93 protein-coding genes and 3 tRNA genes (2 of these 96 cut by a window edge) are annotated in these 115,343 nt (G+C 58.4%); 50 read left to right on the top strand and 46 right to left on the bottom strand.

All coding sequences use genetic code 11. The annotated features are described in order from the left end of the window. Both ABGM91_RS03540 and ruvB read right to left on the bottom strand, forming a co-directional pair. Positions 1 to 750, bottom strand: the 5' portion of a protein-coding gene (locus ABGM91_RS03540) for a beta-ketoacyl-ACP synthase III (RefSeq protein ID WP_354833727.1). The gene continues 270 nt to the left of window position 1, outside the view; the window shows 750 of its 1,020 coding nt (coding positions 1-750); the start codon lies at positions 748 to 750; its stop codon lies off the left edge, out of view. 121 nt (positions 751 to 871) lie between these two features. Next, entirely contained in the window at positions 872 to 1,891 is a 1,020-nt protein-coding gene (gene ruvB / locus ABGM91_RS03535; protein ID WP_354833725.1) for a Holliday junction branch migration DNA helicase RuvB, read from the bottom strand. A 140-nt stretch (positions 1,892 to 2,031) separates the two neighbouring features. Here ruvB and ABGM91_RS03530 point away from each other — a divergent pair, with 140 nt between their 5' ends. The 4 genes from ABGM91_RS03530 to ABGM91_RS03515 all read left to right on the top strand — a co-directional run bounded on the left by ABGM91_RS03530 (position 2,032) and on the right by ABGM91_RS03515 (position 6,826). Further along, complete coding sequence (locus ABGM91_RS03530; RefSeq protein WP_354833723.1) at positions 2,032 to 3,513, top strand: beta-N-acetylhexosaminidase; 1,482 nt, start codon at positions 2,032 to 2,034, stop codon at positions 3,511 to 3,513. Positions 3,514 to 3,872: 359 nt separating this feature from the next. Further along, a tRNA-Ser gene (locus ABGM91_RS03525) sits at positions 3,873 to 3,962 on the top strand. Between the two features lie 142 nt (positions 3,963 to 4,104). Next, complete coding sequence (locus tag ABGM91_RS03520) at positions 4,105 to 4,962, top strand: DNA adenine methylase (protein WP_354833721.1); 858 nt, start codon at positions 4,105 to 4,107, stop codon at positions 4,960 to 4,962. A gap of 28 nt (positions 4,963 to 4,990) precedes the next feature. Then, the gene (locus tag ABGM91_RS03515; protein WP_354833719.1) at positions 4,991 to 6,826 is read left to right on the top strand and encodes an AAA family ATPase; all 1,836 of its coding nucleotides are present in this window, start codon (positions 4,991 to 4,993) and stop codon (positions 6,824 to 6,826) included. Between the two features lie 925 nt (positions 6,827 to 7,751). Here the strand turns inward: ABGM91_RS03515 and ABGM91_RS03510 are convergent. Beyond that, positions 7,752 to 9,272: a M60 family metallopeptidase gene (locus ABGM91_RS03510; protein ID WP_354833717.1), complete on the bottom strand. Its 1,521-nt coding sequence runs from the start codon at positions 9,270 to 9,272 to the stop codon at positions 7,752 to 7,754. Between the two features lie 525 nt (positions 9,273 to 9,797). Here ABGM91_RS03510 and ABGM91_RS03505 point away from each other — a divergent pair. Then, a complete protein-coding gene (locus ABGM91_RS03505) occupies positions 9,798 to 11,039 on the top strand; it encodes a DUF2254 domain-containing protein (RefSeq protein ID WP_354833715.1) in 1,242 nt (413 codons plus the stop codon). 329 nt (positions 11,040 to 11,368) lie between these two features. Beyond that, entirely contained in the window at positions 11,369 to 12,685 is a 1,317-nt protein-coding gene (locus tag ABGM91_RS03500) for a sialate O-acetylesterase (RefSeq protein WP_354833713.1), read from the top strand. A gap of 296 nt (positions 12,686 to 12,981) precedes the next feature. Here the strand turns inward: ABGM91_RS03500 and ABGM91_RS03495 are convergent, their stop codons facing one another. Next, positions 12,982 to 13,737 carry a hypothetical protein gene (locus ABGM91_RS03495; RefSeq protein WP_354833711.1) on the bottom strand — a complete coding sequence of 252 codons (756 nt, stop codon included), beginning with the start codon at positions 13,735 to 13,737 and terminating at the stop codon, positions 12,982 to 12,984. 1,139 nt (positions 13,738 to 14,876) lie between these two features. Here ABGM91_RS03495 and ABGM91_RS03490 point away from each other — a divergent pair. Further along, complete coding sequence (locus tag ABGM91_RS03490) at positions 14,877 to 16,061, top strand: sialidase family protein (RefSeq protein WP_354833709.1); 1,185 nt, start codon at positions 14,877 to 14,879, stop codon at positions 16,059 to 16,061. 3 nt (positions 16,062 to 16,064) lie between these two features. On the opposite strand, the gene ABGM91_RS03485 is transcribed toward ABGM91_RS03490, so the two are convergent. After that, positions 16,065 to 17,162 carry a substrate-binding domain-containing protein gene (locus ABGM91_RS03485; protein ID WP_354834794.1) on the bottom strand — a complete coding sequence of 366 codons (1,098 nt, stop codon included), beginning with the start codon at positions 17,160 to 17,162 and terminating at the stop codon, positions 16,065 to 16,067. A 107-nt stretch (positions 17,163 to 17,269) separates the two neighbouring features. Further along, positions 17,270 to 18,487 carry a sialidase family protein gene (locus tag ABGM91_RS03480; protein WP_354833707.1) on the bottom strand — a complete coding sequence of 406 codons (1,218 nt, stop codon included), beginning with the start codon at positions 18,485 to 18,487 and terminating at the stop codon, positions 17,270 to 17,272. On the opposite strand from ABGM91_RS03480, the gene ABGM91_RS03475 reads away from it, so the two are divergent. Together ABGM91_RS03475 and ABGM91_RS03470 are read left to right on the top strand one after the other, a co-directional pair. Further along, entirely contained in the window at positions 18,471 to 18,800 is a 330-nt protein-coding gene (locus tag ABGM91_RS03475; protein ID WP_354833705.1) for a hypothetical protein, read from the top strand. The two genes, ABGM91_RS03480 and ABGM91_RS03475, sit on opposite strands and share 17 nt — an antisense overlap. A gap of 299 nt (positions 18,801 to 19,099) precedes the next feature. Continuing rightward, entirely contained in the window at positions 19,100 to 19,435 is a 336-nt protein-coding gene (locus ABGM91_RS03470; RefSeq protein WP_102712491.1) for a multidrug efflux SMR transporter, read from the top strand. Positions 19,436 to 19,512: 77 nt separating this feature from the next. On the opposite strand, the gene ABGM91_RS03465 is transcribed toward ABGM91_RS03470, so the two are convergent. Further along, a complete protein-coding gene (locus ABGM91_RS03465; protein ID WP_354833702.1) occupies positions 19,513 to 21,447 on the bottom strand; it encodes an NAD(+) synthase in 1,935 nt (644 codons plus the stop codon). 312 nt (positions 21,448 to 21,759) lie between these two features. Between ABGM91_RS03465 and ABGM91_RS03460 the strand changes: the two genes are divergently transcribed. The 5 genes from ABGM91_RS03460 to ABGM91_RS03440 all read left to right on the top strand — a co-directional run bounded on the left by ABGM91_RS03460 (position 21,760) and on the right by ABGM91_RS03440 (position 28,398). Beyond that, complete coding sequence (locus ABGM91_RS03460; RefSeq protein WP_354834791.1) at positions 21,760 to 22,503, top strand: class I SAM-dependent methyltransferase; 744 nt, start codon at positions 21,760 to 21,762, stop codon at positions 22,501 to 22,503. Positions 22,504 to 22,638: 135 nt separating this feature from the next. Then, positions 22,639 to 23,421 carry a protein phosphatase 2C domain-containing protein gene (locus ABGM91_RS03455; RefSeq protein ID WP_354833700.1) on the top strand — a complete coding sequence of 261 codons (783 nt, stop codon included), beginning with the start codon at positions 22,639 to 22,641 and terminating at the stop codon, positions 23,419 to 23,421. Between the two features lie 436 nt (positions 23,422 to 23,857). After that, positions 23,858 to 24,649: a LamG-like jellyroll fold domain-containing protein gene (locus ABGM91_RS03450; RefSeq protein WP_354833698.1), complete on the top strand. Its 792-nt coding sequence runs from the start codon at positions 23,858 to 23,860 to the stop codon at positions 24,647 to 24,649. Positions 24,650 to 24,716: 67 nt separating this feature from the next. Further along, positions 24,717 to 26,123, top strand: a complete 1,407-nt coding sequence (locus tag ABGM91_RS03445) for a LamG-like jellyroll fold domain-containing protein (protein ID WP_354833696.1) — start codon at positions 24,717 to 24,719, stop codon at positions 26,121 to 26,123. 4 nt (positions 26,124 to 26,127) lie between these two features. Next, a complete protein-coding gene (locus ABGM91_RS03440; protein WP_354833694.1) occupies positions 26,128 to 28,398 on the top strand; it encodes a BACON domain-containing protein in 2,271 nt (756 codons plus the stop codon). Between the two features lie 78 nt (positions 28,399 to 28,476). Here the strand turns inward: ABGM91_RS03440 and carB are convergent, their stop codons facing one another. Then, complete coding sequence (gene carB, locus ABGM91_RS03435; protein WP_354833692.1) at positions 28,477 to 31,671, bottom strand: carbamoyl-phosphate synthase large subunit; 3,195 nt, start codon at positions 31,669 to 31,671, stop codon at positions 28,477 to 28,479. Positions 31,672 to 31,927: 256 nt separating this feature from the next. Between carB and ABGM91_RS03430 the strand changes: the two genes are divergently transcribed. Together ABGM91_RS03430 and ABGM91_RS03425 are read left to right on the top strand one after the other, a co-directional pair. Next, a complete protein-coding gene (locus ABGM91_RS03430; protein WP_354833690.1) occupies positions 31,928 to 32,737 on the top strand; it encodes a hypothetical protein in 810 nt (269 codons plus the stop codon). A gap of 12 nt (positions 32,738 to 32,749) precedes the next feature. Continuing rightward, the gene (locus tag ABGM91_RS03425; protein WP_354833688.1) at positions 32,750 to 33,268 is read left to right on the top strand and encodes a DNA-deoxyinosine glycosylase; all 519 of its coding nucleotides are present in this window, start codon (positions 32,750 to 32,752) and stop codon (positions 33,266 to 33,268) included. Between the two features lie 11 nt (positions 33,269 to 33,279). Here ABGM91_RS03425 and ABGM91_RS03420 read toward each other — a convergent pair whose 3' ends face one another. Together ABGM91_RS03420 and ABGM91_RS03415 are read right to left on the bottom strand one after the other, a co-directional pair. Then, on the bottom strand, positions 33,280 to 34,371 hold the full coding sequence (locus ABGM91_RS03420) for an ankyrin repeat domain-containing protein (RefSeq protein WP_354833686.1): 1,092 nt from the start codon (positions 34,369 to 34,371) through the stop codon (positions 33,280 to 33,282). Between the two features lie 29 nt (positions 34,372 to 34,400). Then, positions 34,401 to 35,369: a hypothetical protein gene (locus ABGM91_RS03415; protein ID WP_215426987.1), complete on the bottom strand. Its 969-nt coding sequence runs from the start codon at positions 35,367 to 35,369 to the stop codon at positions 34,401 to 34,403. An 87-nt stretch (positions 35,370 to 35,456) separates the two neighbouring features. On the opposite strand from ABGM91_RS03415, the gene hisI reads away from it, so the two are divergent. The 4 genes from hisI to rsmI all read left to right on the top strand — a co-directional run bounded on the left by hisI (position 35,457) and on the right by rsmI (position 38,228). Beyond that, a complete protein-coding gene (gene hisI / locus ABGM91_RS03410; RefSeq protein ID WP_354833684.1) occupies positions 35,457 to 35,948 on the top strand; it encodes a phosphoribosyl-AMP cyclohydrolase in 492 nt (163 codons plus the stop codon). A gap of 64 nt (positions 35,949 to 36,012) precedes the next feature. After that, entirely contained in the window at positions 36,013 to 36,963 is a 951-nt protein-coding gene (locus ABGM91_RS03405) for a tetratricopeptide repeat protein (protein ID WP_290565372.1), read from the top strand. An 18-nt stretch (positions 36,964 to 36,981) separates the two neighbouring features. Next, the gene (locus ABGM91_RS03400) at positions 36,982 to 37,497 is read left to right on the top strand and encodes an LptE family protein (RefSeq protein WP_354833681.1); all 516 of its coding nucleotides are present in this window, start codon (positions 36,982 to 36,984) and stop codon (positions 37,495 to 37,497) included. A gap of 29 nt (positions 37,498 to 37,526) precedes the next feature. Next, positions 37,527 to 38,228 (top strand): 16S rRNA (cytidine(1402)-2'-O)-methyltransferase, encoded by a 702-nt coding sequence (rsmI, locus tag ABGM91_RS03395; protein WP_354833679.1) that lies wholly within the window; start codon positions 37,527 to 37,529, stop codon positions 38,226 to 38,228. 13 nt (positions 38,229 to 38,241) lie between these two features. On the opposite strand, the gene ABGM91_RS03390 is transcribed toward rsmI, so the two are convergent. Beyond that, positions 38,242 to 38,994, bottom strand: a complete 753-nt coding sequence (locus ABGM91_RS03390) for an endonuclease/exonuclease/phosphatase family protein (RefSeq protein WP_354833677.1) — start codon at positions 38,992 to 38,994, stop codon at positions 38,242 to 38,244. A gap of 321 nt (positions 38,995 to 39,315) precedes the next feature. Between ABGM91_RS03390 and ABGM91_RS03385 the strand changes: the two genes are divergently transcribed. Further along, entirely contained in the window at positions 39,316 to 39,570 is a 255-nt protein-coding gene (locus tag ABGM91_RS03385; protein WP_354833675.1) for a hypothetical protein, read from the top strand. A gap of 96 nt (positions 39,571 to 39,666) precedes the next feature. On the opposite strand, the gene ABGM91_RS03380 is transcribed toward ABGM91_RS03385, so the two are convergent. Next, complete coding sequence (locus ABGM91_RS03380) at positions 39,667 to 41,007, bottom strand: porin (RefSeq protein ID WP_354833673.1); 1,341 nt, start codon at positions 41,005 to 41,007, stop codon at positions 39,667 to 39,669. Positions 41,008 to 41,150: 143 nt separating this feature from the next. Next, positions 41,151 to 41,846 carry a ribonuclease III gene (gene rnc, locus ABGM91_RS03375; RefSeq protein ID WP_354833671.1) on the bottom strand — a complete coding sequence of 232 codons (696 nt, stop codon included), beginning with the start codon at positions 41,844 to 41,846 and terminating at the stop codon, positions 41,151 to 41,153. A 162-nt stretch (positions 41,847 to 42,008) separates the two neighbouring features. On the opposite strand from rnc, the gene ABGM91_RS03370 reads away from it, so the two are divergent. Continuing rightward, positions 42,009 to 42,512 (top strand): flavin reductase family protein, encoded by a 504-nt coding sequence (locus tag ABGM91_RS03370; protein WP_354833669.1) that lies wholly within the window; start codon positions 42,009 to 42,011, stop codon positions 42,510 to 42,512. 36 nt (positions 42,513 to 42,548) lie between these two features. Here ABGM91_RS03370 and recF read toward each other — a convergent pair whose 3' ends face one another. From recF to cmk, 3 genes are read right to left on the bottom strand one after another with little or no spacing between them, the layout of a single operon-like run. Then, on the bottom strand, positions 42,549 to 43,604 hold the full coding sequence (gene recF / locus ABGM91_RS03365) for a DNA replication and repair protein RecF (protein ID WP_354833667.1): 1,056 nt from the start codon (positions 43,602 to 43,604) through the stop codon (positions 42,549 to 42,551). Between the two features lie 17 nt (positions 43,605 to 43,621). Then, positions 43,622 to 44,233, bottom strand: coding sequence for a lysophospholipid acyltransferase family protein (locus ABGM91_RS03360; RefSeq protein WP_354833665.1), 612 nt, complete (start codon positions 44,231 to 44,233; stop codon positions 43,622 to 43,624). Then, positions 44,230 to 44,871: a (d)CMP kinase gene (gene cmk / locus ABGM91_RS03355; protein WP_354833663.1), complete on the bottom strand. Its 642-nt coding sequence runs from the start codon at positions 44,869 to 44,871 to the stop codon at positions 44,230 to 44,232. The genes ABGM91_RS03360 and cmk overlap by 4 nt, the downstream gene beginning before the upstream one ends. Before the next feature lie 138 nt (positions 44,872 to 45,009). On the opposite strand from cmk, the gene ABGM91_RS03350 reads away from it, so the two are divergent. Beyond that, positions 45,010 to 46,851: a lysophospholipid acyltransferase family protein gene (locus ABGM91_RS03350; protein WP_354833661.1), complete on the top strand. Its 1,842-nt coding sequence runs from the start codon at positions 45,010 to 45,012 to the stop codon at positions 46,849 to 46,851. Positions 46,852 to 46,900: 49 nt separating this feature from the next. On the opposite strand, the gene thiL is transcribed toward ABGM91_RS03350, so the two are convergent. After that, positions 46,901 to 47,797, bottom strand: a complete 897-nt coding sequence (gene thiL, locus ABGM91_RS03345) for a thiamine-phosphate kinase (RefSeq protein WP_354833659.1) — start codon at positions 47,795 to 47,797, stop codon at positions 46,901 to 46,903. Further along, on the bottom strand, positions 47,787 to 48,650 hold the full coding sequence (locus ABGM91_RS03340; protein WP_215427005.1) for a type II CAAX endopeptidase family protein: 864 nt from the start codon (positions 48,648 to 48,650) through the stop codon (positions 47,787 to 47,789). Before ABGM91_RS03340 ends, thiL begins: the two co-directional genes overlap by 11 nt. 201 nt (positions 48,651 to 48,851) lie before the next feature. Here ABGM91_RS03340 and ABGM91_RS03335 point away from each other — a divergent pair, with 201 nt between their 5' ends. From ABGM91_RS03335 to hflX, 5 genes are all read left to right on the top strand, one after another. Next, positions 48,852 to 50,234 carry an ROK family protein gene (locus ABGM91_RS03335; RefSeq protein WP_215427006.1) on the top strand — a complete coding sequence of 461 codons (1,383 nt, stop codon included), beginning with the start codon at positions 48,852 to 48,854 and terminating at the stop codon, positions 50,232 to 50,234. A 135-nt stretch (positions 50,235 to 50,369) separates the two neighbouring features. Then, a complete protein-coding gene (locus tag ABGM91_RS03330; RefSeq protein WP_354833656.1) occupies positions 50,370 to 52,946 on the top strand; it encodes a serine/threonine-protein kinase in 2,577 nt (858 codons plus the stop codon). A 71-nt stretch (positions 52,947 to 53,017) separates the two neighbouring features. Further along, entirely contained in the window at positions 53,018 to 53,659 is a 642-nt protein-coding gene (locus ABGM91_RS03325) for a hypothetical protein (RefSeq protein ID WP_354833654.1), read from the top strand. Between the two features lie 42 nt (positions 53,660 to 53,701). After that, the gene (locus ABGM91_RS03320; RefSeq protein WP_286010576.1) at positions 53,702 to 53,833 is read left to right on the top strand and encodes a hypothetical protein; all 132 of its coding nucleotides are present in this window, start codon (positions 53,702 to 53,704) and stop codon (positions 53,831 to 53,833) included. Between the two features lie 9 nt (positions 53,834 to 53,842). Next, complete coding sequence (gene hflX / locus ABGM91_RS03315; protein ID WP_354833652.1) at positions 53,843 to 55,156, top strand: GTPase HflX; 1,314 nt, start codon at positions 53,843 to 53,845, stop codon at positions 55,154 to 55,156. A 68-nt stretch (positions 55,157 to 55,224) separates the two neighbouring features. Here hflX and ABGM91_RS03310 read toward each other — a convergent pair whose 3' ends face one another. The 3 genes from ABGM91_RS03310 to ABGM91_RS03300 form a co-directional block, all read right to left on the bottom strand. After that, positions 55,225 to 55,788, bottom strand: a complete 564-nt coding sequence (locus ABGM91_RS03310; RefSeq protein WP_354833650.1) for a Maf family protein — start codon at positions 55,786 to 55,788, stop codon at positions 55,225 to 55,227. Positions 55,789 to 55,847: 59 nt separating this feature from the next. Next, positions 55,848 to 57,389 carry a pyridoxal-phosphate dependent enzyme gene (locus tag ABGM91_RS03305; protein WP_290566442.1) on the bottom strand — a complete coding sequence of 514 codons (1,542 nt, stop codon included), beginning with the start codon at positions 57,387 to 57,389 and terminating at the stop codon, positions 55,848 to 55,850. A 143-nt stretch (positions 57,390 to 57,532) separates the two neighbouring features. After that, positions 57,533 to 57,610 (bottom strand) — tRNA-Asp (locus tag ABGM91_RS03300). Between the two features lie 381 nt (positions 57,611 to 57,991). Between ABGM91_RS03300 and ABGM91_RS03295 the strand changes: the two genes are divergently transcribed. Then, positions 57,992 to 64,891: an autotransporter-associated beta strand repeat-containing protein gene (locus ABGM91_RS03295; protein ID WP_354833647.1), complete on the top strand. Its 6,900-nt coding sequence runs from the start codon at positions 57,992 to 57,994 to the stop codon at positions 64,889 to 64,891. A gap of 96 nt (positions 64,892 to 64,987) precedes the next feature. On the opposite strand, the gene ABGM91_RS03290 is transcribed toward ABGM91_RS03295, so the two are convergent. Continuing rightward, entirely contained in the window at positions 64,988 to 65,557 is a 570-nt protein-coding gene (locus tag ABGM91_RS03290) for a YdeI/OmpD-associated family protein (protein WP_354833645.1), read from the bottom strand. 188 nt (positions 65,558 to 65,745) lie between these two features. Here ABGM91_RS03290 and ABGM91_RS03285 point away from each other — a divergent pair, with 188 nt between their 5' ends. Beyond that, positions 65,746 to 66,480, top strand: coding sequence for a L,D-transpeptidase family protein (locus ABGM91_RS03285; RefSeq protein WP_354833644.1), 735 nt, complete (start codon positions 65,746 to 65,748; stop codon positions 66,478 to 66,480). A 96-nt stretch (positions 66,481 to 66,576) separates the two neighbouring features. On the opposite strand, the gene ABGM91_RS03280 is transcribed toward ABGM91_RS03285, so the two are convergent. Then, on the bottom strand, positions 66,577 to 67,458 hold the full coding sequence (locus ABGM91_RS03280) for a diaminopimelate dehydrogenase (protein WP_354833642.1): 882 nt from the start codon (positions 67,456 to 67,458) through the stop codon (positions 66,577 to 66,579). Between the two features lie 205 nt (positions 67,459 to 67,663). Here ABGM91_RS03280 and ABGM91_RS03275 point away from each other — a divergent pair, with 205 nt between their 5' ends. Then, complete coding sequence (locus ABGM91_RS03275; RefSeq protein WP_102712425.1) at positions 67,664 to 67,807, top strand: entericidin; 144 nt, start codon at positions 67,664 to 67,666, stop codon at positions 67,805 to 67,807. A 235-nt stretch (positions 67,808 to 68,042) separates the two neighbouring features. Here ABGM91_RS03275 and ABGM91_RS03270 read toward each other — a convergent pair whose 3' ends face one another. The 10 genes from ABGM91_RS03270 to ABGM91_RS03225 all read right to left on the bottom strand — a co-directional run bounded on the left by ABGM91_RS03270 (position 68,043) and on the right by ABGM91_RS03225 (position 82,149). Continuing rightward, positions 68,043 to 68,861: a PEP-CTERM sorting domain-containing protein gene (locus tag ABGM91_RS03270; protein ID WP_215427016.1), complete on the bottom strand. Its 819-nt coding sequence runs from the start codon at positions 68,859 to 68,861 to the stop codon at positions 68,043 to 68,045. A 374-nt stretch (positions 68,862 to 69,235) separates the two neighbouring features. Then, complete coding sequence (locus tag ABGM91_RS03265) at positions 69,236 to 69,379, bottom strand: entericidin (protein ID WP_290566449.1); 144 nt, start codon at positions 69,377 to 69,379, stop codon at positions 69,236 to 69,238. A 497-nt stretch (positions 69,380 to 69,876) separates the two neighbouring features. Beyond that, a complete protein-coding gene (locus ABGM91_RS03260) occupies positions 69,877 to 70,479 on the bottom strand; it encodes a DUF4126 domain-containing protein (protein ID WP_354833639.1) in 603 nt (200 codons plus the stop codon). Between the two features lie 7 nt (positions 70,480 to 70,486). Next, complete coding sequence (locus ABGM91_RS03255) at positions 70,487 to 71,995, bottom strand: SPFH domain-containing protein (RefSeq protein ID WP_354833637.1); 1,509 nt, start codon at positions 71,993 to 71,995, stop codon at positions 70,487 to 70,489. Between the two features lie 34 nt (positions 71,996 to 72,029). After that, positions 72,030 to 72,563, bottom strand: coding sequence for a hypothetical protein (locus ABGM91_RS03250; protein ID WP_290566452.1), 534 nt, complete (start codon positions 72,561 to 72,563; stop codon positions 72,030 to 72,032). 126 nt (positions 72,564 to 72,689) lie between these two features. After that, the gene (locus ABGM91_RS03245; protein ID WP_354833634.1) at positions 72,690 to 77,120 is read right to left on the bottom strand and encodes an insulinase family protein; all 4,431 of its coding nucleotides are present in this window, start codon (positions 77,118 to 77,120) and stop codon (positions 72,690 to 72,692) included. 108 nt (positions 77,121 to 77,228) lie between these two features. Then, positions 77,229 to 78,434, bottom strand: a complete 1,206-nt coding sequence (gene lpxK, locus ABGM91_RS03240; protein WP_354833632.1) for a tetraacyldisaccharide 4'-kinase — start codon at positions 78,432 to 78,434, stop codon at positions 77,229 to 77,231. Positions 78,435 to 78,465: 31 nt separating this feature from the next. After that, a complete protein-coding gene (locus tag ABGM91_RS03235; protein ID WP_290566455.1) occupies positions 78,466 to 79,167 on the bottom strand; it encodes a C4-type zinc ribbon domain-containing protein in 702 nt (233 codons plus the stop codon). A 431-nt stretch (positions 79,168 to 79,598) separates the two neighbouring features. After that, a complete protein-coding gene (locus tag ABGM91_RS03230) occupies positions 79,599 to 80,906 on the bottom strand; it encodes a carbohydrate porin (RefSeq protein ID WP_354833630.1) in 1,308 nt (435 codons plus the stop codon). Between the two features lie 184 nt (positions 80,907 to 81,090). Next, entirely contained in the window at positions 81,091 to 82,149 is a 1,059-nt protein-coding gene (locus tag ABGM91_RS03225) for an HRDC domain-containing protein (protein WP_354833628.1), read from the bottom strand. A 125-nt stretch (positions 82,150 to 82,274) separates the two neighbouring features. On the opposite strand from ABGM91_RS03225, the gene ABGM91_RS03220 reads away from it, so the two are divergent. The 3 genes from ABGM91_RS03220 to ABGM91_RS03210 all read left to right on the top strand — a co-directional run bounded on the left by ABGM91_RS03220 (position 82,275) and on the right by ABGM91_RS03210 (position 89,580). Continuing rightward, positions 82,275 to 82,604, top strand: a complete 330-nt coding sequence (locus ABGM91_RS03220) for a hypothetical protein (RefSeq protein ID WP_102712401.1) — start codon at positions 82,275 to 82,277, stop codon at positions 82,602 to 82,604. A 275-nt stretch (positions 82,605 to 82,879) separates the two neighbouring features. Continuing rightward, on the top strand, positions 82,880 to 83,488 hold the full coding sequence (locus ABGM91_RS03215; protein ID WP_354833626.1) for a hypothetical protein: 609 nt from the start codon (positions 82,880 to 82,882) through the stop codon (positions 83,486 to 83,488). Between the two features lie 83 nt (positions 83,489 to 83,571). Further along, on the top strand, positions 83,572 to 89,580 hold the full coding sequence (locus ABGM91_RS03210; protein WP_354833624.1) for an autotransporter-associated beta strand repeat-containing protein: 6,009 nt from the start codon (positions 83,572 to 83,574) through the stop codon (positions 89,578 to 89,580). A gap of 96 nt (positions 89,581 to 89,676) precedes the next feature. On the opposite strand, the gene mazG is transcribed toward ABGM91_RS03210, so the two are convergent. Continuing rightward, entirely contained in the window at positions 89,677 to 90,486 is an 810-nt protein-coding gene (gene mazG / locus ABGM91_RS03205; RefSeq protein ID WP_354833622.1) for a nucleoside triphosphate pyrophosphohydrolase, read from the bottom strand. Between the two features lie 85 nt (positions 90,487 to 90,571). Between mazG and ABGM91_RS03200 the strand changes: the two genes are divergently transcribed. The 5 genes from ABGM91_RS03200 (at position 90,572) to ABGM91_RS03180 (ending at position 93,395) form a co-directional block, all read left to right on the top strand. Further along, entirely contained in the window at positions 90,572 to 90,874 is a 303-nt protein-coding gene (locus ABGM91_RS03200) for a hypothetical protein (protein ID WP_354833620.1), read from the top strand. 29 nt (positions 90,875 to 90,903) lie between these two features. Continuing rightward, positions 90,904 to 91,653 (top strand): ComF family protein, encoded by a 750-nt coding sequence (locus ABGM91_RS03195; RefSeq protein ID WP_354833618.1) that lies wholly within the window; start codon positions 90,904 to 90,906, stop codon positions 91,651 to 91,653. Between the two features lie 48 nt (positions 91,654 to 91,701). After that, positions 91,702 to 92,124, top strand: a complete 423-nt coding sequence (locus ABGM91_RS03190; RefSeq protein ID WP_354833616.1) for a thioesterase family protein — start codon at positions 91,702 to 91,704, stop codon at positions 92,122 to 92,124. Between the two features lie 85 nt (positions 92,125 to 92,209). After that, a tRNA-Lys gene (locus ABGM91_RS03185) sits at positions 92,210 to 92,285 on the top strand. A 228-nt stretch (positions 92,286 to 92,513) separates the two neighbouring features. After that, positions 92,514 to 93,395: a hypothetical protein gene (locus tag ABGM91_RS03180; RefSeq protein WP_354833614.1), complete on the top strand. Its 882-nt coding sequence runs from the start codon at positions 92,514 to 92,516 to the stop codon at positions 93,393 to 93,395. A 34-nt stretch (positions 93,396 to 93,429) separates the two neighbouring features. On the opposite strand, the gene ABGM91_RS03175 is transcribed toward ABGM91_RS03180, so the two are convergent. The 8 genes from ABGM91_RS03175 to ABGM91_RS03140 all read right to left on the bottom strand — a co-directional run bounded on the left by ABGM91_RS03175 (position 93,430) and on the right by ABGM91_RS03140 (position 103,233). Further along, on the bottom strand, positions 93,430 to 94,320 hold the full coding sequence (locus ABGM91_RS03175) for a hypothetical protein (protein ID WP_354833612.1): 891 nt from the start codon (positions 94,318 to 94,320) through the stop codon (positions 93,430 to 93,432). A 515-nt stretch (positions 94,321 to 94,835) separates the two neighbouring features. Continuing rightward, positions 94,836 to 96,407, bottom strand: a complete 1,572-nt coding sequence (locus ABGM91_RS03170) for an arylsulfatase (protein ID WP_354833610.1) — start codon at positions 96,405 to 96,407, stop codon at positions 94,836 to 94,838. 155 nt (positions 96,408 to 96,562) lie between these two features. After that, a complete protein-coding gene (locus ABGM91_RS03165) occupies positions 96,563 to 97,135 on the bottom strand; it encodes a hypothetical protein (protein WP_290566486.1) in 573 nt (190 codons plus the stop codon). 165 nt (positions 97,136 to 97,300) lie between these two features. Continuing rightward, complete coding sequence (locus tag ABGM91_RS03160) at positions 97,301 to 97,984, bottom strand: prepilin-type N-terminal cleavage/methylation domain-containing protein (RefSeq protein ID WP_354833608.1); 684 nt, start codon at positions 97,982 to 97,984, stop codon at positions 97,301 to 97,303. Between the two features lie 147 nt (positions 97,985 to 98,131). Continuing rightward, on the bottom strand, positions 98,132 to 98,896 hold the full coding sequence (tpiA, locus tag ABGM91_RS03155; protein WP_354833606.1) for a triose-phosphate isomerase: 765 nt from the start codon (positions 98,894 to 98,896) through the stop codon (positions 98,132 to 98,134). A 52-nt stretch (positions 98,897 to 98,948) separates the two neighbouring features. Continuing rightward, complete coding sequence (locus ABGM91_RS03150; protein WP_354833604.1) at positions 98,949 to 100,187, bottom strand: transcription antitermination factor NusB; 1,239 nt, start codon at positions 100,185 to 100,187, stop codon at positions 98,949 to 98,951. Between the two features lie 95 nt (positions 100,188 to 100,282). Beyond that, positions 100,283 to 101,845, bottom strand: coding sequence for a sulfatase-like hydrolase/transferase (locus tag ABGM91_RS03145; RefSeq protein ID WP_354833602.1), 1,563 nt, complete (start codon positions 101,843 to 101,845; stop codon positions 100,283 to 100,285). A gap of 95 nt (positions 101,846 to 101,940) precedes the next feature. Next, positions 101,941 to 103,233 carry an argininosuccinate synthase gene (locus ABGM91_RS03140; protein ID WP_354833600.1) on the bottom strand — a complete coding sequence of 431 codons (1,293 nt, stop codon included), beginning with the start codon at positions 103,231 to 103,233 and terminating at the stop codon, positions 101,941 to 101,943. 383 nt (positions 103,234 to 103,616) lie between these two features. Here ABGM91_RS03140 and ABGM91_RS03135 point away from each other — a divergent pair, with 383 nt between their 5' ends. The 6 genes from ABGM91_RS03135 (at position 103,617) to ABGM91_RS03110 (ending at position 106,878) form a co-directional block, all read left to right on the top strand. After that, positions 103,617 to 103,751: a hypothetical protein gene (locus ABGM91_RS03135; RefSeq protein ID WP_354833598.1), complete on the top strand. Its 135-nt coding sequence runs from the start codon at positions 103,617 to 103,619 to the stop codon at positions 103,749 to 103,751. Between the two features lie 38 nt (positions 103,752 to 103,789). Beyond that, a complete protein-coding gene (rpsN, locus tag ABGM91_RS03130; protein WP_102712261.1) occupies positions 103,790 to 104,059 on the top strand; it encodes a 30S ribosomal protein S14 in 270 nt (89 codons plus the stop codon). 70 nt (positions 104,060 to 104,129) lie between these two features. Continuing rightward, entirely contained in the window at positions 104,130 to 104,390 is a 261-nt protein-coding gene (locus ABGM91_RS03125; RefSeq protein ID WP_102725458.1) for a zinc ribbon domain-containing protein, read from the top strand. A 50-nt stretch (positions 104,391 to 104,440) separates the two neighbouring features. Then, the gene (locus tag ABGM91_RS03120; protein WP_354833595.1) at positions 104,441 to 105,850 is read left to right on the top strand and encodes a hemolysin family protein; all 1,410 of its coding nucleotides are present in this window, start codon (positions 104,441 to 104,443) and stop codon (positions 105,848 to 105,850) included. A 4-nt stretch (positions 105,851 to 105,854) separates the two neighbouring features. Then, positions 105,855 to 106,493 (top strand): ribonuclease HII, encoded by a 639-nt coding sequence (locus tag ABGM91_RS03115; protein WP_290566478.1) that lies wholly within the window; start codon positions 105,855 to 105,857, stop codon positions 106,491 to 106,493. Further along, positions 106,453 to 106,878, top strand: a complete 426-nt coding sequence (locus ABGM91_RS03110; RefSeq protein ID WP_354833592.1) for a YraN family protein — start codon at positions 106,453 to 106,455, stop codon at positions 106,876 to 106,878. The genes ABGM91_RS03115 and ABGM91_RS03110 overlap by 41 nt, the downstream gene beginning before the upstream one ends. Here the strand turns inward: ABGM91_RS03110 and ABGM91_RS03105 are convergent. The 4 genes from ABGM91_RS03105 to ABGM91_RS03090 all read right to left on the bottom strand — a co-directional run bounded on the left by ABGM91_RS03105 (position 106,873) and on the right by ABGM91_RS03090 (position 111,834). After that, positions 106,873 to 109,251, bottom strand: coding sequence for a heavy metal translocating P-type ATPase (locus tag ABGM91_RS03105; protein ID WP_354833590.1), 2,379 nt, complete (start codon positions 109,249 to 109,251; stop codon positions 106,873 to 106,875). The genes ABGM91_RS03110 and ABGM91_RS03105 overlap by 6 nt on opposite strands. A 146-nt stretch (positions 109,252 to 109,397) precedes the next feature. Beyond that, positions 109,398 to 110,183 carry a hypothetical protein gene (locus ABGM91_RS03100; RefSeq protein WP_354833588.1) on the bottom strand — a complete coding sequence of 262 codons (786 nt, stop codon included), beginning with the start codon at positions 110,181 to 110,183 and terminating at the stop codon, positions 109,398 to 109,400. A 3-nt stretch (positions 110,184 to 110,186) separates the two neighbouring features. Then, the gene (locus ABGM91_RS03095) at positions 110,187 to 111,161 is read right to left on the bottom strand and encodes a uracil-DNA glycosylase (protein ID WP_354833587.1); all 975 of its coding nucleotides are present in this window, start codon (positions 111,159 to 111,161) and stop codon (positions 110,187 to 110,189) included. A gap of 400 nt (positions 111,162 to 111,561) precedes the next feature. Continuing rightward, positions 111,562 to 111,834, bottom strand: coding sequence for a hypothetical protein (locus ABGM91_RS03090; RefSeq protein ID WP_354833585.1), 273 nt, complete (start codon positions 111,832 to 111,834; stop codon positions 111,562 to 111,564). A 400-nt stretch (positions 111,835 to 112,234) separates the two neighbouring features. Between ABGM91_RS03090 and ABGM91_RS03085 the strand changes: the two genes are divergently transcribed. The 5 genes from ABGM91_RS03085 to ABGM91_RS03065 all read left to right on the top strand — a co-directional run. Next, on the top strand, positions 112,235 to 112,819 hold the full coding sequence (locus ABGM91_RS03085; protein WP_354833583.1) for a 3D domain-containing protein: 585 nt from the start codon (positions 112,235 to 112,237) through the stop codon (positions 112,817 to 112,819). A gap of 97 nt (positions 112,820 to 112,916) precedes the next feature. Beyond that, positions 112,917 to 113,555, top strand: coding sequence for an endonuclease III (nth, locus tag ABGM91_RS03080; RefSeq protein WP_354833581.1), 639 nt, complete (start codon positions 112,917 to 112,919; stop codon positions 113,553 to 113,555). Between the two features lie 147 nt (positions 113,556 to 113,702). Next, positions 113,703 to 114,440 (top strand): MotA/TolQ/ExbB proton channel family protein, encoded by a 738-nt coding sequence (locus tag ABGM91_RS03075; protein WP_354833579.1) that lies wholly within the window; start codon positions 113,703 to 113,705, stop codon positions 114,438 to 114,440. 78 nt (positions 114,441 to 114,518) lie between these two features. Continuing rightward, positions 114,519 to 115,022, top strand: a complete 504-nt coding sequence (locus ABGM91_RS03070) for a biopolymer transporter ExbD (RefSeq protein WP_354833577.1) — start codon at positions 114,519 to 114,521, stop codon at positions 115,020 to 115,022. Between the two features lie 12 nt (positions 115,023 to 115,034). Continuing rightward, positions 115,035 to 115,343 carry the 5' portion of a biopolymer transporter ExbD gene (locus ABGM91_RS03065; protein ID WP_354833575.1) on the top strand. The gene runs 150 nt beyond the window's last position, so the window shows 309 of its 459 coding nt (coding positions 1-309); the start codon lies at positions 115,035 to 115,037; the stop codon falls past the right edge of the window.

The raw sequence follows: 115,343 nt of genomic DNA, 5'->3' as shown, positions 1-115,343 counted from the left end.
AATCACGCTGGCGGCGGAATCCTTCATGCGGGGAACCGCCTGGCGGAAGGTCTCCTTGCCGCGCATGGCGAGGGTAGCCAGGCGTTCATGGGCGTTTTCCGCCGTGGTGGGGCAGCGGGAACCGCCGCCGGGAATCTGAAGCAGGTCATGCAGGGAACCGTCCGTGCCGATGTCCGTGGCCAGAATGGAGCCTTCCCCATCTTCCCCCGTGGAGGCCTGGAGCACGGCTGCGCCGGCGCCGTCCCCGAACAGGACGCAGGTGGTGCGGTCCTCCCAGTTGACGACGGTGGAAAGCTTTTCCGCGGCAATGATGAGCGCCGTTTTCATCTGGCCCGTGCCGAGGAACTGGACGGCCGTCTTCATGGCGAACAGGAAGCCGGAACACGCGGCGGAAATGTCAAAGGCGGCGGCATTCCTGGCGCCCAGGGCATCCTGGATGTAGCAGGAAGTGGAAGGGGTGAACGTATCCGGCGTAATGGTGGAAACGATGATCAGGTCAATATCCTCCGGCTGGAGGCCGCAGGATTCCAGAGCGCGCTGGGCGGCTTTGGTCCCCATGTGAGAGGTATACTCGTCAGGGGCGGCGATGCGGCGCTCCACAATGCCCGTGCGTTCAATGATCCATTCATGGGAAGTGTCCACCATCTTCTCCAGGTCCGCATTGGTCAGACGGCGTTCCGGAACATAGGAGCCCGTACCGATGATCTTGACGGGCAGTCTTTTAAAGGCGATATCAGAATTTGCGGCCATAGCTTTGGGCGTATGATGAACAGAAAACGTCCTGACGTTTTATGTGGGAACAGTCTAAAAGAAAGGAGGCCCCATGACCAGCACAAAACGCAGGACTCCTGCCATGCCGTAAACGAATGGCTTACAACAGCCACCCCTGGCTGTTGGCCGGCGGAGTGGCCCCCATCTTGAGATAGGCGGAGGGCATCGCCACGCGCCCCCTGGGAGTGCGGCTGATGTACCCCTGCATGATCAGGAAAGGTTCATGCACGTCCTCCAGTGTGGAGGCGTCTTCCCCCACGGCCACGGACAGTGAGGAGAGGCCCACGGGACCGCCGTTAAACTTGTAAATCATGGCCTCCAGCAGGCGCTTGTCCATCTCGTCCAGGCCGTCGTCGTCAATCTCGATCATGGTCAGGGCGTCGTGCGCCAATTGTTCCGTAATCACGCCGTTGCCGCGTACCTGGGCGTAATCCCGCACCCAGCGCAGCAGGGAATTGGCCACGCGGGGTGTGCCGCGGGAGCGCAGGGCAATCTGAAATGCTCCTGACGGCTCCACGGGAACGTTCAGCAGCCCGGCGGAACGTTCGATAATGGAGCACAAATCCTCCTGCGTATAATAATCCAGCCGGTTCACCAGGCCGAAGCGGGAGCGCAGGGGGCTGGTCAGCATGCCGGCGCGGGTGGTGGCCCCCACCAGGGTGAACTTGGGCAGATTCAGCTGGATGGAGCGGGCGTTCGGGCCCTGGTCAATGATAATATCCAGCCGGAAATCCTCCATGGCCGGATACAGGTACTCCTCAATGGCCGGGTGCAGGCGGTGGATTTCGTCAATAAAAAGAATGTCTCCCTTTTCCAGATTGGTCAGCACGCCGGCCAGGTCTCCCGCCTTCTCAATCTGGGGTCCGGACGTCGTATGAATGCGGCAGCCGACGGCATTCGCGATGATATTGGCAAGCGTCGTCTTTCCCAGGCCGGGAGGGCCGCTCAGCAGGATGTGGTCCAGCACGTCGTCGCGCTGTTTGGCGGCCTCCACCATCAGCATCAGGCGGTCCTTGATCTTCTCCTGCCCGCGGAACTCGCTGAAGGCGGGTGGTCTGAGGGACAAATCAAAAGCGGAGGGGGGTGTCTCCGTGGTGCGTGTGTAAAAGGACTCTCCCATGCGCAGGACTAGCAAACCCGTCTTTAAGGCATCCGTCAAGATGGAAGTGCAGGCGGGGAACGCCTTTTCCGGGACATGCCGGAACCCTATGGTCTTTTTTTGATTGCGGAGGGAAAGCGGTTCCGTCAGAATCGCGCGCAATGAAATGGCTTATCCTTTCTCTTCTGCTGGCGATGGGCGGCAGCGTTCTTGCTGCCGGCGACGTGGAATCCCGTCCCTATCAAATCATCCCGGAACCGGCCGAAGTCAGCACCTCCTCCGGCGTTTGTAAATCCCCTAAAATCCTCAAGCAGGCCGCCAACAAGGCTCTGGGGCCGGAGGGGTATAAACTTACTGTCAAGCCGCAGGGTGTGGAAATCCAGGCTGGCGACCGCGCGGGCCTCTTTTACGCCAAAAACACGCTGGAACAGCTCCAGGCCCAGTACAAGGACGGCGGCATTCCCTGCGGCGTCATTGAAGACAAGCCCCGGTTTGGATGGCGCAGCATGATGATGGATACTGCGCGCCACTTCGTTCCGGTGGAGGACGTCAAAAAATTCATTGATGTGATGTCCTTCTACAAATTCAACAAGCTCCATTTCCACCTCACGGATGACCAGGGCTGGCGCCTTCCCGTCCCCGGATACCCCAAGCTGGAAAGCGTGGCCTCCAAGCGTAAGGAAACCTTTGGCAACAAAACCCCCCATGGTGGCATGTACACCAAGGAACAGCTTAAGGACCTGGTAAAATACGCCGCCGCCCGGAACATTGAAATCATCCCGGAAATAGATGTGCCCGGCCACAACCAGGCCCTTTGCACCGCCTATCCGGAATTCCTCTGCTTCCCAAACCCCAAGCTGGAAGTGCGAACGAATGCCGGCATCTCCTACACGCTGGTATGCCCCGGCAACCCGGACGTGTGGAAATTCTATAACGCCGTCTTCAATGAACTCAAGGACATCTTCCCGTCCCAATACGTCCATCTGGGCGGAGACGAAGCGCCGGAAGACAACTGGATGAAATGTCCCAAATGCGCAGACTTCCGTGAGAAAGCCGGTATCCGTGAGGAAAACAAAAAGGCCGCCGCTCAAAAGGAAATGGTGGAATTCTTCACCCGGTGCGCCAAAATGCTGAAAAGCCGCGGGAAAACGGCCGTCTTCTGGTATGAGCCCATAGGCAAATATCCGGACGGAGTGATCGTCACCACGTGGAGAGGCGGGCACACGCCTAAGACGGTAGCCAACACCACGGGCGACAAGGTGGACGTCATCTGTGCTCCCAACGGCAAATGCTACTTTGACTATCCCCAGCTTCCCGGCGACTGGCCCTCCGGCCAGCCGGACACGGGCTGGATGCCCGTCAACACCCTGGAAAACGTATACTCCCTGGAACCGGGCCACGGCCTCTCCGCCAAGGAAATGGAACGCGTACGCGGCGTAGACTGCTGCCTGTGGGCGGAACGCCTGCCGAACATTGAACGCGTCTTCTACCAGGCTTACCCGCGCGCCCTGGCTCTGGTGGAAACCGCATGGTCCCCCAAGGAGGTGAAAAACCTGAACCGCTTCAAGGACAAACTGGAATTCCACAAAAAATTCATGCAGAAAAAATGGGGCATCGATCTTGAGCGTCCGGAAAAGAAATAATGACCTAATAGTAAGAGTCCCTTCCTGAAAGACGCAAACGCTGAAAAAAGAGGAAGAACGTCTTTTGCCTTTCTAAAAGAAGAGAGGCATCGGGCACGAAGGACTCAACCTTGTTCAATGACAGGCTTCTGTAGATAACAGAAGCCTGTTTTTATATGGTATTATGAGGTTCTCTTACCATCCCATTTCCAGGATTCCTTGGATACCTATGCGCTTTCCATCCTTTTCAGGCAACAGATGGAAACGCGGGAAGAGCTTGAGGAAAACAGGAAAATGCCTCCCAGGTGAAAAAAAGATTGCCAACCCCCTCTTCTACCGTTACATTATCCCCGCTTTCCTATTTAACACAATCTATCAACGGGCAGGTGTCAGAGTGGTCGAATGAGCACGCCTGGAAAGTGTGTGTACTGGCAACAGTACCGAGGGTTCGAATCCCTCCCTGTCCGCCATCAATTTTCTACCGCAATATGTTTGTAATGAATGTATTGCGGTTTTTATTTGTAGAGGTATGGGGAAAATATTGGGAAAAATCAATTGCATACAGGCCTTTGGGATTTACATTTATATCAGAAAGCCTATCATTTCCTTAATATGCCTTGTATTGATTCCCCCCTTCGCTATCCAGGAGGAAAAACTGCCTATTCTTCTCTGTTAAGAGAGATAATAGTGTTGAACCGGTTAAAAGGGCACAAATTGGCAGAATGCTTTGCCGGTGGAGCAGGCGCTTCAGTATCCTTATTATTAAATGGTACCGTACCTCATATCATCCTTAATGATTATGATAAAGCAATATATTCTGTATGGCATACTATTTTAAGGCATCCTAAAAAATTAATTAAATGGATTGAAAATACTCCTATTACTATAGAAACTTGGAAAGAACAAAAACACATCTATTGTACAGAGAAAAAAGCAGGATTTGAATTAGGTGTTGCAACTTTTTTTCTTAATCGCTGTAATAGATCCGGAATAATTTTAGCTAATCCCATTGGAGGAATAAAACAAGAAGGGAAATATAGAATAGATGCTAGGTTTAATAAAAATAAATTAATTGAAAAAATAAAAAAAATCTCTTCTTTCAAAAAAAATATATCAATATACAATCTTGATGCTTTAAACTTTATAGAGTTAATGAATTTTTCTGAAGACAAGGTTTTCATGTATTTTGATCCACCCTATTATCAAAAAGGAGAAACTCTTTACTTGAATCATTACGATCATAATGGTCATATGTTACTGGCTCAGTCAATACAAAATACAAGATGCCCTTGGGTCCTTTCTTATGATGCTTGCGATTCTATTTCTCAAATTTATAGAAATTATCCAATATATGAAAAACGGCTACTCTACTCAATAATGCCCCCAACGAAAGGTCTGGAGTATATAATTACCCCGTTAATTGTTCCAAATGAAGTAAAAAAAGCTCGTGTGTTATATTCAAATGTGTAGAAATTCTTTTCAAGAAAATCGCTTTTTAGTGAATCGATTATACATTGAACGATTCCGAAGGTTTTATCAGCAATCAGCTAATTTAGGTGAGAGGATTACCCTAATAGCAGGTCAAAATGGAACATCAAAATCCACTCTCTTGGGAATGATTGCCCAAGCCTTTTCTTTTTCTAAAAAGAAAAAAGGAATATCTGAATCTCATGCAAAAGTATCTGTATATACAGATAATTACGATGCTCAAGATTTTCAATATAAAACTATTGGAGGCAAAATTTTTCAGTCTAAATTTAGTGAAATTTTTAGACTATCAAAACAGTACGACAATAAAGGAGAACATAACTATAGATTATTCATTCAAGGGGACGACCTAACTGAAAAATGGTTAACAACAGAAGGCCTCCCTATAAAATCAAGAATTCGTAGCGGAGGATCTACTCCTGTAAGATTTGTTGCCGGTAAAACACACACTGGAGGAGAAGGAAATTTTCCTCATCCAGTAATATATTTAGGACTAACAAGATTATCTCCTCTTGCTAATTCTTCTAAATTTAGACTAACAAAAAAAAGTGATTTAAATGAAGAGGAAAAGAATTTTTTAAAAGAATGGCATAGAAAAATATTATGTTTAACAGAAGAAGCTAAAGATACAGAAATAGTCCATTCCGGCATACCATCTAAAGGCGATTTTATTGGTACTAATTTTGAAGATTACGATTCAGAGGGTTGTTCCGCCGGTCAAGACAATTTGGGACAAATTCTTACTTCTATTCTTTCATTTAAACGTCTAAAGAAAATCCTTGGACAAAAGTATAAGGGAGGCATTTTATTAATAGACGAATTGGATGCTTCATTTCACGCTGTTGCACAAAAGAACTTACTAGAATTTCTTTCTAAACAAGCAAAAGAATTAGATATTCAAATAATAGCAACAACTCATTCTTTAATAATCTTAGAGCATGCTTATACATCTTCCTTGAAAGAATATACTTCTATTTTATATCTAAGAAGACACAATAAAGAAGTTTTCATAAAAGAATATGATACTTATGAACTTATTGAGGCAAATTTAACAAACACTTTAGTAAGGGATGTTGTTCCTGAGAGAAGAAGAAATATTTTATTTGAGGATAAATTAGCGTATTGTTTTTTTAATTGTTTAACTCACAATAAATTTAAATCCGGTTTTTTTAAATTTACTAATGAGATAGCAGAGGAAGGTGAACAAAACGAAAGAAAATCTAATTCATCGGCAAATTATTTGAAATGGTTATCTAAATTCGCTCCTTTAAAAGATACAATTAAAGCAATATATATACTTGATTCCGACCAAAAAGAAGAAAATTTTCTGAAGAATACTAAAAATGTTCTATTTTTACCTAGTGCATTTGATCAGAAAATTGCTTTTGAAAAAGAGCTTTTTCTATTCTGTGAAAGCCTAGATGATTCTTCCAAATTTTGGAACGAAGAAAAAAATTTCATTAAATCTGTTTTAATTCAAGGATATGAACATTTAAGTTCAGAGACGCAATCTTCCGATGACTTTAAAAATTGGTTCAAGGGAATAATTTCAGATAAAGAAATGATTAAATTTATAGGGAAATTTGGAGAAAAGTTAATAAAACTATGGGTTAGTCATCATATGGAAATATCAAAAGAATTTTGCCTTAATTTTATCAAATCTGTATCTCATGTATTTGGAAAAAATTCATTACCAAATGATATAGTTGATTCTCTTTTATCAAAATATGATACTAAAAAAGATGACAATATCTCACCTGTCGTGTCTATTGATATCAAATCTACACCGTTAAAAGCTAAGAAAAAAATAGACTCTAATCCTTCTCAAGGAATATTAAATTTATAATATAGCTTTTGCTATTATTCCTCGATCAATTTCTCCCTATTCATTTTTCCATTACCATTCTATCTCTCATAAATACTTTTCTCCATCATCCATTGGTATTCCCCTCAAATTATATTCATACATGGAGTGAGATCATTTTTCTTGTAACTTATTTGTTTCCATGTGCTTGTGGATTTTGTGAATTTTTGCAGAAGTAGATTATAGGTATACAGAAGTATACATTTGAAAACTCTCTCTTTTATCTTTAATATACATTGTATGAGACCATATTTTTCATAACTTGCTCATTGCAATATATTTGTAAATTTTAAACCCGTTTTCATAAGCCTTTTTTCCTCTCCATTATTCCATTTTACAGGATCACTTGGAGAATCCATGTTTTGGAAAATGCTGATGGTAGTATACGGAGAATCATCTATACGCAGATTATTTTATTCTGAATATCCCCAGAATTGATTGTACGGATTTTTTAACATCTTCCCTTACCAATTACCTTTCTTCCTGAATAATTTCCGTAAGAATCAATTTAGAATTAATTATCCTGTATTCCTTGGATTCTAAGAAGTGGAGCTGGATTGAATGACCACGAGGAAATGTTTAATTAAAAACGGCTTCGTACAAAATCTTCATGGAGGGATGATTTTGTGTTTCCTGTCAGTTGTACGCTGTATTCCTTGTCGGTGGATGGTGGTTTATTCTAAATGCCTCCAGGATCATTTGTAAGGATTTCAGAGGAATGATGGGTATTAACATCCGCAAATCTGAAAAATTACCGTAAAAAATAATTTTGCCTTACAAGGGCCTAAATGGATTTTCCTATTTTCCCAATTGATACATTTTCTAATGGAGAAAAGGTTTCCATTTTTTACTGAGAGATAGGCATATTATGGCTTTTATGAGGAATAATTAGGATTTCTTAATAATACTATTCACTTATTCCGACGATATCAGTTTCAGGTTTCGGGTAGCTTTTATCAGTAATCCATTTTTTTGTTTCAGCCACCATTTCAGGAGTGACGGTGAAATCGTAATTAGCGTAGTCACCGATTTTGAATTGCCCGGTTTTGAAGAATCCCCATTTCTCGAAGAAGTCGGTCAGGTCGGTTTTTGTGACGTCGCAGCAGGCTTTGATGAATTCGAACTGGTATTTGATCGTTTCATTTCCGCCGTAGTTTCCCGCGTTGTTGCGCAGGTATTCCATGACGTCAGGGTAGAAGTCGGGATGCCCGTTTTTGGTAAAGTAAAGATGGAGTTGCCACAGGGGGACCAGCTTGTTGAAGACGTCCTTTGATTCCAGGTAGGCGATTTTTCCGTCGATGATTTCCTTGCGCGCTTTGTCGTAGCTGCCCTGGCGCTTCAAGCGGCTTTCGTTGCCCGTTTTGGCGGCGGCTTGAAGAGAGAAAATATTGTTGCTGACCTCCGTCATGCCGCCCCAGGTCATCGGGCGCATTTGCATGACGTGTCCGACTTCATGGGAGAACCCCCAGCAGGCGTCGCCCTTGAGGACGTTTTTCGGATCAGTCACCATCCGCATGGTGCCGTTGTCTCCCAGATAGGCGACTCCGTCGCCGTCGCGGAACATGTAGTAGTTGAAGTTCACGCGGGCAAAGACGCGGTTTTTCGGGATTTTGCCGTATTTATCGAGGCCCATCAATTGGTATTGAATGCCAATCAGCTTGTCATAGGCGTCGATCAGTTCGGTACCGCGGTCCCTGGTGAATTTTTTCAGGAATTCGATGGGATAGGCCACCTGGATGTATTTTCCCCGGGCGTCCATAATCGGAGAGACGGCTTGGTCAAGCAGGCGTACCCAGTCTTCGTTGGTGTCGCCCCGGGTGGTGTCGAAATACCCGTTGACCTTGCCCGTCACGAAATGGACGGGGATTTTCGGAGCCGTATCGGCATCATTAGTAAAATAACTGATGTAGGCGTTGGCGGGCGTTTCCACATCAATGATGTTGATTCCTTCCTTGAGGGGAATTTGCTTTTTGTGCAGTCCCCAGCCGTTGGGGTCTTTCGTCGGCTGTACTCCTTCGGCCGGCTTGCGCATCAGGTTCGGGAGCAGGAGGCTGATTTCACGTCCATCCGTCTTGCCTACCAGCACGACGTGCTGCCCTTTTTCCAGGTAGACACCCGTCATGTTGTCGTATTTGCTGAATCCATCTCCGATTCTGAGATTTTTGCCCGTCTGGCGGGGTGAGGGGAGGGCCTGATATTCGGCATACAGGTAGTCCGGCTTGTAGTTGCCTGCCAAGATTTTGCCCGCGAGTTCCTTCATCGCGTCAGACTGGAAGGTGGAAGTGTCCTTAACATCCTGTTTCAGGGCCGTGCAGGAGGCATCCTTGAATAGCTGGAGATCATTGCCGATACTTTCCGGCGTGTTGGCGGCAAATACTGTTGCGAGCGACAGCAGGGGAAGGGAGAGGAATGAAATGATCCGGTTCATAACAACGTGGGGAGTGAATGATTTTACGATGTTAGAAGTTACACTCTCCGTTTTCCTCTTCTTTCACTATTTCTCTTTTTACCGGCAAACGGAAACCCACCCGGCTTCAACGCAAGGCCCGGGCTGTTTGATGAAGGGGAGCGCTTCAGTATTGTGCTGTTAATCTTTTCTGCGTGTGATTTTGAAGGCTTCCATTGTTTTAATCACTGGCCTCCCCCTGCTGCGGTTTCCGTGACAGGGGCATCCGCTGCTGTCATGCTTGAGATATTTGCCTCGGGTGAAGCATTTTTTCCAGGTTCAGAACCTGTTAGCGGGGCTTCCCGGTTCATGGCGTTCCATGGCGCTGATATTTTACCTTGGGGACATTAAAGTTGTAACATGGTACGCCTTTCCTTCTTCTTTGAGAGTCTTATTCTTGAACGGAGAGGCCAGGATATTGTTTAACAGGAGAGTAGCTTTCCGCTGTTCTTCCAATTCCAGCTTCTAATGAAAGGGTCCTTCATTTTTCAAATCAAGTTATTGTTTTTGCGGGCTAACAAGCTGCTTTGGGTCAAGGCTACCTATTTTGCCCTGCTGGCTATTATTACGGCCATTGCATCTATTTATCTGGGTGAGTTTGTGCCGTTTGATATTTTCCAGAAGATCGGGGCGGATACGGTTGATACGATTTTAAACATTCTGGCTTCAAGTATGCTGGCGGTTACTACTTTTTCCTTAACCACCGTCGTTTCCGCCTATGCAGCGGCTACGTCAAGCGTGACGCCCCGGGCCACCAAGCTGCTGATGGAAGATTCCACGGCCCAGAATGCACTTTCCACGTTCATCGGGTCCTTCATTTTCAGCCTGATTGCGATTATTTTCCTGAATTCCGGCATGTACGACCAGAAGGGAAGAGTCGTGTTGTTCGTTGTCACGCTAGGGGTCATCGCCATTATTCTGGTCACGCTTATCCGGTGGATTGAGCATTTGTCCCGTCTTGGCCGGGTGGGCGAGACTTCAGAGCTTGTGGAGGGAGTAACGCGGAAAGCATTGCTGGAACGCGCCAGAGAGCCGTATCTGGGGGCCAATCCCCTGGCTGACCGGGAACTTGATATTCCGGAAAATGCCGTTCCCGTCAGGAGTGAACAGACAGGCAATATCCAATATATTGACATGGGGAAGCTGGACCACCTTTCCAGGGACAGGGACCTTGATATTTACGTTATCTCACTGCCGGGGGATTTCGTTTCCGTTTCCTCAATCCTGGTTTACGTTGACAAGCCTGTGTCGTCTGAAACCCGGCGTGAGCTACTTGGAGCTTTTGTGGTCGGCCATGAGCGCAATTTTGAACAGGACCCCAGATTCGGATTGTGCGTGCTTGCTGAAATTGCCGCACGGGCCTTATCCGCGGCCGTCAATGATTACGGCACAGGGATTGATATTATCAACCGGGGCGTGCGGCTCCTGACGAATTACGCCCAGGCGGAACGCCATGCCGAGGTGAAGTATGAGAGAGTCTGGGTGCCTCCTTTAACTGTCTCCAATCTGTTTTCAGATATTTTTGCCCCTATCCTTCGGGATGAAGGAGGCATTACGGTTATTGACATCAAGCTGTTGAAGGCTTTTGCCGAGCTGTATAACCTGGATAACGGGCAATTCAAGGAAGAAGCCCGGAAATATTCCCGCCAGTGCTATGAACATGCGCTCAGAACCGTAGTGCTCGACGAAGACAGGGAGACCTTGAAAAAGCTGGTCATTGATGAGGCGGTTGCCGTGAGAAAGGAGTAGCCTTTCTATTCCGTATTCCGGCCAAACCGGGCGGACTGATTTTTGAGGACACCATGAAGTTTCCCGGATACCTGTACAGGCAAAGAAAAAATGTATTTTCCTGTAGCCTTCGTTGATAAATCGGCAGGAAGAGGGGAGCATTCCGACATTTTCATGACCAGGGGCAGGCACGGGCTGCGCCATGTTATTGGCGCTGATGATTAATATTTTAGAATAAGATTATTCGGGGATGATGCAGTTTCATCTGTTCCTTGATAGTTTTCTTCAGCAAATGGAAATTTTAATGAGCGTCCAGCCGTACATGCTCATGATTCCGTGATATGATGAAGATGAATACATGTGTCCGTTCCGGCGTTCTTTTCTGCCTGTTGATGGCGGCGATCCCGTGCAGTTTTGCGCAGAAGCCCGTGTTGACGGCATGGAATTACGTCCCGTCTTATGGGCAGTCGCTTTCCGTAGGTTGGACGGCCAAGCCGGTCGTAACCACGGAGCAGAAGGACGGCAATTTGATGTTCAAGGGCGGTGTGCGGCCTTTTGAGGGCGGCAATGACCGGAGCGCCGTAGTTCCTCTGGTGGAGAGAGTTTCTCCGGACGGCGCCAGGGGGGAGACGCCCGTTTCCGGAGCGGCCGGTAATTTCATGCGCCTGCTGAAGAAGCGCGATGCCGGAAAGTCCGCCAGGGTCCGGTTCCTGTGCTCTGCCGACGGTGTGGGCGGTGTCAGCATAGGCGTCCTCTCCAAAGGGAAGGCTCCTTATCAACGCATTCTGGATGATTTAAAAGCGGGCCGCGAGCTAGCGGCCAAGGCCGGAAAGACCTTTTCCATGCCCTGTTTCCTGTGGACGCAGGGGGAAACCGACCAGCAGGACAGGAAAACCGGGGAGTGGTATAAGGAGAGGATGCGCGCCCTGATCCATGATATTGACGCGGACGCCAAGGCCGTTACCGGGCAGAAGAATGACGTGCTGTGCTTCGGGTACCAGGTTTCTTCCCACCTCAATTATTTTGCCCAGAATCCCACGGACTACCCCGTGATTGCCGTGGCCCAGCTGGATCTGGCCCTGGAGAAAGACAGCCGGTACATCATGACCACGCCCATGTATCATTTCACCTATAGCGACGGGGTGCATTTGACGGCTCCCATGTCCCGGCTTTACGGGGAGTATGCCGGATACGTCATGTATAAGGTGATGGTGGAAGGCGTGAAGTGGAAGCCCATCCATCCCGTCGCCCATGCAATCGGCAGGAAGGGGCAGGACTGGACGGTAGACGTGAAGTTTTTTGCGCCTGTGCCTCCTCTGGTGCTGGATACCAGGACGATTCTTGATCCGGGCAATTACGGTTTTTCCCTCGTGAACGGCCGGGAGGAGCCTCTGGAGATCAAGTCCGTCAGCTTGAACGGTAAAAATGTCGTCCGCATCGTAACATCGTCGGACCCTTCCGGCTGCCGCCTCCGGTATGGGATGACCTTGAAGGAGAAGCTTCCCTCCGGTCCACGTACCGGCGCGCGCGGATGCCTTCGGGATTCCCAGGGGGAGAAGGTTAAGACCCGGATTCAGGACGTCGTGTACCGCATGGATAACTGGTGCCCGTTTTTCGATTATCCCCTGGATTCCCGGGGCAGGATGAACAAGACGGATCCCAGGTAGGTTTTCATGAGGCAGCCGGAGCCGCTTTTGTTCCTTCCTCCTGCATGGTTTATCCATTCCTTCTGAAAGACATGGAGTTCCTGTTCTCGTCTTAGTGACCTATACCCTAAATTGGAGCCAGTTCAAATGAAAGAGATCTAAGGCCCGATTATCGTTTGTAGATTGTTTGTCCAGCGTATATTTTAGAAAATAAGAAGGGTGGAGAATTTTTCCTATTGCTGTTGCAATTTGCCTCATTTATTTTTTTCACCCGTTTTATTTATCTTCCGATGAGCCGGAATAATTTTCTGCACAATCTAGGCTGGCCGGACTTTTCTACGGACGAGACAGGAAATGAATGCAAGCAAGCCAAGCATGGAGGTCGAAGGCTCCGGAATAGCATCATGCGCCATGCCGTTGAGCCGTATGTTGCTAATCGCCAAACTTTCTTCAACATCTTCGGTCGTGTTGGCAAAAGCAATTCTGAATGTGACTTCGTTTATGTTGCTATAGGTTTGACTCCAGGAAGTTAAGTCGAAAGATACACTTTGATCAAAAGTTTTGAATCCTGCATCTGTTCCAACACTAATGACGCCTCGCTGGCTTGTCAGACCAAGAGGTATCCAATCCTCTCCGCCTATGTTGGCGAAAATTTCAAATCCGAACCGTGAAGTTACTGTTGTGGGTTCCAGCACAGCCGCTCCCCAATCAAATGTAATGTTATATAAATCAAGGGATTTTCCTTCTTCTGCCTTGGTTGAAAATTGAATATATGATTTGTCGTAGTGGGGTGTATCGCTCGGCGTTGTATGATCATTGAACAGGGCCCAATAGTTGCCATCGCCACCCGATACGGTTGGGAAGTTGATCATATCCAGATTTCTGCTGTAGGTGAATGAAGTGATGGCCCCCTCATAAGTAGTCATCTGGCTGCCTCCCGAAGAGTCAATGCCGGGTACTGTGGCAGCGTGGTTATAAGGGCTTGGCTGTCCGTCAAGGAAATGGGACAGCAACTCGGCTTGAACCGAGCTACAAGCTACAAATGCCACCAGAATGAGGAAAAAGTTTTTCATTGAAAATATTTTTTACTGTTTATATTAAAGTAAGTTATTGTGAAAATGTTCGATATCATCTGTATGTAATTTAGATTAAGGGGGGTATTTTAGCCTGCACAACACTTTTTCCATGTTGGTACAAAGCGACGAACATATTAAGTTTCTGTATTTCAATAGAAAACCCAGTTTTTGGAATAGACGTTAACGCGTTTTTTTCGCTTGTTCAGGATTGTCATACGTTCTTCCGAAATTGCTGTGTAGCCCTCCGTCAATATCCGATTTCGTAACTTGGCTGATATTTCATGGTTGATCATATTTTCCGCTGAAGCCGAATTCGTTAGGCGTTTGCAAGGGGCCCCATGAGTCTGGTGCTGAGCACCATGGAGCGGTCGGCGTCCTTGACTGGTTCAAGCGTCTTCAGAACGGCTCCGTAAAAACCGCTCCCGGTGTCGCAGTCATCATTGATATAAAAATCAGAATGTCTTTCAGTTTATGCCTGGATCATTCATCCAAAGATGGCCGTGTTTCCTTAGTGTCCATCGTTATGTTTCTCGTTACATTTCATGGGCATCCCGTTGCCGGCCCCTCTGTTTCCCGGCTGCAAATGTATTACCGCCGAGGTTTCCCATCCGGCTGGGAGAAGCCGCGCTCTTCCGTACGCGACATCGTTTTTCATTTTCCCTGAAAGAGTTCCCGCCAGGAATAGCAACATTCCATGGATGCGTGTTCCTATCAGTTTTGAGATCCTGACATATTTTCATATTGAGAGTATGACCTCTGGGAGAATGGCTTCATCAGGGAACGATTGCTTCCCGCAGGTTTCTTTTTAACGGGTATTTCGTCACGTGCGGCACAGCCACGGCTGTTATTGGTCCGATTTTTCCCCATCTGAGAGTCCTGACGTGAAATCTCTGCCAAGAGGCGGAAAAAGGAGGCGCATGATTACCGAGTCATGAATTGCCCGGAAGGCGTGTTTTTGACTCCCTTCTTCCGGAAGGCGTAACGGCATCCGGTAGACCTGCGGAAGACCGAATTGGTTGCCTTCATTCCTCAAGAGTTTCCTCTGGTCTTCACTCGAATGCATGACATGGCTGTTGTGCGGAAAGAGAAAGTGGAATAGGATGAAGAGGATGATGAATTCCGTATTCAAGTGTTTGATGAGTGCCGTATGCGCCGTGGCATTGCCGGCATTGGGGCAAGAAGAAAAGGCCGGCTTTCCCACGGATAACGCCGTGACCGTGTTCAGCGCAGGGGAGGGGAATCCTTATGCGTCCATCCGCATTCCCGCATTGCTCAGCCTCGGCAAGGGGCAGCTTCTGGCGTTTGCCGAAGGCCGGTACAAGAATACGGACCAGGGGGAAAATGACCTGATCATGAGCGTCAGCAAGAATGGCGGGAAGACCTGGTCACGTCCCCGGGCGATCGCCAAGTCGCATGGGGCCACCTTTAATAATCCCTGCCCGGTTTATGATGCCAAAACCAAGACGGTGACTGTCGTGTTCCAGCGTTATCCCGCCGGGGTCAAGGAACGGCAGCCCAATATCCCCCAGGGATGGGATGATGAGAAGTGCATCCGCAATTTCATGATCCAGAGCAGGAACGGAGGCGCCACCTGGACGAAGCCGGAGGATATCACGAAGACGACCAAGCGCCCCACGGGCGTGGATATCATGGCTTCCGGCCCGAATTCCGGAGCGCAGTTGAGGAGCGGCCCCCACAAGGGGCGTCTGGTAATTCCGATGAATGAAGGACCGTTCGGCAAGTGGGTGATTTCCTGCATTTACAGTGATGACGGCGGCAAAAGCTGGAAGCAGAGCCAGCCAACCGCCAATATGAAGGGCCTGGTGAATGAAACGTCCATCGCGGAAACGGATAACGGAGGCGTGGTCATGGTCGCGCGCCACTGGGGCGGAGGCAATTGCCGCCGCATCGTGTGGTCGCAGGACGGCGGAGAGACATGGGGTGAAGTGGAAGATGCTCCGGAATTGTTTTGCGACAGCACGCAGAATTCCCTGATGACTTATTCTCTGACGGACCAGCCTGCCTTTGGCGGCAAGAGCCGCATTCTGTTTTCCGGACCCAGCGCCGGACGGCGCATCAAGGGGCAGGTGGCAATGAGCTATGACAACGGCAAGACCTGGCCGGTGAAAAAACTGCTGGGAGAAGGCGGTTTTGCCTATTCCAGCCTTGCCATGGTGGAGCCCGGCGTAGTAGGCGTGCTTTATGAGGAGAACCAGCCGCATATCAAGAAGCTGAAGTTTGTTCCCATCACGATTGACTGGCTGACGGACGGGAAGGACACGGGACTCTCTGCCGGCAAGAAGGCTCCCGTGATTAAGTAGAGCTTACTGTGGTGCGGATGGCTCAATTCTCCTTCCGCACATCACCTGGACGGAGCCTCCCGGACACAGTTCCGGGATGATGAGGCTGTTGGATACGCGCCGTTGTTCAACCAGCGCTTCAATCATCCGTATCAGTCTGCGGGCCGTCTTGCCCGTGGGCTGGCGGTAGGATGTTATGGGAGGCGTGACATGCCTGATGTAGGGTTCATCCACCAGGCTCAGCAGGCTTATGTCTCCCGGGATATTCCTGGCCTGGGAGGAAGCCCATGAGATGATGGAAACAAGCATCCTGCCACGCGTGGAGATAAGCGCCGTGATGCCGGGATCACGCAGAAATGCCCGGTCCAGCGCCCGGGCAGCCTGTGCCGCGTCCTCAGGCATGCGGATAAGGTGAGGAACCCATTTTTCCCCTTGAAAGGAAAGAAGCCCTTTTTCCATTAAACTGTTGCCCCTCAATTTCGAGGCCGGAATGCAGAGCGCCACGCGGCGGTGCCCTTTCTGATGCAGATACCCCGCCGCGTGGCGCACCAGAACTTCCCAGTGTGTGTCCAGGTATGGCAGCCTGGAAGACGGGTAGGAGATTCCCCTGACGAGGCACGGAATGCCCTTTTTCTTAAACCACAGCTGCACTTCCTCCGTAGTTCGATAGAGTATCCAGCAATAGCAGCATGCGGAGGCTTCTATCTTGCGCAGGCGGTGTTCCGAATGGTCTTTTCCGGTCCATGGAGCTTCCATTAATTGAAGTTCCATCCCTTCGGCGCGCAGAGCAGTCCCCAGTTCATGAAGTTCCACCCAGATGCTTTGCGGAAGATCGCGGAGGGGAAGGGAGGACAGGAAGCAGACATGTTTTTTCGGCAGGTTCGCAGGGGTCTCCGGGAGCGTTCTTGTCACCTGCCTGACCCTGTTTTTTTCCGGTGCGGCTATCAGCCCTTCTTCCTGTAACTGCGCCAGGGCTTTTCTGATGGTATCCCTGCCGGCTGCCAGCTCGCGGCTCAGCTCCCGCTCACTGGGCATCACCCCGTTGAACCGGCCTGACTGAAGACGCATTTTCAGTTTAGCGACGGTTATTTCTTCGGCTGATGCCTTGCCATGGCGCTTCATGAAGGTAAATGATACTTCCTTTTCACGCCGTGTTGCAAGCATGGGCTTGCCGCATGCCCCGGAATGGTTTGAGATGACTCCGGGGAAGAGACGGAAGAGGCGGTTGTTCAGGAACGTTTCAACAACTTGTTGATGGCCGCCGGATCATTGGGATCAAAAATGGTTTCTCCTTTTCCCTTATCGTTTCTGATAGGCTTCCGGCATCCGTTTGCATACGCTTTCGCCATACCGTCCGTATCTTTTATATGAAAGCGTATGGAAAGAATGTAGGGAGGTTCCCCCTTGTCAAAGTGCCCGTAGGTGGTGCACACCAGAGTGCCGTCCGGGAGCTGTTCCGCAGCGGGGTATGCGCAATCCCATCCGTTGCGGTTGTCCTTGAAGCGGATTCTATACATTCCCTCCCCGCCGTTCGCCAGATCTTCCCATTTGCCTACCCAGCCTACCCAGTCCCCTTCGGTAGGGGTGCCGGTATGTCCTTTTTTCTTGGAAGGCGGCGCGTCCCGGAATTGAATCAGCAGCCGTTCGTCCGGCAGGGGCTGAATCTGGTGGCGGTCCCCGCACAGCGCTGCCGCCAGATCTTTTGGCGCAGTCCAGGTTTTCCCCTCATCCTGTGAAAACATGACTTGGGAGTTGTTATTCCTGCTGTTTTCTCTCAATAGCAGAGCAATTGTCTTTCCGTCAGGGCTGCGGACAAATCCTCCCTCGCACAGGTGCATGTTCCTTGTCCCGGGAAAAATAACCTGGGGAGCGGACCATGTTAACCCTCCGTCCCTGGTGAATGTCACGTACTGTTCGAGGGTACGGAATTTTCCTTCTCCATCCTCTCCTGCGGCATTGGCATGATAGGACGCCATATAATGGCCTTTACCGGTTTTCAAGGCAATCAGGTCACTCATGACCACGATTCCCCCCGGTTGGTTGGGAATGGGAAATAATTCGGACCAGGTGCGTCCTTCATCTTCGCTGACGGCCATCCGGTTTCTGGCTTTTGTGTTCCTGTTTCCCCCCTGAACGCCGCTGAAGAGCAGAATGTGCCGCTTCCCGGCTGCATCTTCCGTCTCATAAAGCGTAGGGACTTCCCGGCTGCTCTTCCAGGACTCGGGGACGGGCAGCCTGTCTCCCCATGTCCGGCCGCCGTCAAAGGATTTTTTCAGAATAATTTCTCCGCTGCCGTGGCCTTTGGGATAAACGCATAAAATGGTCTTTCCGTCCTTGAGGAGCAGGGTGGTGGGATGTCCCAGGTATTGGCCTTTTTCCTTGTCGACGGTGATCTGGGCTTCCTTCCAGTCATCCAGATCAATAATGGGAATGGTGGACTGGTTCAAGTGCCGGGAGGGCATATCTGCTGAAGAGGACAGGTGGAACATGGCGCAGACCACCAGAAATGTTCCGGTGAAGAATGTAAGAGGAAAGTTCATGGATGTTGTTGGGGGTGTTTATTGGAGCGTCATACGGCTGTGCCTGAAGGCCAGACCCGCCGTGCCTGTTGAAACCAGGTTTCCGGCAATAACTGTAAAAGCAGAGAAGTGTGGGAGCCTCATTAAGCGTATTAGTTTTAATACCAGGATTGCCCACGATGCAGCAAGCATATTAGGGGCGCTTGTAAAAAAGGCCATATTTTTAAAATTAATGAATTGATAATGTATTGAAAATAATATCATATCATATTTTTTTGGAAGAAATTTTCTCATGAAAGAAGACCATTGTTTCAAAGGTGGGTATGGTGGAACTTTTAATAAACCGGACTCCGGAAAAGACCAAGACGGTTTGGAAGGCATAAGGGCGAACTCCCGTATTTTCCCGGCATGACAAAGTGCGCCTGCATTGCCGGCTTGATTCCGGGGCGTCCGCAGGTACCCTGCAAGGCATCCGTTGCCCTTGGAGCTTTTCCCCTTCGGGAAGGCCGGCGAACGGAAGAGGATACCCTATTTCAATATATGTCCTGGATTTATCTGGTGTTGGCCGGTCTCTGCGAGATCGGATGGCCTTTGGGTTTTAAACTTTCCCAGGCCCCCGGTACGGGGAGCGGCAGGTTTGCCGCCTGCATTGCGTTTTCCGTGTTCAGCATGGCTCTGAGCGGCTTCCTGCTGTGGCTGGCGCAGCGGAACATCCCCATAGGCACGGCTTATGCCGTGTGGACGGGCATCGGCGCTCTGGGCACGTTCATGGTGGGCATCCTGTGGTTTGGGGATTCCTCCAATGTCTGGCGCATGCTGGCGGCCACGTTTCTGCTGATAGGCATCATCGGCCTGAAGCTGGCTCCGGGCCATTAAAGAAATCCCGTGCCGTTGAACGGCACAGCCGGGAAACCGCCGCCGCTCCCGTAACATCACTCCCCGCCACAGGCGTTTCAGCTATGGGAAAGTCCGTCTGACCAGACGGTTCCCCATGCGTCGGAGGGCATGCGCCAGTCTCCGCGCGGGGAGAGGGAGATGGTGCCCACCTTGGGGCCGTCCGGGATGCAGCTTCGCTTGAATTGCTGGCGGAAGAAGCGGCGGATGAAGATTCCTAGGCACCGGCGGATGAAGTCCGGCTGGAATTCATTCCGGAAGGCGTTTTCCGCCAGATACAGGATTTTGTCCGGCTGTGCGCCGTATTTGATGAAATGGAAGAGGAAGAAGTCATGCAGGTCGTAGGGCCCCAGGACGTCTTCCGTCCGCTGTTCAATGGTGCCGTCATCCGACGGCGGCAGCAGTTCCGGGCTGACGGGAGTATTGTTGATGTCCAGGAGGGTGGCTGCCAGTTCCGGGGAGGATTGGGCGGCAATGTGTTCAATCAGACAGCGGATCAGCGTTTTCGGGATGGAGCAGTTGACCGCATACATGGACATGTGGTCCCCGTTGTAGGTGCTCCACCCCAGGGCTATTTCAGACAGGTCTCCCGTGCCCACCACCAGGCCCCCCATCTTGTTGGCCAGGTCCATCAGGATTTGCGTGCGTTCGCGGGCCTGCACGTTTTCGTAAGTGGTGGTGCGCTCCGCCGGATCGTGCCCAATGTCGCGGAAGTGCTGGAGAGAGGCTTCAGAAATGGGTATTTCCCGGAGTTCCGCCCCCAGCAGGCGGCACATATTCACCGCGTTCGTGTGTGTCCGGTCCGTGGTGCCGAAGCCCGGCATGGTAACGGCCAGAATGGCGGAAGCGGGCTTGTCCAGCGCCTGGCATGCCCGCGCGCAGATGAGCAGGGCCAGCGTGGAGTCCAGGCCGCCGGAGATGCCTATCACCAGCCTTTGGGCATGCGTGTGTTCCATCCTCTTGGCAAGCCCCGCCGTCTGGATGGCGATGATTTCTTCACAGCGTTCCTGGCGGTGCCGGGGCGGGGGCAGGAAGGGCCGCGCAGGATTGCAGGCGTGTTCCAGGCCGGGGGAGGGGGGGACTTCCTCCGCCAGCGTGAGATGCAGGGTGTTTACGGAGGGGAATAACGCCTTGCTGTCGTTAAAGGAGCTTTCCGAGAGACGCGCCGCCGCCAGCCGTTCAAAGTCCACGTCTGCCAGAATAAGGGAGCTTTCCCTGCGGAACCGTTCGCCTTCCGCCGCCAGCCTGCCGTTGTCCGCAATGAGGGAATGCCCGCCAAACACCACGTCCGTGGTGGATTCATGCACCCCGGCGGAGGCCAGGACATAGGCGCAGAGGCATCTGCCGCTTTGCTGTTTGACCAGTCCGCGACGGTAGGCGGCTTTGCCGGTGAGTTCCGTTCCGGCGGACGGGTTGAAGATGGCCCTGGCGCCTTGAAGAGCCAGCATGGAGCTGGGGGGGATGACGCTCCAAAGGTCTTCACAGATTTCTATGCCAAAGCTGAAGGAGGAGGCTGAATCATGAAAGATGATGTCCGTGCCGAACGGAACCAGCGACCCATTGACCGTGGCCTCCCGGACGCCCGCGCCCAGCTCCCTGCCGGAAGTGAATTGCCGTTTTTCATAGAATTCCCGGTAGTTGGGGAGCATCGTTTTGGGAACCAGCGCCAGAACCCGGCCGCCCTGCACTACGGCGGCGGCATTATACAGGGCGTCTCCGTACAGGAACGGCAGCCCCGCCACGGCAATGGTCCTGGTCCCTTTCGTGGCTTCTGCAAAGCGGCGCAGCCCATTCAGGGCCGCCTCCCTCAGGCGCGGCTGAAAGAAGAGGTCTCCGCAGGAATAGCCCGTGATGCACAGTTCCGGGAAGACGACTGTAGCCGCCTGCTGCGCTGCGGCCTGCCGGAATCCTGCAATGAGCTGGTCAGTGTTGTAGTCCACGTCAGCTACGCGGAGCTGGGGGACGGCGGAGGCAAGTCTGTAATATCCGAACATGGGCGGTACGGTCTGAAGATAAAGCCCGCCAACGCTTTGTTTCCCCGGAGCAGGGGACAAGCCGGAAGGTGCGGGGCCTGATCCCGATACTAAAAGCTCCTGAAAGACTTGTAAAGCCGGGAGTGGGACCCGCCGCTACTCCTGCCAGGCTTCATAATGCGGGCACGGGAAGCTGTGGAAAGGGGAGGCGGAAGATTCTGTCCAGGATGCTGGCGGAAAGATTTTTCTGCGGCGTAGAACGGGATTGGCGCTGGCAAGGCGGTACGGCGGCGTTTTACCTTTGACCCGGAAAAGACATTTTCCGCCAGAGTGATGGACAATACAGGCAAATTCACCGGAAAAGCCGCTTCCTACACCCAGGGCCGCCGCGATTATCCGGAGGGGCTCCTTGACCTGCTGGCGCAGGAAGGAGGGCGCGAGCCCCTCCGCGCAGCGGATGCGGGTTCCGGCACGGGCATTCTGTCCCGCGCCATGCTGAAGCGCGGCTGGACCGTGTACGGCGTGGAACCCAATAATGACATGAGGGAAGAAGCGGAGAAGCTGTTGAGGGAGTTCCCGCTTTTCCATTCCGTGCCCGGCACGGCGGAACATACCCTGCTTCCGGATGCTTCCGTGGACCTGGTGACGGCGGCGCAGGCGTTCCACTGGTTTGACGCCGCCGCGTTCAAACGGGAATGCCGCCGCATCCTGGCTCCGGGAGGAAAGATTGCCCTGATCTGGAATTCCAGGGCAGAAGACTCTCCGGCGGTTCTGGAAGAAGGGCGCATCCATCGCCTGTACTGTCCGCGGTTTTACGGCTTCAGCGGGGGACTGGCGGATATTCAGGGGAGGATAGCCGATTTCTTTGACCATCATTTCCAGGTCTTCCGTTTCCCGAACGAGCTGTCCTATACGCGGGAACAGTACATCCGGCGCATGCTTTCCTCTTCCTATTCCCCCGGAGAGCGGGAAGAGGGCCATGCCGCGTGGCTGGAAGAGCTCAACCATCTGTTTGACCGCTTCCAGACGGGCGGAAAGCTCACGATTCCCCATGAAACCGTTGCCTATCTCGGGTAGTTTCCCGGTGGCGCCGGATGATGAATGGAAAGTTTTTCTTGGCTGGTTCCGAGAGGCGCGCCGGTGCGGCAACTGCTTCCTTCGCCATCTTCCCGCTTTCTTCAGGAAAAGGGATATGTTAGAATAAACTTCCACATGATGCAGCAGCCTTCTTCTCAAGAACCTTTCCTGGTGTCCGGATTGCATGGGGACCAGATTCTGGGCGCACGGAGCAATCAGCAGGACTCCTTTTCCATCCTGGCGGCGGATGATGCGCTGGTGATTGTCCTGGCGGACGGCATGGGGGGCTATACCGGAGGTGAGCTGGCCAGCCGTGCTGCCGTGGAAGGATTTTCACGGACGTTTGAGCGGGAGGGACGCGCCGCTCCCGGGAAGAGGCTGAAAAACGCCGTGCACGCGGCCAATGAACAGGTACGGATTGTCCGGAAGAAGCGAGGCTCCGACGATGAAATGGGCACTACCCTGGTAGCCGCCTGGATTGGCGCGGACGGGCTGCGCTGGGCCAGCGTGGGGGATTCCCTTCTCCTGCTGGTCCGGGAGGAGCAAATGTTTTTGCTCAATGCGCTGCATCAATATTCCGCGGAGCTGGAACAGATGGTGGCGGAAGGTTCCATCACCAGGGAAGAGGCTTTGTGCCATCCCGCCCGCCATTCCCTGACTTCCGCCCTGATGGGGAAGGAGGTGCCCCACGTGGATCTGCGGGTTGATTGTTTCCCCCTGTTGCCGGGAGACCGCCTGCTGGTGGCCAGTGACGGAGTGGGGCCTTACCTGGACTCCCTGGGCCCTGCCGGCATGCGTTACCTGTCCATGCTGTCTGCGGAGGAACTGGTGCGTTCCGTGCTGGACGGCATCACCAGGGACGGCGCTCCCAACCAGGACAACGCTACGCTTGTGTGCATGGAGATTACCGGAGCGTAATTTCCTGAGGAAATGCCGTAAGAGAAGCGCTGGAAACGGTTAACGGCATGGGACGGATTTTTAATCCGGCGTCAAGGGTTGATTTTAAGGGAAAGGAGGTTGTGAAAAAACTCCCCGGACTATGGCGGGGAGAAAGACCGGGGGAAGGCTGGCAGAAGTTTGTTCATTCATTTATTCCGGGAGGCCCGTGTTCCCGACAGCGCGGTCATCAGAGATTGCGGTGGAAGGACTTTTTCCCACGGTTTGGAGGGAAAACAGCCAGTGGAGAATGAAAGGCTGATTCGTTCATCTTTCCGATTCACTCGCCCTGCGGGCTTCATGCTTCGCATTCCGTCCAACCGGGCACGCCCGGTTTTCGAGCCTTCACAGCTGAATCTGAACAAGCGCCCCGGATTAAAAATCCGCTAAGAATTAGACCGCCATGAGAATATTATCCATGATTCTAGTAACATCCGGAATGTCTTCCATGGGAATTTCCCATGGCGCTTCCCTTGCGGTTTCTTCTCCTCTTCAGGAAGGACTGGCCATCCACATGGGATTTGATACCGCCGCGGCCGAATACGACAGCTACACCGGGTATACCGGGGGCATCAGTGCGTGGGGAGGAATGGGAATTGCGCCAGGCGGAGCTTTCGGCAGCGCGGGGCACTTGAATTTGGCCGGAGCTTCCGGCGCGCATCCGGGAACATCCGCGTTAAGTGCGGCCAATATCAGCGCGAACCATTTTTCCGTTAATTTTCAATTCAAGGACGTTTCCCTGAACGGCAATTATGTCCTGCGCATGACGACGGACACCGGCCGGACGTTTCAGTTTGAAACCATCGGCAATTCCATTCAACTGTTCGTGAGTTCCTCCCAGGGGAATTTTTATGCAGGGAATGTAGGCACGTTGACCGGCAATACTTCCAACTGGCAGAATTTTACGATGACGGCCGGGAACGGCGCCATTTCCCTGTATCTGGACGGCACGAGAACGGCGACTTACAATTTTGGAGACGCCGATCTCGGAACGCTTAATTTTTTCCAATTGGGCTGCGGGAATAACGGCGTGAATGCGGGTACGCTGAAAATGGATGATTTCAGCCTGTGGAACAGGGAACTGAGTGCGGAAGAGGTGCAATTCCTGGCAGATCATCCCGCTTCGGACGCCATGGTTCCGGAAGCTTCCGCCGCCTCTCTGGAGCTGTTCGGCCTTCTTGGCCTCCTGATCCGGCGCAGACGGCGTTGAGCCGCCTCATTCTTTCCCGTTTATTTGCTCGCTCCGGGAGGCTTTTCATTTCAGAATCCGGTTGATCATGATGACGAAACTACTCTACTGGGCGGCCCTCTGCCTTTGTAATCAATTGCATGCGGATTTATCAACCAACCAGTTGATCTATCTTCTGGATTTTGACGCGGCAGGCACTCCGGAGAAGCTTACCGCCGGTACGGGCAACGTGCCGTTTACGAGAGGGACTCCGGTGATGATTACCCCGGGCAGCCTTGTGCATCATGAAACGGGCGGCGTGAATAATTCCGGTTATGTACGCGCTGCGGGCGGAACCGGGAACAGCCTGCAAATTTCCAATGGGAATGGCCTGCCCCTGTCCAGCAGGGATTTTTCCATTTCATTCAATGTCCGCCGTTATACGGGGGGAAGCGCCTTGTTTGCCCTTGACGGGGCTACCGTCAACAGCGGCTGGACCATCTGGGGAGCAGGCGGTACGAGTTCCAGCTCCTGGAAAGATGAATCCGGCAATTCCAGCGCATCCCCTCCGGCGGTTCCCGCCGGGGACGAGTGGCATTCCGTGGTGTATTCCATCCGTAATACATCCGTGAATCTCTTTATTGACGGCAGGCACAGGGGAACCTGCACCATTACCGGGAATTTCCAGTTCGCGCCCCGAATTCGTTTGATAGGACTGGGGTGCACGGGCAACAATGCCAATGAGGCCGCGGCGGCTGATTTTGACAATATCGCGTTGTGGGGGAAGGCCATTACGACGGAAGAGGAAGCCAGGGCGGTCATGGAGGCCGTCCGCCCCGATCTCCTGGACCCGGCGCACCCTTCCGCGCCTCCCGTTGACGTGCGGCACAGGACGTGGGATTTCAATGAGATGGAGGACTGGCAGCATATGAACCAGAATACCCCCCATGATCCTGACCCGAATCCCGAACCGAGAACCGTTACGGAAAACGGCCTGTTGGCCATTCATGTGCGCAAGGGAACGCAGGACCGCCGTAAAGTGCTGACGAAGGACAAGATTTATACCACAGGGCGTTATAAATGGCGCCTTTACCTGCCCAAACTGGACAAGTGCGGAAGAACGAGCATAGGCGCCTGGATTTACTGCGACGACCAGCACGAACTGGATTTTGAAATAGGTTCCGGCACCCAGGCGGAGAGAACCAGGCTGGGCGCCGGAGATGACGACCTGGTCGTCGCGATGACTTCCCAGGCCAATCCCTACATATCCGGAAGACAGCTTATAAAGACGGGCTGGCATACCGTGGAGATGGATTTGACGCTGGTCAACGGCAATTATGAAGTAAAATGGCTGATAGACGGTGAAGTCCGGCAGACCCAGCGGGTGACGTTTGGAACAAGTTTCCCGTTCTTCATTTATTGCAGCGTGGAAAACCTGGGATTCATGGGGGACCATCCTCCCACGCAGGACAATACCGCCTATTATGACCGTGTGGAGTATTATTACCATCCCTGATGCCATGAAGCGTCTCCTTTCCCTGTTTTTCTCCGGTAGGTTTCGTTCATCCCTTTTCCGTGCAGGGCTGTTCCTGATGGCCGCTCTTGCCGTTCCTCCGGTCTGCGGGGCGTCCGGTTTTGACGGCGGGGACGGCACTCGGGAGGCCCCCTACCTGATTTCCAGTCCGGAGGGGCTGGCCGCGCTGGGCGGTTATTGCGGACCGGCGCACAGGGACAAGCACTTTATCCTGACCGGGGACATTGTTCTGAAAGGAGCTTGGACGCCCATCGGCTCCTCTTCCGCCGTGGAAGACGGGACCGGAGCCTTCCAGGGAAAGCTGGACGGCCGCGGGCATACCATTTCCAATGTCTCCGTGCAAACGGACAGTCTTGCCCATGCAGGGCTTTTTGCGGCATTGCATGAGGCGGATATCCGAGACGTCCATCTCAGGAACGTTTCCGTCTCCCAGACCGTCAGGGCTGTTTCATCCGCCGGCGGCCTGGCGGCTTTTTCCAGGGGAACCCGGTTCCTGTATTGCACGGTGGAAGGGAGCGTCAGCTCCCTTTATGAAGCAGGCGGCCTGGTAGGGCGGGACGGCGGCGGTTCCTCCTTTGTGCGGTGCGGCGCCGCGTGCTCCATTTCCGCCTCCTTTTTTGCCGGGGGCTTCCTGGGCACGGGGCATGCCGGAAGTTCCCTGAAGGGCTGTTATTCCCAAGGCCGCGTGGTGGTGACGCGGGAAAGCGGCGTGGAATTTGCCTCCTTTTTCCATGGCTACGGAGGCGGGATGGCGGCTTTTCTGCCGGAGGCGGATGACGGCGTATCCTCCACGTTCCGGAATTGTTTTTCCACCTGTACCGTGGAGGCCGATGATGAAGGCAAGACATTTACGCTGGGCGGTTTCATGGGGTTTGCCTCCTGCGCCGGGTTCATGAACTGCGCTGCCTCCGGCAGCGTGCGGATTCTTCATTCCGCCAAGGGCTGGGCCGGAGGATTCACCGGAGACAGCGTGCGCTGCCGGTACGTGAATTGCGCCGCCAGAGGGGCGGAAGTAAGTGTTTACTCTTCCCAGGATTATGCCTGTGCGGGCGGATTTTCAGGAAGGAACGGTCTGGGAAGCAGCGAGAATTGCCGCTCCGTCTCCAGGGTGGCGGCGCACGCCGCGGCAGCCTCCGGAGCCTGTACGGCCATGGCGGGCGGGTTCACCGGGTACAACCACCGGGGAGGCACGTTTTCCCGCTGCTACGGGGCCGGGAACGTGGAAGGAACGGCGGGTTCCTATTATGCCATGGCGGGAGGGTTTTGCGGCTATGACATGGGAGGCAGCTATACCGGGTGCGCGGCTTCCGGGTCTGTCGCGGGCACGGCGGCCAGCGTTTATGCAGGGGGCATTCTGGGATACATGGCGGATTCCGTCCTGGAAAACAATGCCTTCAACAGCGCCTCCGCCATTTCCGCGCATGGGGAGGACATTTCCGCCGTCCACCGCTCCAACAACAGGAATGGCGCCTCCGCGTCCGTGGACGGTTCCGGAAATGTGTGGAACGGGCTGGGTTTTTCCTTTGGGGAGGATGACTCCTCTCCGTGGAAGATGGGGCAGGATTCCCTGCCGGAGCTGTACTTTGAATCTTCCCAGAAGGCGGTGACTGTTTTCCGCATTTCTCCCGAACAGCTTTCCCTGGGCAGGGAGGGCGCCGGGGGCGTGCGGATAGACGTTGTTTGTGAGGGCGCATGGAACGTTGCTTCCCATGCGTCCTGGGCCGTGCCGGAAACCCTCTCCGGCCATGGAGACGGAAGTTTCACCGTGACGGCTGCTCCCAACAATTCCCCCGCTTCCAGAAGCGGCTCCATGGAGGTAGCCACGCCGGAAGGGCTGACCCGCCTGCTTTCCATCACCCAGGCCGGGAGCCCGTATGACCAATGGAAGAAAGACCGTTTTCCGGACGGAACGCCGGAGGGCCAAATGGCTCCGGACGCATGCCCGGCCGGGGACGGCATTTCCAACCTGATGAAGTACGCCACGGGGCTTGACCCGCTCAAGCCATGCGGAAGCGTTACCCGGCTCACGGTCAGGGAAAAGGAGAACGGCGGCAAATGCCTTGTGCTTGAATGGCCCGTTAATCCGCAGGCCGTTGACGTGGAGCATTCCGTGGAGTGTTCCCCTGATCTGGAAACGTGGGCGCCCGTTCAAGTCATGGAGACAAAGGGAAAAACGGAAGCGGTTTTTGAAGACCCGGAGCCCGTGCACGGCGGGAACGCGCGCCGCTTCCTGCGCCTGAAAGTCACCCGGCAATAGGGTTTCCGGTTAAAAAATGCCCCGCATGCTTTTCCGGCATGCGGGGCATTCCTTTTAAACGGCTGGGGCCGTCCGCGTTCAGGAATGATATTCCTGGAGGGAGCGGGGGGATACCTTCACCTGCTGGGCGGAGCGGATGCCTTCCACCGTGGCCCTGGCGGCGGCGATGGTGGTCATGTAGGGAATCTTCTTCTGGATGGACTGCATGCGGATGAAGGAGTCGTCAATCATGCTGGTGCGGTCCACCGGGGTATTGATAATCAGGTCAATCTGCTTGTTGGTGATCATGTCGCCCAGGTTCGGGCGGCCTTCATGCAGCTTGTTGACCACTTCCGTTTCCACGCCCTGGCCGCGCAGGTATTCCGCGGTGCCGCCGGTGGAGACGATCTTGAAGCCCAGAGAGATGAGGTCGCGGGCGATGGGTTCAATGAACTTCTTGTCGCGGTCGGAGACGGTGACGAGCACCTTGCCGGAAGTGGGCAGGATGCAGCCTGCAGCTTCCTGGGCCTTGTAATAGGCCATGCCGAAGTTGTCCGCAATGCCCATGACTTCCCCGGTAGCGCGCATTTCCGGTCCCAGGACCGGGTCCACTTCCGGGAACATGTTGAACGGGAAGACGGCTTCCTTCACGCCGATGAAGCGGCAGGCGCGCGGCTTCAGGCCCAGGTCCTTGAGCTTCTTGCCCAGCATGATTTCCGTGGCGTGGCGCGCCATGGAGATGCCCGTGACCTTGGAGACGATGGGCACCGTGCGGGAGGCGCGGGGGTTGGCTTCAATGATGTACACCTCGTCGTCGCAGATGGCGAACTGCACGTTCAGAATGCCCTTTACCTGGAAGTCCTTGGCGATCTTGGCGGCGTGTTCCTCAATGGTGCGGACATGCTTGGGGGCGATGGTCACGGGAGGAATGGCGCAGGCGGAGTCCCCGGAGTGGATGCCGGCCAGCTCAATGTGTTCCATCACGGTAGCCACGAAGGTGTCCGTGCCGTCGGCCAGCGCGTCCACTTCCGCTTCAATGGCATTGTCCAGGAAACGGTCGATCAGCATGGGATATTCCGGGCTGACCTGGATGGCCTCCACGCCATAGCGCTTCAGGTTTTCTTCATCGTAAATCACTTCCATGCCGCGGCCGCCCAGCACGAAGGAGGGGCGCACCATCACCGGGTAGCCGATCCGGCGCCCCAGTTCCACGGCTTCCTCCAGGGAGCGGGCGGTGCCGCTTTCCGGCTGGAGGATGTTCAGGGCGATCATGCGTTCGCGGAAGTACTCGCGGTCTTCCGCCAGGCGGATGCCTTCCGGCTGGGTGCCCATGATCTTCACGCCGGCGTCCTTGAGGGCCTGGGCGATGTTGAGCGGGGTCTGGCCGCCGAACTGGACGATGACGCCTTCCGGTTTTTCCTTTTCGTAAATAGCCAGCACGTCTTCCACGGTCACGGGTTCAAAGTACAGCTTGTTGGCCGTGTCAAAGTCCGTGGAGACCGTTTCCGGGTTGCAGTTTACCATGATGGATTCATATCCGTTGTCCCGCAGGGTGAAGGCGGCGTGCACGCAGGTGTAGTCAAACTCAATGCCCTGGCCGATGCGGTTGGGACCGCCGCCCAGGATCATGATCTTCTTCTTGTCGTTCACGGGCACTTCATCCTCTGCGCCGCTGTAAGTGGAATAGTAGTATTCCGCGTGTTCCACGCCGCTGACGGGCACGATGCGGTAGGTGGCCGTGATGCCGTTTTTCTGGCGGCGGGTGCGGACGGCCTTTTCAGGCACGTTGAAAATCTGGGCCAGATACTTGTCGGAGAAGCCCATTTCCTTGGCCCGGCGCAGGGTTTCCACGGGCAGGGAATCCCAGTCCTGGCTGTCCAGGGAGAAGTCAAAGTCCGCCAGTTCCTTCATTTGCTCAATGAAGAACGGGGTGATGCGGGTCAGCTTCACGATCTCCTCCACGGTCACGCCGCGGCGCAGGAGCTCGTAAATCTGGAAGAAGCGTTCGCTGTTGCCGTACGTGATCTTTTCACGCAGTTCCGGCGTGGTCAGGGCTTCCAGCTTCTTCACGCGGCCCAGCCCGGCGCGGCCGATTTCCAGGGAGCGCACGGCCTTCTGGAAGGCTTCCTTGAAGTTCTGTCCAATGCTCATCACTTCCCCTACGGCCTTCATCTGGGTACCCAGCTTGTCGGCTGCCTTGGGGAACTTTTCAAAGGCCCAGCGGGCGAACTTGACGACGACGTAGTCGCCGTAAGGCTCGTACTTTTCCAGGGAGCCCTTGCGCCAGTAGGGCAGCTCGTCCATCGTGATGCCGGAGGCCAGCTTGGTGGAGACGGAGGCGATGGGGAAGCCGGTGGCCTTGGAGGCCAGGGCGGAGGACCGGGAGGTGCGGGGATTGATCTCAATGACGATGATGCGGTTGTCCTCACGGTTGTGGGCAAACTGCACGTTCGTGCCGCCCGTGACGCCGATGGCGTCCAGAATGCGGTAGGAATAGTCCTGAAGCCTGTCCTGCACATCCTGCGGAACGGTCAGCATGGGAGCCACGCAGAAGCTGTCCCCGGTGTGCACGCCCATGGGGTCCACGTTTTCAATGAAGCAGACGGTGATCTTCTCACCCTTGGCGTCGCGCACGACTTCCAGTTCCAGTTCTTCCCAGCCCAGCACGCATTCTTCCACCAGCACCTGGTTGATCAGTGAGGCGGCCAGGCCGCGGGGGACGATCTGGCGCAGTTCCTCCACGTTGTACACGATGCCGCCGCCCGTGCCGCCCATGGTGTAGGCGGGGCGGAGCACGACGGGGTAGCCCAGCTCGGCGGCCACCTTCTCCGCTTCCTCCACGGTATAGACGGGTTCGGACTTGGCCACCGGCACGCCGATCTTGTCCATGGTTTCCTTGAAAATGATGCGGTCTTCCCCGCGGGCGATGGCTTCCAGGTCCACGCCGATGACTTCCACGTTATACTGCTTCAGGATGCCTTCCTCATTCAGCTTGGAGGCCAGGTTCAGGGCCGTCTGGCCGCCGAGGTTGGGCAGCAGGGCATCCGGGCGTTCCTTCTCAATCACGGCCGTGATGCGGTCCACGGTCAGAGGCTCAATGTAGGTGTGGTCCGCCATGCCCGGGTCCGTCATGATGGTCGCGGGGTTGGAGTTCACCAGAACGACGTCGTAACCTTCAGCGCGCAGGGCCTTGCAGGCCTGGGTGCCGGAGTAGTCGAACTCGCAGGCCTGGCCGATGATGATGGGGCCTGAGCCGATGATGAGGATTTTGCGGATGTCTTCGCGTTTTGCCATGGTATGATGCCTCTATGTGGTCCGTGGTGGTTAAAAATAAATACCGGAAACAAGGTCCGCCCAAGGTGCGTTGCCTCTCCGCTCCGCATACCCGGCGCGTGACCTGACGCACAGTAAGGGACGTTGTGCGATAAGTCCAGACAAAACAACAGGAATTCCGGGGAAAAGGCTATGGCCTTCTTCCCTTTCCGTACAGCGCTGCGCGCGCAATCCGCCCTTGATATTTTCCGCCGCCCGTATACCCTGTGGGGCAAGGATGAGGAACGCCCTGACATTGATTTGCTGCCTCGGGCTGCTGTGGCCCGCAGCCGTTACGGCGGCGGAACACGCCCCCGCGCGGCGCGGCGCGGCCATGACTCCCGGAGAGGCCGCATGGTACCAGTCCCTGCGCGCCGGGCTTTCCCAATTCCGGACCGGCGGCGGATACAAGACCAACAGGCAGGCCATGGAAGCCCTGGCGGAGAAAACCTGCCGCTGGGACCCCCGCACGCGCCGTCCCGTCTTCCTCCTCCGGGAGGCTACGCCCTCCTTCTGTTCCTCCGCCTGCTACCTGCTCCTTTTAAAATCCCTGCAATTGTGGGACGCCGCCCAGCCGCAGCCCGTTATTTCCGAGCGCGCGTGGCTGGCCCTCATCCCCCGCTTGGGCCAGCATGACGGCGAAGGGCCGTGGGGCTGGGCGAATGCCAACGGTCCCGGCCTGGCCGTGCTGGTGCACAGGCTGGGGGCCGGCGTCAACTTTGAAGACTGGCGGAAGGCCCGTCCCGGAGACTTCATGAAAATATTCTGGACGGACCACATCGGGCGCCGGGAATCCGGCCACCTGACCGTTCTGGTGAAGGACGGCGGGGACACGGTCACCTTCTGGTCCTCCAACATGCCGGACGGCTACGGAGCCAAAACGGTGCCCAAATCCCAGATCAGGCGCGTCATCTTCACGCGCATCACCAGGCCGGAGCGGTTCAACCTGGCCCCGGCGGTGGGAAGCCACCCGTGGCTCTCCTCCCTGCTCCGGCAGGAAGTGGGCATCAAGGAAGTGCGCAGGTACTCCGGCATGCAGAACCCCTGACTATTTCCCGCCGTGAAGAAATGCTCCCTCCCTCCCTCCGTCACGCCGGAATGCTCCGTGCTGGTGCTCGGCTCCCTGCCGGGAGACGAATCCCTGCGGCAGGCGCAATATTACGCCCACCCCCGCAACGCCTTCTGGAAAATCATGGGAACCCTGCTGGGCTTTGACCCCTCCCTGCCGTACGGGGAACGCCTGTCTCTCCTCAACCGGGGCGGGGTGGGGCTGTGGGACGTGGTGGCCTCCGGCGTCAGGCCCGGCAGCCTGGACCAGCACATCTCCCAGGAACAGCCCAATGACATTGCCGCCCTGCTGGAATGCTTTCCCGGCATCGGCACGGTCTGCTGCAACGGCACCGCCTCCCATAAATACCTCAAACGGTATTTTCCGGAACTATTCCTCCGGGAAACCCCTGCCATCATCCAGATGCCCTCCACCAGCCCGGCGGCGGCGCGGCTGACGTATGAGCAGAAATTCCGCGCTTATGAGGAAATTCTTCTCCCCCGCCTCCGGCAGGGAGGAGAAAAAGGCTAAGCTTCCGCGCCTTATTTTCCGTCTAATTCCCTGGAGGTTTTGGCCCCTGCTTCTTTCAGGAGGCGCGCCAGGCTGCTCTTTCCGGTGGCGATGGCGCGGTCCAGGGGAGTGGCCCCGCCCCTGGCGCGGAAATTCACGTCCGCCTTGTGCTCAATCAACAATTTGGCGGCGGCGTTTATGGAATTTTCCTGAAGGCCGGAAACGTCCGCGAGCACCCACAGGGCCGTTTCCGAATGGGCCGGCTTGTAATGGCCTAGCCGCGGCTTGCCGTTGGGTTTATTGGGGTCCGCGCCGTTTTCCAGCAGGACCCTGACGCTCTCCTCATTCCCGTACCTGGCGGCGGAAATCAGCAGCGTTCTGCCGTCATTGCACACGTAATCCGGGTCCGCCCCGTGCTCCAGCAGATAGGCCGCCTGCGGAGCCCTGGGATTGAAATAATGCCTGGAAAGAAGGGAGGAAGAGGCGTTTTTATACTCGTCAGACCGGCCTATTTCCAGATTGACGTCCGCCCCGTTGGCAATCAGGAGGTCCGCCAATTCAAAAAACTGCATGTCCAGCGCCAGGGCCAGCGCGCAAGAATTATCCCCCCTGATGCCCTCCCCCTGGTAATTCACATCCGCCCCGGCGCGGATGAAGGCGCTCACTTTGGAAAGGTCCGGCTTTGTCCCCTGTTCCGGCAGCTTGTCATACTTCCTCTTGCCGTTGATGGTGACGGAGGAGGTTGTGCTTTCCCGCGCGGGCCTGTAATCCTTCAGCTTGTACAGGTACTCATACAATTCCAGCCCTTTCTTCTCCCGGGTGGCCCGGTCGGCGGAAGGGTCCACGGGCAGGGGGGCCTTTTGGGGAACCAGGCGCAGGGAGCGTTCCGCCGTGCGGTGCCCCTGCCTGGCCGCCTTGGAAAACCAGAATTTGGCCTGGGAGGGGCTGCGCTTCACGCCGTCTCCCTTCAGGAAGCACAGGCCCAGGCGGTACTGGGATTCCGCGTTTCCTTCCTTCGCTTCCAGGTAAATGCGCCTCCCTTCTTCCGGGGTGACGGCGCGGACGGCGGACGAACAGCCGAGGAAGAGGGCGGCTGACAACAGCAGGCAGGGGTAGCAGGTCATAGTGGGGTAGGGGGTGAGGGAGTCTTCATTCAGGAAGACCCGACGGCGGCCAGCAGGTGGACGTCCAGCGCCAGGGCTTCATGAATGTTGAAATTCAAATCATCGCGGAGCCTGTTGAGGGCTTCCATGCGCTTCAGCAATTCGTTCACGGGCATCTGTGCGGCCAGCGTGCGCACCTCCGGATGAATTGGCGTGACCTCCGGGGCTCCGGAGGCGATCAGGGCCGCCTGGCCGAACCAGCTGATGAGCAGTTCCAGGGCCTGGTTGCGCTGTTCCAGGTACTCCGTCTCTATCTGGGCGGCATTCGCGTCCTTGTTGCGGGACTCCCAGTCGGAGGTGTCCGTGCCCTGGGCGGCTTCCTTAGCCTCATCCTTCAGGGCCTGGTTCAGGTTTTTGGTGATGGCGGCCTTGGCCTCCGTCATGACGTCCACGAACTTGCTGCGGAAGGCCAGCGCGGCCAGGTCATTGTCCAGGTTGCGGCAGGTCTCCAGCCAGTGGGGCAGCAGGGCCTCCTGGATGGGGGTGAGCCTGAACTCCGCGGATTGCAGCAGGTTGACGCGCACGCAGCGGGAAATGATGGTCTGGAGAAGCTGGTCCGGCTGGGAGGTGGCCAGAATCAGCAGGCACTGGCTGGGCGGCTCCTCCAGGGTTTTCAGGAAGGCGTTGGCGGCCTCGTCATTCATGCGCTCCGCATCCATGAACACGGCTATCTTCCATTTCCCCTCCGCCGCGCGCTGCTGGAGGAAAGGCTCCACCGCGCGGATGTCGTCCCGCAGGATGCGGCGCGACTTGGACTTGGGGCGCACCAAGCGGCAGTACTCGTCCCGCACGCCGTCCAGGTGGTCTGCCCGGATGCCGTTCATCAGCTCCAGCAGTTGAAGAATCAGGCGGGAGGCTCCCTGGTGTTCGTCTCCCACAATGAGCAGGGCGTGGGGAAGCCGGTTGCGGGAGAAGGCGGTGCGGAGCAGGTCGAACGCTTGGGATGCCGTGAATGCCATACGCTCCCTATGAAACCATTTCGTTGCGTCAGGGCAACAGAAAAGATTGGTATATGTCGGATATTTCATGTACTAAGGGGGCCGGTTATGGAACAAAATGACATCTCATCCCGGATTGTCTTTGCCGACCGCGGCAAGGTGAATGTGGAAAAAGGCGTGGAATTCGCCCCCAAATTTGACCAGAACGGCCTCATTCCGGCCCTCGCCATGGACCACGTTACCCATGAACCGCTGATGCTGGCCTACATGAACGCGGAATCCCTGCGCATGACCATGGAGCTGGGAGAAGCCGTTTACTACTCCCGCAGCCGCCAGGAAATCTGGCATAAGGGCGCGACCAGCGGCCACGTGCAGAAGGTAAAGCAAATCCTGATTGACTGTGACCAGGACGCCCTGATCGTGCTGGTGGACCAGTGCGGCGCCGGAGCCTGCCACACCGGGCACCACTCCTGCTTCTACCGTTCCGTGCCCTTTGGCGAGGAACTGAAGGCGCAGCCGCAGGGGGAACCCGCCACGCTGCGCGAAGCGGACGGAGGCGTTGTCTTTGATGCCGAGGCCGTATACGGCAAGGGCCATTAACTCTTTTTTGCGCGTCAATCTGCGTTCACCGGGTTGACGCGCCCTCTTTTTCTGCTGTAAAGTCATGAATGTGAAAAAGCTGCTTGTCATGATGGCCGCCGTCTCCGGAACGCTGGTGCTGTGCCAGTGCTCTTCGGAAGCGCCCCCGCCCCCCGGAACCGTCCGCATGGTGGACCAGCAGGCGATTGCTCTGATGCAGGAAGCCAGGGCGAAGGAAGCGAAAAACGACCTGTCCGGCGCCATCAAGAAATACAAGCGCGTGGTGGAAAAGCACCCCCTTTCCAAGGAAGCGCCGCAGGCACGGTTCAGAATGGCGGAACTCTATGAAGCCCGCAAGGAACCTGCGGATGCCTTTGACCAGTACCAGAAGCTCATTGACCGTCACCCGGACAGCCCGCTGTACAAGCAGGCCATGGAGCGGCAGAAGGAAATGGCCTTCGGCGCCGCGAGCGGCGCGCTGACCAACCGCGTGCTATGGATGTTTGACGTCAAGATGGACCCCAAGAACGTCACGGAATGGCTGAACCACGTGCGCGACAACGCTCCGTATGCCTCCACCGCCCCGCAGGCCATGAACGTGCTGGGCAGCTACCTGGCCGCCCGCGGGCGGATGAAGGAGGCCATTGAAGCGTACCAGAACCTGGTGGACAACCACCCGCACTCTCCGCTGGCCCCCACGGCTCAGCTCCAGATAGCCACCCTGTACCGCCAGGCCGCCGCTGACGGGGACCGCAACCACGTCAATGTGGCCCGCGCCCAGGAAGCGTATGAAGACTACCTGCAGCGCTACCCCAACAGCTCCCGCGCCGGGGCCGCGCGTTCCGACCTGGCCGCCATGAAGCGTGAACTGGTATCCCAGCAGCTGGAAGTGGCGGAATACTACCTTACCAAGATGAAGGACACCAATGCGGCCATCTTCTGCTACCAGGAAGTGGCCTCCAAGGGCAACATCAATCCCGCCGCCGCCGCTACGGCGAAGGCGCGCCTGAAAAAACTGGGCGTCACCAGCAAATAACAGGAACCCTCCCTCCGCATGAACCGCCTCCGGCACCTGTTTAAACTTCTTCTGCCCGCGCTGTGCCTGCTGGCTGGCTCCTGCGGCTACCAGCTGGGGGGCACCAAGCCGCCAAAGCTGGAATTTGCGAAAACCGTCCAGGTCTGCCTCTTTGCCAACAATTCCCTGGAACCCCGCGCCGCCACGCTGGTGACCGGCGCTCTGGCGGATGAACTTCAGCGGGACGGCACCTACAAGCTGAGCTCCCGCTCCGGGGCGGACATCCGGGTGGAGGGGGAAGTGTACTCCATCACCTTTGACCAGTTGCGTTCCAGCCGGGAAGACACCTATAAAAGTACGGAACTGGGCCTGCGCCTGGCCGTCAAATACCGTGTGGTGGACGGCAGGACGAACGAGGTCCTGTATGCCAGCTCTGCCGAGGAAGTGAGCCAATTCTTTGACCTGGGCAACATCCAGACGGCCCGGACCAACGCCCTCTCCTATGCGGCGCGGCTGGTGGCCACCTCCATAGCGGAAACCCTTACCAACGGATAGGCCCTTACTGTTCCGGAAAATCCTTGCTTATGGCGGAAGTGGAATACAGCGTTTACTTTGTCCCGGTACCGATCGGCAACCGGGCGGACATCACCCTGCGGGCGCTGGACGTGCTGCGCAAGGTAGACGTCATAGCGTGTGAAGACACCCGCCATTCCGGCCTGCTGCTCTCCCATTATGAAATCCGGAAGCCGCTGATGAGCATGCATGACCACAACGAGCAGTCCCGCGCCGGGGAAATTGCCGCCCGTGCCGCCGGAGGGGAAAGCTTCGCCGTAATCAGTGATGCGGGAATGCCGGGCGTGAGTGATCCGGGGTACCGCCTCATCCAGATGCTCAAGAAAAAGGAAGTCAGCTTCACCGTGCTGCCCGGACCGTCCGCCGTGGTGACGGCGCTGGTGGGTTCCGGACTGCCTACGGACGCCTTCTTCTTTGGCGGCTTTCTGCCTGTCAAATCCGGCAGGAAAGGGGCCATGCTCCAGGCGGCGGTGGAAGCCAGCCACACGAGCATCTTTTATGAATCCCCCCACCGCATCGTCAAAACCGTGCAGGCGCTGGCGGCGCTGGATCCGGACGTACCCGTCTGCGTAGCCAGGGAACTCACCAAAACCTTTGAAACCTATCACCGCGGCCCCGCTGCACGTCTGGCGGCGGAATTTGCGGAACGCGCCCCCAAAGGGGAAATCGTGCTGCTGGTGGGCGGCGTGAACGCGCCAAGGACCGCCCATTGACGAGCCGAAGGCATTAATAGCGGACCACTACTTTAACCGGGCGGTGGTCGGAAGCGGCAGGTTCTTCAATCACCCTGCGTTCCGCCACCTTGAACGCCTCCGCCTTTCTCCCCCTGTACATCCAGATGTAATCAATACATTCCGCCGGATGGTCGGCAGGGAACGTTTTTTGGGAAGAATCGCTCAGAAGGATGAAGTGCTTCTTCATCCTGGCCACCGGTTCCGAGTCCGGCGTCAAATTGAAATCTCCCGCAATGAAAAAGGGCTTCCTGCATTCCGCGGCCAGGGTGGCAATTATGTCAATGGAAGCGTTGCTGTCCTCCTGAGTCAGGGACAAATGCGTGACGCAAAAACAATAATCCTTGAACTCGGCCATCAGCAGCACGCGCGCCTCCTCCCTGCCGGGCAAAGGAATTCGCCGGACGCTCAAAGGCTTCTCCCGGGACAAAAGGCCCACTCCATAGGAACCGCCCGAATAATCAATGGCCTTGGCGTACGTCCCCGTCAACTTTGTCCTCGCGGCCAATTCCTGCAAAGTGTCCTTGCCGCCGCTCCTTTTTGTCTTGCTGTCCAGTTCCTGAAGGGCCGCGACGTCCGGTTTCGCCGCCATGATTACCCGCGCCGTGCGGTCATCGTCCCGCCTGCCGTCCATGCCGGTGCCGTTCTTCACATTGTAGCTCATGAATACGGCTTCCCCGGCCCACAGGGAAAAAGGGGCCAGAAAAACCGCGGCGGCTATGCATGGACAGAAAATGAACGGGTTCATCACTTCTCCGCTGTAAAAATGAAATTCCGGGGCTGTTATTCCGAATGGCCCGGATTACAGGTAATACGTATCCCTTTTCCCCGCTTCTTGCAGAATATCTTTCCGGTGAATCCCGCGGATGGGGAAATAAGCGCATCTTCGGCCCCAGGGAAATTTCCTTATCCGTTTCCGGATGTTCGCCTCTCATGCTCTTCCTGTCCCGCACCGGGGGAAAATGACGCAAGTCTTATCAACTTGACGCCTGGAAGTGTGTCATGATAGTATCCTATCATCATGCTGGAGGATAGGAGATCACGTTCCTCGCGCAAGACACCGGATTTGGTGACTGATGAGCTTATTGTCATTCTTCATGAGGCGGGCATGCTGGAATTCAACGATATCTTCCAGCGTACCGTTATCGTGATGAAGGAGAAGCACATGTCCCTGGGCGGCGAGGAAATCCTGAGGCTGCGCATTTATGAAAAGCTCCAATCCCTGGTGAGCGCCGGGGGTTTGGTAAAAAAGGGCCGTGAATACACCGCCCAACCCAAGCTGATTACGCTGAAATCGGAAGCGCTGCCGGACATCCGGCTGTGATTTCTAAAAGGAATGGACAGGATGGGCTGGATTATACTCCATGCCGTCCATCCTGTCCATGAACCGGGTGTGTGGCTTTACGCCTCAACCTCCCTCCTAGAAGTTGGTGCGGAACGCGATGTTATAGCTCCAGCCGGTGAAGCCTTTCTGCTTGCTGGCGTCCGTGCCGTTGGAATGGGCGTATTCGACGCCCGCCATGATCTTGGCCATGTTCGGATTGCATTCGAAAATGTAATAGTTGACGCCCAGGTACAGGGCCTGCATGCAGTCGGACGTGTTGGAATAGGTGGAGTTCTGCGTGTAGCGTTTTTCCCACTTCACGGCATTGCTGCCCGCCGCCATCTGGTAGCGGAGCACTCCTTCCCAGTGGGGCGTGAATTGGTAGGACGGCATGATGGTCACGCCGAACACGTTTTCAGCCCCGGCTTTCATGCCGATGACGTTGAACCCGGCCATCACTTCCGTCATCAGGGAAAAATCCCCCTGGGAGCCTTCCCAGGTCAGGGCCACCACGTCCTTGGCTCCGGTGCCCTGGTACTTGGACTTGAAGCTGTAGTCATGCAGCTTGTCGTACGCCTTGTTCCGGGCGTCGTCTCCCCATTTGGTGAAGTTATGTGCGTAATCCAGCCACAGGCGGCTCTTCTTCAGGAAAACGTCGTTGGACGTGTCATAGCTCAGCGTGCCGGTGACAAAGCAGTTGTCCTGGGAATTGAAGGCGGGTTCAATGCGGTTGTTGAACGTTCCGGTGCCCGTGCCTCCGTTGCCGTTCATCCAGATGCCCGCGGCCCAGCCCAGCGTATCCTTCTTGTCGGAATTGTTCACCTGGAACCCGTAGTTGGTCTCCGGGCGGAGCTGGTTGACCAGCATGGAGCGCTCAATGGTCAGGATGGCGGAGGAGGAGGTGCGGTATTCTCCGGTGATGCGCGGCTTCATCTTGCCGAGGGCGTAGGTGACGGGGCCGCCCTTGTATTCCAGATTCAGCTCATACAGGGAATAGGTCAGGTCGGAGGTGTCCCAGGTGTTGGTCTCCGTGTTGTAGCTTTCCAGACCGTCCATGCCGCCGATGTTCCAGACGTTGTTGAATTTGAAGTTCTTCAGGAACTTCATGTTGAATCCGGCTCGGAAACGGCGCCACTCGTCGTTAAAGCGGCGTCCGTTGCCTTCCTTTTCACCCATCACGCGCCCTTCGCCGTTCGGGTCAATCCAGTCCAGTCCGTACTGCATGCGCAGGGAAACGTTGAATTCCTGGATGTAGGGATTCTTGTGATCCCGTTCCGCATTGAACCACTTGAAACGGTCACCGAGCCATTTGCAGGTGGAAAAGCTGTCTCGGGCCAGCAGAACGTCTCCGGTGGATGCCGTGGAAGGCGCGGCGGCGGCAAAGGCGGCGGCTCCGAGAGTCATGATGCCGATGACGGGGAGAGTATAGGTTTTCATTTGTTTTCTATGGTTGGTGTGTGTCTGTGAGAAGGTCTTCCGGGGAAGGTTCTTCCTCACGGAGACGGCTTCTGTCTATCAAACCAGCCACAGGGCTGTCCAAGGCTTAAGGGTGACAAAATAGCCACCCGTCCCATTGAAGGTTACACGGTAATGCGGAGCCATGCTTTGGCGGCCAGGGCGTCCGCGGCGGCGGCCACTTCCGCCTTCCGCTTGCTGGCTCCATGGCCGGAACCGATGGCGTGTCCATGCCAGAAAACGCGGGAGTGAAAACGGTTTTCGGCGTCCCTCTGCCCTTTTTCTTCCGTTTCATAGGAAGGAGTTTCGGGCAGGATGTCCTGAAGAATGGCCTGGAGTTCCCCTTTGGGGTTGATCTCCTTGGGGTGGCTGGCCGCGGAGTCCAGCGCCTCATGCAGAACGCGCAGGGCCACGGCCTTGGCCGTTTCATAATCGGAATCCAGGGACATGGCCCCGAAGACGGATTCAAACGTGTTGGCAATGATGGAATTCTTTCCCCGGCCTCCGGCTCTTTCCTCCCCCTTTCCCAGGGAAATGTACTTGTCCAGCCCCAGGATGTAGCCGTATTTGCCCAGGTTGGCGCGGCTGACGGTGCGTGCGCGCAGCTGGGTCAGCTCCCCTTCCGGAGACTGGGGCATCTGGTGGTAAAGGTACTGGGTGACGGCCAGCTGTAAAATGGCGTCTCCCAGGAATTCAAGGCGTTCATACGTCCGGCGCGTTTCCGGCTTGCTGTCCGTGCTGGGGTGGGTCAGGGCCTGCACGAGCAGGTCCGGGTTCTTGAAGCGGTAACCCAGCTTGTCTTCCAGCGCGGTATAGTTCATCCCGGAAATGCTAGGGCCGCCAATTCGGAAATGCAACTCCAAAGGAAGGGTGTTTCCGGAAGGGCGGGGGCCGCTTTTTCCGCGTCATCCCAGCCGCGGCACGGCTTTGACATATGGGCGCGGAGGTGTAGGATAGTAGGCGAACGAACGTTAGAAACCACGATGAAAAAGATTGATCCAAAGGAGATTCGGGATAATGCCATGCAGTTGATCGGGCACGACTGGATGCTGGTGACGGCTGGAACGCCGGAGCATTTCAATATGATGACGGCCAGCTGGGGAGGCCTGGGCTTCATGTGGAAAAAGCCCGTGGCGTTCGTGGTCATCCGGCCCCAGCGCCATACCTTCCGCTTCATTGAAGCCGGGGAGGAGTTCACGCTTTCCTTCTTCAGTCATGAGTACCATAAGGCCCTTACCGTTTGCGGCACCACCAGCGGACGGGACACGGACAAGGTGGCCGCCTCCGGGTTGACTCCGCATGTAACGGAAAACGGCAACGTGAGCTTTGCGGAAGCGCGCCTGGTGCTGGAATGCCGCAAGCTGTACGCGGAGGCTCTGAATCCGGAAGCTTTTCTGGACAAGACCATTGTGCCGGAATGGTATGCGGCCGGGGATTTCCACAAGATGTACATTGTGGAAATACTGAACGTATGGGTGAAGGAATAGGGTGCCCGGGCGGTTCCTTTTTCAGCCAGGCCGTGTTCAGACCGGCTTGAGCGTGGAGTCCTCCAGCCGGAAGACCGGCAGCGGGCACGGGGCGTCATGCAGCCAGTCCAGATGGGTGGTGGTGATGAGGCTCTGGGCGTCCGCCGGGAGTGATTGGAGAAAGGCCACGCGCCGCGTGGGGTCCAGCTCTCCGAAGACGTCGTCAATCAGGTGAATGGGCGTGTGGCCCGTTTCCTCCGTAAGCAGGGAGGACTGCGCCAGCTTCATGGAGATGGCGATGGTGCGCTGCTGCCCTTCCGAGGCGAATTGGGCGGCGCTTCTGCCGTTCAGCGTGATGTCCAGATCGTCCCGGTGCGGGCCGTTCTGGGTCTGTCCGTACCGGATGTCCCGGTCCACCCCGGCGCACAGCCGTTCGTACAGGTCCCCTTCCTCGGCGGCGCGGTAGGTGACGGCGGCCTGTTCCTCCCTTCCTCCGATGTTGCGGTAGGCCAGGGCGATATGGGGAGCCAGAAGCGCCAGCAGGCTGGCGCGCAGGTTCCTCAGTTCCGTGCCGTGCAGGGCAAGCTGCTGCGTGTACGCGTCCAGCTGGAGCTTGTCCTTATGCCTGTGTTTAAGCAGGTAGTTGCGCGTTTTCAGGGCTTTCCGGTAGCTGAACAGGGCCAGCCTGTAGCCAGGGTGCCACTGGCTGCCCAGAAAGTCCATGTATTTTCTGCGGGCGTCCGCTCCGGCCTGGACCAGGGAAAGATCGTCATTGCCCAGCCAGACCACGGGGTAGCTGTCCGCCAGGTAGCTGCGCTGGTCCTTGCGCGGTTCGCCGTTCACACGGAGGTCCGGAGCGTCAGGGGCCCACAGGATGCGCCTGATCTGCCCCGGCAGTTCCCCGCGGATGCCGAAGGATTGTTTGCCGTGGGCCGCCAGCGGGCCGGGCCGGGCGGTGCGGGGGGATTGCAGGCGGAGCAGGAAGCAGACGGCCTCCAGCAGGCTGGTTTTCCCCTGCGCGTTGTTTCCCAGGATGATGGCCCCCTGCTGCGGAATCTGCCAGGAGAAGCTCCCGTAGCAGCGGAAGTCCATTAATTTCAGCCTGGAAATCATGGGGCCGGGAAAGGGGATTATTCCGCAGGAAGGGCGCGGATGGCGTCCATGATCCTGTCCGTCAGATGCTGGTACGCCTCTTTTCCTCTGGCGTTGAGTTCCGCCGGAGTGAAGGGGATGGGGTCCCCCACCGTGACCGTGACGGGATGGATTCTGGGGAAGCGGGAGCCGATGGGGAAGGCTTCATACGCCCCGCTGATGCGCAGGGGCTGCACGGGTACTTTCGTCTTGCTCAGGATGAGGCCGATGCCTCCCATGCCGTCATGTACCTCACCGTCCGGCGTGCGGGAGCCTTCCGGGAAGACGAGCACGCGCTTGCCGGATTTCAGCAGGCGTATCACGTGCTTGAGGCTGGCGGCGTCCGGGTTTTCCTGGTCGATGGGGATGGCCTGGCAAAGCGGAAGAGCCCACTTGAAGATGCCCTGGAACAGGGTCTTGCGGGCGAAGAAATAGATGCCCTCCTCATAGGAGATGCCCAGCATGGGAGGGTCCAGAAAGCTTTGGTGATTGCTGACAATGAGCACGGGGCCGTCTTCAATCAGCTTTTCCCGGTTGACGACCTTCCAGGAGAAGAAGGCTTTGGAGATGCTTTTGAAAAGCGTGTAGAAAACCCAGTAGAAGGAGTTCATCTGGCGGCGAGTTTTTGTTGAATGTTATCCGTAATGAAGTGGACGACCTGGTCAATCGTCATGTCTGACGTATCCACCAGCAGGGCGTCCGGCGCCTGCGCCAGCGGAGCCGTGGCGCGGGAGGAGTCCTTGCGGTCACGTTCCGCGATGGAATCCGTCAGGCCTTCCGCGGCGCGGCGGGCGGCCCTCACTTCCTCGGAGGCGGTGACGAAGTACTTGAACGGCGTATCAGGAAAGACCACGGTGCCTATGTCCCTGCCTTCCATGACCACGGGTTCCCGGCGGTTGTATTCCCGCTGCCGTTCCACCAGCAGGGAGCGCACTTCCGGAATGGCCGCAATGGTGGAGACGTGGTCGTTGACCTGCTGCCGTGTGAGTTCTTCACCCAGCACATGTTCCCCGCACAGCACCACGGAGCGGCTGCCGTCCTTGCCGAAAGAGAGGGGGACGGAGGGCAGGGCGGCCAGCACGGCGTCCGTATCCGCCGGGTCAATGCCCTGTTCCAGCATGTACCAGGTGACGGCCCGGTACATGGCTCCGGTGTTGATGAACGTGTAGCCGAGGCGGTCCGCAATGAGCTTGGCGACAGTGGATTTTCCGGATGCGGCGGGGCCGTCAATGGCGATGGCTGGGTGCATGAGTGTCTTCTATGTTGGAAATGGGGGCTAAAGCCGCTTGGATTGTAACTTTGCGCCCTGTGGAAATCAAGACCGCGTTCCGGACGGCAGTGCAAAAAGAGTTTCACTTTTTCCTGTAAATCCGTTATACAGCGGGGCATGGCCCAGCTCAAACGCCCGAAGATGGTGGACATCCGAGATATTTTGGACGAAAACACGCGTCTGCCTTCGCTGGTGGCGGCGTCTGCTGAAAAGCTGCTGGGCCTGGAACGCCTGAACAAGGCGTACGACAAGATCGTGCGCGACAAGGAGTCCGGCTCCCCGGAGAATTTCTTCCAGCTTGCCTCCAGGCACTTGAACCTGAAATTGCAGCTCCGTCCTGGGGACCTGGAAAATATCCCCAAGAAGGGCCCGGTGGTCGTGGTCGCCAACCATCCGCACGGCCTGTCGGACGGCGTCATGTTCGGGGAATTGCTCACGCGCGTGCGGGAGGATGTCCGCATCCTGGCCAACGAGCAGCTTTCCCTGTGCCAGGAGCTGGACCCCTGGCTCATCAAGGTGGACGTTTACGAGGATGAAACCGCCAAGCGCAAGAACCTTTCCGGCATGCGCCAGATGATCTCCTGGCTGCGGAAGGGCGGCGTGCTGGGCATTTTTCCCGCCGGCACGGCCTCCAGCTTTTCGCTGGCCCACAAGAGGGTGACGGACGATCCCTGGAACACGAACATCGCCGCCATTATCCGCATGACGAAGGCGACGGTGGTGCCCGTGTATTTCCCGGGGCGCAACAGCCTGCTGTTCCAGGGCGTTTCTCTGATCAACCGCAAGGCGCGCGTGGCCTTCCTTCCCCGTGAGGTGGGGCGTGACGGCCGCCGTACGCACCGCATTGTGGTGGGCAAGCCCATTCCGTTCAGCCAGCTGGGGCAGTATGATTCTGATGAAGCCATGGTCTCCCATCTGCGCCTGCGCACCTACCTGCTGGGCAAGAGTTATGAAAAAAGCCGCCGTCCCCATGTGCACAAGAAGGACCGGAAGGCGAAGATGGCCACGCTGATTTCCCCCGTTTCCGTGCAGGACATGCAGGCGGAGATTGACGCGCTGCCCCCGGAATGCCTGCATGCCCGCCAGGAGAACGGAGACTGGGACGTGTACGTGGCGGACGCCCTGCAAATCCCCAATATCCTGATTGAGATAGGGCGTCTGCGGGAATATACCTTCCGCCAGGTGGGGGAGGGTTCCGGCAAGGCGTGCGACCTGGACACGTATGACAATCATTACAAGCACCTGTTCCTGTGGGACCGCACCCACCGGAAGATTGTGGGCGCCTACCGCATGGGGGAGACGGACAAGATCATCGCCCGCTACGGCGTGAAAGGGCTGTATAACGGGGAATACTTCTCCTTTTCCCCGGCCGCCCTGAAGGTGCTGGACCGCTCCCTGGAAATGGGGCGCGCCTTCATCGTGCCGGAATACCAGAAAAGGCCGCTGGCCCTCGGCTTCATCTGGGAGGGCATCGGCCAGTTCATGGCCCGCAACCACCATTACCGCTACCTGTTCGGCACGGTCAGCATTTCCCGTGATTACACCAACCTTTCCCGCGCCCTCATCGTTTCCTACCTGAAGGCGCATGAAATGGAACCCGTGCTGGTGCATGAGGTGAAGGCCTACAATCCGCCCCGCAAGGCGGACCTGAAGAGGTCGGAATCCTGCATCCTCCCCATCGGCCTGACGGATGCGCAGGGACTTTCCCAGCTGGTGGCGGACATTGAAGAGGACGGCAAGGGAATTCCCGTGCTGCTGCGCCAGTACCTGAAGCTGAACGGAAAAATCCTGTCCTTCAGCGTGGACAAGCACTTCGGCGACGTGCTGGACTGCCTGATTCTGGTGGATATTTTCAAAACGCCGGAGCGCTCCATCAAGCGCTACCTGGGCAGGGACACGTATGAACAGCTCCTGCCCTACATGCAGCAGGAGAAGGAGGAAGAAAAGGCGGCGGAATAGTTCCGCAGGCGTCTTGCATTGGCTTCCCCACGGTTTTTCCTTAATGCCGCTAGTGGAAATGCCTGTAACCCGCCGGAAGTGCGGAGCAGGGTTCCGCGGTCATTTCCCCGATGACGGTGAAGGGCGTTTCAGGAAAATGATCCGCTGCCAGCCGGACGGCCTGCTCGCGGTCGCCGGGGCGCAAGGTCACCAGCAGCTCATAATCCTCCCCGTCACCTATGGCCTGCGCCGCCGTAAATCCCGGGCGCACGGGCAGGAGTTCTTCATGAATGCGGAAGCCCAGCCCGGAAGCCTTCGCCAGCCGGGGGAGGTCGGTCCCCAGCCCGTCGGAAAGGTCCATCATGGCGGTGGCCAGGCCGGAGGCGGCCAGAATGCCGCCCTCCCTGACCCGCGGAATGAAGGAAAGATGGTGCCCCGTGGGGAAACTGCCGCCCAGCACGCCCGTCACGGCAATCAGGTCGCCCGGCTGTGCCGTGCTGCGCAGAACGGCCTTTCCTTCCGGAACCTCCCCGGTCAGCGCCACGCTGATGATCAGGCCGTCTGCGGGCAGTCCGGAGCTTTCCCCTCCGGCAATGCTGATGCCGAACTGTTCCGCCAGCCGTCCCATTCCCCGGTAAATTCCTTCTACCTGGGAGACGGGGCGGTCCGCATGCACAAACAGGGTTACCAGGGCGTGAAGGGGAGTGCCGCCCATGGCTCCAATGTCTGAAACGGCCCGTGCCAGCGCCTTGCGTCCGATCAGTTCGGGATCCGTGCCGGGCAGGAAGTGCATGCCCTCCACCACGCAGTCCGTTTTCAGGAGCAGCTGGCGTTCGCCGGAACTCCGCGCCACGGCGCAATCGTCCCCCGGTCCCGTCACCAGGGCGGAGTTGGAAGGTATCAGGGGCAGGAGCCGGGCCACCAGCGCGTCCTCCCCCACCTGCCGGATGATGGGATCAGGTGCCATAGGGCAGGAGGACGCCGGGGTAAAGAATGTTGATCAGGGTGGCGGTGTTAAAAATGCAGTGCGCGATGATGGGCGTCCAGAGGGTGCCCGTGTATTCATACAGCAGCACCAGCATGGCACCGAAGATAGCCAGGGGGATGAATGGCACCAGGCTGACGTGGATGATGCCGAAGAGCAGGGACGTAGTGACCAGCGCGAACCAGGCGCCCGTGTACTTCTTCATGATTGGATACAGGTAGCCGCGGAAGATAAGCTCTTCCACCAGCGGGGCCGCGATGGCCGCGCTGAAGCAGATGACCGTAATCAGGGGAATGTCGCTGGAATTTCTCAGCACGGAGACGATGGATTGTTCCGCCGGAGCGTGCGTAACCTGTTCAATCCACAGGAACAGGCCTGCCCGGTCCAGCAGGAAGTGGATGACCAGCACCAGCAGGTAGCCCGCCACGGGGGCGTAAACCAGGGCTTTCAGGGAATGTTTTTTCAGCCCCAGCGCCTCCATTCTGCCCGTGTGGAACATGCGCACCAGCAGGACGAAGGCCAGGATGAGGTTCAGGCATGTGCCGTTGAAAATCTTGTACCCGTCCAGCTCCATATTTGTGGTGGTGGGCGGTGCGGACGCGCCGGGAGGCGTGGCCGCCGCCATCAGCGCCCCCATGCTGAAATACAGGACGATGATGCCGCACATGGCGATGTCCAGCATGTCCAGATGGTCCACGGGGACGCGCCATTTCAGGGGCCGCCGGATATTCGGCTCCTGGGCCTGGCGGAACACTCCCACGGCCAGAGTGATGAACATGACGGCGATCAGGGCGGAGGAAAACAGGGTAATAAGCTGGTCCGTTAATTCATTCATGGAACATGTGTGCGTGGAGTGGGCCGGTCCTCCGGAGAGCCACGCCGGAAAAAAGGGCTCCTGCTTCTTTAGTGAAAACACGGCAATTTTCCAGCAGAAAGTGAGCTATCCGCCTGCACGGGCCAAAAAAAATCACAGGGAAAGGGAATGAATACTTTTCAACGAAAAGCGGGTATGCTACGTTTCCAACGGATTATTGCCATGAACATTCAACCCAAAATCACGCCTGTGCTGGACCCCGGCTTCGTGCCGGCCATCCTTTGGAATCAAGCTTTTGAAGCCAAAGCCGCCGCCGATCCTGCTTCTCATCAAGTGGACATCGCGCTGACCCGCAATGACGGAACCTGCTTCCGCTGGTCCGGCAAGCTGCTTCCCCACACCGGGGAAAACGTTGCCCTGAATGAGAAATATGTGGAACGCATCGTGAAATTCCTGCTGTGGCAGAAGGGCGGCAATATCATCCTCGTCGCCGGGGATGACGCCATTGCGGACATGCTGGCCTCCCGCTACTGCAAGGGCGGCGCGCGCGAATTTGACTGGGATTTCATCGGCAAGAAAATTTACGGCTCCCCGATTGAAGTGAAGAAGGTGGCCGTGGAAGACCTCCCTGCGGAATACTCCGGCTCCATGACCCTGGGCCGCAACCTGGATGGCTACCGCATCGGCTTTGACCTGGGCGGTTCCGACCGCAAGTGCGCCGCCGTGGTCAACGGCGAGGTGGTCTACTCTGAAGAAGTGGTCTGGGACCCCTACTTCCAGAAAGACCCTCAGTACCACATTGAAGGCATCCAGGACTCCCTGGAACGCGCCGCCGCCCATCTTCCCCGCGTGGACGCCATTGGCGGTTCCTCCGCCGGCGTGATCATCAACAGTGAAGTGCGCACCTCCTCCCTCTTCCGCGGCGTCAGCCAGGAAGACATTGAAAAGACCCTCGGCAAGGTGTTCCGCACCCTCCAGAAGGAAAAATGGAACAACATCCCCTTTGAAGTGGTGAATGACGGTGAAGTCACCGCCCTCGCCGGAGCCATGGGCATGAATGACAACGCCGTTCTGGGCGTTGCCATGGGCACCTCCGAGGCCGCCGGCTATGTGGACCCGGAAGGCCACATCAAGCCCTGGCTGAATGAACTGGCCTTCGCCCCCGTGGATTACTCTGAAGAAGGCGGCGTGGACGAATGGTCCAAGGACATGGGCGTAGGCGCCCTTTACTTCTCCCAGCAGGCCGTGGCCCGTCTGGCTCCCCGTGCGGGCTTCCAGTTTGACGGCATGCCCTTCCCGGAACAGCTCAAGAAGGTTCAGGCCGCCATGGCGGAAGGCGACGAACGCGCCCGCAAGATCTATGAAACCATCGGCGTGCACTTTGGCTATGCCATCGCCCACTACGCCCGGTTCTATGACCTCCGCAACCTGCTCTTCCTGGGCCGTGTGGCTTCCGGAGACGGCGGCCAGATCATCATTGACAAGGCGGAAGAAGTGCTGCGCACGGAGTTCCCCGAGCTGAAAATCCAGCTTCGCGTGCCGGATGAAAAGACCAAGCGCCACGGCCAGGCCGTAGCGGCTGCCTCCCTGCCGGCCCTGGCCTGACAGGAGAACTGAAAATTTGCGGGAGGGGCTCTGTACGGGGTCCCTCCCTGCTCTTGTCAGGAAGGGAGCTTTTTCCGGATAGGCAGGAAAAACTCCGCGCCGCCGATTTTCCCCTTCCTTTTTCCTCCCGCATTCATGAACCCCCAGCAAGACAACATCATTGAGTGTCCGGAATGCGGGCAGGCCATGGACGTCTCCCAGCTCCCGCCGTATGCCAATGCCATCTGCCCGGGCTGCCAGGCGCTGACGCGCGTGAAAACGCGCATGGGCCCCTACCGGATTACCGGAAAGCTGGGGAAGGGCGGCATGAGCGTGGTGTACCGTGCGCAGGACTCCGTGCTGGGGCGCGAGGTGGCCCTGAAGGTGCTGAATGATACCTATGCCGGGGATGTCCTGCGCAGTGAACGCTTTGAGCGGGAGGCCCAGATCATGGCGCGGGTCTCTCATGAAAACCTGGTGCAGATTTATGCCGTGGGGCATGACCAGGGGCTTTTTTACATTGCCATGGAACTGGTGGAGGGCAGCGGCCTGGACTCCCTGATTACCGCGGAGGAACGCGTGCCGGAGGACAAGGTGCTGCGCCTGACGCTGGACATGGTGCGCGGGCTGGATGCCGCCTGGAATGCGGGCCTCATGCACCGGGACATCAAGCCGGCCAACGTCCTCCAGTCTCCGGACGGAGTTGCCAAAATCGTGGACTTCGGCCTGTCCCTCCTTCACAGTGAGTCCGACGTGGAACGGGAAATATGGGTTACCCCGTATTACGCCGCTCCGGAAACGCTGCTGCGGGGTGAGGAAGACTTCCGGACGGACATGTACGCGCTGGGAGCCACCATGTACCATATGCTGGTGGGCGCTCCTCCGCGCGTGGACGCCTCCCAGTCTTCCGATGTTCTTCTGGAGACCAAAAAAAACCTTCCTCGCCTGGACCAGTTGGTCAATGACATCTCCCCGATGACCTGCTTCATCGTGGACAAGCTGATGTCCTTTAATAAGGAGGACCGGTTCTCCTCCTATCCGGAATTAATGGATGCCGTGGAGCAGGCCCTGGGGGAATATGACAGGGCCATGCAGGAATCCGGCCTCACCTGGGCGGAGCGGCGTGCGGCGGAGAGCCGCCGCGCCCGGCGCAGGAAATGCCGCATCATCGCCGTCTCCTCCGTTGCCGCCGTCGTGGCGCTGGGCCTCGGCATCTGGGGGTGGTCCGCATGGCAGGAGGGGCGCACCGCATCACGCGCCGCATCCCCTCCAGCGCTTCCCCCCACCGCCGGGAAAGGAACGGCTCCGGAGGACTGGGCAGGGGCGGAATCCCGGCTGGAACGCAGCATCCGCTTCGGCAACCTGTTCAATGAAGCCCAGGAATCCCTCAACCGGGGAGATATAGTGAAAGCCGCCGCCATGTTCGGTGACCTGGCGGACCAGCCGGACTGTCCCCTTTCCACCTCCCTCTGGGCCGGGTTGAACCAGGTTCTGTGCCTGTGGATGCGCGGCCAGTTCCCGGAAGGGGTGGAACGGCTGGAGGAACTGTCCAGAAAAGTGGAGGCCTGCAAGGACCCGGCGGAGCTGGAACGCGCCCGGGACGTGGGTAACCTGGTCATGTACCTGGGCTCCGGGGACTGGTCTTCCAGAATGCCGGGGCTGCGGTCCAGCTCTGACCTGGCCGTGCATTACTACGCGGGCATGGCGTTGAAATCCTGGTACTTGGCCGGTAAATGGCCGGAATACGGCTCCTTTCTGGACCGGGTGGCTGCTGAGGCCGCGGATGACCGGGAGAAAAATATTCGTGAACTGGCTTCCGCATGGCTCAGCAACCTGAAGCCGTATACCGCGCAGTACAACCGCCTGAAACGCCTCCAGGACATGCCGGAAAAGACGGTGGCGGAGGTGGAGGCCAAACAGGCCGCCGCGGACTTTCTGCGGGAACAGATGATGAATGGGGAAGTAGCCTCCATGCCTCCGGCCTATGCCGCGCTGGAGGGGATCCTGGACCATCTGAGAATGCAGTACCAGACGGCGCGGGACTGGGAGGCGGCGGAAGCCGTGAGAATGGCCAAACTGAAAGAGGAGGAGGAAAGGAAAAAAGCGCAGGAGGAGGAAAAGAGGAGGGAAGCCCTGCTGGCCGCACAGTCCAGAAGCTATGAGGACGTCTGCCGGGAAGCGGCTGGCATCATGAAGAAAACGGGTGATTATGAAAAGGTTTCCGCCGCCTATCTTGCGGCGGAGGGCGTGGTGTCTTCTCCGGCGGTGAAGGCCAGGCTGGCTGCGCGCCGGGAAATGACGGACCAGATGCGGCCTCTGTTTACCCGCATGGAGAAAATCCTGCCCGGCCTGCTGGAAAAAAAGCCCGGGAAAAACCTTGTGTTGAAAGACGGCTCCAAAGTGCGCCTGACGGGAATCAAGGGACACCTGCTGACCGTGGAGCCGCAGGACAGCCGGGAAGGCAGTGACGCGTACCAGGTGAGCTGGAATGAACTTCCGTTCAATTCCCTGTACGCCCTGGCACGGGAATGCCGCCAGAAGCAGCCTGCGGAATTTGCCTCCCTGGCGGATACGTACTCCAAGCCGCTTCTTATCTTCGGCAGCCTGACGGAAACCATTTCCCCCACCCAGCAGGAAAACGCCCTGCTCCAGATGGACCGCTCCTTCATTGAAAAATGGAATCTGTGGATGAGCAGTCTGGATGAGGAGGAAGAGCCCCCGGATGAGGAGTAAATTATTGTATTGAAAAAACTTGCCGCTCGGCGGGGGGAGTGGTACAGGGAAAACAATTGCCAATGCTGGTTATGAAAAAATCTCTTATTCCTGCCGCACTTTTCCTGCTGCTTTTCCCTTTAAGCTCGTCCGCTGATGCAGCCGTTCCCGCCAGTCCCTACTACTCCGGTGTTTTGCCCGGAGGCTGGAGCGTTTCTTTCTTTGGTCCCCAACTGGGGGATTCCATGGATAAGGTCGTCTTTCTCCGGGAGGGGCGGGAGGCGGCCTCTTTCAAGCTGCCTTCCGGGAATTCCCTCAACAAGATCATTGTGGATGAACCTTCCGGACGGGTCGTGATCGGCATTCAGACGGACAACGCCACTTTTGTCCTGAAGATGTGTGACCTGAAAACTGGCAAGGCCGCGGACATTGACATGTCCGTCCTTCTGGGCAGGCTGGCTGAAGACTTTCCGGAGGCCGCCCCGGACGATTACGTGGGGCATTCCGTGGTGCAGTGCGGCGCCCTGAAGCTGGAAGATGGAAAAGTCATGGGAACGGCTGTGAAATCCGGAACCGTGGGCGACCTCCGCTATGACCTGACTGTTCCTTTCTCCATTAACATCGCGCAGCCCTGGCCGGAAGCCGGGAGGAAAGCCGTGATGACCCTGGAGGAATCATCCATGGAAAGGACTCCGGACCCCGATCCTGTGGGGAAAACGCCGCGCATGCAGTAAAATTTGCTTGCCTAGGGTACTCTGTGCGGCTCTCATAGCCGCATGAGACTGATCAGCTTTCTGACGCTGGCATGTACTGCCTGCTTCCTCTCTTCATGCGGTTGTGATTGTCACAAGCATGCGGACTTCGCGCTGAAGGACTACACGCCCACCTCCAGCAAGCAATTCCGTTAACCGGCCGCCATGTTTGAAATCCGCGAAAAACCGGAAATGGTGGAACGGGCCATGCTCGTTTCCATCTACTTTGACCCCTCCGAGGCCGGGGAGAAACAGGCCATGCTTGACGAGCTGGAAGACCTTGTCTCCAACCTCGGCATAGGCATTGTAGGCAAGCACCTGGTTAAATCCCGTGACGTGCACGCCAAATTCCTGTGCGGCACCGGCAAGGCGGAGGAAGTAAGGCAGCTGGCCCTGGACTGTCGGGCGGATTGCGTGGTGTTTGACAACATGCTCTCCCCCTCCCAGCAGCGGGAATGGGAACGGCTGATCGACGAATGCGTGATTGACCGTGAAGAGGTCATTCTGGACATCTTTGCACGGCGCGCCCGCACGCGGGAGGCCACCCTCCAGGTGGAACTGGCGCGCATGCAGTACTCGCTCCCCCGCATGGCCCGCATGTGGAACCACCTGGACCGCCAGGGCGGCGGTTCCGGGGGCGGGAAGGGCGGCGGCGGAGCCGCCAGGGGCGAAGGTGAAAAGCAGATTGAAGTGGACCGCCGCCTGGCGCGCGCCAGGATTGAGGCCATTCAGAAGGAACTGGCCCTGGTCATCAGGCAGCGTGCCACACAGCGCAAGGAACGGGAACGCCAGGCGATCGCCACGGCTGCCATCGTGGGGTACACCAACGCCGGAAAATCCTCCCTGCTGTCCCTGGTATCCGGCTCGGAGGTCATGGCGAAGGACATGCTCTTTGCCACGCTGGACACCACGACGCGGAAAATAGAACTTCCGCACGGCCAGCCCCTGCTGCTGACGGATACCGTGGGCTTCATCCGCAACCTCCCCCACCGTCTGGTGGAGGCCTTCAAGTCTACGCTGGAGGAAGCCGTGCTGGCGGATTTCCTGGTGCAGGTGGTGGACGCCTCCGATCCGGAAGCCGTGCGCCATTATGAAACCACGCTGGAAGTGCTCAGCGAGCTGGGCGCGGGGGACAAGCCCATGATCGTGGTTCTGAACAAGGTGGACCTTGTCCCGGAAGAGAAGCGCCACACGCTGGAAGCCCTGTTGAAACCCCATTTCAACGGCAGGGTGATACCCATGTCCGTGCAGGAGGAACAGGGCGCGGAAGACCTGCTGGACGCCTGTGTGGAAATGCTGGAAAGCCGCGTCCGGCGCGCCAGCTTCCTGATTCCCTACACCCGGAGCGATCTGGTGGCCGCCATGCACAGTGAAGGCAAGGTTCTCTCCACGGAATATGTGGAGGAAGGCACCCTGCTGGAAGCCGTGCTCCCCGTGGCGTTTTATAACAAGCTCAGTTCATTCCTGGCGGAAAAATGATTCCCCTTTGATGGCGGGGAAACCGCAGAATGGAGCCCTGATGAAGAAGACCGGTGCAATCTGGATGCTCAATAGCCCCAGTCGCGCAGGCACTTCATGACGTCCCCGACAGGCAGGCCGATCACGTTGTCCGTATCGCCTCGCACGGAGGAAATGATCATCTCCCCATGTTCCTGGAAGGCGTAGGACCCGGCCTTGTCCATCACGTCCACCAGCTCCATGTAACGGCGGATGTCTTCCTCCGCCAGTGTCCGGAAGGTGACTTCCGTCAGCACGGCCATATCCTTCATTCCCAGGGGGGACTGGATGGAGACCGCCGTGCACACGTGGTGCGTGCGCCCGGAGAGCATCCGGAGCATGGTGCGGGCTTCCTCCGCATCCTGCGGTTTGCCGAGGGGAAGGCCGTCCAGAAAAACGAGCGTATCCGCGCCGATAATGGTGGAATCCGGATGTTCCCGGAACACCGCTTCCGCTTTGGCTCTGGCGTTGTGCAGGCAGAGTTCTTGCGGAGGCAGGTCGGCGTCTTTCAACTCCTCCGTATCCCGGATGACGATGGAGAAAGGCACGCCGGCCTTCGCCAGCAAATCGCGCCGCCGCGGTGACTGGGAGGCTAGGATAACGGGGGGAAGCATGGGAGGGGAAGCACCAGTGAAAAGTTAATGAATATTAACTATTACCTGTTAATTATTAACTATTTACTTCCCATGATCCGGTTGAACGCCTTCGGGGAAATCTCCCGGATGGACCGGATGATATTCTTGGAAAAGGCGCCCATGCGTTCCCTGATGGTCTCCCGGTCTTCCGCGGAATCAAACTCCATGCCCACCAGGGCGCGGCCCACGCGTTCCCCGGTATAAGTATAGTTAAAGTAGCAGAGGGAGGCCAGGTCCGCGATGCGCTCCATGAAGTCAAGAAAGGCCCCGGCGCGTTCCGGAAATTCAATGTGGACGAACAGGGGGTGCTGGCACAGCTCCGCCTGGTAGTGAATCATGCGGAAGCGCACGTCGTCATCCTCACTGATGTCCTCAAACTCGATTCCCTTCTTCTTCAGCGTCGTGCGGATGGTGTCCAGATCCTCGTCGGAAGCGGCAATGCCGAACACGGGATACTGGGCGGCCCCTTCCGTCTTGCCATACTGCACGTCCACCAGCGTGGTATCCTGCGGAATGTGGCGCAGGTACTTGAGCACCTGCCCGCGCTTGGAATCCATGGAGATGCGCAGGTAGCGCGTTTCATGGTTGCCGATGCCCGCCTGGCGGGCGATCTGGGTGAGGTGGGTGAAATCCATGTTGGCGCCGGAGATGACCACGAAGCTCTTTTCATCCGGCTTCACTTCACCCTGGTTCCATTGTTTCAGGAATCCGGCCAGGCTCATGGCCCCGGAGGGTTCCGGCACCACGCGGGAGGACTCCCACATGGCCCTGATGGCCTGGCATACCTCGTTGTTGGTGACGGTTACGAACTCGTCAATCAGCTCCCGGCAGAGGGGATAGGTCAGTTCTCCGGGAATGTGGACGGCGGTGCCGTCACAAAACACGTCCACGTAATCCAGATTCACCCGGTGGTTTTGCTCCATGGAGGTCTTCATGGAGGCCTGGTCCACGCCTTCCACGCCAATCACCTTGATGTTCGGCCAGAATTTTTTCAGCCAGCAGGCTACGGCTGCGGCCAGTCCTCCCCCGCCGATGGCTACATAAGCGCGGTCAAACGGTCCTTCACCGCTCATGATCACTTCATCCGCCAGCGTTCCCTGTCCCCCCATGGTCACCAGGTCGTCATAAGGGTGTACGAAGGTGCTTCCGTGGGTTTCCGCGTACTCATGGGCGGCGGCCGCCGTCTCGTCATAACAGTCCCCGTGGAGCATGATCTTCACGTGTTTCCCGCCATGGCGGCGCACTTCCGTCTGCTTCACTTCCGGCGTGGAACGGGGCATGAAAATGGTGGCATGGCAGTTCAGGACGCTGGCCGCCAGGGCCACGCCCTGGGCGTGGTTGCCGGCGGAGGCCGCCACAATGCCCTTGTCCCGCGCTTCCTGGCTCAGTGCGGCCATGCAGTTGAACGCTCCGCGCCATTTATAGGCCCGGATGGGTCCCAGGTCCTCCCTTTTGGCGTACACCGGAGCCTTGATGCCCGGCAGATTCAATCGTTGAAGAGGAGTTGGTTCGCCAACGGTGTAAACGCGCTGGCGGGCTTGCAGTATTTCCTCGGAAAGACGGTCCGAAAGTATGCTCATGATTGTAATGCTGGCTCCTATTCTACCGGGTTGCGGCCTCCTTTTCCAGTAAAACATTCCCGCCGGGGTGCCTGTTTCCCAGGTCCCGGGCTTTCCGGGAACAAAAAAAGCCGCCCGGAGGCGGCTGTTTCTTCTGGACAAGGTGGCGAAGCGGACGGGGCTCGAACCCGCGACCTCCAGCGTGACAGGCTGGCGCTCTAACCGAACTGAGCTACCGCTCCCTGACCTTGAATGCTGTGTTCCTGCCTTGCAGGCGGGGACGTGGAGGCTTATACAGGCACTTCCATGGGAATGCAAGACAAGAAATCACTTTTTCCTGCATGCAGTCCGCGATGGATGGAAGAAGTGGGGCAATGTTTGGGCGGATTTAAAATCCGGAGTCAATGACAATTTTTGAGGCCAAGCGCTTTAGGGCAGATGAATGGCTGGAGGGATGGAGCAGGAGAGGAGAGGCAGCGTCCGTTTCAAGTACGGGCATTATCAGTATTTAAACCATTATCTGGCCTCATTCATGAACATTTCCGGATTTTAAATCCGTTAATTATTACTAACAATATAGTCTGGTATATAATTTATTATTCATTATCAAAACCTTATAGTTTATGCGACCGCACCTGCCCCTCACTCTCCTGTCCGCTCTTCTGGCTTGTTTCATTTCTCCGGCGTGGTCCGCCTATACATTAACGGGCAATGGGGAAACCACCATTTCCTTTGCCGACGACCAGTATACGATTACGCCTCCGGCAGGGAACCCGGTGACTCAGGCAGAGTCCCCCGGAGACATTTATTTAACGGATATTACCGGAAGCGGAACCTACGAGGACGGCTATAACCGGGTTCTCAATCTTGAAGGCGGAACTTATACCAAGTTGCAGTTATGGAATGTTGGGGGCACCACTGGCGGCGTTACCATGGGAGGAACTAATTCCTTTGTGGTCAATATCGGAGCCGGAACGTCGCTGCTGAATACAAATCCTCAGTTGATGGGGTGGAGCAACCAGGACCGGGTAGTGGCGGCTGACATCACTCTCAATGTAGACCAGAATGCAGGGACGATCAACGGCCTCTGCCTGGTAGGTGATGGCAACAAGGCGGATGCATTCCGGACGACAGGGACGTATATTGTCAATATCCATGGGGGGGAATGGGCCGGAACTTCGGTTAGCTCACCTGATGCCAGGTGGTGTATAGGTTTGGGACAGGAATCCTTCCGCCACACGGGAGATGTCACATTCACCATTGACGGAGGAACTTTCGCACAGTTGGTGACGGCTGGGACGACGCGCGGTGTGGGCCAAAAATCAACCATTATCGGGAACGTTGCCTTAAATCTGGACGGCGGGACTTTTAACGGCTCTGTTGCCCTTCTGGGAAGGGGCCTCGTCCAGTTGGGAGACGGGACAAATGCGTATACGGCCAAATTAAAAATTACGGGAGGCCAATATAACGGGAACGTGTATGGCTTGTCCGATGCTACCGCGGCAGGTTCCGCCGCAAATATTGCAGCCAATTCGTCCGCTTCCATGGAGATTACAGGAGGAACCTTTGCACAAAGTTTATTCGCACAGGGAGTGACGACAACCATCACGGGAGCTACTTTTTCAGGGGACGGAACCAAGAAAATTTTTGCGGGCGCCCGTCTGAGCACCTCTGCCTGGAATCTGACTGATACCAACATGACGCTGGATTTGGGCAGCGGCACAGTGGCGGCCATGATTGCCGGGGGAAGCTGGGTGGAAACCGGAGAAAGCACGTTCAATATTACAGGCTCAACCAATCTGACGTTCAAATCCGGCACGTATACAGGCCAGATTTGGGGCGGTTCCTACATTAATGGAACCGCTACTGCTGCCCTGACCGGGAATATCGGTTCTACCAATATCACCATTACAGGGGGTACATTTGACGGAGCGCAAATATCCCTGGGTTCCTATGTGGAACGCAACAATACCAGTTCCTCGTTGACCATTGGAGAATCCAACCTTTCCATCAGCGGAGGAACCTTCAACAATGCCTCCATTTATGCGGGTGGCCAGAAGGTTAACGGCACTTCCCTGACCACGGCGCTGGCCAACGTGACCATTACAGGCAATGACGTTGTTTTTACCGGAACAACCACTCTTTCCGGGCAGGGCCGGGGAGATACCGTCACCAAAAGCGTGCTGAACCTGAACGGCGTGACGCGTGCGGACATGTTCGCGAATGCCACGGTTTCCGGGTTTGACGAGATTTCCGCCGGGGAAGGAACGGACGCCACCATTGCCAACGCAACAGTGCTGGATGGCCGGAACGCCTTCACCAAGAGCGGCACGGGCAAGCTGACGCTGAGTTCCGCCGCCGGCTTTGCGAATGCGCTGACGGTCTCCGGCGGAGAGCTCAGCTTCGGACTGGCGGGGGGCGTCACCTTCGGCAACTCCATTACGCTGGGCGCCGGTGCGCGGCTTACCTCCGCGGGCAACATGACCTTGTCCCAGGCTTCCGGGCTGACCATGGACCTGACGGGGATGAATTCCGCCAGCGCTTCCGTCATCCAGTCGGGCGGTACGCTCTCCTTCAATTCGGAGGGAACGCTGACCCTGACCATCAGCGGGGTAGACCAGACCATGGAGAACGACTACAGGCTGATCACCGCGGACAGCTTCGGCACGCTCACGGCAAGCAACTTTACCTTTGATCCCGCCGGGCTTTCCGGTGATTACAGTTATGTTCTGGAACTGATGGGAAACACGCTTTACCTGCGCGTGAAGGCTCTGGGGGAAGCCCTTAACTGGAACGGCGGCGCGGCGGGAACCTGGACCGTGTCCGGCGGGGAAGCCATCTGGCTGGACAAGGACGGAACGGCTGTGGCCTATGACGCCACGAAGTCCGCCAACTTTGAAGACCTGGCGGGGGTGGCCGCTTCCTCCGTTACGCTGGACGGCGACGTTTCAGCCGCCCGCGTTACCGTCAATAATACGGATACGGCTTATACCTTCACGGGCACGGGCGCCCTTGTGGACGGGGCCTCTCCGGTGGCGCTCGTCAAACGGGGGGAAGGGGAGCTGACCATTGAAAACACGGGAACCAACACCTTCTCCGGCGGTACGACCATCTCCGCCGGCACCCTCAACCTGAACGCTGTGCAGGGCCTGGGCACGGGAACGGTAACCCTGGCCGGGGGCACGCTGGTGCTCAACACGGCCGGAACCACGGACGGCACGACGGGCCTGGTGGCAACCAACAAGCTTATCTTTGCCGGAGGCACGTTCATGTACGGAACGGGAGCCGCACAGGACATTTCCGGCCTCATTGACGCCGCGGCCAGTACGGCCGCCGTCCGGGTGGACACCAATGGCAACGACGTCGCCTGGGCCACCTATACCCAGGACCTGGGCAACAGGGAAATCGTGAAGCTCGGCGGAGGCATGCTGACCATCAGCACGACGCTGGACGGCACCTTCACCGGAGCCATCACCGTCAGCGGAGGAACCCTGTTCTATGACATCGGCGCCAACAGCGCCACCCGTACCTGGAGCGGCAATATCTCCATCGCAGAAAATGCAACACTTCAAATCCGGGATAACCGGGCCCATAACACCGTCAACACGGATATCCTTTCAGGCCGCATCACCGGAGCCGGCACCCTCGTCCTGGGCCATAAGGAAGGGGGAGCCAACCCCGGGGGAGGCCGCTATTCCGTCACCGGTGACAACAGCGGCTTTACCGGCACCATGAGACTGGTGGGCGCCGGGACCAACGCCGCGTGGAATGAAGTGGGCTTTGCCAATGCCGCCGCCATCGGCGGGGCCAGCCTGGAACTGGACGGCCGCGGCTTTTTTGTCAGTGATTCCGCCAATCCGGTGAATGCAGACATCCATGTAGCGGCCGGCGGCGGCTGGCTGAACGGGAACTCCAACCAGACGCTTACCCTGGCGGGTGACCTGACGGGCGAGGCCGGGGCCAATCTGGGCATGACGCTGGCGGGGAATCCCACGCTGACGGTCCTTTTCACCGGCAACCTTACGGGCTTCACGGGAACCCTGAATTCCGGACAGGGGAACGGAGTCATGTCCTTCGGCAGCGGCGGCGCGGCGGCCACGCTGGGAACGGGAGAATTCCTGAAGGGCGCCTCCCTGGGCGGCGCGGGCACCTTCCGGGTCAATTACAGCGGCACGGGGAAGGACCTTCTCTATGCCGGCAACGTCATTGACACCGCCAGTCTGAACGTGCGGGGCGCGGACAAGCTCATCCTGACCGGCGCGAATACCAGCACGGGGGCCATGAGCATTGAGCAGAACGCCACGGTCCAGCTGGGCGACGGCACGGGGGACAATGCCGCATGGGCCGGCACCGTCACGGGTGCGGGCAGCCTGATGGTGAACACCACCGGAACCTTTGCCGTGGGAGACCGCGCCAACGGACTGACGGGCACGCTGACGCTGGCCCGGGGAACGCTGGACCTCTCTGACGCAGCCGCCACAACCAACATCCTTATCCAGTCCGGCGGCCTGGCAAATGCCGGGAACTACGCCGGAACGGCTACAAACCGGGTGAATGTCAATGCCATTGCCAATTCCGGCAATATCTCCATGGGCGGCCTGGACGCTTCCAGGCTGGGAACGGTAGCCACCACCACGGCAGGCACGCAGATCAACGGCCTCAAGAACGGTTCCACCTGGACCGTCAGCGGGACGGGCAGCAGCCTGGCCCTGAGCGCTGACAATATCTCCGGCGACCCGTTCACGGGGGCGGACGCCCTCATCCAGTTCAACGGAACCGGGGACAACCTGGGGAGCATTTCCTTCGGAGACGGCTCCACGCTCACACTGGACCTCACCAGCGTCATGGATGCCATGAAAACGGCGGGCGGCAATTTGGAAATCCTGCTCACCAACGGCGGCTTTGCTCAGGACCTTGAAACCCTCAAGAGCCACATCACGGCCAATCCCCTCTTCGCCGCCCTGGGCTTCGGCATTGTGGATGTCAACGGAGGCAGCATCGTCCTGTCCGGTGATACGGACCTCGTTTACGTGTCCTCCGTGGACGGCACGGGCACTGCGGACAATCCGGTCACGAACCAAGCCCTCAACTTCTACCAGGCGGTGATTGTGGACCAGGACCTTTACGTCCAGTCGGACGGTTCCATGGTCATCAAGAACCTGACGGCCCCCGGTTCGGGTACAGGAACGGGCAACCTCATCGTCACCAACACGGCGGACAACAAGGGAAGCATTGAGCTGCAACACAACCTCTTCCATGAAGGTACGGGGGTGGATACCGTCTTTGCCGGAAACATCAGCGGCGTGGACGGCGCGGCAGCCAATACGGACCTGGTCAAGACGGGAGCCAACAAGCTCACCCTGTCCGGGGATGTGACGCTGGCGGGGGATGCCATTGCGCAGGAGGGAACTCTCCAGCTCAACGGCACGGCCAATGTGGAAGCCCTGCGGCTTGACTCAACGGATGCGGGTTCTCTTGCGGTGATCGGTGTGGGAGGCCATGCCACGGCGCAGACGCTGGAAACTGGCGCCAACGGGGGCAAGCTGGACATCGGCGCCAGCGGAACGCTCACGCTTACAGGCGTTATGGACAATCTTTCCCATGCGGAAATCAGCGGAACGGGCACGCTCCATCTTGCGGAAGGCGCTTCCCTGGGACTGGCCGCGGACAGTACGCTTTCCGGCGTGGTGCTGGACCTGGACGGTTCCCTGAGCCTGGGAGCGGACAGCGGCGCGGGCGGCCTGAAAGGCTCCGGAACCCTGACGCTGAACGGACAGACCCTGAATATCCAGGCGGCTTCCGGCCAGACGTACACCTTTGACGGAACACTGGGCGCCGGAACGCTGGACGTCTCCGGCGCGGGCACGCAGGTTCTGCGCAGCTCCGGGGCGGATACGGACCTGACGGTCAGCGGCGGGAACCTGGTCCTCCAGGGGAAGGCGGATGTGGATGGGGCCCACCTCTCCTATGGCAAGCTGGTGAACAACGGCAATCTGACCGTCCAGGCCAGTGACAACGCGCTGACGGCGCTCAATACCACCCTGACCGTGGACGGCGCCGCCTTCGGCAGCGGTTCCACCACCACCTTTGCGGTGAACACGGACGCAGACCTGGTCTCCACCTTCATCCAGTCCTCCGGCGACATCGTCATTGAAAACGGCGCTTCCTTCCATGTGACCAGCCTTCCGGGGATCAACATCACCTGGAAGTCCGGCAATCCGATGGAACTTACCCTGATGGAACTCACCGGGGGCGGAACCATTCAACTGGGAGAAAATACGCTGACGGTAGGCGGCCTGTTCCTCACGTACTACAAGAATGCGCATCTGGTGCAGGAAGGGGATAAAGTTGTCCTCAAGGCGGAAGAACAAACGGACAATATTTACGCCGGCGTGGCGGATACGGCCAACTCCACGGCGGGCGCCAACCTGGTATGGGAAGCCGCCCGGCACGGAACCGTGGACCAGGCGCTCACGGACTTCCTGAGCTCCCTCAATAATGACATGACGAACAACCCCTCCGCCGCCAGGCATGCCCTGGCTGCGGCGGCGGGCAGCACGGTGACGAGCCTGGGCATCGCCCAGCGGGACGCCCTGCGCGACCAGATGACCTGGATACGCAACCGTACCAACCAGATGGGCGTCAACCCCGCCTACATCAACGAAGACCTCCCCTACTTCCACATGTGGGTGCAGGGGACGGGCTCCTACGCCAAGCTGGACACCAAAGGGGATGAAAGCGGCTACCAGCTCACCACCTGGGGCGGAACCGTCGGCATGGACGTGGACCTCAGCGACCACTTCACGATGGGGGCGGCCTTCACGGCCAACTACGGGGACCTGACGGCCAGCGCGGCGGATACGGCGGACGGTCACCTGGACAGCTACTTCGTCAACCTCTTCGGTCGCTACCAGAGCAAGAGATGGGCCCATACGCTGATCCTGACGGGCGGGTGGAACGACGCCAAGCTCAACCGCAACGTCAATTATGGAGCGGGCAGCTACGGCACGCACGGAGACACCAACGGTTGGGGCTTTGGGGCGATGTATGAACTCACCTACGACGTCTATCTGAACGAAGACAAGAGCAGCATCCTGCAACCGCTGGCCAACGTCTCGGTGGTAACCACCCGTATGGACGGTTACACGGAAACGGGAGCCGGAAACATGGGCCTGAACGTTGCCAAACAGGATTTGACCACGGGAATGGTAGCATTGGGCGGCCGCTGGATGGGGCTGGTAGGCAGCAACATCTTCGGACGCGAGGCGCTGGCCGAGTTCCGCGTAAACGCGGCCCAGGACATGGGAGACCGCCGCGGACAGGCCAATGTGGGCCTGCTGGCCAACCCCGGTTACATGCAGACGGTGAGGGGGGCCAAGGTAGGAACGACGGCGCTTCAAATCGGAGCGGGCCTGAGCGTACCTGTGGGAACGCAGGGAACGGTCTTTGTGGACGGCAACGCGGACTTCCGTGACGGGGCCAGCTCGGTGAACGGAAGCGTGGGCTACCGCTATGACTTTTAAGGAGAGTTAAGGTTTTAGAGTGGAGAGTGGAGCGGAGACGCCCGCTCTCCATCCCTTCAGGGCCGTTCCGGACAAGAGCCGGAACGGCCCTGCTGCTCATTCTTCCAGAAGCCGGCCTCCGTCATGCCATTCTCCGTACATCCTGTTCTCCCGGGTATTCTTGATGAATTTCTCCAGGCGGCTGTTGAACAGCTCCGGCTGGTTTTTCTTGATTTGGATGGTGTCAAGGCGCACATGACGGTACAGGCGGGGAAAGGCCAGAAAGTTGGCGTAGGTCTGCGGCTCCCGTTGCAGGGCTTCCAGAATGCCGGGATCAATCCGGAAAGCTTCCGGGTCCATCTCCGGCAGGCACTCCCTCCCATGGGGCGTCATCAGTCCCAGCCTGTCCAGGCGGCGCACGCGTTCCTTGTTCAGTTCCGACCACTTGCTCCCCCTGGAACGCGGGGTGAGGCGCTGGGCCAGAATGCCGGAAGACGTTTTTTTGCGGGTGCTGTCAATCCAGCCGAAGCACAGGGCTTCCTCCACGGCGTCCAGGTAAAGGATGGCATGGGGGGAAGGCTTCCGCGTGGTGGGAACCCAGCAGCAGGGGGAGGAACGGTGGTTCTCTTCCAGCCACGTTCTTAATTGCCGCCGTGTGGTGATGGGGAGAAGATGGTCTATTTCCATGATGGCTCTGTTCAGCTCCGCGCCTGCTGCGGTTTTACGGACGGATGATACCTTCCCGGCGCCTGCATTTCCAGCACAGGTGCAATTTCTGCTGCCGCGCCATTCTCCTGCGCGGGCTTTCCCGCACCGCCGGACAAGGAAAGCGGTTTTCTCCTTGTCAAAACGGATGCCGCCATTATACATGATTTATGAAGAAAAGCGTGTTGCTGGCAGCGCTGGGGCTGGTTCTGCTGGCCTCCGTAGTTGTGACTCTTAAAATGGCATGTGCCGATGATTCCGCCAACCGGGCGGACACTGCCCGGGAACGGGTGACGCCCGTGCTGAATTCCTTCCTGGGCCTGTGCGGCGCCAAGGTGGGTGACCCCGTCTTTTTACGGGCCGTCAAGGAGGATTCCATGCTGGAACTGTGGGTGAAGCCGGGCAATGCGGAACGCTATGTGCTTGCCAAGCGCTACCCCATTGCCGCATGGTCCGGAGAACTGGGACCCAAGGAAAAGGAAGGGGACAAGCAGACGCCGGAAGGCTTTTATGAAGTGGAGCCCTCCGGGTTGAACCCGCGCAGCAACTACCATCTTGCCTTCAACATCGGTTATCCGAATTCCTATGACCGGTCCCTGAACCGGACGGGAAGTTTTATCATGGTGCATGGCAGGGACGTTTCCATCGGCTGCCTGGCGATGACCGATCCGGGGATTGAGGAAATATACACCATGGTGGAACAGGCCCTGGTTCACGGGCAGAAAAGCGTTCCCGTGCAGATTTACCCCTTTGTGCCCACTCCGGCGCGTTTGCTGAAGGAGAAGAATTCCCCCCATGCCGCCTTCTGGGCGGACATGGCCCGCGCATGGGACTGGACGGAACGGACCCACACTCCGGCCCGGATGAATGCCGTGGATGGCAGGCTGGTGGTTGATGAACAATAAAAATCCTCCGGCACGGGCCGGAGGATGGGGAAATTAAGGAACGCGGCGGCTGGGGCAGGGCCTGCTGCCGCGCGTCCGGAAAAGACGCGGAAGGAATTATACCAGTTGGGCAATCAGCTCTTCGCGGTCGCCCGGCAGGAAGTCCATGGGGGCGATTTCCGGCAGGGTGTAGCAGCCGGCGGCCAGTTTCATGCTGGCGCGTGCGGAAGCCACCATCACTTGGGCCGTGAGGGCCGGGTTGTTGATGCGCATCTCAAACGTGAACAGCTGGTTCTGCGTGGCGCCGGAAACGCCCTTGCGCTCCATCAGCACGCCGTGGCCCATGTCCTTCAGCACGTCGATGTCCGGCACCTGCTGCACGCGGGTATCGTCATGGCTGAAATAGGAATCGGACTTGATGGCGAACTCTACGTCGGAGAACTTGGCTCCTTCCTTCAGCACCACGTAAACCATGCGGCGGTGTACGCCGGACCCGGTGGGAATGGTGAGGGAAAGGGCGTCCGCCACGCCTTCCTTGGAGCGGGCCACCACGCTGTGGCCCATGCTCATGCCGGGACCGAAGTTGGTGTACGTGATCCCCTTGGGGGCCATGGCCAGCATCATGGTGCGGATGACGGAGTCCGTGCCGGGGTCCCAGCCCGCGGAGATGATGGAGACGGCGTCATGCTTGATGGCCTGGGCTCCCAGGGAGCGGCGCAGGTTCACGATGTCTCCGTGAATGTCAAAACTGTCCACCGTGTTGATGCCGCGGGCAAGCAGGGGCAGGGCCGTTTCCTCCACGCTGCGGGTGGGGGTGCAGAGCAGGGCCGCGTCCACGTGGCCCAGTTCCTCCATGCTGCTTACGGTCTTGATGCCGTGCACGGGTTCGCTGCCGGGGCGGCGCACGATGCCCGCCAGTTCCATATCGGGCGCGGCGCGCAAGGCGTCCACGGCGTATTTCCCGATGTTGCCGTATCCTACGATGGCTACTTTGATCATCTTGGTAGTAAATAGTAATGGTTCCGGGAGCGGCGGCGGATTATCCGCCGGAGGTTTCCTCCCGTTGACGCATGTTTTTTTAAGTGTTGCGGGTACTCATGGCAAGACCGGAGAATGACAGGGGGCAGTGTGGCATGATCATGGGTTCTTTGAACGGGGGCTGGAGGAATGGAGTCTGATTATTCGGAACTCTTCCAATAAAACGATGAAAACCAAATTGATTATTCTGAGTATCGCCACCCTTCTCGGGTGTGTTTCCTGCCATACGATTGGCGGAGTGGGCAAGGACGTGGAAGCCGTCGGCAGCGACATTAATTCTGCCGCCCGTTCCACCAGCCGGTCCATGTAAAAAGACTGTGTGTGTGACCATGGACGAAAACCGCTTCATCCACCCGGGTGAAGCGGTTTTCCTTGATGGACATGTCTCCTTTCTTTCCCTTCCCCGGTTTTACGATTCCGGGGAACGCTCCCACCCCCCACGGGGAATGGGGCTTTTCCCCTTTTCCGGCGCGGGACGGGAGCATTAAAAAAGGCATGCCGCGTGTCCGGCATGCCTTTTGAAAAGAAGTTGAACCTTCCGTTTTTTAACGGCGGCGGCGCAGCATCAGGGCCGCCAGGCCCAGCAGGCTCAGGGAAACGGTGGCCGGTTCCGGCACGCCATTGATGTAGGAGACGTAAATCTTGCCGTCCTTCGTAAACACCTGGTACTTGCCCACGTTTTCAGCGGTCAGGTCCTCGGCGGTGATGTCGTCGCTCTGCGTTCCGCCCGTAATTGTCGTATTGCTGGTGGCGGCGCTTCCCACGCCGTTGACAAGTTCGCGCGTCACGAGCTGGAACGTGGTCCCTTCCGTAATCAGGTCCCCCAGGGAGGCGGAGAAGGTAAAACGTCCCAGATCAGTCTGGTTCGTAAGATTCAGCGTGCCGGTTGCGCCCAGATCCACAGATAAATTGTTGTTATTGGCGTTCCAGGTAAGTGCGGCGGTAATGTTTAGCGTGCCGTATACCGTCCAGTTCATGTTCTGGTCACAGTTGGCTACGATGGTACCGCTCGTTTTGCCCACGGTCAGCGTGGAGCCTTCTCCCACGGAGACGGTCGTACGCTGGAATTTGGTGAAATTCTGAAGGGAAACGCTGGCTCCGTTGGAAACGTTGATGGTGGAGGTCCACCCTTCCACGGTAGTGCCGGGACCGCATACCACGGTGTGGTTGCCGGATACGTTGATCGTGCCCCAGTTGGGATTAACCAGCGGAACATGGTCACTGGTGCCGCTTTCCGTCTGCCAGTTGGACGCCTGGTTCCAATCGGTAGAACCGTCAATGGGTGCCCACGTATAAATAGCGGCCTGGACCGTCATGCAGGAAAAAACCAGCAGAAAGGAAAACAGGATGAGAGTTTTTTTCATATGAATGCGATGTAAGGTAGAGCTTGAAAAGGAAATTTCCAAGGGCGGCGGAGTATGCTGAATTACAAATCCGGGGTCAAGGGCTGATTTTTATATCAAGGAACTTATGCTGCCTGCCCCGTTTCACCATGGGAGACCGTTTTTCTGACGGAATCCTTGCGGAACTGTGCAGCCGGAATCCGGAGAGCCGCAAGCCTTTGCGTTCATTGGAATAAACGCGTCCCGTCAGGAGGCACTGACTTTCAGGGGAAAGTGTTTACAGCCGCTCAGGTTATCCTCTGGATGCCGCAAGGGCTTGCGGCTCTCCATGGGGAGAAACCGACGGCCATGAAAAAGAGGGTTCCGGGCCGGTGTCCGGGTGCTTCCTTCCCTCCTTATTGCATGGATTTGCTGGTGGCCTGGGAGGCGCTGTCAATCTTGCTGCCCATGGCCTCCACGTCTTTTCCGATTCCGCTGATGGTGTTGCAGGAGGCAAGGCCGAGGGCGGCGAGCGTCAAAAGGGCGAGTTTGATATTCATGGCAAGGAGAGGTTGAAAGCCGCATCCTACCCTGCTTCCGGTTCCTTGTCAATGAGGCGGGCATTTTCCGGGAGGTCTGTTTCTGCGGTAGCAGAAGATTGGAAAAGGGGCAAGAAGGAGTTATGCAGAGCTGGGGGATTGGTAAAGATGTCTCCGCTGCGTTCCGGTGGTAATTCAGCGGTGAAGGCCGGGAAACCGGGTTATTCGGTTGGACGGAAAGCCAAGCCTGGAACCCGGAGGGTAAGCGGGTTTGAAAGATGAGCGCGCCAACCCTCCATTCCCGGGTGGGCCGATTTCGTTTAAACCGCGGTGATACGTCCTTTCCTCCGTGTCCTTTGCTGGCCGCGCTGCCGGGAACAAGGGCCTCCCGGCCCTTGTCGGGAACTCCTTCGTTTCTCTCCCGGAATAAATTCCGCTATGATGACCGTCCTGCCGCAGAGCAATTCAATCCTTTGCCAAAAAGAAGAGCCGCAAGCCTTTGCGGGCCGCGGCACATTTCAGGCTTCGCTTTTTCCTGCCGGGCCGTTTCCGGAACGCGCCAGCTTCCTTTTCAGCTTCAGCCCCATGCGGACCAGAAAGTAAACGGCCGCGCCTGCCAGCACTGCCCCCAGTACGGGGAGCACGCACGCCAGCACGGCTACGATGGAGGCGGAAGCCGTCTCCGCCGTGGTGACGACGGAGTTGCCCATGCCGCCCGTAGCGGCGGAGGCCGCTCCCCGGATGGCGGCCATGCCTCCGTGAATGATGCCCGCCGCTCCGCCTCCGGCAATGGCGGCCAGGCCCCACTTGAGCATGGGGTCCATGTGGCCGATGAAGCCGGCGGCCAGGATCGTCCCCGCGATGATGGCGGCGGGCGCCCCCAGCACGTCCAGCGTGTGGTCAATGACCGGGATGTAATACGCCGCTATTTCCAGCAGGGTGGCTACGGAGAGGGTGACCAGGGCGGCGGTGCCGCCCAGCCATGCGAATTCCGGCGTTACCGTGAGGAAGCCTCCCCGGATGGCAATGGAGGCTACCAGCAGGGGCACAAAGATGCGGAAGCCGCAGGCCGCACCCAGCCCGATGCCGAGCAAAACGCCCATGACGGCTTCCATATTCATCTGCGGATCAGCTTAGTTTGACGGTGGTTGCAGCCGTGGCCGCCTGGGGCGCCGCCGCGGGAGCCGCGGCAGAGGGAGCGGGCGCTTTTTTCTCTTCCGTGGATTTGCCCAGGAAGCCGGGCAGTTCCAGCCCTACGCTCTTGCCCAGTTCATGGAGCGGCAGCGTATCCTTCACCAGGTTCTGGACGAATCCGCCTACGGAGGAGTCCCCTCCGTTGCCCATGACGATAACCTTGTCAAATTTCAGGCCCTTGATGGCGCCGGACTGGAGTTCCACGATCTTGGTGATCTGTTCCGTCACCAGCAGGTTGGAGGCGGCCTCGGAAGAGCCCGCCGCCTGCACGATCTGCTGGAAGCCGCGCGCCTTGCCTTCCAGCACGGCTTCAATGGCGGCGGCTTCACCGCGGCCCACCATTTCCATGCCTTCCCCTTCCGCCTTTTTCTTCAGCAGGGTGGCCTGGGCCTCGCCTTCCGCCAGCTGGCGGATGGCTTCCGCTTCCGCCCTGCGCTGGATGAGCAGGGCCTGGGCCTTGCCTTCCTGTTCCAGCTTGAGCACTTCCGCCGTGGCCTGGGCCTGCACTTCGCGCTGGCTCTTTTCAATGCGGGCCGTCACCAGGATGTTGGCTTCCTGCGTGGCGCGTTCACGTTCGGCGCGTTTGATTTCCGCTTCCTTTTCCGCCTCGTAGGCTTCTTCCAGGGTTTTGGCTTCCTGCACCTTCTGGGCCACTTCCGCCAGCTTCTTGGCTTCCGCCTGCTTCACTTGCAGCTTGGCGGCGGATTCCGCAATCTTGATCTGGGCTTCGTTCTGGCCTTCAATGGCAATGGCGCGGGCGTTCGCCACCTGGACGGTCTGGTCCTTTTCCGCTTCCGCCTTGCCGATTTCCCCGCGGCGCGTTTCTTCCGCCACCTTGATGGTGGCGTCATTGATGGCGCGCGCGGCGGCTTCCTTGCCCAGGGCGCTGATGTAGCCGGAGGCGTCCTGAATGTCCGTGATGTTGGCGTTGATGAGGTGGAGGCCCACCTTGTGCAGCTCCACGTCCACGCCTTCCGTGATGCCCTTGATGAGTTTTTCGCGGTCGGAGTTGATTTCCTCAATGGTCATGGAGGCGATCACCACGCGCATCTGGCCCATGATGATTTCCGCCGCCAGGTTGCGGATTTCCTCCCTGGAGCGGCCCAGCAGGCGCGCGGCGGCGTTCTGCATGATTTCCGGCAGGGTGGAGATGCCCACGATGAAGGAGGAGGGAACGTCCACGCGGATGTTCTGGGAGGAGAGGGCGCCCTGGAGGGGCACGTCAATGTTGATGGGGTTCAGGTCCAGGTAGCTGTAGGACTGGAGGACCGGCAGCACGAAGGTGGAGCCGCCGTGGTAGCATTTGGCGGGCTGCCCGGTGCCCACCTTGCCGAAGACGATGAGGATTTTGTCCGGCGGGCACATCCGGTAGCGGCTGAACAGCCAGGAGGCGGTCAGGATGATGAAGAGAACCAGAATGGCGATAGGGATGATTTTGTCCATGGTGTTGGATGGGGTGTATGGTTGGGTTTGTTGGTTAATGAAGAGGTTTGACGGTGACGACGCCTGCCGTGACGGCGACTACTTCCACCGGGGTTCCTGCGGGCAGGGATTCCTCCCCTTCCTGAATGGCGGGGAGGTACAGGAGCTGGCTGGGATGGGCGATCGTGACCTGGCCGCCGCGCTCCAGCCTGCCGGGAATGCTGATATAAACGGTGCCGTGCATGCCCTTCAGGGTTTCATAGTTCAGGGTGCCGTCTGATTTAAGGCTCATGATGAAGCGCATGGAGATGCCGATGATCAGGAACATCAGCAAGCCCGTGAAGAAGGCCGCCGCAATGGAGGCGCCCATTCCCCACCCCAGGCCCTGGGCCAGCACGCCGCCCCAGCCGAAGCCCATGAAGAAGCCGATGCCGGATTTGATGGACAGCAGGCCCACGTCCGCGCCCCCGGCGTCCGCGTCAAAGTCCAGGTCATGTTCCCCCAGGCCGAAGAGGGAGAGCAGAAAGAGAAGCGCCCCCACGCCAGTTGCGGCAAGGGCGATGATGAAGAAGATGGAGTAATCAGTCATAGGGTAGATTGATTACGGGGAGTATCCATGTTTGGAGGCCGCTTGTCTATGGAAAAAGGAACGGAGGCGCGGATAATCCGGCGGCAGGCGGCAAAATAGCCCCCTCCGCCGTTTTCCGCCTCAGGCCTATTTCATTTCCACGACGGCCTTTTCCCCTTTCTTGAGGTCCAGCTCCCGGAGCAGCAGGAAGTCATTGGTCAGCAGGCCCGCTTTCTCCACGGGGGTGGCGGTTTCTCCAATGGTGACGGTGGCTTTCTTGGCGCTGATCCTGTTGGGGAACCAGACGCCCAGGCGCCCCTTGGCGTCCTTGTTGGCCGTGACGGTGAAGCCCTTGGCGGCGTCCGCCGGGTCATTCCAGTCAATGTGCCACGGGGACGGGGTGCGGGATTCATCCAGCCGCGCCGTCCACGCAGGATCTCCGTAAAAGGCCACGGTATCCCGGTCATGGATCAGGCCCATCTGGTCCTTGCCCATGCCGTAGCCGGCGGAGTTCATGCTTTTGGCAAAGTCCGGGTCATCCTTGATGCCGTTGATGTCCGGCGCGTTAAAGTTGACGTTCATGAGCTTGGGGAAGCGGGTCATGGTTTCGTCCAGAATGAACTGGTTGTTCAGGTACCAGGCTTCCGCCAGGCTGGAGGCGTCATGGTTGCTGAACAGGAGGCCCAGCGTTCCCCAGCCGCCCTTGCCGTACCAGGAGGGGACGGTATAGCCCACCAGCTGGTTGAAGCCGTAGTGGCTCAGGGCCGTGACGGCCATGGAGTTTTTCGTTTTTTTAGTGTCTCCTATCAGGCAGTTCCCCGCCGCCACCCAGACGGCCGGGACCGGCTTGATTTCAATCACCGGAGCCTTGATTCTTTCCAGGAAGGAGAGCAGGTCGTCTTCCTTCCCGTTGAAAATCACGCCGCGCAGGAAGGTGGTGAATTCCTTGAACTGCTTTTTGTCCAGCACGTGGAACCGGTTGTTGCCGGAGACGATAAGCCCTTTGCCGAAGGGCATTTCCAGGTTGAACTGGGTGGCGTGGGAGGCCGTGACGAAGAGCTGGGGAGCGTACTGTTTCCAGTATTCCGCCAGCTTGGGCGTTACGCCCAGCGTGGTGTCGTCTCCCTTGTCCTGCTCCTTCAGGCCCTTGGCGTAAAAGGCCGGAGTCATCTTTTCCGCGGAACCGTGCTGTTCCAAGTACTGGAAGGGCTGCCAGTCCGTGATGCTCATGCTGTCGCTGAAGCGGGAGGCGTCCACGTTGGTGGTGCCCATGGAGCGCGTGATGACGAGCGGCTGCGTTTCAGCGGCTATCCTCATGGCGTCCTGCGGGGTGTAGCCCGTGATGATGCCCCAGATGCAGTCTCCGTAGGGATCGTCATCCAGGCGGCGGCTCAGGCGGTGCAGGTCATTGACCAGAACGCGGTCTATCTCCTCCGGCCGCGCGACCACGGCCATGAAGCGCGGGGCCATCTTCTTGAGGGTGTCCAGTTTGGCGAACATGGAGTCCTTTACGGTGACGATGGCGCCGCCGTGCTTCTCCGCCAGCTTGTCCGCCACGGCCTTCCATTCCGGCATGGCGGCGGTTTCCTCGGAGATGATGATGGCGTAGTCATTCTTGCCGGAGTCTTTTTTTACGGTCTTCACGGCGGTGGCGTGAATGCAAAAAGCCGCCGTGGAGACGGCGGCCTGGGGGGCGGCGGGCTTGTCCGCCTGCTTTTCAGCAGGCGGAGCTTCCGCGGCCGGATGGTCCGGCAGAATGTTCAGGTTGAGATGCTCTCCCTTGCCGAAGATGTCTTTGGCAAGCTTGTTGACCTCTTCCACGGTGATGGCTTTCACGTCCGGAATGCTTTCCCTCTGCTGGTTCAGCCGTTCCGGCCTGGCCTGGGAGTCCTTCAGCAGGGAGGTCCAGTATCCGTTGTCGCGCTGGGCGCGGTCCATGGAATTGAGAATGGGGTTGCGGGCGCGGTCCAGTTCTTCCTGGGTGACGTTCCCCTTGCCGAGGTCGTCCGCAATTTTGGCGATCGCATTCCGCACGGCTTCCTTGTTGCGCATCACGCCGGAGCTGAGGGTGATGATGTAGCCGTCGTCCGGGTAGGTTTCACTGATGTTGAGCCCGGTGGAGGGGGAGTAGGTTTCCCCCATGTCCTCACGCAGCCCCTTGAATACGCGGTCATAGAACACGGCCTTGAGCATGTTCAGCCTGCGGGCCAGCTTCTTGTCTTCCCCGCCGGGCGTTTTCCAGAAGAGGCAGACCAGCGTCTTGTCAATGGAGGAATCATAGGTCAGGTCCTTGGAGAAGTTGAAGTCCGCCATGGCCGGATGGCGCAGCTTTTCGTCCAGCTTCGCGGGGGCTTCCGCACGCCTGGGCACGGCGCCCACGGTGCGTTCCAGCAGGGGAATGATGTCCTCCGGCTTGAAGTCGCCCGTGACGGTCACTTCCATGTAGTTGTTTTTCAGGGGGGCGTCCACCCAGTCCTGCACGTCCTTGACCTGGTAGGAGCTCAACTGTTCCTGCGTGGGGAAGGTGAAGCGGGGGTTGTCCTTGTACAGGATGGCCGGCACCTGCTTCTTCATGGCTCCCTGCACCTCATGGTTCAGCTTGTTGTAAATCATGGGGATGGCGCGGCGGAGCAGGGTGACGCCGTCCTGGCGGTAGCCGGGATACATCAGGTACGCCGTCTGGAGCTGAAGCTGCGTTTCCAGGTCTTCCCTGCTGGTATTTCCGGAGAGCAGGAAGGCGCGATCCGTCATGGAGAAGCCCACGCCCACCTTCTTGCCCGCCATGATGGCGGCCAGTTCATCGTTGGAGTGGTCCTTCAGGCCGCCGCCGTTCATCACGGCGCCCGCAAAGAGTTCCAGCCCGGAGGCTTTTTCCGGCCTGGTCAGTTCCCCTCCGTCCACGGCAAAGGTGATGTTGATGGAATCCTTGTCAAATTCCGTGGGCTTCAGGTTGACGCGCACGCCATTGGAAAGGGTGAGCTGGGTCACTCCCAGGTCCGCGGCTTCCGTGCGGGCCGTCACCTTGCCAGGTTCCCCGAACTTGTAGGAGAAATTCTTTTGCGCGGACGCCTGGTAGGGTTCCACCTTGGAAGCCTGTGCCTCCTTGTACGCCTGCATGATTTCCGCGCTTCCCTGGGCGTTTTCCTTGTTGGAGGTGACGATCACGCGGGGGAAGGCTCCGGTCCAGGCTTCCTTCAGGGCGGCCTGGCACTGTTCCGGAGTCAGGTTTTCCACCACTTCCCTGGAAATGGCCCAGTCTTCCTGCGGGGTGGTGAAGACCTTGTCCTGCGCGGCGCTCTGGGCGATGGCGGAGGCCAGGTCTTCCGACTTGGCGGTAGGCCACGCCTTGATGGCGTTTTCCGCTGCTACGGTGATGTTGCTGCGGGCTTCCGCCAGCTCCTCCTTGTTGAAGCCGAATTCGATGGCCCGGCGCAATTCCTGTTCAATGGAGGCCAGGGCCGGCTTCCAGTTCTTGTAATCCGCCTGGGTCTGGATGGCGTCCACTTGCGCCGCTTCCATCACGTCCATGCGGCCGCCCTCCGCGCCAATGAAGGGGCAGTCCGGATTCTTGGCCATCTTTTCCAGGCGGCGGTTCAGCATGGCGTAAGCCACATTCAGGGGAATGTCCTTGTTGCGGTTGGCCACCGTGTCCGCCTTCTTCACGTAGGGCCGGGCAAGGTTGATGCTGATGTCCGTGCTGGTGGCTTCCTTGTTGGTGATCCAGTGGGCGGTGGTTTCCCTGGCTTCCTTCAGGGCGCCGCGGTCCGTCTGGAAGGAGTAGTTGTCCTTCTTCAGGGAGCCGAAGTATTTTTCCACCCAGGCCTTCCCCTGTTCCGGCGTGATGTCCCCGGCGATGACGAGCTGCATCTGGCTGGGAACGTAGTGGGTCTGGTAATAGTTGACGAATTTTTCCCGCGGCGCGGTGCGGATCACTTCCAGCGTGCCGATGGGGTAGCGGTCCGGAATCCTGGTGCCGTCCAGCATGATGGAAAAGACCTCCTTCATGACCCGGTAGCCGGCGGAATCCCGCGCCTTGTATTCACTGGTGATGATGCCGCGTTCCGCGTCAATGGCGCTTTCCTCCAGCAGGGCGCCGTCCGCAAAGTCCCTCATGATGGTGAAGGCCAGGTTCACGGTGGACTCCTTCATGCTGGGCACGTCCATCATGTACACGGTTTCGTCAAAGGCGGTGTAGGCGTTCGCGTCCCCGCCCAGGCCCAGGCCCTCCTTCTGCATGGCGGGAATCATTTCCCCGCGTTTGAAATGGGTGCTGCCGTTGAAGACCATGTGTTCCAGGAAGTGGGAAACGCCCTGGATGTCATCCGATTCATTCAGGGAGCCCGTGTTGACGCGCAGGCGGATGCTGAAACGGCCCTTGGGCTCCGCGTTCGGGCGGATGAAGTAGGTCAGGCCGTTGGGGAGCTTCCCTTTGACCAGCTGGGGGTCCTGCCTGGGGATGCCTGCCGCCGGCTGGACGGCCGCGGACCCGGTTTTGTTTTCTGCTGCGGTTTCAGCCGGAGAATGGGCCGAGAGGAGGCACGCGGCAGCCAGAATGGAGGTGATGGTAAATGCCTTCATGGGAAAAATACTGCCCTCTTGTTTCACATGATTTCCCAGGCAAGTCAAGCGGCCTTCCCTGCATAAAAGAGGTGAATTTCCGGAGAACCCCCGGAAACGGAAGCCATTTCAAAAGGATGAGGAAGGCGCCCATTCATCCCGGGGCCGCGGCTCTGAAATTCCGCAGATGCGGTCCACGCAGCGTTCCCACGCCTCCCGGCCCTCATAGATTTCCACCTCAATGCGCAGGAAGTAAATGGGCACCTCCGGATCTTCCTCCGGTTTTTCCAGCCGCACGGCGTCCTTCTCCGTGGTCACGATCATGTCCATGGCGCGGTCCGCGCAGCGGTCGTAAAACTCCTGGAGTTCCGACTGTTCAAACCAGTGGTGGTCCGGGAACCTGCGGCAGATTTCCACGTTCGCGCCCAGGGAGCGCAGGGAATCCTCAAAGCTTTCCGGGCGCGCGATGCCGCTGAGGCACGCCACCCATTTCCCCTTCAGGGCCTCCAGGGGCAGGCGTTCCCCCGTGAATACGTTTTCCAGGTACCTGGGGCCGTGGTCGCTCACGATGATATCCGCCACGGGATTGTACTTCCTGATGGCGGCGATCAGCTCATCCTGGGGCTTGCCGCCGCATTTGGTCAGGATGATGTAGCTGGCGCGCGCCAGGCTGCCCCTGGGTTCCCGCAGCGTGCCGCGCGGGAGCATGGCCCCGGTGCCGAAGGGCGCGCCGCAGTCCACCAGCACGATGTCCACTTCATGCGCCAGTTTCAGGTACTGCATGCCGTCGTCCAGCAGCAGGGTGTCGCACCCCAGGTGTTCAATGGCGAAGATGCCGGACTTGATCCGGTTCTTGTCCACCAGCACCGCCACGCCGTCCAGATTCTTGGCGAGCATGAACGGCTCGTCCCCGGAATGCAGGGGGCCCAGGTAGCGGGTCTTGCCGTCGCTGGCGATCTTGGGGAGCTGCTCCACCCGGGCGCCGTGCCCGTCCTTCCATTCCTGGGGTTCGTCCAGGTCCGCGCTCTTGTAGCCGCGGGTCAGGATGGCCACCTTGCGGCCGCGCTGGGTGAGGGTGCGGGCCAGCAGTTCCACCACCGGGGTCTTTCCGGTGCCCCCCACGGTGATGTTCCCCACGCTGACCACCAGCGTTCCCAGCCGTGCCTGCCTGGCCATGCTGGAATGGAACAGGTACAGCCGCGCCAGCACCACCAGCCTGAACAGCCAGGAGGCCCCGCGCAGGAGCGTGCGCATCATCGTGGCGCGGAACCCCTTGGCCCGCCCGAAGATGACTTCCGTTCCCCACTCTTCAAACTCTTCCGATCTGGATTTCATGATAAGCCCGGCGGCGTGCCTGGAAACTCCGTCAGTGGAGGATGCGGTGGCAATTGTCGCAGTAAACGGTTTCGTGGCCGCCCAGCACCTTCATGCGGGCGTTGTCCGTAATGACCATGTGGCAGCCGCCGCAGTGGCCCTTTTCATCCATGGGCACAATGACGGGAACTCCCTTGCTTTTGGTCATGCGTTCGTATTCCCCCAGGGAATCCTCCGGAACGGCGGCGGCCAAGTCCGCGCGTTCCGCGTTCAAGTGGTCCAGAAGCTCCCTGTCCGTCTCCGCCGTCCGGTCAAAGCGGGCCAGCGTCTCCTCCATCTCCCGCTGGGAGTCCCGCGCGCGCTGGATTTTCTGCGCCATGTCCGCCTTGGCGGTTTCCAGGCGTTCCATCAGCTCCAGCTCGGAAGTCTCCAGGGCGTCAATGACGGCTTCCGTCTTTTCCACCTCCTGAATGCACATCTGGTATTCCTCATTCTTCCGGGTGTTGGACTGGAGGGTTTTCATCTTGCCGATGTAGGCGCGCTTCGTTTCAACGGTGGCCTCCACGTCCCGTATGCTCTTTTCAATGCCCGCCACTTCCTGCTTGGCGGCCACGGCCTTCTGCTTGATGGCCTCCATCTGGCGCAGCAGGCGTGTTCTCTGTTCCGGCAGGGAGGCCAGCTCCTTCCGGAGTTTGGAAATCCGCACGTCCTTCTCCTGGAGGATCAGCAACTGGTCTAAATCGGCGTGGTTCATCGCCTCCCACCCTAGCACGCTCCGCCGGGGCGGAAAAGATTTTTTCTCGGCCCCCTGGAGGAAGGGGGTTCCCCGTTTTTTCCTGCCGGAGCGCCCCGGCGCTTCCGGGGCCGGACTTCTCCGGTGAACCTTCATCCGGGTTCCTGCCCAGGATTTCAAGAAGCTTCCTCTGCTGGGCCGGAGTGCTCTCCCGGCGCGGCCCCGGCATCACCAGCGCCGCATACTCCCGCGCCGTTTCATTTTTCTTCTGCCTGCTGCGCCAGAGGGTGAAGCAGATGGCCAGCGCACAGGCGCTGACCGCGATCAGGAGGGCGTATGAATGGCGGCTGGAGGGCATGATGGCGGGGGAATGGCCGTGGATCTGCCGGAAAAAGGGACCTTCCGTTAAAATAAAGGGGATGGGATTTTTCCGCCGCCTGCTCCGGCGGACTTTAAAAGGTCAGGATGGTTTGCAGCCGGAAGACGCTGGCGTTTCCGGTGTCATCCCTGCCCGCCGGGTTGGAGATCCACAGCAGGGAGGGCTGGACCAGGAACCAGGGAGTCACGGAAATGTTATAATGGCACTCCATCACCACTTCCTTTTTGCTTCTGGAGCGTCCTTCCGCCATGCTCCCGTCGTCCGGGCGCGTCACGGCCAGGGCAATGCCGAACTGGTTGGCCTCCCCCTCCCCGCACACGCCCAGGTGCTGGAGCGGCTGGCTGCATACGAGGCCGCCGGACCACTGCACGGCGGCGCCGCAGAGGTTGTCCCGCGTGGAATCGCTCCACCCGGCGCGGCAGAAGGCCTTCCACGGGCTGGAGCCAAGCTGCTGCTCCACGTTCAGGGCAATTCCGGCCACGGTATTGAGGTTCTTTCTTTCCTCCCCGTCCGGCAGTTCATTGGTGCGGGCCATGAAGGGGGTGAGCTTCACGGCGCCGGAATCATGCACCCACGCCAGTTCCGCCAGGATGTTGAAGTTCTTGCCGTCCGTGTGCTTCAGCGGGGAGGCGTTCTGGGGGCAGCTGGTAAAGTTGCCGCCCAGCATGGCGTACCACTGGGCGTGGAACTGGTGCTGGAAGATGACGCCCAGGTTGGAATCCGCCATGGGGATCACCTGGTTGTTGACGAATGGGGAGGCGCAGAACTGGCCGAAGGAGGAGTTGGCGTAGCTGTTGGTGTCAAAATAGTTCGTCTGGTTCACCACGCCCGCCACGATGGCGCTTTTCCCCCGGTTGAAAGTTTGCAGGAGCGCGATTTCCGGCAGGAAAAAAATCCTCTCGCCGAAGATGTCCGTGTGCGTGTCTCCCGTCAGGCCGATGGCGTCATTCATGTTGCCGCCTCTCCACGTCTTCCCGGTCAGGGCGGTGGAGCCTGAAAGCTCCAGCTTCAGCCACGTCTCCCGGTTCCCGGGGGCCTGGATGAGGCGGTAATTGGCATGGGCGTGCAGCAGGTACCAGAGCTGGGTGCCGGGCTTGTCCGGAGCCGGGTGGTGGATGGAATTGTAGGAAAAGGCGTTTTCCACCAGGAATTCCAGCCCGGCGCGGTGCGCCTTGGAATGGAGGCCGGTCAGGGCCTGGGTGAGGGAATCGTTGGGAATGGGGGCGGTTTCATCCCCGTAATCCCCGCCCAGCAAATTGATGTCCGCCAGCAGGTGGGCCGGAGGTTCAGGCTGGTCCGGGCGGAGCAATTCGGTTCCGGCCTGTCTGCCCTGGGCGGTGAAAGCGCCCAGCAGGACTAGGAGGGTAAGGGGACGGTACATGGCTGGCAGGTGAATCAGTTAAACGGGAGCGTGAGTGCGCCCGCATCCTAGATGAAGCGACGGGAGAAAGAAAAGAGGCAAATCACTCCGTTTAAGTCATGGCGCCGCCCGCGGTAATATTCCCTCTGCGGGATTTCCGGTTCAGGACGTGCGCCGGGCGCGTCCCGGGAGAACGGAGCCGTGATTAAAGGCCCAGGGCTTCCCTTTGCCAGTTCAGCAGGGTGGAGACGCCCTTTTCCTCATCTTCCGCAATGGCTTCCAGGGAGGCCCTGGTGATGAGGAAGGAGCCTTCCATGCCAAGTTCTTCCGCCTTCCGGTCCCTGAGCTTGCACAGCCTGTCCATGTTGGCTTCAAACTGGTCGGAATGCTGGCGGCGCTGGATGCGGGGGCGGCACGGATAGTCGTCTTCATCCAGCAGGTAGAATTTCTGGAGCGCGTCCATGAACCGGCTGCGCCTGTGGGCGTGGAAGCGGGGCGGAGGCGTCACGGCGCGCTGTTCCTGGAGGGCCAGGCTCCACTGGATGAGGTCCGCGTTGGAGCAGACCATGAACGCGGGCCTGTCCCATGCCCTGGCCTCCGAGTCACGCCAGGTCCACAGCTCCCGCAGGGCGGCCAGCCCTTTCCTGTTCAGCTTGCCGCAGCCCTGGATGCGCCAGGGGTCCTGATGGCCGGCCAGATGGCGTTCACGGGCGCGGTCCATGGAGTGCCTGCAAATTTCTTCAAACCAGCCCATGCGCCCTTTTTCCCGCAGGGAGGCCGTCAGCTTGTCCGCCATGTCCAGCATGTAATTGACGTCATTCAGGGCATAGGTCACCATGGTGGGGGAAAGGGGCCGCCGCGCCCAGTCCGCCTTCTGGGAGGACTTGCTCAGCGTGACGTTATGGAAGTGTTCCACCAGGGCGGCCAGCCCGAACTGGCGGAAACCCAGCAGGCGCGCCGCGGTCTGCGTGTCCCAGATCATGGCGGGCAGCGTTTCCCAGGCGTTCTGGAAGAGGCTCATGTCATAATCCGCCCCGTGCATCCAGACTTCCGTTTCCTTCAGCCAGTTGTAAAACGGCCCCATGTCTTCAATGGAGAGAGGGTCAATCAGGCAGGAGCCCGTTTCATCCGCGTACTGGATCAGGCAAATCTTTTCCTGATAGCGGTGCAGGCTGTCTGCCTCCAGGTCCAGGACCACGCGTCCCGCGGGCTGTGCGGTGGCGCGCTTGCGCCATTCCAGTAATTCCTCTTTCTCGCTAATCATCTTATTGCAACAGAGCGGGATTGAACCATGTATCAGCACGCCGGGCAACTGGAAATACAAAAAAAGTGCTGATGCGGCAATGATGTATTGCCTATTTTCCGGAAATAGGGCACGAAGAAGGGCATATGGAAGAGGAAGCTACAGGAACGGAACGCAATCATGGAGAACAGCCCCTGGATGAACTGATGAAGCGCTGGCATCTTACCAACCACGACCTGGTGGAGATTTCCCCGGAACAGCTTACTCACAAGCAGGTCCAGAAAGCGCGGCAGGGCCGCCAGCTTACCCTGAAAATGATGCAGAAGGTGTGCCGTGCCCTGAACGTGGCCATCTGGGAACGGCTTACCCCCATGCAGAAGGAGCAGTACTTTGAATACATGCACAAGCACGTGTTCAGCTACGCCAAGGGATATGATCCGGCCTGGAAGGACCCGAACATGGACATGATGGCCTGATCCCGGGCCTTTTTCCAGCGGCGGCAGCCACCGCCTCCTTCCGTTTTTTGTTTTGTATTTCCGGGGAAATACCGGGCCCAGGCAAGGATTTTTTTTACATGGCTGGCTGTTTTTACGAGGCGCTCCGCAACCCTGTTTTTTCCCCGTTTACGGGGGAGCAGCACAGATCGTCATGAGTATGGTATTGTATTCCAGCAGAATGATAAAAAACAGACATTCCATTTGACAGCCAGAAAAGCAGGGTGTATACGCCGCGCACCTTTTTATCCGTCATCATGTTGAATATTGCTTTTATTACTTGTTTCGTCGGTGTTGCGGGGATGTGCGCGGGAGCGTCCCTTTCCGGTGGAAGGCCGGCGGCGGGAGAAAACGCTCCCCTGGCCGATGGCGTGGCGGTGGCTCTGGAAGACAATGAATATTTGCTGAATCCGGCGGATTATGGAACGCTGGAACGGGGAGGGAGCCTGTTACTGAAGTATTTGCCCGGAAAGAAGGGGTTCCGGGAGGATTCCTCCGCATTTTATTTTGAAAACAGCCACGGACGGGTGGTGGATGCCGTGGTTGCACGGGTATCCGGAAACGCCGGAACCGGGCACGGGGAGCGCCTGGCGCTGGTCAGCCCCGCTTTTCCGCTGGCCCCGGAAGGGAAGTGGAGCCTCAAGCGGAAAAGCAGGTCCGCTGAACTTTACAGGAAGAAAGTGGCTGTCTCCCATATGAACCAGGAGTATACCTTCCAGAGCCATGAAGATGCGCAGGTAAAACTGGTGCACGGGGTGCTGGCAAATGCCCTGGTTTCAGGGAATAGCCGTCCTTTCCCTTATAACCCTTTCAATGTAAGCTATCCTACCCCCCCCCCCCCCCCCCCCTTCTTTCTGACCCGCTGAAGGAAAATTCCGGCTCTTCAGACGGGGAGAACGATGAAAAAAAGGAGGATGAAGAGGAGTGGGCCGGCGGGGAGAAACCGGACATGGCGCCCGGCAGGCATCCTGTGGAGGATGCCGTTGCGGTGCGTGGCCCGGATAACTTTGCCGCCGCGCCGCAGGCGCCTGCGGACATTGTTGTGGCGGGAGGGGACAGTGTTTTCCTGGAAGAAGGGTATGCCGGAACGGTGCGCATGGAGGGGAACGGGGATATTTTCCTGGACAGCGCCAATGTCAGCGACGACGGCAACAAGGAGAAGCATTACGGCGTGAATATCCGGATGGACGGAGGCTCCGGGGACAAAGTGTACCTGGGGTTCACGAACTCCACGGCGCGCACGGCTTTTCTGGAAGGTACCATTTCCGGTACGGGAACGCTGGTGTTTGAGAACACGAGCCGCAACCGGGTAAGCATTTTTGACCTGACGGGGGCGGACATGAGCGGCTTCAGCGGAGTGGTGCAGGCGGCCGCCCCCCGTTCCAGCCTGGCTTCCGAGGGTTACAATACGCCCGTCCAGATTCAGGCGGCGGGAGACATGAACGCCGTGGTGGCGGACCTGTCCCTGATCCGCCAGGGAGGGAAGGACCCGGGCAACCTGGGCGGCTGGCTGACGGGGAGTGCCGGAACGCCTGGGCAGGTGATTTTAAAGCTGGAGGGGGATCTGCTCCTCTCCGGACTGGAGGGGAGCACGGAGGGGGCCTCCTCCCGTGTTACGGTGGGCAACGGGAACACGGCCACCCTGACCATTGACGGCGCGGGGAATCATGAATTCAAGGGCGTGATAGGCGGTCTGGGGGCGGACGGCGCCTACTATGAGGGGACGGAAAAGAACGAGAGTTACAAAAACGGGCAGGCCATTGAGGCGGACGGCACCGGAACCATCAACCTGGTCAAGAAGGGCAGCGGGGAACAGACCGTTTATTCCGGCAGGCTGGGGAGTGTGGACATCCTGGGCGGCGTGCTCCGCCTGGGCGCCGGAGGTTCCCTGACCGTCAGTGAATCCCTTTCCACTTCCTCCGGCGGCCTGCTGGATATTGCCGCCGGAGCCGCCCTAACCCTGGACTACCGTGAAACGGCTTCCCGCCTGGACGGCATGAACTGGCAATCCGCAGGAACGCTTGTTTTCAACAAGGGCCTGGTTCTGGATACGGCCGGAACGTTCCGGCTGGATTCTTCCGTGCAGTTTGCGGAAGGAAGCCTGTTGACGGTGGCCGTTCCCGAGTCCGGCATCCAGTCCGGAGAATCCCGGAAGCTTATTTCCGTGACGGATGGCAACACCCTCTCCTTTGCGGATGCCGTGCAGAAGGAAAAAGTCAGGTATGCTGAGGGAAGGGATGCGGACGGGAACTGGATTTACCGGGATATTGACGTTTACAGCGGATTGACCCTGAACGTGCAGGGGGACGGCCGGTGGCAGATGCTGGTGACCGGGCTGGACTCCTCCTCTCTGGAGGGCACCTACTTTGACGCGGACAAATTCAATTATTACGTGTGGCAGGGAAACCGCGGCCAGACGCCGGACGGCAATGTATGGTCTGACGGCTCCAGGGGCGGCAGCCCGTGGGAAGGCAGCCTGACGTTCCGCAACGGGGAGCGTGAAGTCCTCTTCGGCATGCAGGACTTGTCCGGCCACGCGGTGAACAGCTTTGACGTTACTCTGGACGGCACGGTGCGCGTCTCCAGGCTGACGGTCTCCGTGGACAAGGAGGCGAACGGCGGCATGGGATATGTCTTTCACGCCGCGGACGGAGGAACGGGCAGCATTGCGGATGCCGGGGAAGGCATCGCGGGAAAACTGGTCAAGGAAGGGGCGGGCATGCTGACCCTGGCCACCGCCAACACTTTTTCCGGGGGCACGGAGATTCTGGAGGGAAGTATTCTGGTGGCCCGCAAGGGGGCGCTGGGGTCCGGGGACATCCGGATGGCGGACGGAACGGAACTGTATGTGAATTATCCCTTTGCCACGGAGCTGGATTCCCATTACCGCAATCCTTCCATAGCCAACAACATCCAGATAGGCACGTCCTCCAAGGACACGGCTAAGGTGGTGATAGGCTACTCCCCCCTTTCCCTGGCGGAGAAGGAAGAGCTGCCGGGCGCGGGCTCCTCCGGCTACCAGTGGGATTACCTGACTTCCCGCCACTGGCGCACGCTGTCCCTGACCGGCAGGCTGGACGGCTATGGAGAACTGACGCTGATGGGCTACACCTCCACGACCATGGGCGGCCTGGACAAGTGGGTGAGCATGTTCCACATTTGTGACGAAAGCCTGGCCCCGGGAGAAAAATCCAGTTTTACCGGAACCGTCAAGCTGGACAACTACATTCTGTATTCCGAGGCGGACTCCCCTGCCAATGCGGATTCCAACAATGACCTTCTTGCCGTCCGCAAGCCCGGCGCCGTGCAGCTCATTGTGGAAGACGACGCGCTGCGGAACGCCAAGGTGGACCTGACGCGCGCCCATACCGTGAATGCGGCGGACAACGGCACCGCCTTTGAAGGCAAGGAGCGCATGGACCTTTACCACATCCTGCTGGTGCAGAATGACGCCGTTCTGGCGGGGTTGCAGGGGGACTTGATCGGCAAGACGCAGGACAGCGAATATTACGGAAAGAACTACACCGTGGGGAGCGAGGTGGATACGCTGCGCGTGCTGACCAATTCCGACAGTACGCTGACGCTGGACGTGAAGGAGGCGGAAAACCTGTACTTTGCCGGCGTTTTCGGCACCAGCTCCGCGTATGGTTCCGCCACTTCCGGCAAGGTGACGGCCGCCAGCCAGGAAACCCTTTCCCTGACCAAGACGGGCGCGGGAGCGCAGTACATCCATACGGCTGTGGTCAACCGCCTGGTTCTCCGGGAAGGGACGCTGGGCTTCAACAACCTGGATGTGAAGACGAGCGCCACCCTGCATGGCGGCACCACCCTGAACCTGGGCGTGACCCGCGGCGTCACTTCCGGCGGCACGGTGCAGGACTGGGGCGCGGCCAAGGGGAGCATGACGATCAATCCGGGGTACGCGCTTCACATCGTGACGGACAAGGCCGTCAGCGTGAACACGGGTAACGGCACGGTCCAGACCCCTGAAACGGCTGTTGTAAACGGTTCCGTGACGGTTTCCGGCACTTCTTTCCTGTACTTTGACTGCAGCATTCTCCCGTCCGAACTGGAGGAGCACCCCCTGCTGGCTATCAAGGAGCTGGACGGCATGGCGGATTCAGGCCGTCTGAATCTGGACGGGGATATTCTGGTGCGTTTTGACGGTTACGACTTCGGAAACACAAATACGGTTGATAAGAAGTATTACCTGGCGACCACGGAGAACGGCATTTATGTGGACGGGACGCTGGGCGGCTTTCAAACGCGCACGATTTCCGTAGGCAACGGCTGGTTCGGCATCATTAAAATATCCGAGGACAACATGGACCTGGTCATGACGGTGACCAATACGCCCATCCGCACCTGGTACAACGGAGAGAACCGGAGCGAGGGGGAATACGTGGCCGCCACGGATAACGTCTGGTTTGGCAACGAGTTGGCGGATGGACAGGGGACCGACCGCAATCACTGGCTGGAAGGCCTGGACAAGAATCTGGGGCTCAACGGCTTTTACCGTGATACCTACCACGTGGCCTTTGGCGCGGAAGGCGCGGGCAAGACGGGAATGGTGGAAAGGGAAGGCGGGGAGGATTTCAACGTGGTGCTCATCAAGGGGGAAGTGCGCCCGGCGTCCATCCGCGTGAAGGATGACGTCAACTACATTTTCCGCGCCCATGAGGCCGGCGGCCTGATTGCGGACGGCTCCCTGCCGGAGGATTACGAAACCAGCGGCTGGAAGACCATCCTGACCAAGGACGGAGCGGGTACCCTGGTGATGGAAACGGCCAACACGTATTCCGGCGGAACGGAAGTCAACGGAGGCAGGATCGTCATGCGGGACGCCGCCGCCCTGGGGACCGGGGAAATCCGCATGTTTAACGGCACCTCCCTGGCGCTGGACTACCGGAGCGGCGGATTTATCCAGCACGTGGCCTCCCTGGGCAACCTGCTCACGATCGCGGAGAATTCCGTGGTGACGGTATCCCACACGGACAGGGTGATCGGCGCTGTTATTTCCACCGTCCGCGGGGATTTCACCGCCAACCTGGTGCTGCAGCACGCCAACGCCAGCGGCCAGACCGTTTTTCAACTGGATGACGGTTCCGCTTTCCATGGAAAGGTCAGCATGGGCGGAACGGAAAACGGGCAGGGAACGGTACAGGTCTGCCTGGATAGGGACACGTGGACGAAAGCCCTGTTTGACCTGAGCCTGAACGGCGTCCGGAACACAGTGCTGCATCTTGATTCCGTGGAGAAGGTCCACAAACTTACCCTGGCGGGCATCATGGGGAATGATGAAGCCTCCTGCGTTACTACGGAAGCCTCCGCAGGGCGGGATTCCGCCACCGCCCTCCTGCTGGCGGTGGACACGTCAGACCGTGTTTATCACGGCAATCTGGGATTTGGGCAGTACATTGACATGTACGACACGGGCAAAAAATATGACTCCGGCTACATCGGCCTGGTGAAAACGGGCGTCTTTTCCCAGACGGCGGGGAACGCGCGCCTGGCTTTCCTGACCATTGACGCCGGTTCCCTGAAGGTGGAGAACTCCCTCTTCCTGGTTGGAGAACTGAACATGGGGCAGGATGGCAACCTGGTGGTGGGCAGGGACGAATGGCAGGCGCTGTATGATTATGACGTGCAGGTCAATGACGGCGGCGTTCTGCGCCTGGGTTCCGGCTTCGGCACCTTGTCCGGAACGCCCTATACGGAAGACGGCGTGCAGAAAACCGGCAACACGATTCTCCTGAACGGCGGCGGCGTGCTGGGCATGCTGGATGCGGACTGGGACAATGATTATGAAATGGTGGTGGACGCCGGAGGCAAGGCCTTTGTGCTGGACACGACCGGGTACGATCCGGACGCCATGGCGGCCTCCGGTGACAGCCATGTCATGACGCTTAACGGAGTCATCAAGCCCGGCGAAACCTCCGGAACCATCATCATTAAAAATGACAACGCCGGCAAAAACGGCCGCGTGGTGCTGGGAGGGGCCAATACCTGGGACGGCGCCTACCGGGTGACGGACCACGCCGCGCTGGAGCTGGCCCATGCGGGGGCGCTCAATGAGAAGGCAAGCGTGGAGCTTCTGGGGGCGAATTCCAGGCTGGATGTGAAGGCGGGAACGGTCTCTTACGCCAGCTCCGTGAAGCTGGCGGGCGCGGGCGCCTCCGTCAACACGCTGAACTCCTTCTCACTGTCTGACATTTCCGTGGCGGTGACGGCGCGTGCCGGGGCTTCCTCCTCCACGGTGGAGCGCGCTTCCTTCGGTTCTTCTGCCGGAACCGGAATTGTGAAGGGGGCAAGCGCCGCGGACCGCGCGCAGTTCAACGGGGTCAATGTGAACGTCAGGACCGGAGCGGCGCTGGCCCATACGGAATTCTCCGGCTCCGTGCTGGAGGTGGCCGCAGGGCAGGAGGCCCGTGTGGAAGACATGCTCATTCACGCGGCGGATTCCGGCATCAGGCTGGGGGAACTTTCCTCCCTGGCCGTTTCCCCCGTCTCCACGTCCCCGGCTGTGCCGAACCTGAACATCAGCTATGCGGACGGCAACTTCTCCATGACGGACCCCGGCACGTGGACGACCAACGCGCTGATTACCGGGGCCGGAAACGCGTCCGTGGACTTCTGCGGGGGCGTGAACCTGATGCTCACGGAATGTTCCGCCGCCCTGATCGCGCAACTGGTGGATTCCAGCGTGACCACCATCCACTTTGTCCTTTACGACGGCTCCGTGACCAATACGTTCAGCGGGGACGCCTCCCTGGCCTCCGTCCTTTATGACGCCGCCCTGAAAAACGCCGGATTCCTGCTGGAAAACGGGGATTCCTGGATGAAGGACGGCGTGGTGTCGCTGGTGCGTCCTGTTCCCGAACCGGGAACGGCCGTGCTTGGCCTGCTGGGGCTGGGCGCGCTGCTGCTGCGCCGCCGCAGGAACGGAAATGCACGTTAAAACATTCCGGCGCCGTACGCCTGATGATGCGTTCGGCGCCGGAACAGGTAAGAACGGAAGGCACGGACAAGGCCCGGCTCGGAACAGGGGCGTCTTTTACCGGGAGGACTTCGCCTGCTGCCAGCGTTCCTCCATGGCGTCCAGCCCTGCTTCCTCCAGGGACATGCCGTCCCTGGCAAGCAGGCGCTCCATCTCATTGAAACGCTGCTCAAACTTCTTATTGGCTCCCGCCATGGCCGCTTCCGGGTCAATGCCCTTCTTGCGGCACAGGTTGACCACGGAAAAAAGCAGGTCCCCCAGCTCCTCCGTGACGCGCGGGTCTTCCTCCGCGGCGGGCAGGATTTCCTCACACTCCGCGGTTTCTTCCTTCACCTTGTCCAGGGCGCCCTGGGCGTCCGGCCAGTCGAACCCGGCTTTGGCGGCTTTCTTCTGGAGCTTCCACGCGCGGAGCATGGGCGGCAGGCCCTTGCCCGTTCCGTGCAGGTACGGGGTGGACTCCGTGCCTTTCTCCTGGCGCTTGATCTTGTCCCACTGGGTCAGCACGGCGTCCGTCGTATCCGCCGTGGACTGGGCAAACACATGGGGATGGCGGCGCACGAGCTTTTCACTCACTTCCGCGGCCACGTCATTGAAATTGAACCGCCCCGCCTCCCGGGCGATCTCCGCATGAAAAACCACTTGAAGCAAAACGTCGCCCAGCTCCTCCTTCATCTGCTCCCAATCGTCCCGCTGGATGGTGTCCACCACCTCGTAGGCCTCCTCAATCATGTTGGTGATTAGGGAGCGGTGGGTCTGTTCCGCGTCCCAGGGGCAGCCCTGGGGGGCGCGCAGGCGTTTCATGATGGCGATGAGGCGCTGCATTTGAAGGGCAGGCTCGCGGCATTCGATCATTTCAGTGTCGTTCATGACAGAGCCATACTAATCGCGCAAGGGCGGATGACTAGCAAAAATTCCTCTTTACCCGGGGCGGTTCTGCCTTACACTCGCCCCCATGGAAGTTCACACGTGGAAAGAACGCACGGAAGAGGGCACCCTGGTATACAGGGCATGCCACCACGCCAACAAATGGAAGCTGGAATGCGCTCCCAAGGTGGGCCGTGCGGAACGTGACGATGTGGAATGGGAGCACGTGGAATTCACGCGTGAACGCTGGGTGACCCTGCGGGACGTGCTCTGGCGCAAGTACCAGCGCAAGCGCTGCCCGTGGCGCTTTATCGAGGCCATTGACAAGCTTCTGGAAGACATGCCGGAAGAGGAGGAACTCGGCTCCCCTGACGGGGAGGACGGCCGGTAGGCCGCATTTCCATTTCTGCCGCGCCGGACATGCTGGGAGCAGTGTTCAGGGAATGGCTCTCCTGGGTGTATCCCTTCGTTTGCGAGCTGTGCGGGCGCGGCGGCCTGGACGGCTGCCACGTCTGCCCGGAATGCCGTGGGAGCTTCGTTCCCGTGGAGCCTCCGTTCTGTTCCGTTTGCGGGGAACCCGCGGAGGGCTCCTTCATCCCGTCCGGCCTGTGCCGCCGCTGTGCGGAAGCCGCGCCGTCCTTTCAGGAAGCCCGCGCCGCCTATGTGAATGAAGGGGCCTTGAGAGACCTTCTCCTCGCTTTCAAGTATGCCGGGGCCGTGCATCTGGCCGGAACCTTCGCCGGGATGATGGCGGATGCCATGCGCGGAAATCCCCACTGGTTCGGCGGAAAAAAACGCCTGCTTGTCCCGGTGCCCATGCACCGCCGCAAGCTCGTCCGCAGGGGATACAACCAGGCGCGGGAACTGGCGGTTCTGCTGGGCAGGGAGCTCCGCTGGCCCTGCGCCGGAGTGCTGAAACGCCTGCCGGACCGGATGCCCCAGGCCAGCCTGGCGCGGGAGCAGCGCCTCCGGCACGCCCGGAAAATCTATGATGCGGATGAAAAAAGGATAAAACGCCGCCCTGTTGCGGGAAGGGATGTGCTGCTGGTGGATGACGTTCTTACCACCGGGGCTACGGCGGAGGCCTGCGCGCAGCTGCTGCTCCGGGCCGGGGCGGCCTCCGTGTGCGTGTTCACGCTGGCGCGGACGCATCACGCATGGCATGGCTGAACCGGAATTTCCTTTCAGCGCGCCCGTTTCCTTCCTACAATGGCCATCATGAATCCGGAGCTGATGTTTCACACGGAAGATGAAGTCATGTTTTATGATACGGACTGCGGAGGGGTGGTTCATAACCTGGCCTACCTGCGGATGATTGAAGCCTGCCGCACCAAGCTGGGAGCAAAGCTGGGGATGGACTATAAAACCATGGGCGGCCGCCAGCAGTTCGCCGTGGTGGTGCGCCATGAGATCAACTACGTGCGCCCTGCCGTGCTGGGGGATACCATTGTCACGACGGGGTGGCTGCAATCCGTGGAGAGGGCCTCGTTCTGGTGCGATTTTGAAATGCGCCGCGCTTCCAACAACGACCTGCTGGTAAAAGCCCATCAGCAGCTTGCCCTGGTGCAGATGCCCCAGGGGCGCCCCACGCGCATTCCTGCTGAATGGCGCGCCCGGTGGCAGGAATACATGGAATCCTGATCTTTTTTTGTCCGTCTTCCATTTTGCGCTTGCCATGAAAGAAGGCGTGGTGTTTACTGCCTCCGCCCTTCCAGCAAGGGTAAGTGCTTGGGTAGCTCAGTTGGTAGAGCAGTAGACTTTTAATCTATTGGTCCCGGGTTCGAGTCCCGGTCCAAGTACCATTCATTTTCCATCCTTTGAAACTCCGCGGGGAATAGTTCCTTGCGGAGTTTCCTTTTACGGAGTATTCTTGCCCGCAATTGGGTGTGCATGCTGAATGCGTATGAGAGAACGGCTGATGCCGTTATTTAATATTTTCCGCGGCTTGTCCGTCCCTCCCGTTATGTGGGATATCCGAAGAAAGCGGAAAGATGAATTTTCAGTGAATGAAAATGTTTATTTTAAGGTTCTTGTTAAGATTTTCAGCTCCTGCCGGAGCGGCGTGGAAATGGGGAGGGAAAACGGTTGCTGTCGTCTGGATGCTGGCCATGGCTGCATGGGCCGATTCATGGCCTCTGGAATTGCCGGATGACGTGCCGTACGACGGCGTGACCTGGCTCTGCGCCCACAATGCCATGAGCAACAGCCGCGACGGTTGGTGGTGCCCCAATCAGAATTGGAATATTCCGGAACAGTTGGAGGCAGGGGTTCACGCCCAGATGTGGGACGTTTGGAAGAAGGACGGGGAGCTGGTGCTCAGGCACGGGAATGGAAAATTGTTTTTTCCGGGTTCTATCTCCCTGCAGGATGCCCTGGGCCATGTACGCGTTTATTTGGAAGGGCATCCCCGTGCCGTGGTGACTCTGATCCTGGAATCCTATGCGGATAATGAAGAAGTGAGAAGAGCGTTTGAAAAGGCGGGAATGGCGAAGTATTGCGCCCCTGCTCCTGTACAACAGAGATGGCCCACCCTGGGGGAAATGCGGAAGACCGGGCGCCGCCTGGTAGTGATGACGGACAGGCCTGATGGAGAAGGAAACTGGCCCATGCCCGTCTGGAAATACTGCGTGGAAACTCCATGGAAGGCCGCTGCCGCAAACCGGATGGCCAATACGCTGAACAGGGGGCTTCCCACTAATGGACTTCTGATAGTCAACCATTTTGTTTCCACGCTTGTTCCCATGATTGAAAACGCGGAAAAGACGAATGTGTTAAAAGTACTGCGTGGCCGCTCGGAAGCGTTGTGGCGTCTTTATGCGCGGCGCGTGAATTTCTGGGTTCTGGATTTTGTGGATACGGGAGAAGCCATGGAGTTTATCCGCGAGCAAAACTCTCCGGGAACTGTACCTTGAAGATGGCTCCGGCCTGTGGGCCGGAAGGTTATTTTTAAGGAAAGTCGTGCCGGACGGCGCGTTCTATTTCATGGAACAGCAGGAAATGGTCTTTCAGATGGTACAGCCATGAGTTGATGTCCGCCAGTTCATGGGCTTCCAGCATGACCACGGGGGAGATGAACGGCGTTTTCTTGATGGCCACTTCAATGAGCCCGATGATTTCATTCCTCCGGCTCAGGACGGGAATGGCGAGGTACTGCATGTATTTTTCCTCCGGGGGCTGGTTGCGCTTCCGGTAGAAGCTTCGCCTCACTTCTCCGGGACCGGAGAGAACCAGCGGGCTGAGACGGCGTTCCGTGAATAATTGTTCGTCCAGCATGGAGGGGGCTCCGGTCACGGGGCGCGGAGGCTGGGCCAGCAGGGAGGGGGTGTCGTTATTGTGCTCTCCCTGCGCGTAGCCCGTGACGCGCAGGAAGGTTTGGCCCTCCTGCCGTTCCGCCTGGATATAAAGCACTTCAAAGATGAGGGAATTCTTGTATTCGGCCAGCGCCGCCGCAATCGTGGAGCACAGGAACTGGCAGGCGCCGTTGAAGCTCTCCGCCGTTCCGCGGGAACCGTCCGTCTTGCTCTCTCCGCAGGCACCGCCGTTCAGCCTGTTGGCGAAGTGCTCATATTCTCCGCTCAGCGAGGCGTATGTCTTTTTGTAAAGGGCGGCGCTCCTGTTTTTCAGCGTGCAGGTATGCTCTTTTTCCTCCCTCCGCCTGTTGATCAGCCTTTGGCATTCCACATGCCACACAATGAAAGCCGCGCCAAGGATCACAAGCAGGACGATTTTTCCCGTATTGGCTTTCTCCATGGGTGTTCCTCCGATGATGGAGATAACAACTACCAGAATGGGCTGGAACAGGTTTGCTTTCTTGATGAAGGAAGTCTCTTTGGACATAAAAGGGAGCGGAAGAAAGATTGGTTGAAATTAAGATGATGCTGTATAAGTCTTGTTAAAGGTGTGTTATGGGTTGATTCTCAAAAATATTCCATATTGAATATTGAAGAGGTGAAGAGTGCGGTGAAGGAATTGAAGTGATCTTTTCTTATGTGAGTTTAAATAAAATTTATTTACAATCAATGAGTTTTTATCAATTTAGAAATATTCTAAGACGGTATTTCTTTGAATAATAATGCTTCTCCGGTTCCAATAATTGTTAGGAAAAATGAATGGTTTTCCGTTTGGGAAACGGTTTATTAAATCGCAGAGTTCTGCCGTGTTTTATTTTCAGGACAAAAAAGAAGGGAAATCATGGGCGCGTCCGCCCCCGCGGCCGGATTTTTTACGGAATTTGCCGCAAATGGGTGAAGTGGGAGCCGTTTATCATGAATGGCTTCTACGGGATGCCTGCGGGGGAGTGGGTTTTAACGGGCGGAGATAGCCTGTTTTCCCGTTCTTAACTCCGGGCAGTGTTATTCCGCATGGTTTTCCGCCGCCCACTTGTTGTACCGGGCGGATATCTGCTCAATGAGCGGCTGGTGCTTGGGCGCCAGGTTCTTTTGTTCCGTCCTGTCCCTGATGTCGTACACCTGCCAGGGACCGCGGTTGGGGGCCACCAGCTTGAACTGGTTTGTCAGGGCGGCGCGGTTCCTCTGGTGTTCCCAGAAGATGGTGCGGGGAGGGCAGGTATTGGGGATGTAGTCCCAGACCCTGGCCGGAGGAATCTTTCCGGGATTGGCCCAGTAGGCGTTGAGCGGCTTGCCGTCCATGTGGGCCGGGACCGGGAGCGTGGCCCACGTGAGGCAGGTGGGCGCGATGTCCTGAAGCAGGAAGGGGGAGTGGTAGCGCGTGCCGGGACGGATTTTGGAAGGGTAGCGGATGATGAAGGGCGCGGACAGTCCCCCGTCAAAGGTTTCAATTTTATACTGGCGGTAGGGGGTATTGGAAACAGCGGCCCACATGGGACCGTACCCGTCCCGGCAGCCCGCTTCCCCCAGGGGGCCGATGGGAAGAACGGTTTTCTTGTTTCTGTTGTTCTGGGGCATTTCCGCCGTTGCCCCGTTGTCCGACAGGAAGATGACGATGGTGTTGCCGCTGAGGCGGTGGCGGTCCAGGGAGGCAAGGATGCGGCCTATGCCGCGGTCCATGATGGAGATTTGGGCGGCATAGGTAGCCATGCATGCGGCAAGGTTGTCCTTGCGTTCCGCAGTGGCCTTTTCATAGCCCGCGGGATTGAATTTGCCTGCCATGCCCAGTTTGGCGGACGGGGGGACGATTCCTATCTGCTTCTGTTTTTCCAGCCTTTTGGAGGCAATGGCGTGGGGGGATTTGCCTCTGTAGGCCGGGAGCATTTTTTCTATCTCCTCCCGGGGGGCCTGGAGGGGCGTGTGCGGAGCCGTGTACGCCACGTAAAGGAAGAAGGGTTTTTTGCTTCCGGCGGCATCGTCAAGGTAGGCCAGGGCCGTTCTGGTGATGTCATCCGTCATGTAGAAGTCCTCCGGCAGGTCTTCCGGCTTGAGCAGTTTTCCGTCTTCCCCGAAGGGGCGGTCCGGCATGGGCTTGTAGTAGTCCGCCGCGCCGCCCAGCAATCCGCGGTAACGGTCGAAGCCGCGGTCCCACGGGTAGGTTCCCCTGACTTTTCCCAGGTGCCATTTTCCGGAAAGGTAGGTGCGGTAGCCCGCTTTTTTCAGGAGCTCCGGCAGGGTGGGAATGTCCGGATTCAGGCGTCCGCGGTAGCCGGGGCGTCCGCTGTCGTCGTCCAGCAGCCCTACGTCCACCTTGTGGGGTTCGCATCCCGTCATGATGGAAGCGCGGGAAGGGGAGCAGCGGGAAGCCGTGTAGCACCGGGTGGCCAGCATGCCCTGCCTGGCGAGGGAGTCCAGGGCCGGAGTGGGTATTTCCGACCCGTAGCACCCGAGGTCTGACCAGCCCATGTCATCCGCCAGGATGAGGACAATGTTGGGCTTGTCCGCCAGGGAGGGGGCAACGGTAAGCAGCCAGAGGGCGATGCAGCCCAGGATGGAAAAACACGGAATGGAACGCATGGAAGGAACGTGGTTTATGGTAGTGTAAGCGGAGCCGCCGCTGGTTCTTGCAGCAGGGTTGAAAAAGCAGGGTTGAAAAAGCAGGGTTGAAAAAGCAGGTTGTTCCGCGGGTTTTCCCGTTGCCCTCCGCAGGCGTGCCGGAAGGGGCGCGCCTGCTACCACCACAGGATGGCGCAGAGCAGGATGGCGGCTCCGTAAACCATGCCGCCCAGGCACAGGGGCGTCCACAGGGCGGGTTTGGAGCAGATTTTGTTCACCATGTCCCGGTACAGGTAGGGCTTGCCGATCCAGAGGAGGGAGAGGAAGATGACGATGTAGCACCAGACGGGGATGAGCAGCCGGGTAACAGGGTCCTGAAGGAAGGCCGCGCTGAGGAGGGGGGCCGCCACCATCAGGCCGAAGATGCCCAGCGCGCGCGGGAAGAGCAGGTTTTTCACCTGCGTGACCATCAGCACCAGGAACACGGGGCATGCGAGCTGGAGCAGCCACCGGATGCCTTCAAATTCCGCCAGCCCCACCCGGAAGTAACTCAGGACGCCCAGTCCTTCCGGAGCCACCAGCAGGAAGAACCAGAACAGGCCGACGGCCAGCAGGACCTGCGCCAGCAGGTGGTTGCGCGGGGAGGCAAGCAGGAAGGCCTGCACCTGGCGCCTTTTCAACAGGGCATAGAGATGGGCCAGCAGCAGGACGGAGCCCAGCACATACCCGGCTACGTGCAGCGGTATCATTCCATCATACGGATGCAGAAAGGGGGCGTGCTGGTTCATCTGAACGCTAACCTTAATGATTATCCCGGCTTCGTAAAGGCGAATCAGCGGGAGAGGGAAGAAAATTCCACCGGTTTCCCGGCGCCGTGCCGCGGGGATTTCCCGCAGCGCGCGGAGAAAGGCGGCTCAGGAATCCTTGGTGACCTTTTCAAACGTGGGGTCTTCAACGGCGGAGATTTTCCCGTCCGCGTAAAGCACCATGATGCCTCCCTGGTGGCGTTCCAGGGCCGGAACCACGATTTCCTCAAAGTCCTGTTCCGTGATGACGCTGCGCCCGTCAATGGGGATGCCGTCGCTGATCCAGGGCTTGCCCCGGAGAGCCTGGCCGCGCGCCACGTTCATGGGGCGGCCCTTCCTGTTGTCCAGCCAGCTGGTGTAGGAGATGGTGTCCGGACTGGCGGGAAGGTTGGCGTCTTCCGCCGCGAGGATTTCCGGGCGCTTGTCTCCCGTGCAGCGGAAGGTGTCCGGCAGCATGTTCGGCTCCTTGTCGTTCCGGGCGATCAGGTCCGGCTGTTCCGCGTTCACGATGGGGGCCAGGGCGTCCCACCAGTTGCGGCATTCGCGGGCGGTCAGGAGGCTGTCCTTCATGCCGCTGGAAGGGAGCTTGCCGCCGTTCTGGCCTGCGAATTCCTTGCCCCAGTCACTGATGCGGCGCAGGTTGTCCGTGCAGCGCGTTCTGGCCGCCGTCTCCGTGGCATGGGAGTAAATGCTGTAGGAGACGCCTGCCAGCAGGGCGATGATGGCGATGACTACGAGAACTTCAATGAGCGTGAAACCTTTGCTGCGTGAGGTGAGTGAGCGGGCTTTCATGATTTCCCGCCATTATGCACGATTGCGGCCGCTTGAAAAGGCAGAAACTGCGGTCCGGGGTGAAAAGCCTTCCCCGGAGCGCGGGAAACGAAAAAGGCCGGTCCCGTGAAGGACCGGCCTGGAGAAATGGAAATGTCCGGGTTCCGCTTACTTGGCGGAGGTGACCAGGGCGGCGAAGGAGTCCGGCTTCAGGGACGCGCCGCCCACCAGGGCGCCGTCAATGTCCGGCTGGGCCATGAGTTCCACCACGTTTTCCGGTTTCACGGAACCGCCGTACTGGATGCGCACCTTGGCGGCGGTATCTGCGCCGAAGACGTCGGAAATGACCTTGCGGATGAAGGCGTGGGCTTCCTGCGCTTCCTTGGAGGTGGCAGTCAGGCCCGTGCCGATGGCCCAGACGGGTTCATAGGCGATGACCAGGCTGGCCACTTCTTCCGGAGTGAGGTCCTTGAGGCCGCCCTTGATCTGGATTTCCAGCACGGGTTCCAGGATGCCGCCCAGACGTTCGTCCTTCGTTTCACCGATGCAGAAGATGGGGGTGATGCCGGCGGCGATGGCCTTCTTGATCTTGGCGTTGATGATGGCGTCCGTTTCGCCGAAGTACTGGCGGCGTTCGCTGTGGCCGAGCACGACGTACTTGAGGCCCAGTTCATTCAGCATGCTGGTGGAGATTTCACCGGTGTAGGCCCCGTTGTCATGCTGGGAGACGTTCTGGGCGCCTACGGCGGCGCAGGAGCAGCCGCCCAGGGCGTTCAGCACGGAGGGGATGGTGGTGAAGGGGGGGATGATGACGGCGTCGCACGCGACGTCTTTTCCCTTAATGAGGTTTTTGAAGCTTTCGATGAATTGGGCGCCTTCAGCGGGGCCGATGTTCATCTTCCAGTTGGCGGCAATGATGGGTTTGCGGGACATAGTGGAATGAGATTAATCAGGAGGACGCATTGTTGCCAAATTAAGGCGGAGGTCAAGCACAGATCAAAAGGGCCGCATACGCGCCGTCCGATTTTTCCTGATGGGGAAGGATGAGTTTTTCCTCTTTCAGCGTCCATTCCGGGTGGTTCCGCAGAAAATCCCTGACCAGCAGGCCGTCCTCCTCCGCGTCAATGGAGCAGGTGGAGTAGACGAGCCTGCCGCCCGGCTTCACGGCGCGGGAGGCGTTTTCCAGAATGGATTTCTGGAGAGCGGCCAGACGGCGGATTTCCGCCGGAGTCACGCGCCAGCGCACGTCCACGCGGCGCTGGATGACCCCGGTGTTGGAGCAGGGCACGTCCAGGAGCACGGCGTCAAAATGGCGTTCCCATTCCGGAGGGCACGGCTGGGACCAGTCCGCCTGCGCCGTTTTGACGGAAGCGGAGCCCTGCCTGTCCAGGTTTTCCTGAAGGGTGGGCAGGCGGTGTTCGTGAAGGTCCGTGGCGGTCAGGAGCGCCTTTCCCCCGGTGGCGGCAATGATGGCGGCGGCCTTGCCGCCGGGGGCGGCGCAGGCATCCAGGATTTCCTCCCCGGCGCGCGGAGCCAGCAGGTCAATGGCGTAACGGGTGGAGGGGTCCGCCACGTACAGGGAACCGGCCTGGATATCTTCCAGCGGCAGGGGGCCTTCCACGGAGAACCAGCCTGGCGCGCGGTCCAGAGGCGCGAGGGAGGCGGGAATGCCGTTCATGGGGATCAGGGGATTGGCCCGCACGTACAGGCGCGGCGTGGTGTTGTTCCAGCGGAGCAGGTCGCGGGTTGTTTCCCGGTCCGTCTGCTGCGTCCAGCGTTCCACCAGCCACGCCGGGGTGGAATAAAGAACGGGGAGGGGAAGTTTTTCCCGTTCGGCCAGGATGGCTTTTTCCCGCCGCAGGGCGTTGCGCAGAATGGCGTTTACCAGTCCCCTCAGGCGTGACGGCGCAAGATTGACGGTTTCATACACGGCGGCATGGTCCGCCATGCCCAGCAGGAAAAGCTGGCACAGGCCGATCTGAAGGATGAGGCGCATTTCCAGGTCCAGCCGGCCTTGCCGCAGGGAGTCGATCACGTGGTCCAGCCAGGTCCGGTTGCGCAGCACGCCGAAGACCAGGGCCTGCACCAGATGCCTGTCCGCCGGGGAAAGCTGCGCCCGTGAACATTCCCGGTCCACAAGGGTTTCCGCAAAGGAGTGGCCTTCATGCCAGCGCATCAGGCAATTCAGGGCGGTCTGGCGGGAGGATGGTTTTTTTTTGTTCACCGGGGGACTCTACATGCTGGGGGCGCAAGTTTCAACCAGCAAAAGCACGCGGCGCGGAATGGCTTGCGCAACAGCGCGAACTCCGGGCGGCTGCCTTACTTGTCTTTCCGCGGGCTTCCCACTTCCCTGCGGTAAATGGCCTGGAGCTGCCGGAGGCGCTCCGTGTGCGTTTCCGCCAGGTTGCGCCTTTCCTCCGGGTCCGCGCTTATTTGGAATAAAAGCCATTTTCCCCGCTGGTTGGTGAGCTTCCATCCGTCCCCGGTGATGATGGTGCGGTCCACGACTACATGGCTGCGCGGCGCGGCCTGTTTGCCGAACAGTGATTTTCCATAAGAGACGGCATCTTTCCTCGCAGGCATGGGGACACCGGCAAGCTCGGCAAAGGCGGCCATGTGGTCGTAATTGGCGGTGAGGGCATGGCAGGTTTTCCCTGCCGGAACGGTGCCGGGCCAGGAGATGATCATGGGGACGCGGATGCCCCCTTCATGATTGGTCCATTTCAGCCCGGCCATATTGACCATGCTTCCGTCCGGGCTGGTGCGTCCGCGGCTGCCGCGGAAAACGTCCAGTACCTCCCCGGTGCCGTCCAGCACGCCGCCGTGGCAGTTGAGCCCGCGTCCGCGGCTCTTGTCCGTCCGGTAATAGAGTTCATGCCCGTTGTCGGAGGCAAAGATGATCATGGTGCGTTTTTCCAGTCCCAGCCTGCGGACCTGCGCCACGATGGCCCCAACCTGCTTGTCCAGCTTGCCCACCATGGAGGCGTATTCCTCCGCCGCTCCGGCGCACTCCCTGTTGGGGCCGGAGGCGTCCGCGTAAGCCTTGCGTATCTCCGGATGGCCGGCATACGTATTTTCCGCAGGCGGGATGTCCACGGGGCCGTGCGGAAGATTGGTGGAGAAGAAAATGAACATGGGCCTGTTCCGGTTTTTCTCCATGAATTCCAGCGTTTCCCGGAGCATTGCGTCCGGGGCGTAGGTGGTTTTTCCGTCCCGGTTGCCGCGGCGTTTTTCCGTGGCTCCGGCGCTGTAATTCTCCGCCGTTATTCCGGCATCCGGCCTTGTATTGCCTTCCAGGGGGAGCCTCTCCCCGTTTTTCCACAGGAAAGTGGGGTAAAAGCCGTGGGCGCGCTGGTGGTCCATATAGCCCGCGTAATGGTCCCAGCCGTGTCTTTTCAGTTCGGCGTGCCAGGTGTTGAACCCCCAGTCCAGCTTGCCGAACTGCGCGGTTACGTAACCTGCCTTTTTCAATAATTCCGGCAGGAAGACTTCCCCGGGGGACGGCTTGATAGGGGAGGCCTGCGCGGCTTTTTCCTCCAGGTCCGCGTTGCTCCAGCCTTCTTTTTCCGCTCTGGTGACCAGCCCTCCGGCGGTCTGCGTATAGGATCCTGAATGGCTGTCATGCACTCCCATGAGCAGGGAAGCCCGCGCCGGGCAGCAGTACTGGCTGCTGTAGCACCGCGTGAACATGACGCCCTGCCGGGCAAGGCGGTCAATGTTGGGCGTCTTGACAATCTGCTGGCCGTAGCACCCCAGCATGCCCATTCCCAGATCGTCCGCGTAAATGAGGATGATGTTGGGCCGGGACCCGCCGGGCGCCCCCATGGACAGGGAACACATCCAGAAAAATACTGCCGGAAGAAGGCGCAGGAAAGGGGTCATGCAAACGGATACGTTCCTTCCATGAACCGTTTATCAACAAAAAACCGCCCGGAAGAAGACTCCCGGGCGGTTGAAAGAGGTTTGGCCTGTGGGGCTTAGTTGCCGTACGGCTTGTTGACGCGGCTGAATTGCTTCAGGCGCAGGCCGTTCAGGTGGATGAAGCCTTCCGCGTCGTCCTGGTTGTACAGTTCCTCGTGGCCGCCTTCCATCGTGGCGATCTCTTCGGAGTACAGGGACTGCGGGGAACGGCGTCCGGCGTACATGACGTTGCCCTTGTAAAGCTTCAGGCGCACTTCCCCGTTGACGGTTTCCTGGGACTTGGTCACCAGGGCCTGGATGGCTTCACGTTCCGGAGCAAACCAGAAGCCGTTGTAAACCAGCGTGGCGTATTCCGGGATAAGGGAGTCGCGCACCTTCTGCACTTCACGGTCGATCGTGATCGTTTCAATGTCGCGGTGGGCTGCCAGCAGGATGGTGCCGCCGGGGGTTTCATAAATGCCGCGGCTCTTCATGCCCACGAAGCGGTTTTCCACAATGTCCACGCGGCCGATGCCGTGCTTGCCGCCCAGGGCGTTCAGCACGTACATGACGCCCAGCGGGCTGAGCAGGGTGTAGCCGTCGCGTTCGCCCTTCGGGGTGACGTCCAGCTCTTTCAGCAGGGCGGGCAGACCTTCATACTGAATGCCGACCACATCACCCTTTTCATACAGGAGCTGGATGTATTCGGCCTGGTCCGGGGCGTCTTCCGGAGAAACGGAGAGCTTGTACATTTCACGGTCCGCGGGAGTGGTGCCGTCATACCAGGTATCTTCCAGCATGCCGGCTTCAAAGGAGATATGGAGCAGGTTGCGGTCCATGGAATAAGGCTTCTTCAGGGACTGGCGGATCGGGATGCCGTGGGATTCCGCATAGGCGATCATTTCCGTACGGCCCGGGAACTGCTGCCGGAATTCAGGGTCGCGCCACGGGGCGATGACCTTGATGTTCGGGGCCAGCGCATTCACGGCCAGTTCAAAGCGCACCTGGTCGTTCCCCTTGCCTGTAGCGCCGTGGGCGATGGCGTCCGCCCCTTCACGGATGGCCAGGTCCACCATGTCCTTGGAAATGCAGGGGCGGGCGATGGAGGTGCCCAGCAGGTAGCGGCCTTCATACAGGGCGTTGGCCTGCATCATGGGAAAGATGTAGTTGGCGGCGAAGTCTTCCTTGAGGTCGCCGATGAAGCACTTGGAGGCTCCCGTAGCCAGGGCTTTGGCTTCCAGGCCGTCCAGTTCTTCCGCCTGGCCTACGTCCGCGCAGTAGGCGATGATTTCGGCATTGTACTTTTCCTTGAGCCACTTCAGAAGAACGGAAGTGTCCAGGCCGCCAGAGTATGCAACTACGATTTTCATGTGCGTCAATGATTAGTGTGCGGCGGCATGATGCCCCATTCCCCCCCCGGAGGAAAGGACAAAATCATGTTTCACCGCAGGCTTTTCCCGGAGCCTGCCGCCCCCTTCCCGTTTCACGTGTTTCCCGCCGTTTCCGGGTTCAAATCCCCCATGGAGGGCCGATAGCGTTTTCGCGCGCCGCCAGCCGTATTTTCAGAGCCGCCCGAATGCGCGCCATCCTCCAGAGTGTGCGCCTCATGTTTTCATCCTTTCCGGTGGGCGCCTGCTTTCCCGTCAATGGAACATCTGCTTGATGCGTATTTCAGGCAGAGTGGTTCTCGTCCGGCGGAAGAAGGAATGATTAGGAAGAGTTAAATAAATGGCCTTCTCCTTTTCCTCCGATAATGTCCCGCCTGCTTCTTTCTGCGCCCCTGTTGGCGGAAGAAGCAGGTGTTCAAGCTGGTGTGCGGAAGCCGCTGAAAAGGCCGGATGACATTGAAAACGGCTTGAATTTGATGAAATTGAAAAAAAGCGCTTGATTTTTCATCGCCGGGCCTCTACTTATTCCGCCGAACTTATGGCTAAGAAGAGCTGGATCGCAAGAGACAAGAAAAAGGCTGACACCGTCAAGCGCTACGCGGAACTGCGGGAGCAATTGAAGGCTGAGAAGGATTATATCGGTTTAACCATGCTGCCCCGCAATGCAAGCCCGACCCGTACGGTCAACCGCTGCCTTGTTTCCGGCCGCCGCCGCGCATTTATCCGCCGTTTCAAGCTTTCCCGTATTTCCTTCCGCGAACTGGCCAACGCCGGCATGATCCCCGGTGTGACCAAGTCCAGCTGGTAAGGCGGGAAAGGTTGCAGCCTTACAAAGATTTTGACGCTAGGCTGATTTTTATTTAGCCTAGCGTTTTACTATGCCCATATACGAGTATATTTCCGAGCACCCCGACGACCCCGCGCAGTCCTGCCCGGTGTGCCGCCGCGGTTTTGAATTGCGGCGTCCCGTGGACCGTGAGCCGCTTGAAAAGTGCCTGGTGTGCAAGCACCCGGTACGCAAGGTGATCAGCCGGGTCAATGTGCCGGAGGTCACCAAGCCCCTCTCCGTTTCAGACGCCAAAGCGGCAGGATTTACCGTGCTGGAACGCCGGGACAAGGGCGTTTATGAAAAACTGTAACCCGAAAGCCGGGAAATATCCCGGCGCTTTTTCCGTATACTACTAACAGAATGAATGATCCGGACCCTCTGAGTATTCTTGCGGCCTTCGGGGCCGCTGAAGCGCCTGCCGCTGTGCCGGCGCTGGGCGGGATGACGCTGGCAGTTGCCGGCCTGATCCTTTTTTTATTACTGAATGCGTTTTTTGTGGCGAGTGAGTTCGCCCTGATGAAGGTCCGGGGAAGCCAGTTGCAGGCTGGGGAAGGCGTTCCCGCGCGGACCCGGAGGAAGCTGGCTCTGGCGCGGAAGACGGTCAAGCATGTTGACCTGTATCTGGCGGCCTGCCAGGTGGGCATTACCCTCTCCTCTCTGGCGCTGGGATTTCTGGGCACGTTTTTCGTGGTTGAACTGACGGCCCCCTTCCTGTTTTCCTTGGGTCTGGAGGGCACGGCTCCCGTTTATGGCATGGCGCTGGCCGTTACGTTTATTTTCTTTGCCTGCTGCCAGGTGGTTTTTGGGGAGTTCATTCCCAAGGCGATGGCGGTACGCCATCCGGACAAGGCCGCCCTGGCGACGGTCCCCCTGCTGCGTTTCTTTTACGCGGTATTCAAGTATACGGGCATTCTGGGCCTGACCGGGGGAATAGCCCGGTTTGTGCTGAAGTACCTGCTGGGCATTGATCCCCGCTCCACCGCCTGCACGGTCCACAGCACGGATGAACTGATGTACCTGGTGCAGGAGAGCGAACGCTCCCGGGAGCTGACCAGGCAGGAAGCGGAGATTTCCAGGAACGCCCTTGAGCTGAACGATATGTGCGTCAAGGACGTGATGACCCCACGCTCCGAAGTGGACGTGATGGATCTGACGGCTCCCTTTGAGGAGAACTGGGAGCTTGCCCGGAAATCCCGCCACACCCGTTTTCCCCTGGTGGAAGGGGACCATCTGGACGAGGTGAAGGGATGGGTGCATGTGAAGGACCTGCTCAAGCTGGTGGGCCAGGATAATCCGGACCTGATGAGCGTGCGGCGCGAGTTGCGCGTGGTGCCGGATACGATGCCCCTGGACAGCCTGCTGACCTTTTTCCTGAAGGAACATTCCCATTTTGCCCTGGTAGTGGATGAATTTGGTGATTCCATCGGCCTGGTGTTCCTGGACGATGTGCTGGAACAGATCGTGGGGGACGACATTCAGGACGAGTTTGACCAGGAGGAAATGCGCGAATTCGTCAAGACCGGCAAGGACACGTATGCCGTCAACGGCGCCGTTACCCTGTTTGACCTGGCGGACTACCTGCCGGAAATGGATTTGGACTGTCCGGGCGTCACGACGCTGGGCGGTTACGTGATCAGCCGGCTGGGCTACATTCCGGAAGAGGGTGAGGAGTTGGTCATTGGCCGTTACCGGGCCGTGGTAACAGGGTCCGACGGCAGAAGAATCACGCAGATTCTGCTGACCCGGCTTCCGGAGGAAGAGGAGGAATAACCCCATGGCGGAAAAGTCACATCCGGACCTGAGCTTTGAGGCGGAGGCGCGTTCCTCCGGTTTTCTTTATGTGGCCGGGGTGGATGAAGCGGGCCGCGGACCATTGGCCGGGCCCGTGGTGGCGGGGGCCGTTATCCTGCCTGAACTGCCGGAAGAATTGGCGGGGCTGAATGATTCCAAGCAGTTGACCGCGGCAAAGAGGGAACGCCTGTTTCTGGCCCTGCTGGAGTGCGGGCGGGCGGTGTGCTCCGTGGGGGTGGCTTCCGTGGAGGAAATAGACCGGCTCAATATTCTGAGGGCCACCCATCTGGCCATGGCGCGCGCCGTGGAGGGGCTGGCCCCGCGTGCGGATTTCTGCCTGGTGGACGGCTTGCCCGTCAAGGGATTGCCCGTGCCGCACCGCGCCATCGTGAAGGGGGACGGGCGGAGCTTGTCCATTGCCGCCGCCAGCGTTCTGGCCAAGGTGACGAGGGACCGCATGATGACGGAGGCGGACGCCTCCTACCCGCAGTACGGTTTTGCAAAGCACAAGGGATATGGCACGAAAGCCCACATGGAGGCCCTGCGCAGGCATGGGCCTTGTCCGCTCCATCGCCGCTCGTTTGCGCCGGTTTCACAAATGGAACTGTCCCTCCCTGAATAGGGAGGAGCGGACTACGGAATGGCTGGGAAGGTACGGGGAGCTGGCTGCGGCCTCCTTCCTGCGTGCGGAGGGCTGTTCCGTGCTAAGGAGAAACTGGCGTCCCGTCAGGGGCGGGGAACTGGACATGGTGTGCCGTGACGGAGACTGCCTCGTCTTTGTGGAGGTGAAAACCCGTACGGGTAACGGGCATGGAGGCGCAAGGCGCGCCGTGAATGCCCGGAAAAGGGCGCTGATACGCCGGGGGGCTGCGGAATGGCTGCGCCAGCTTCCGGAACCGGCTCCCTTCCGGTATGATATTGTGGAAATCCTGTACCGGGAGAACCGTCCGCCGGAATGCAGGCGCATCCGCGGAGCGTTCGGGGAGAAGGATTTGCCCGTTTCATGAAAAGCGCCGCAGGCGCAGGGCGTTCAGGATGACGGAGACGGAGCTCAGGCACATGGCTGCCGCCGCAATGACGGGGGAAAGCAGGATGCCCCAGAAGGGATACAGGATGCCGGCGGCAATGGGGATGCCCAGGGCATTGTAAACGAAGGCGAAGCCCAGGTTGGATTTCATGTTCTTCACGGTGGCGGCGGAGAGGGCGAAGGCCTTGGAGATTACCAGCAGGTTTCCCTTCACCAGCGTGACGCCGCAGCTCTGCATGGCTACGTCTGATCCCGTTCCCATGGCGATCCCTACGTCCGCTTCCGCCAGCGCGGGCGCGTCATTAACGCCGTCCCCCGCCATGGCTACCACGTTATTCCCGTTTTTCAGGGAGGCAATGAGCGCCTGCTTGTCCGCCGGGGTCATTCCTCCGTGGAATTCGGAAATGCCCAGGTCCCTTGCCACGGCTTCCACCGTTGCCGGGGCGTCCCCGGAGGCGATGATGATGCGGATGCCCTGCGCGGCCAGGTCCGCCAGAGCCTGGCGCGTGTTTGTCCGGATTTTATCCGCCAGGGAAAAGGCTCCCGCCGCATGGCCGTCCACCGCGGCAAAGACGGTGACGCGGCCCTGCCTCCGCTGTTCCTCCACCCATGGCGCCAGCGGGGAAACGTCCACGCCCTGCTTCTCCATCATATCCGCCGTGCCCACACATACCTTGCTGCCCTGGAAGGTCCCGGCCACGCCTCCTCCCGGGAAGGACTGGAAATCCTCAATGGGTGACAGGGGGATTTTCTCCTCCCTGGCTTTCCGGATGAAAGCGCGGGCGATGGGGTGCTCGCTCCTCTGTTCCAGGGAGGCGCACCGGGCCAGCAGCGTATCCATGTTCACGTTGTTTGCCGTGGTGATGTTGACCAGGGAGGGCTTCCCTTCCGTAAGGGTTCCGGTCTTGTCCATCACCAGGACATTCACCTTGTGCATGGTTTCCAGGGAGGCGGCGTCCCGGAACAGGATGCCGAGGGTGGCCGCCTTTCCGGAAGCCACCATCATGGACATGGGCGTGGCAAGGCCGAGAGCGCAGGGGCACGCCACGATCAGGACCGCGACGGCATTCACCAGCCCGTGAGTCCAGCCCGGCTGGGGGCCCCAGAAGCCCCACGCGAAAAACGTCAGAACGGCGACGAGCGCCACGGCAAGCACGAAATACCTTGCCACCTTGTCCGCCAGCCTTTGCATGGGGGCCTTGGTCCTCTGGGCCTGGGCCACCAGGTTCACGATGCGTGCCAGGACGGTGTCATTCCCCACCTCCTGCGCCGTCATGGTGAAGGTGCCCGTGGTGTTCAGCGTGGCGCCGATCAGCTTGTCCCCGGGAACATGGGAGACGGGGATGGGTTCCCCGGTCAGCATGGATTCATCCACATCGCTTCCCCCTTCCTTCAGGACGCCGTCCACGGGAATCTTTTCTCCCGGTTTCACCCTCAGCACGTCGCCGGGCTGCACGTCCTTCAGCGGGATGTCTCTCTCCATGCCGTTGGGAACGACCAGATGGGCGGTGGAAGGAGCCAGGTTCATCAGGGCCCGGATGGCTTCCGCCGTGCGGGACCTGGCTTTCAGTTCCAGAACCTGCCCCAGCAGGCTGAGGGAAATGATGATGGCTGCCGCCTCATAATAGACGGGCACGTGCCCGTCATGGATAAAGACGGACGGGAACCAGCCGGGCACGATGGTGGCCGCCAGGCTGTATAGAAAGGCGATGGAGGTTCCGGCCCCGATCAGCGTCCACATGTTGGGATTGCGGGTTTTAACGGACTCCCAGCCACGGGCCAGGAGCGGCGCTCCGGCCCACAGGACCACGGGAGCGGCCAGAAGCAGTTCCACCCAGTTCTGGACTCCGGGGCTCATCCATGCGGCAAGATGGCCGCCCATGGAAATAATGAAGATCAGGATGACGAAAGGCAGGGAAAAATAAAAGCGCTTGCGGAAGTCGTCCAGCTCCGCGTGGTCCAGGACGGTGGCGGAGGGAAGCAGGGGCTCAAGCGTCATTCCGCAGATGGGGCAGGCGCCGGGATGGTTCTGCCGGATTTGAGGGTGCATGGGGCAGGTGTACACGGCGCCGGGGGTGTCCGGCGCCGGCTGCAGGGAGGAATGGCCCGTGTCCCCGTGATGGTGCATGGGCATGTCCATGCCCTCCATCTTCATGCCGTGTCCGTCGCCCGGAGGGCGGGAGAGGACTTCTTCCGGGGACTGCGTGAATTTGTCCCGGCAGGCGCGGCTGCAGAAAAAATAGGTTTTCCCCTGATAGTCAGCTTTCCAGGGAGTATCTTCCCGGACTTCACCTCCGCAGACGGGGTCTGTATGCGGGGAAACGCCATGACGGTCCCGTGGGCTGTTGCTCATGTCCATATGGAGAGTGAGACAATTCACGGTCCGTTGCCGTTCCGGGACAGCCATGATTGGGAAAACCGGGGAAACGGCTTCAAGTCCTCATTTCTCCAAAAGGGTGCGGATAGCTCCGCTATATTATATATAGTGCGGATGGAAAATCAGTCCGCCCGCAGCGCCAGGATGGCCTCCATGAAATCCTGGGGAATATCCATGCGGGCCAGTTCCTCCTGGAGGATGACGCCGTTGGCTCCGGCGTCCAGCATGCGGCGCGCGTCCTCCACGGTACGGATGCCCCCCGCCGCAAGCACGGTGACGGAGGCGGGGATTTCTTCAATCAATTTTTCCGTAACGGCCGGATTGGCCCGGAGGGTGTGCGGGTCCGCATTATTGATGCAGACAAATTCCGCTTCCAGGTCCATGACGGTTTCAAGCTCCTCCAGGGTGTGGACCTCCATCATCACGTCCAGCCCCAGCCCTGCGGCCATGCGGTACAGGGACTCCAGGTCCTTTTCCGGCAGGGCCGCGGCAACCAGGTTCACGGCGTCCGCTCCGGCCACGATGGCCTGGCAGATCATGGCCGGATGAATAAACACGTCACGCGCCATGACGGGAACGGCGCTGATTCTGGAAACGGTGGAGACCATGTCCCAGGAACCGCCGTACACCTCCGGGTCCACGGCGATGGAAATGCCCTGCGCCCCGCCCTGGATAAACATGCCGTACTGGTGGCGGAGGTCTTGGTTCTCTTCATGGATGTTGAGGACGGGATGGGCCCTGGCGATCTCCGGGACGACGGAGAGGCGGTTTTCCCCAAGGTCCACGGCGGTTCTGAATCCCGCATAATCGTTCCTTTGAATGGCGGAGGCCCGTAATTTCCCTTCCAGGGGAAGGATTTTTTTCAAATCGGCGCGTTTGCGCTCCAGAATGCTGTTTAAATAATCCATATGTTACTTTTTGGGCAGGAAATAGGAACGTTGCTTTTCGGAAACGGGGAGGCCGGCCTGTTCCATGACGCACAGCATGTCCTCCCAGACCTTTCGCTTTTCTGAAATATCTTCAGTGCGGAGAAGGTAGCTGGGATTATAGGTGACGCGCACGGGCGTATCGAACGCCGTGTGGAACGTTCCCCTCAGGGCGGAAAGCGGCGTTTCTCCGGATTGGAGGATGCCCCTGGCGGCGATGGCCCCCAGGGCTACCACTACTTTGGGCCTCACCAGCAGGATTTCTTCCCGCAGAATGGGGAGGGAGACCTCTATCTCACGGTCCGTGGGCGGCCGGTTGTTGGTAAGCTGCCGGGGAAGGGCGGGGCGGTACTTGACCAGATGGGTCAGGTAGATGTCGGAACGGGAAAGACCCATGGCCTTCAGCATGGCGTCCAGCTTCTCCCCGGAGGGACCGGCCAGGGGAATGCCCTGCTTTTCTTCATACAGGCCGGGAGCGTCCGTCACCATCATGATGTCAGCCCTGGGGCTGCCGGAGGAAAAAACGGGCGTGTCCCGCAGGGAGTCCATGTTACGGAGCGGGGGCCAGTTAACGACCAGTTCACGGAGGGAGGCGAGCTTTTCTTCCTCGGTTTCTCCTTCCAGGTCAAAGGAAACATGGCGGGGCACGGCTGCTTCTTCCTCCGTTTTGCCCGGCTGCACCCCGTTGAGAATGGCCCGGAGCTCATTGCCGAAGGAAACTTCATCCACGGAATCCGGCTGGGACTGGTCCTGCATTTCCGGCTGTTGCGGTGTTTCTCCGGTTCCGGGCAGGGAGGGAGGGCAGGGAGGGATTTCCCCCCGGGCAATTCTGCGGGCGTCCATGACCCATTTCCTCAATACCGTTCTGGCCTCTTCCGTGACGGCGGCTTTCTCCACTCCCCGGGATAACAGGGCGCGCAGATAATCCAGCGTGAGGTGTTGGGGCAGGCCGGGGGACATGTTCGTTCCGAATTGTAATCTATTTCCGGAGGGATGCAACAGCCCATTGGGTGTACGCCCTCCTGCCGGAAAGGGGCGCGTGGCATCACATGGAAAGCGCCGCTGAGAAGAAGAATAAGTGTAAAAAAGGAGGAAATGCTGTAAAATACCAATCTCTTTCCTACCCCGGCAGGAGCGACGCAGGCCTTTGCGGCAGTTGAAGGAAACAGGGCGTGAGCGAGCGAATATGAAAAGAAAGCAGCCTTTGGGCGTGTATTGATGCAGTAACCGCGGAGGCCGGCGGCCCTCCCTATGGGGCCATTTCTCCGCCCCGGTTGGCGGTTTGGCCGCCGCAAAGCGTTTCCGTTTTCCATAACGCTCTCTTTGCCAGCCTGTGTTCTCTTTTATGCACAGCGCTTCATTAACGCTTTTGCCCCGGGGAGCGCTTCGGTATTCCGCCGGGCAAAAATTTCATTTCCCGTTCTCTTTTCTCCGCCTGCATGCCGTGATATTTGAAAATGGGCGCGGAACAGCCGGCGGAAGATGGTTGAAAATCCCCGGAACCCTGAACGGTAAAGGGAAATTCGTTCAACGGAAGACGCGGGTTTTCTGCCGCTGACGGCTTCTTCGTAACTGGGCTATTGAACTTTTTTAGGGAATCTTTTGAAGGATTGAGGCGGATTTTGGTGCACATTGCATTTATTATCAGTGAGATGTGTTAAAAATAAAAAAGTGTGTCGTGATATGATAGGAAAAGATGTTTCGTGAAGTATATTATTTGTCATGATATGACAAAAATGCGGCATGTTTTGTATATTACTTATTTTTAGTGATTTATATTAATGGCTTTTCCTTGTTTGGGAGGTGGTGGGCGAAAAAAAAGGATTGCCAAGGTAGAAATTATTTCGTAACCAAGAGCCGCCGTTGTCGTTTTTCCGACTTCCGCACATGGCCTGAAGGTTCTGCCGGAGTGATTGCCGTGTGTGTGGCGCCTAACATCATACCGCATGAATTTAAGAATAATTGCCACCCTGTCCTGTGCCGTAGCGGCAATGTTTGTCAGCAGTTGCTCGACGAACGGAGCTGTAACCGGCATGGAGAAATCCAGTAGTGACGCCCTTGTTTTGGCCCGTGCAGGTGAAACAGCCAAGGGGTTTGTTCAACCCCTGGCGCCGAGCCGTTCGGCAGTGCCTTCTTCCAAGCTCCCCAAGCTGGGGCGCGACAAACACAAGATGCCGTTTTATCATCCAGCCCAGCGCACCCGTGTGGTACGCACCACGGCTTACACCCATTCCGAACGCGACCATCTGGCCTACGGACCCCGGAATGCCGTTGGTACGACGCTGAAATACACTTCTTCCGTACGCAGCGCCGCTGCGGACTGGTCCGTTTACCCTCTGGGAACAACCTTCCGCATCAAGGGCCAGCCCTACCTCTACGTTGTTGACGATTATGGAAGCGCCCTCGTAGGCACCGGAACCGTTGACATTTACCAGCCCAATAAAAAGCTGATGAAGGAATGGGGACGCCGCTACGTGGAACTGACCATCGTCCGCTGGGGAGACCCTGCCAACAGTCTGGAAGTGCTCGGCAGCCGCCGCGGCTACAGACACTGCCGCGCCATGTATGCGGCCCTGCAGCAGCGCGTGTCCAAGGGCCTTTACGCCAAGGCTGACTGACCGTCTTCCTGAACCCCTTGCCTGAAGCGCCGCCGTTCATGGGAATGGCGGCGCTTTTTTTATTTTCCGCCATGGAGCTGAATGGTAGTCTGGCGGCATGGATACGAAAAAACGTGCTTCCATTGTCCGGGAGGAACTCATGTCCCTGTACGGGAACCCTCCCATTCCGCTGACGCACCGTGACCCCTATACCCTCCTGGTGGCGGTCCTGCTGTCCGCCCAGTGCACGGACAAGCGCGTGAACCTGGTGACGCCGGCCCTGTTTGCCCTGGCTTCCACCCCGGAAGAAATGGCCCGGCAGGACGTGGAAGCTGTCCGGGAAATTGTGCGGCCCTGCGGACTCTCGGAAAGAAAGGCTTCCGCCATTGTCAACCTCAGCCGCATCCTGGTGGAAAAATACCAGGGAAAGGTTCCGTGTGACTTCCAGGCGCTGGAATCCCTCCCGGGCGTGGGGCATAAGACGGCCTCCGTCGTCATGGTGCAGGCCTTCGGCATTCCCGCCTTCCCGGTGGATACCCATATTTTCCGCCTTTCCCGGCTCTGGGGGCTCAGCAAAGGCAAAACGGTGGAGGCCGTGGAGCGTGACCTGAAAAGCCTTTTCCCTGAAAATACGTGGGGAGAACTCCATCTCCGCATTGTTTTGTACGGCCGTGAATACTGTCCGGCGCGGGGATGCGGAGGGAAGTGCCCGATCTGCAGCCGCCTGGCCCGTGAAGACGGTTCCGCAGGGGCCTGAATTTTTGACAGGGCCCGAATTCAATGCTTGCAAGTCTGAATTTGCATGCTTTAATACACCAGTATCTTTTCGAACAACCATATCACTTAAATTATGAAGAACCTTTTTAGACTGGGTTTCCGTTTTGCCGCATTTGCTTCCGTCCTGATGGCTGCGTTTTCTACATCCGCCTTTGCTCAGGAAGCTGCTGAAGCCGCTGCTCCTCAGGAACAGACCATGCTTGACAAATGGATCATCGCCGGTGGTTGGACCATGATTCCGATTATGCTCGTGGAAGCATTCATCGTTTTCCTGGTGATCTACAACATGGTTGCTCTGAAAAAGGAAAAATTCTGTCCGGAAGACCTTAAGGTTACCCTGCTGCAGCTGATGGCAGAATGCCGTATCCGCTCCGCCATTGAAGTGGCCGCCGGCAGCCCCACCTACCTGGGACGCCTGGTTGCGTATGCCCTGCCGAACGTGGACGCCACCCGTCCGGAAGACCTTGGCAAGGACGCCATTGAAGACGCCGTGGCGGACTTCACGGCCAATGAAAGCCGTTCCGTATTCAAATGGATCAACATGCTTGCCCTTTGCGCGCAGATTTCTCCCATGCTCGGCCTCTTCGGCACGGTGCAGGGGATGGTGGGCGCGTTCGGCACGCTGTCCAGCGCCGGCCAGGCGGACCCCACCCAGCTTGCGGGTGACATCTCCGTGGCTCTGTTGACGACCTTCTGGGGCCTGATCAACGCCATTATCGCCACGCCGTTCTTCTTCTTCCAGAAGGGCATTGCCAACGCCCAGATCGCCGAGTGCATCGGCACCGTGCAGGAAATGGTGAACACCTCCATCAACGTGGTGAACGCCGAAGCCCAGCTTGCCCGCATCCCCGAAGGCCTGGCCTGATCGCCGGGGCAGATGGTCCGGTCCGGAAGTTTCCGCCCAGGCGGAGCCGGACCGGAGAATCCCAACCAAATGTAGCTTATGGGTAAGAAAAAAGCCAATGTAGCAGCCGAAGAAGAGAGTGGGGAAATGGATATGTCCCCCATGATCGACATGGTGTTCCTCCTGTTGATCTTCTTCGTGGTGAACGCTACGGCCATTACCGTTAAAAAGGATAAGAACATTCAGATGCCTACGGCCAGCAGTTCCGGCGAAGTGAAATCCGCCAACGGCTGCATCGTGGTGAATGTGTACGGGGAAGGGGAAGGAAAGCGTCCTCCCGGCGTAGACCCAAGCGTCCGCTGGGCTTCAGACGTCAGTACGCCGCTCAACTCTCCGGATGAACTGAAGGAATATATCAAAAACCTTGCCGAACGCTTTAAGGACAAGCCGGATTTTGAGACCCGCCTCTATCTGCGCGGTGACCAGAAGGCTCTGTTCAAGGGGTCCAGGGAAGTGATCCGAGTGGCTGCGGAATGCGGTGTGGTCAAGGTGATCTTTGCCGTACTGCCCTCCAAGAACACCTCTGCAAACAAGGCTGAATAACCATTACGCACCATGGCAAGACATAAGAAATTGGAGATGGTTGAGGATGAAGATCCCAAGCTGGATATTTCCTCCCTCATCGACGTGTGCTTCCTTCTGTTGATTTACTTCATTGTGGCGACCTCCCTCATTCAGGAACGCAAGCTGGACATGTCCATGCCGGGGCGGACTCAGGGAGAAAATGCCTCCCAGATTGAACCGGCCCTGATCCGGATTATCAAGGACGGCACCATTTACTGGGGCAAGGACAACAGCCTCATGATCGACAACGACATGAACAACCACAACCTGGCGACGCTCGTGCAGCAACTGGAAGCCAAA

Source organism: Akkermansia muciniphila (assembly GCF_040616545.1).
GTDB lineage: Bacteria > Verrucomicrobiota > Verrucomicrobiia > Verrucomicrobiales > Akkermansiaceae > Akkermansia > Akkermansia muciniphila_E.
Note: the sequence above shows the minus strand (reverse complement) of the source record. Positions and strands in the feature narration are given on the sequence as shown.

Coding starts and splice junctions, on each gene's coding strand:
- ruvB (WP_354833725.1), bottom strand. CDS start 1,891: ATGGGAGAGTCCTTTTACACACGCACCACGGAGACACCCCCCTCCGCT.
- ABGM91_RS03530 (WP_354833723.1), top strand. CDS start 2,032: ATGAAATGGCTTATCCTTTCTCTTCTGCTGGCGATGGGCGGCAGCGTT.
- ABGM91_RS03520 (WP_354833721.1), top strand. CDS start 4,105: ATGCCTTGTATTGATTCCCCCCTTCGCTATCCAGGAGGAAAAACTGCC.
- ABGM91_RS03510 (WP_354833717.1), bottom strand. CDS start 9,272: ATGAACCGGATCATTTCATTCCTCTCCCTTCCCCTGCTGTCGCTCGCA.
- ABGM91_RS03500 (WP_354833713.1), top strand. CDS start 11,369: ATGAATACATGTGTCCGTTCCGGCGTTCTTTTCTGCCTGTTGATGGCG.
- ABGM91_RS03495 (WP_354833711.1), bottom strand. CDS start 13,737: ATGAAAAACTTTTTCCTCATTCTGGTGGCATTTGTAGCTTGTAGCTCG.
- ABGM91_RS03490 (WP_354833709.1), top strand. CDS start 14,877: ATGAGTGCCGTATGCGCCGTGGCATTGCCGGCATTGGGGCAAGAAGAA.
- ABGM91_RS03485 (WP_354834794.1), bottom strand. CDS start 17,162: ATGAAGCGCCATGGCAAGGCATCAGCCGAAGAAATAACCGTCGCTAAA.
- ABGM91_RS03475 (WP_354833705.1), top strand. CDS start 18,471: ATGGTGGACTGGTTCAAGTGCCGGGAGGGCATATCTGCTGAAGAGGAC.
- ABGM91_RS03470 (WP_102712491.1), top strand. CDS start 19,100: ATGTCCTGGATTTATCTGGTGTTGGCCGGTCTCTGCGAGATCGGATGG.
- ABGM91_RS03465 (WP_354833702.1), bottom strand. CDS start 21,447: ATGTTCGGATATTACAGACTTGCCTCCGCCGTCCCCCAGCTCCGCGTA.
- ABGM91_RS03460 (WP_354834791.1), top strand. CDS start 21,760: ATGGACAATACAGGCAAATTCACCGGAAAAGCCGCTTCCTACACCCAG.
- ABGM91_RS03455 (WP_354833700.1), top strand. CDS start 22,639: ATGATGCAGCAGCCTTCTTCTCAAGAACCTTTCCTGGTGTCCGGATTG.
- ABGM91_RS03450 (WP_354833698.1), top strand. CDS start 23,858: ATGATTCTAGTAACATCCGGAATGTCTTCCATGGGAATTTCCCATGGC.
- ABGM91_RS03445 (WP_354833696.1), top strand. CDS start 24,717: ATGATGACGAAACTACTCTACTGGGCGGCCCTCTGCCTTTGTAATCAA.
- ABGM91_RS03440 (WP_354833694.1), top strand. CDS start 26,128: ATGAAGCGTCTCCTTTCCCTGTTTTTCTCCGGTAGGTTTCGTTCATCC.
- carB (WP_354833692.1), bottom strand. CDS start 31,671: ATGGCAAAACGCGAAGACATCCGCAAAATCCTCATCATCGGCTCAGGC.
- ABGM91_RS03430 (WP_354833690.1), top strand. CDS start 31,928: ATGAGGAACGCCCTGACATTGATTTGCTGCCTCGGGCTGCTGTGGCCC.
- ABGM91_RS03420 (WP_354833686.1), bottom strand. CDS start 34,371: ATGACCTGCTACCCCTGCCTGCTGTTGTCAGCCGCCCTCTTCCTCGGC.
- ABGM91_RS03415 (WP_215426987.1), bottom strand. CDS start 35,369: ATGGCATTCACGGCATCCCAAGCGTTCGACCTGCTCCGCACCGCCTTC.
- hisI (WP_354833684.1), top strand. CDS start 35,457: ATGGAACAAAATGACATCTCATCCCGGATTGTCTTTGCCGACCGCGGC.
- ABGM91_RS03405 (WP_290565372.1), top strand. CDS start 36,013: ATGAATGTGAAAAAGCTGCTTGTCATGATGGCCGCCGTCTCCGGAACG.
- ABGM91_RS03400 (WP_354833681.1), top strand. CDS start 36,982: ATGAACCGCCTCCGGCACCTGTTTAAACTTCTTCTGCCCGCGCTGTGC.
- rsmI (WP_354833679.1), top strand. CDS start 37,527: ATGGCGGAAGTGGAATACAGCGTTTACTTTGTCCCGGTACCGATCGGC.
- ABGM91_RS03390 (WP_354833677.1), bottom strand. CDS start 38,994: ATGAACCCGTTCATTTTCTGTCCATGCATAGCCGCCGCGGTTTTTCTG.
- ABGM91_RS03380 (WP_354833673.1), bottom strand. CDS start 41,007: ATGAAAACCTATACTCTCCCCGTCATCGGCATCATGACTCTCGGAGCC.
- rnc (WP_354833671.1), bottom strand. CDS start 41,846: ATGAACTATACCGCGCTGGAAGACAAGCTGGGTTACCGCTTCAAGAAC.
- ABGM91_RS03370 (WP_354833669.1), top strand. CDS start 42,009: ATGAAAAAGATTGATCCAAAGGAGATTCGGGATAATGCCATGCAGTTG.
- recF (WP_354833667.1), bottom strand. CDS start 43,604: ATGATTTCCAGGCTGAAATTAATGGACTTCCGCTGCTACGGGAGCTTC.
- ABGM91_RS03360 (WP_354833665.1), bottom strand. CDS start 44,233: ATGAACTCCTTCTACTGGGTTTTCTACACGCTTTTCAAAAGCATCTCC.
- cmk (WP_354833663.1), bottom strand. CDS start 44,871: ATGCACCCAGCCATCGCCATTGACGGCCCCGCCGCATCCGGAAAATCC.
- ABGM91_RS03350 (WP_354833661.1), top strand. CDS start 45,010: ATGGCCCAGCTCAAACGCCCGAAGATGGTGGACATCCGAGATATTTTG.
- thiL (WP_354833659.1), bottom strand. CDS start 47,797: ATGGCACCTGATCCCATCATCCGGCAGGTGGGGGAGGACGCGCTGGTG.
- ABGM91_RS03340 (WP_215427005.1), bottom strand. CDS start 48,650: ATGAATGAATTAACGGACCAGCTTATTACCCTGTTTTCCTCCGCCCTG.
- ABGM91_RS03335 (WP_215427006.1), top strand. CDS start 48,852: ATGAACATTCAACCCAAAATCACGCCTGTGCTGGACCCCGGCTTCGTG.
- ABGM91_RS03330 (WP_354833656.1), top strand. CDS start 50,370: ATGAACCCCCAGCAAGACAACATCATTGAGTGTCCGGAATGCGGGCAG.
- ABGM91_RS03325 (WP_354833654.1), top strand. CDS start 53,018: ATGAAAAAATCTCTTATTCCTGCCGCACTTTTCCTGCTGCTTTTCCCT.
- ABGM91_RS03320 (WP_286010576.1), top strand. CDS start 53,702: ATGAGACTGATCAGCTTTCTGACGCTGGCATGTACTGCCTGCTTCCTC.
- hflX (WP_354833652.1), top strand. CDS start 53,843: ATGTTTGAAATCCGCGAAAAACCGGAAATGGTGGAACGGGCCATGCTC.
- ABGM91_RS03310 (WP_354833650.1), bottom strand. CDS start 55,788: ATGCTTCCCCCCGTTATCCTAGCCTCCCAGTCACCGCGGCGGCGCGAT.
- ABGM91_RS03305 (WP_290566442.1), bottom strand. CDS start 57,389: ATGAGCATACTTTCGGACCGTCTTTCCGAGGAAATACTGCAAGCCCGC.
- ABGM91_RS03295 (WP_354833647.1), top strand. CDS start 57,992: ATGCGACCGCACCTGCCCCTCACTCTCCTGTCCGCTCTTCTGGCTTGT.
- ABGM91_RS03290 (WP_354833645.1), bottom strand. CDS start 65,557: ATGGAAATAGACCATCTTCTCCCCATCACCACACGGCGGCAATTAAGA.
- ABGM91_RS03285 (WP_354833644.1), top strand. CDS start 65,746: ATGAAGAAAAGCGTGTTGCTGGCAGCGCTGGGGCTGGTTCTGCTGGCC.
- ABGM91_RS03280 (WP_354833642.1), bottom strand. CDS start 67,458: ATGATCAAAGTAGCCATCGTAGGATACGGCAACATCGGGAAATACGCC.
- ABGM91_RS03275 (WP_102712425.1), top strand. CDS start 67,664: ATGAAAACCAAATTGATTATTCTGAGTATCGCCACCCTTCTCGGGTGT.
- ABGM91_RS03270 (WP_215427016.1), bottom strand. CDS start 68,861: ATGAAAAAAACTCTCATCCTGTTTTCCTTTCTGCTGGTTTTTTCCTGC.
- ABGM91_RS03265 (WP_290566449.1), bottom strand. CDS start 69,379: ATGAATATCAAACTCGCCCTTTTGACGCTCGCCGCCCTCGGCCTTGCC.
- ABGM91_RS03260 (WP_354833639.1), bottom strand. CDS start 70,479: ATGAATATGGAAGCCGTCATGGGCGTTTTGCTCGGCATCGGGCTGGGT.
- ABGM91_RS03255 (WP_354833637.1), bottom strand. CDS start 71,995: ATGGACAAAATCATCCCTATCGCCATTCTGGTTCTCTTCATCATCCTG.
- ABGM91_RS03250 (WP_290566452.1), bottom strand. CDS start 72,563: ATGACTGATTACTCCATCTTCTTCATCATCGCCCTTGCCGCAACTGGC.
- ABGM91_RS03245 (WP_354833634.1), bottom strand. CDS start 77,120: ATGAAGGCATTTACCATCACCTCCATTCTGGCTGCCGCGTGCCTCCTC.
- lpxK (WP_354833632.1), bottom strand. CDS start 78,434: ATGAAATCCAGATCGGAAGAGTTTGAAGAGTGGGGAACGGAAGTCATC.
- ABGM91_RS03235 (WP_290566455.1), bottom strand. CDS start 79,167: ATGAACCACGCCGATTTAGACCAGTTGCTGATCCTCCAGGAGAAGGAC.
- ABGM91_RS03230 (WP_354833630.1), bottom strand. CDS start 80,906: ATGTACCGTCCCCTTACCCTCCTAGTCCTGCTGGGCGCTTTCACCGCC.
- ABGM91_RS03225 (WP_354833628.1), bottom strand. CDS start 82,149: ATGATTAGCGAGAAAGAGGAATTACTGGAATGGCGCAAGCGCGCCACC.
- ABGM91_RS03220 (WP_102712401.1), top strand. CDS start 82,275: ATGGAAGAGGAAGCTACAGGAACGGAACGCAATCATGGAGAACAGCCC.
- ABGM91_RS03215 (WP_354833626.1), top strand. CDS start 82,880: ATGTTGAATATTGCTTTTATTACTTGTTTCGTCGGTGTTGCGGGGATG.
- ABGM91_RS03210 (WP_354833624.1), top strand. CDS start 83,572: ATGGCGCCCGGCAGGCATCCTGTGGAGGATGCCGTTGCGGTGCGTGGC.
- mazG (WP_354833622.1), bottom strand. CDS start 90,486: ATGAACGACACTGAAATGATCGAATGCCGCGAGCCTGCCCTTCAAATG.
- ABGM91_RS03200 (WP_354833620.1), top strand. CDS start 90,572: ATGGAAGTTCACACGTGGAAAGAACGCACGGAAGAGGGCACCCTGGTA.
- ABGM91_RS03195 (WP_354833618.1), top strand. CDS start 90,904: ATGCTGGGAGCAGTGTTCAGGGAATGGCTCTCCTGGGTGTATCCCTTC.
- ABGM91_RS03190 (WP_354833616.1), top strand. CDS start 91,702: ATGAATCCGGAGCTGATGTTTCACACGGAAGATGAAGTCATGTTTTAT.
- ABGM91_RS03175 (WP_354833612.1), bottom strand. CDS start 94,320: ATGTCCAAAGAGACTTCCTTCATCAAGAAAGCAAACCTGTTCCAGCCC.
- ABGM91_RS03170 (WP_354833610.1), bottom strand. CDS start 96,407: ATGCGTTCCATTCCGTGTTTTTCCATCCTGGGCTGCATCGCCCTCTGG.
- ABGM91_RS03165 (WP_290566486.1), bottom strand. CDS start 97,135: ATGATACCGCTGCACGTAGCCGGGTATGTGCTGGGCTCCGTCCTGCTG.
- ABGM91_RS03160 (WP_354833608.1), bottom strand. CDS start 97,984: ATGAAAGCCCGCTCACTCACCTCACGCAGCAAAGGTTTCACGCTCATT.
- tpiA (WP_354833606.1), bottom strand. CDS start 98,896: ATGTCCCGCAAACCCATCATTGCCGCCAACTGGAAGATGAACATCGGC.
- ABGM91_RS03145 (WP_354833602.1), bottom strand. CDS start 101,845: ATGACCCCTTTCCTGCGCCTTCTTCCGGCAGTATTTTTCTGGATGTGT.
- ABGM91_RS03140 (WP_354833600.1), bottom strand. CDS start 103,233: ATGAAAATCGTAGTTGCATACTCTGGCGGCCTGGACACTTCCGTTCTT.
- ABGM91_RS03135 (WP_354833598.1), top strand. CDS start 103,617: ATGTCCCGCCTGCTTCTTTCTGCGCCCCTGTTGGCGGAAGAAGCAGGT.
- rpsN (WP_102712261.1), top strand. CDS start 103,790: ATGGCTAAGAAGAGCTGGATCGCAAGAGACAAGAAAAAGGCTGACACC.
- ABGM91_RS03125 (WP_102725458.1), top strand. CDS start 104,130: ATGCCCATATACGAGTATATTTCCGAGCACCCCGACGACCCCGCGCAG.
- ABGM91_RS03120 (WP_354833595.1), top strand. CDS start 104,441: ATGAATGATCCGGACCCTCTGAGTATTCTTGCGGCCTTCGGGGCCGCT.
- ABGM91_RS03115 (WP_290566478.1), top strand. CDS start 105,855: ATGGCGGAAAAGTCACATCCGGACCTGAGCTTTGAGGCGGAGGCGCGT.
- ABGM91_RS03105 (WP_354833590.1), bottom strand. CDS start 109,251: ATGAGCAACAGCCCACGGGACCGTCATGGCGTTTCCCCGCATACAGAC.
- ABGM91_RS03100 (WP_354833588.1), bottom strand. CDS start 110,183: ATGGATTATTTAAACAGCATTCTGGAGCGCAAACGCGCCGATTTGAAA.
- ABGM91_RS03095 (WP_354833587.1), bottom strand. CDS start 111,161: ATGTCCCCCGGCCTGCCCCAACACCTCACGCTGGATTATCTGCGCGCC.
- ABGM91_RS03090 (WP_354833585.1), bottom strand. CDS start 111,834: ATGTGCACCAAAATCCGCCTCAATCCTTCAAAAGATTCCCTAAAAAAG.
- ABGM91_RS03085 (WP_354833583.1), top strand. CDS start 112,235: ATGGAGAAATCCAGTAGTGACGCCCTTGTTTTGGCCCGTGCAGGTGAA.
- nth (WP_354833581.1), top strand. CDS start 112,917: ATGGATACGAAAAAACGTGCTTCCATTGTCCGGGAGGAACTCATGTCC.
- ABGM91_RS03075 (WP_354833579.1), top strand. CDS start 113,703: ATGGCTGCGTTTTCTACATCCGCCTTTGCTCAGGAAGCTGCTGAAGCC.
- ABGM91_RS03070 (WP_354833577.1), top strand. CDS start 114,519: ATGGGTAAGAAAAAAGCCAATGTAGCAGCCGAAGAAGAGAGTGGGGAA.